Below are 111110 nucleotides of genomic sequence, written 5' to 3' on the forward strand. Positions count from 1 at the left end.
GCGCAGCGGACGCCGTCGGCGCCTCCCATGCGGCGTCGGTGAGCTCGCGGCGGCGGGCGCGCAGCGCGCGGTCGAGCGGGACGGTGACGGCGCGTGCGCCCTTCATCTTGCGGTGCAGGGCGTCGAGCTCGTCGAGCGTCGACACCGCGGCAATCGCGGCTTCGTACGTCTCCGCGTCGGCGGCCGGCGCGGTCGCGGTCGAAGTCGGCGCGTGGTCGATCTCGTCAGGCTCGCGGCGCTGCCCGATGGCGTCGCGGAACGCGCGGCGGAGGGCGGCGCGCGCGGCGTAGGCGCCGGCGAGCTTCATGGGCTTCCGCTGCCACAGCTCGCGCCACGACTCCTCGGCGGGCAGCGACTCGTCCCAGGAGACGTAGACCGTCGTCGGGACGCCGTCGCGGTGCACCGTCGCGCGGATCATCGCGGGCGACGTGGTGCCGAGCCAGTACGGCGCCCACTCGTCGACCGAGAGGCCAGACCAGAACTCCGGCGGGTCGATCTGGACGCGCGCTCCCGTCTCGATCGCAAGGCGCTCGTACTCGGCGAGGGTCTGCGCGACGTCGTCGGTGGTGGGGGTGCTCACTGGTCTTCTCCCTTGGGCTGGACGGGCAGCAGGCGCCGCGTCGCGGTGGTCTTCGTGTAGAGCGCGGCGGCCGCGGCTTCGGTCTCGGCGAGGCGCTTGCGGAGCTCGACGACCTCGGCGTACCCGTCGGGCTCGGCGGTCTTCCACGCGTCCTCGTCGAGGACCTGCTTGGTGGTGACGGAGTATGTGAACCCGCCGACGGTGCTCGTGGGCTTCCAGCCGCGCTCCTCCGCGTCGTCGCGGCGGGAGATGAGCGCGCGCACGCGTCCCTCGAGCGCTTTCGCGGCGGCCACGGCTGCGTCACGGCGGGCGACGGCGGCCAGCCACGGGGTGACGACGTCCTCGAAGTCGTCGGGTAGGTCGTCGTCCTCGTCGGGCGCTCCGGCGTCGCGCCACGCGAGGTAGGCGTCGGCGGCTTCGACGAGCACGGCGATCCGCTTCTCGTCGCGGTCGACCCACCGCATCAGCGGGTCGTTCAGGGTGGGCTCGCCGTCCTCGCCCATCACCTCGCGGACGTACACCCACTTCGTGAATCCGAGGACGTGCATCCCCCACTGCATCTGGTCGTAGTGCTCGGCGGGGATCTTCCCGAGGTCGCTGCCGAAGATGTGCGACTTCGCCTCGACGCCGTAGCTGCTGCCGACGCCGTCCGGTGTCGCCATGTGCCGCGGGTTCGCGGCGGCGGCGAACAGCTCGCCGGCGGCGCGGATCTCCTCGCCGAGGACGTCCTCGACGTACGCGATGAGGAACGGCTCGCGCTCGTGGCCGCGCCGGGTGTGCCGGTTGCCCTTGAACGTCGACCCGTTGAGGTCGTCATCGAGGAGACGCCGCCAGGTGCGCTTCGAGCCGTTCGCGATCGCGTGGATACGCGACGCGGTGACGCCGGTGCCGCGGACCTCGTGCCAGCGATCCTCGTCATCCTGCGAGGACGCTACGACCGTCGCGGTCGTGATCGTCTGCATGGTCATGCCGTCTCCGTTCCCGCGAGACGCCAGGCCATCGCCCTGCGCCCCTTCTCCGTCTTGCCGTGCCCGTCCTGGACGACGGCGCCCTTCTTCGTCAGCTGCGCGCGGGCGGTGCGCATCCGCTCGTCGGTCCACAGCGGGACGCCGTCGAGCTGCCAGGCGCGCTGCACGTGGCGCTTCGCGATCGCCTGGTCCGTCAGCGGCTCGTCGGCGGCCGCGAGGATCGTGAGGACCTCCTGCTCGGAGGCTTCGAGGTGCTCGGCGCTGATCGAGTCCGCCGCGGCGTGCGAGGTCCCCGGGTCGCTGCGGCGAGCGCGGGCGTCGTCACCCGTGATCTGCGACAGGATCGCCGGGCCCGGGTCGAACGTGCGTGCGGGGAGCATCAGATGCTCACCCCCATGAACGCGGCAGCCATCGCGCCGACGAGCACGACGACGGCCACGGCGACCATCTGCGCGGTCTCGCGGGCGTCCTGCGGCGACCGGGTGCGGAGCGATGTGAGGATCTCCTCCGCCCGGGCGGCATCGCTCGCGGGCTTCGGAGGGGAAACGGTAGTCTGCTTCTCGAGGGACATGGCTGTGTCCTTTCCAGCGCCGATCCGTGCCAGCGGGTCGGCGCTTCTACGTGGTGGTGGCGACCGCTACGCGCGGTCGGGAGTCCTGGGAGTCGGCTTCGGGTCGTGGCGGCACGAGTGCACGGCCAGCGCGAGGATGAACACGAGGCCGGCGAAGCCGAACAGCAGCCAGGTCGTGTTGAAGATCCCGGTGACGCAGCACCAGGTGAAGGACCACACGGCGACCAGCAGGCTGATGGCCGCGACGAGGAGAGCCATCAGGCGGCCTCTGCTCGCTGCTTCGCCTCGTACCGCTCGACGGCGGCCTGCTCGAAGCGCACGTACCGCCCGACCTTGATCGACGCGACCTGCTTCCGGCGGGCGAGCTCGAGGACGTGGCGCCTCGGGATGCTCCACCGCGCGGCGACGTCATCGGGCGTGAGCAGGGCAGGCTTCGTCGCGCTCACGCCGCTGCCCTCGCCTGCGACTGCGGCTTGCGCGCGGCGACGAGGAGCGACACCACGTCCGTCCCGAGCGCACTCGCGATCACGTCGAGCTCCTCGAGGGACATGTCCGAGGGGTTCGTCTTATGGAGACGGCGGGCGAGCGTCCGCATCGGGATTCCCGTCGCCGCTGCCAGCCACTCCTGGGTGCGGTTCTGATCTTCGAGCGCCTTGCGGACGACCTTGGCCGCCTTCGCGCTCATGCCATTCGATGCCATATGGCAATGGTGCGTCTCTTCTTGCCAAATGGCAAGCCCACCTGCCAGTATTGGCACATGCCTACCGGAGCCCATGCCCTCCCAAGCCGACTGAGCCAGGAGGTCGGGCGCATCCTCACCGAAGCCATCGCGCGCGGCGCCACCTCACAAGCGCGCGTCGCCGAAGCCGCCGGCATTTCGGCGTCGCAGCTCTCCCGCGCACTCGCGGGCAAGAAGGTCTTCACGCTCGATCAGCTCGACTCGGTGTGCACCTCCGTGGGCCTCGACATTGTCGACGTCATCGCCGCCGCCGACCAGAGCATCCCTGAGCGCGCGCCTCGGCGCCCGATTGCGGTTCTTCGACGCCCGTCGGCGAATGTCGGTGACCGTCCGGATACTGATCTGGAGACGGTCGAGCTCGATATCACGAAGCTCGCCGCTTCACGCGACAACACGCCGATTGATCCCTCGCACGGCGAGGGGTGACCAGGGGGACGAATGGCTCTGACGGAATGGGACCTGATCGACTACGTCGCGACGCCTGAGGGGTTGTCGTCGCGCACGTCGACGGCGTACATGTACGGCGTCGGGAACTTCGAGGACGGCATCTGCGCCGCGGACTATGACCCCTGGGTGCACGCCGAGCAGCTCGACCTGCCCATCATCTTCCGCGACCTCCCCGACGCGGACATGGTCGCCGCATACTCCCACGAGCACCGCGCGATCTTCGTGCGCACCGGCCTCCACGGCGCGACCGAGCGCTGCAGCATCGCGCACGAGATCGTGCACTTCGAGCGGAACGACGTCGGCGAGGTGAAGGCACAGGAAGACCGCGCCGACCGGATCTCTGCTCGCCGCCTCATCCGCCCCTCGCGCGTGCGTCGCGTCGCGTCCATGACCGGCAACGACCCCGCGGCCATCGCGCTCGAGCTGAACGTCACCGAACAGGTGATGCGCACCTGGCTTCGGATGGTCCGCCAGGGCGTCATCAAGGGGTACTGATGCCAGTAGTCGATCGCTGGTACCGACGCGACCCGAAGAGCAACAAGAAGGTGCGCACCGCGCGTTACGGCGTCGGTCTGCGCTGGCAGGTGCAGTGGGTCACCGAGGACGGCCGGCGGCAGTCGAAGTCCTTCCCCACGAAGGACGAGGCCGAGGCGAATTACGCCGCTATCCGCGCGGACATCTACCGCGGGGCCTACGTCGACCCGGAGGCCGGGAAGATCACCCTCCGCGACTTCGCCGAGCAGTGGCTGGCCTCTCGCGATCACGCGCCGCTCACCGCCATCCGCACCCGCCAGCGGCTCGAGATGCACGTGTACCCGCACCTCGGCCACGTCCCGCTGCGCAAGATCCGGCCGACCACCATTCAGGCATGGCTCAAGACCCTCTCCGCGAAGGAGCCCGGCAACCGGAAGGCGAAGGACGGCGAGACGCCACTGACCCTGGGCGGCACGACACGCGAGCGCATCTTCAGCACGCTCTCGGCAGTCCTGCAAGCCGCCGTCGACGACGAGCTCATCACGAAGAACCCCACCAAGGCGGGCAGCATCCAGAAGCCCCGCCGGGACACGAAGCCCGCCGTGCCGTGGGCACGCGACAGGATCGTTGCCGTCGAGCGCGAGATGGCCGAGCGCTGGCGGCCGATCATCGTCCTCGGCACCGGGCTCGGGCTGCGCCGGGGCGAGATGTTCGGCCTCTCTCCCGACGACATCGACTTCCTCCGCGGCGTTGTACACGTGCGGCGCCAGGTGCTCCTGCACAGCGGCAACAAGCTCACCTTCTCGCTGCCGAAGTATGAGAAGACCCGCGACGTGCCGATCTCCCCGCACGTCGCCGCGGTGCTCGCCGCTCACATGAAGAAGTACCCGCCGCGCGAGGTGACGCTGCCGTGGGAGACCCTCGACGGCGCACCCGTGACGGCGAAGCTCCTCCTGACCTCGCGCGAGGGGCGCGCGGCGAACGGGAACCACATCCAGACGCACGTCTGGCGGCCTGCTTGCAGGGCCGCGGGCTTCGAGCCGACGAACCGCGACGGTCCCCATGTGCTCCGGCACACCTACGCGAGCCTCCTGCTCGACGCGGGCGAGTCGATCATCGCCGTCGCCGAGCGCCTCGGGCACTCCGACCCGTCGTTCACTCTGAAGGTCTACGGACACCTGATGCCGGCCACCGAGCCGCGCACGCGCGCGGCCGTCGACGCCTTCCTCCTCGGCGGCGACGAGCTCGACGACGACGCAGCCGTCGGCTGATTACAGCCGAGCTACATCCCACGCCCCCAGCGACCCCGCTCGCGCCCTTGATTCCGCGGGCCAGCGCGGATTACACGAGCTGTACTTCGGCGTCTGATCCGCCGCAGCTGACGACGAAGGCCCCTTCCCCGCGATCGCGGGGAAGGGGCCTTCGTCGTCAGGCGGCTCGCTCGCCCTCGGTGCGTCGGCGGATGCGCGCGGCCCAGAGGGCGTCGTGGCGGATCCCCTCCAGATCCGCGACGGCTCGCGAGAGAAGGACGTAGTACCGCGCGGGGGTGAGCCCGAGCGCGCGGCGGATCGCCTCCTCCTTCGCGCCGTCGTGAACCCAGTGGGTCTTCTCGAAGTCGATCAGCTGAGCGGGAGTCGGTTTCGGCATCGCCGCCATCCTCCCGCGCACCACCGACATCGCCGCCGAGGTCGGGCGTCGAGGGGCCGGACGTCAGTCGTTGTCGTCGACAACCGCATCCTCCGCCGCCTTCTCGGCTGCCGCACCCTCCTGAGGCGATTCGGAGCCGGTCGAGGCCGCGGATTCGTCGCGGGCGTCGGTGTCGTCCTGCTGGTGGCCTGAGTCGTTCCCGTGATGAGTCATGTCCCTATGAAACACCGGCGGGGGCGGCGCGGACCAGGGGTTGCGTCAGATGACATCGGCGGTATCGTTCCCGCCCTCGTCGGCGGGCGGCACGCTCAGTCCGGGTCGCCGTAGAAGAGCCGGTCGAACACGCGGCGTCCGCGCCGGGCGGCCCGCAGCCAGTCCTCCTCGACGTCGTTCGCCGAGTAGGGCGGGTACTCCAGGATCCGGCCGATGCCATCGAGCGCGCGCCTGTCGGTCGGCAGCACGTCGCTCGTGACCCCGGAGGAGAGCGTGTTCGCCGACCGCAGCCGGGCGGCCAGCCGCCACGACGCCTCGAGCTGCGCGGCGTCCGCCTCCGACACGAGACCGGCCGCCGTCGCTGCCGCGAGCCCCCCGAGGGTCGAGGTCGTGCGCAGGGCCGCGAGCTCATGGCCGTGCTCGAGCTGCAGCAGCTGCACGAGCCACTCCACGTCGCTCAGTCCGCCCGGCCCGAGCTTGAGGTGACGCGTGCGGTCGATGCGCTGCGGCATGCGCTCGTTCTCCACCCGCGCCTTGATGCGCTTGATCTCGCGCGTCGACGCGAGGTCGAGATGCTGGGGGTACCGGATCTCGTCGGCCATGGCGAGGAAGTCCCGAATGAGCGATCGCGAGCCGGCGACGCCGCGCGCACGCAGCAGCGCCTGCGCCTCCCACGACACAGACCAGCGCCGGTAGTACTGCGCATACGCGTCGAGCGACCGCACGACCGGCCCGCTGCGCCCCTCGGGCCGCAGATCCGCGTCGAGATCGAGCGGCAGGCGCATGTCCTCGGACACCCGCCGCAGCTCGGCGACGATCCGCTTCGCCAGCTCCGCCGCGCGGCCCGGTTCGACGCCCTCGGGGCGGTAGACGTACAGCACGTCGGCATCCGAGCCGAAGCCGAGCTCCGCGCCGCCGAAGCGCCCCATCCCGATGATCGCGAAGTCGAGCGACGCGTCCTCGGGCCCCAGCACGTCGCGCTGCACTGCCCGCAGCGTCGCCTGGATCGTCACCTCGGTGATGGTGGTGAGCGCGGTGCCGACGTCGTCGATCGTGAGGACGCCCAGCACCGCGCCCATGGCCGTGCGCAGCATCTCACGCCGGCGCAGCGCGCGGACCGCCGTCATGGCCCCTTCCAGGCTCTCGTGGCGGTCCTGGATGGCCCGCGCCTCGGCCCGCAGGATGTCTCCCGATCGCGGCCGCAGGCGTTCCCCCGCATCGAGCCACGCCACCGACTCCGGGATCCACTCCATGAGGTCGCCGATGTACCGCGAGCTCGACAGCATCTTCGTGAGGCCCTCGGCGGCGCCCGAGGAGTCCCGCAGCATCCGCAGGAACCACGGGGTGTCCCCCAGCCGCTCGCTGACCCTGCGGTACGAGAGCAGCCCGCGATCCGGATCCGCGCCATCCGCGAACCAGTGCAGCATCACCGGCATGAGGTGGCGCTGGATGGTCGCCTTCCGGCTGATCCCGGATGTCAGGGCGCGGATGTGGCGAAGGGCGCCGCCGGGATCGCGCAGGCCGATCGCGGCCAGACGCGCGTGCGCCTCGTCGGTGGTGAGGGTGCGCTGGTCCTCCGGCAGGGCCGCCACGGCGGACAGGAGCGGCCGGTAGAACAGCCGCACGTGCACCTCGCGGACCTCGCGCTTGATCTGCTCCCACAGGCGCTGCACGCCCTGGCCCGTGTCGGCGAGACCGCTCGCTCGAGCGAGAGCGCGCAGGCCCTCCTCCGTGCGGGGCATGAGGTGCGTGCGCGAGAGGCCGACGAGCTGCAGGCGGTGCTCGAGCAGGCGCAGCACCCGGTAGTCGCGGGCGAACGTAGCCGCGTCCTCGCGGCCGATGTACCCCTCCACGACGAGCGCGTCGAGCGCGTCGAGCGTGGCCGGCTGACGGATGGCCTCGTCGACGAGCCCGTGGACGAGCTGAATGAGCTGCACGGCGAACTCGACGTCGCGGATGCCGCCGGGACCGAGCTTCAGCTGGTACGGCACATCGTCGGCGGGGATGTGCTCCATGACCCGCTCGCGCATGCTCTGCACGCTGTCGACGAAGCTCTCGCGCCCCGCGCTCGCCCACACCTTCGGCTGGGTCCCCGCGACGTAGGCAGCGCCGAGGTCGGGGTCGCCTACGAGGGGACGCGCCTTCAGGAGGGCCTGGAACTCCCACGTGTGCGCCCAGCGGTCGTAGTACGTCAGGTGCGAGGCGAGGGTGCGGACCAGCGCCCCCTTCGCTCCCTCCGGGCGCAGGTTCGCGTCGACCTCCCACAGCGGCGGCTCGACCTCCATCTCCGAGATGCCGCGCGTGGTCTGAACCGCCAGCCGATGCGCGATGTCGAGCGCGCGCTGCTCGGTGATCTCCGCATCGGGCGCCGCGCCGCCGACGAAGATCACGTCGACGTCGGAGACGTAGTTGAGCTCGCGCGCGCCGGCCTTGCCCATCCCGATGATCGCGAGCTGCGTCTGCTCGACCTCCGACCGCGAGAAGACGCCTGCGCCTCCCCCGGCCACGCGCGTGCGCGCCACGGCGAGCGAGGCCTCGAGCGCGGCGCCCGCCGCGTCCGCGAGCGCGGCCGACACCGCCCGCACCGCCTCGACGGGGTCGTCCGAGAGCAGGTCGTAGGCGGCGACGCGCGCGAGCTGCTCGCGGTAGGCCACACGCAGCGCCACCCAGGCGGATTCCCCCGCCTCGGCCGCGAAGCCGTCCTCCGCGCCGACCGCGCCGAGGATGGCCGCACGCAGCGCCGCGTCGTCGGGCAGGACGCGCCCCGCATCGAGCAGCGCCGGCAGGGAGCCCGGACGCCGCAGGTAGAAGTCTGCGAAGCCGCGGGACGCGCCCAGCAGCCGCCAGATCACCGCGCGCCCGTGCTGGTCGCGGAGGACGGCGGCCGCGTGCTCGGGGTCGCGCCGGGCGATCCGCAGCAGGCCGTCGAGCGCCTCGGTCGGGTCGGCGGCGCGCGGCGCCTCGACGAGGAGCTCGTCGCGCGCGATGCCGACGAGCTCCGCGAGCTCGTCGAGCTCGGCGTCGGCGCGCGACAGCGAGCTGAAGCCGATCCGGGCGAGGCCCGTGAGGGCCGAGGCGCGGCTTCCCGTCGTCATCGCGCGCGTCAGATGACGTCGAGCGTCGACGTCAGCTCGTACTGCGTCACCTGCGCCCGGTACGCGTCGTACTCGCGCCGCTTGTTCGCGAGGACATAGCGGAACACCTGCTCGCCGAGCGTCTCGGCGACGAGCTCGCTGTCCTCCATGAGCTGGATGGCGTCGTACATGCTCGTCGGCAGCGGCCGGTACCCCAGCGCGCGGCGCTCGGCGCTGGAGAGCGCCCACACGTTGTCCTCGGCCTCGGGCGCGAGCTCGTACTCCTCCTGGATGCCCTTGAGCCCCGCGGCGAGCATGAGCGAGTAGGCGAGGTACGGGTTGGCCGCGGAGTCGATGGCGCGGTACTCCACGCGCGCGGAGCCGCCCTTGCCCGGCTTGTAGAGCGGCACGCGGATGAGCGCCGACCTGTTGTTGTGGCCCCACGTCACGTAGCTCGGCGCCTCGTCGCCGCCCCACAGCCGCTTGTAGGAGTTGACGAACTGGTTCGTGACGAGCGAGATCTCGTTCGCGTGGCGCATCAGTCCCGCGATGAACTGCCGGCCCACGCGAGAGAGCTGGTACTCGGCGCCCTCCTCGAAGAACGCGTTCACGTCGCCCTCGAAGAGCGACATGTGCGTGTGCATGCCGCTGCCGGGCTCCTTCGCGAGCGGCTTGGGCATGAAGGTGGCGTGCACGCCCTCCTCGATCGCGACCTCCTTGACGACGGTGCGGAAGGTCATGATGTTGTCCGCCATCGTGAGCGCGTCGGCATAGCGCAGGTCGATCTCGTTCTGCCCGGGCCCCGCCTCGTGGTGGCTGTACTCCACGGAGATGCCGAGGTCCTCGAGCATGCGCACGGCACGACGGCGGAAGTCGTGCGCGGTTCCGCCCGGCACGTTGTCGAAGTAGCCGGCGCGGTCCACGGGCTCGGGCCCCTCGGCGCCGAACTTCCGCGACTTCAGAAGATAGAACTCGATCTCCGGGTGCGTGTAGAACGTGAAGCCGGCGTCGGCCGCCTTCGCCAGCGTCCGCTTCAGGACGTTGCGGGGCTCGGCCGGCGCGGGCTGGCCATCCGGCGTGGTGATGTCGCAGAACATGCGCGCGGTCGGGTCGACCTCGCCGCGCCACGGCAGGATCTGGAAGGTCGACGGGTCGGGGATGGCCAGGAGGTCGGACTCGTAGGATCGCGTGAGCCCCTCGATGGCGGAGCCGTCGAACCCGATCCCCTCGCTGAACGCTCCCTCGACCTCGGCAGGCGCGATCGCCACCGACTTGAGGGTGCCGAGCACGTCGGTGAACCACAGGCGCACGAACTTCACGCCGCGCTCCTCGATCGTGCGGAGCACGAAGTCCCTCTGCTTGTCCATCGGATCCTCTCCGGCGTCCGCTTCCGACGCGCGCTCTCAGACTACTGGTCGGCGCGGCCTGAGCCCGTCTGCGACCACCCGTCCTCGCGCGCCTCCTCCTCGGCCCACGCGCGCGACCGGGCGCGCATCACCTCGGGCGCCCGCGCGGCTTCATCGGCGGTGTCGAAGGGCCCGGCGCGGTCGACCGACGGCGAGACGAGACCGAACTCGACCTCGCCCGTGCGCAGGTTGTACCAGTACTTCTTCTCCGGGTCGTCGCTCATGGCCTCGATCCTAGGCGCGACCGCGACGACGGGCCAGGATCCCGGCGAGGACGAGGGCGACGAGCCCGAGGAGCATCGCCACGTCGACGGCCGGCGCGATCGCGACGCCCGCCGTCGTCCCGTCGCGCAGCTCCACATCCGCGACCATGAGGCCCGCCTCATCGATCGGCAGCGCGTCGAGGGTCTCGCCGTCGGCGGCGATGATCTGACTGGTGCCGGTCGTGGACAGGTTCACGACGCTGCGCCCGGTCTCGATCGCGCGCATGCGGGCGAACGCCAGCTGCTGCAGGTTCTCGTCGGAGCCGCGGAAGTCGGCGTTGTTCGTCTGGAACATGAACACCTCCGCGCCGTCGCCGATCCCCTCGCCGATGAGGCCATCCGAGATCACGTCGAAGCAGATCGCGAGACCGACCCGCGCGGCGCCCACCTCGAACACCGGCGAGTCGTCGCCCGGCGTGTACTCGCGCTGGATGAGCCCGATGAGGTCGGGCGCGAGCGCCTCGAAGAAGGGGCGATCGGGCACGTACTCCCCGAACGGCACCGGGTGCCGCTTCGAGTGCAGCTGCGGCTCCCCCACCCCGGTCCACAGCATCGAGGTGTTGTAGATCGGCACCGCGGGCGAGGTCGGGTCGCCGCCGCGCGCGGAGGCCGCGTTCATGAGGAGCGGCGCCCCGTACGCGTCGACGAGCTCGTCGAGCACGCGCGCGGTGCCGGCGTTGTAGAGCGGGTCGCTGTCGACGCCGCCCTCGGGCCACAGCACGACGTCGACGTCCTGCTCGCGCAGCGGAGCGGACGCGGCGATCTGCGCGTTCAGGACGTCGAACGGAGCGCGCGCGTCCATGTAGGCGGCCGGCCCGTTCCCCTGCACCGCGCCGACCGAGATCGACCCGACGGGCGTGGTGGGGAACTGCGGCACGGCGAGGAGCACCGCCGCCGTCACGATGGGCGCTGCCACGAGCCAGGCCCGGCGCGGGGCGGGCGCGCGGACGGCGAGGCGCGCGGCCTCGACGAGCAGCGCGCACACGAGCACCATGAGGAACGTCAGGCCGCTCACCCCGACCCACGATGTCACGCGGGCCAGCGGGCTCTCCGACTGGGTCATGGCGATGCGCCCCCACGCGAAGCCGCCGTACGGCCAGGAGCCGAGGGTGGTCTCCCGCCAGGTCCAGATCGCGGCCACGACGGCCGGCAGCACGAGGGCGCGGATGGCCGCGGTGTCGCGGACGCCGGGGATCCAGCGGTAGGCGAGCGCGATGAGGATCGCCCCCGCCCCGTGGAGGAGGGACTCCACCGATGCCAGCGCCACCCACGGCGCCCAGGCGAACGGGTCGTCGCCGAGGAAGGTGTCCGCCCACGAGATGTGCGGGAAGTAGAACGCGGCGGCGAACACGACGCCGACGAGGAACGCCGACCACGCGCGCCGGCCGATGAGGCTCACCAGCGAGAGCGCGACGGCCGGGAACGCCAGCGGCCAGATCCCGAGAGACGGGAACGATGCGTCCAGCGCCACCCCGCCCGCGGCTGCCGCGAGAAGAGCGCCCCACAGCGGCAGCAGCGGGCGGACGGGCATGGTCACCAGCCTATTGCCGGCGCCCCTCACACCGAGCTGTACGCGACGATCCCGCGGCGCACCGCCTCGAGCCCCGAACGCGCCGCGCGAGACAGATCGCCCTCGGCGACCACGGAGAGCTGATCGAGCAGATCGATCGTCTGCTTGGCCCAGCGCACGAAGTCGCCAGCGGCCATGTCGGCGACGGCGAGCACGCGGTCGAGCGCGTGCCCTCGGGCCCACATGTGCATCGCCGGCGCGAGCGACGTCGACAGCACGTTGGTGCCCGGGAGCCCGTGCTCGCGCTCGAGGTCGTCGAGCCGGCTCCACAGATCCTCCGTCTCCGCGAGCGCTTCCCGGAAGGGGCCGCGCGGCAGCGCACGGGGATCGACGGACTCATCGCGCCGCGGCTCGTACACGAGCGAGCAGGCGAGAGCGGCGAGCGATGCGGGGTCGAGCCGCGTCCACAGGCCCTGCCGGAGCGATTCGGCGACGAGCAGATCGCGGTCGCCGTAGATGCGGCGCATGCGCGCGCCGGCGGCGGTGATCGCGAGCCCCTCGTCGGTCGGCTCGACGTAGTCCAGCTCGGCGAGGACGTCGAGGATCCGGTCGAACTGCCGGGCGACGCTGCCGGTGCGCCCCTCGATCTGCTTGCGCATCTTGCCGATGTCGCGGCGCAGCCGCCAGTAGCGCTCACCCCACCGCGCGTGCTTCTCGCGGTCGGGGCACTGGTGGCAGGGATGGCGCTGCATGCGCTTGCGGAGGCTCTGCATGCGGTCCAGACGCTGCTGGCGACGGGCACGCGAGGCGCTCACGTCCTTGCTGTCGAGCTTCTCGAGGTCGCTGAGCTCGCGGCGGATGCCGGAGTACTCGGCGAAGTCGCCGCGGTGGCAGGCCATCGCCTTCTCGTAGCCGGCAAGCGAGTCCTCCGCCTCCTTCACCTGGCGCGCGAGGCCGACGACGGCCCGGTCGGCCTGGAACTGCGCGAAGGAGGACTCCAGGATCTCCCGTGCGCGCTCCTTGCCGAACTGGTCGATGAGGTTGACGGCCATGTTGTAGGTGGGGCGGAAGCTGGAGTTGAGCGGGTACGTGCGCCGCGACGCGAGCGACGCGACAGCCTGCGGGTCCAGGGCGTCGGTCCACTGCACGACGGCGTGACCCTCCACATCGATCCCGCGTCGACCCGCGCGTCCGGTCAGCTGGGTGTACTCGCCCGGCGTGATCGGCACGCGCGCCTCGCCATTGAACTTCTCGAGCTTCTCCAGCACCACGGTGCGCGCGGGCATGTTGATACCGAGAGCGAGAGTCTCGGTCGCGAAGACGGCCTTCACGAGCTTGCGCTGGAAGAGCTCCTCGACGACCTCCTTGAAGGCGGGCAGGAGTCCCGCGTGATGAGCGGCGACGCCGCGCTCGAGGTCCTCCTTCCACTCCCAGAAGCCGAGCACCGCGAGGTCCTCCTCGGGCAGGGCCGACACCCGCGCGCTCACGATGCGCCGGATCTCGTCGCGCTCCTCGAGCGAGGTGAGGCGCACGCCGGAGCGGCGCACCTGCTGCACGGCCTGGTCGCAGCCCACCCGGCTGAAGATGAAGAAGATCGCGGGGAGCAGGTTCTGCCGGCCGAGGAGCTCGATGACCTGGGGCCGATCCATCCGCTCGGGGCGACGCACGGGCGTGTGGCTCGGCGGGCGGCGCCCGCGACGGCGGCGGTCGGCGTAGGAGTCGCCGCCGCGGCCCCCGAACGAGGAGCGGAGGCGCAGCAGCTCCTGGTTCACCTGCGCGGCGGCGGCGCCGGCGCGCTCGTCGAACAGCGGCAGCAGGTCGCCGCGCGCGAGCACGTGCTGCTCGAGCGGCACCGGGCGCGTCTCCGACACGATGACCTCGGTGTCCCCGCGGACGGCGTCGAGCCAGTCGCCGAACTCCTCCGCGTTCGACACCGTCGCGCTGAGGGAGACCAGCCGCACGCCGCGCGGGAGATGGATGATGACCTCCTCCCACACCGCGCCGCGGAAGCGGTCGGCGAGATAGTGCACCTCGTCCATGACGACGTAGCGGAGGCCGCGCAGGGCCGACGATCCCGCGTAGATCATGTTGCGGAGCACCTCGGTGGTCATGACGACCACGCGCGCATTGCCGTTGATGTTCGTGTCGCCGGTGAGAAGGCCGACCTGGTCCTCGCCGTAGATGTCCTGCAGCTCGCGGAACTTCTGGTTCGACAGCGCCTTCATGGGCGTCGTGTAGAACGCCTTCTCCCCCGGCGTCTGCATCGCCAGGTGCACGGCGAACTCCCCCACGATGGTCTTGCCCGCACCCGTCGGCGCCGCGACGAGCACGCTGCGCCCGTCCTCGAGCGCGTGGCACCCGGCGACCTGGAACGGGTCGAGCTCGAACCGCTGCTCCTCGGCGAAGGCGGTGGAGAGCGGGTGCCGCCGGCTCTCGCGGGCGGCTGCGTAGCGTTCGGATGGGCTCAGGCCGCTCATATTCCGAACACTACCCGCCGTGCGGACCAGCGGCGCCGATCAGGCGTCGGGATCGACGAACATCTCCGGATGGCGCTTGCGCTTGCGCCGGTCGAACAGCATCGACACAAGGCCCGCCAGGACGTACAGCACGATGAGGATGCCGGCCAGCAGCAGCATGGAGGTGATGTCGGCTGCGGGCGTGGCGATGGCGGCGAACGCGGTCGCCACGACGACGGCGATGCGCCAGCCCTTCATGATCGCCTTCCCCGAGACGATGCCCGCGAGGTTCACCGCGACGAGGAACACGGGGCTCACGAAGGCGACCCCGAGGACCAGCAGCAGCTTGAAGACGAAGTCGTAGTAGTAGTCGTACTTGTAGAACTGCGCACCGGCTTCGGGTACGAACGAGGCCATCAGCTCGATCACGTGCGGCATGATCAGGAGCCCGACGTAGCAGCCCACGAAGAACAGCGGGATGGCCGTGGCCATGAACCAGACGCTGTAGCGCACCTCCTTGCGTGTGAGACCGGGCATGATGAACGCCCAGATCTGCCACAGCCACACCGGCGCTGACATCAGCAGGCCGAGCGCGAACGCGATCCGCATGCGCATGTCGAAGCCGGCGGTGACGGAGTCGAAGTTCAGCTGCGCGAAGTCGTCTCCGCGGGTGCGAGCGACCTGCGCGATGGGCTCCGTCAGCAGCGTGATGACGGGGTCGGTGATGATGAAGGCGACCACCATGCCCACGACCAGCGCCGCCGCCGCGATCATGAGCCGTCGGCGCAGCTCGATGAGGTGCGCGCCGAGGGTCATCTTCCGGTCGCGGTAGGGCTGGTCGTCCGGCACGGCGACCTCCGTGTCGGTCGTCGCCATGCCGGCGCTAGCTCTGCGGGGAGCCGCCGGCGGTGCCGTCGGCGCGAGGGCGCTCCACCGGCTCGCCGTTCAGGGTGTAGCCGGTGTCGGCGGGCTTCGTCGCCTGCTCCTCACCGCTCTCCTCCTTCATCTGCTTCATCTCGCCCTTGAAGACGCGGGCGGACTGGCCGACGCTCTTCGCGAGCGCGGGGAGGCGGGCGGCCCCGAAGAGGAGGAGGATGACGGCGAGCAGGATGAGAAGGTGCCAGCCGTTGAGGTTGCCGAGCATGAGGGGTCTCCATCGGTCGGTCGGTAGTCCGGGGTCGAGGCCGATTCTAGCCCTCGGAGTACAGATCCAGCCCAGCCTGCGCCCAGCCGAAGGCGGCATGTCGAGCGTCGGACGGCGAGACGATCTCGAGCCGTCCGCCGAGGCGCGCCGCGAGGCGCCGCAGGGTCTGGGGGTTCGCCAGGCGGATGCGCGCGGTCGCCACTGCGTTCTCCTCCGTGACCTCTGCATGCCGGAGGTAGTCCCCCAGCAGCGGCGCGACGGCCGCCGGATACCGCACCACGGCCACCCGATCTGCCTCGCCCTCGCCAAGATCGGCCGGCGAGGGCTCCTCCCGGCGGGCGATGGGGATCTCGGTGAGGCGCACGTCGCTCACGCGGTCGAGGTGGAAGGTGCGCACCGCGCGACGCATGTGGCACCAGCCCTGCAGGTACCACTGGCCGTTGGTGATGAGCACGTTCATGGGGTCCACGGTGCGGGTGGTCGGACCGGCATCGGGGGCGCGGTAGGTGAACGACACCGCGACGCGCGCCCCGAGGGCGCGGGAGACGAGGGTGCGCACCTCGTCGACGGGCTCGGGCGCCACGACGAGGTGCGCGGGTGCGGCCGACGCCCCGCGCGCGAGCTTCTCCACGAGGCGGCCGTACACCTCGGAGTCGGCGACACCGGGGATGCCGCGCGCGAGCTGGAGGCCGGCCAGGAGAGCCGCCGCCTCGCGCGCGGTGAGCCGCGGCGCACGGTCGAGCGCGACCTTCTCCTTGATGAGGATGGCGTCGTGCTCGTCCAGGAGGTCCCAGTCGATGTCGAACATCTCGTTGGGCATCTGGTACCAGCCGTCCTCGCCCGGCAGTCCGATGAGAGGCAGCCGGCGCACGAGGCGGCGCATCTGCTCGGGCGTCACGTCGAACTCGGCGGCGGCGTCGGTCACGCTCACCTCGCCGCGCTCGAAGAGGAACGGCACGAGCGTGAGGAGGATCCGCACCTGATCGCCGGCGAGAAGCGGTCGCTGTGCGCTCACGAGGGGTCTCCCTCGTGCACGGCGGCGGCCGCACGCAGCCGCTCGACGACCGCGTCGCGCAGCTCCGACGGCTCGACCACGCGCACCTCCGGGCCGTACGACGCGAGCTCGTCCGCGAAGATGTGGCGATCGACGTACGACACGAGGTACCCCTGACGCGCGGGCGTCGCCCGACGCAGCAGGCGCAGCGCGCCCTCGCTGCCGGGCGTGACCTCCACGAGCGCCCGCTGCCGCGCGGCGAGGGCCTCGAGGCCGGCCAGCGCGCGGTCGCCGGCGCCCTCGCGGTCGGCGGGGTCGAAGGTCTCGCGCTCGGCGACGACTTCCCCCGTCACCCGCGACAGCAGGAAGGTGCGGTCGGCGCTCACGCCGAGGTCGCGTCCGTACACGTGCCAGCGCCCCTCGTACTCCACGAGCGCGAGCGGTGCGAGGGTGCGGCGCTTCGCGCGGTCCTCGCCCGGCTTGAGGTAGTCGAACGTCACGACGCGAGAGGCCTCGATCGCCGCCTGGAGCGGAGCGAATGCGGGGTCCTGCGCGGTCAGGCGCGGAGCGAACCCGAGGATCGGCTCGTCGACGTCGATCCCCAGTGCTCGGATCTTCCGGAGGCCGGAGCGGGCGTCGGCGGAGAGCGAGCCGGTGCTCCAGACGTCGCCGGCGAGACTCAGCACCGCGAGCTCCGACGGCGTGAAGGCGATGTCCTCCGGCAGGAGGTACTCGGACTTCGGGATCCGGTACCGCGCCTCGCGGAGGTCGTTGGGGTCGGTGCTGGAGGGGATCGTCTCCAGGGGCACGCCGAGTGCGCGCAGCTCGTCCTTGTCGCGCTCGAACATCTTGTCGAGCGCGTCGGATCGGGCGCCGGCGCGCTGCCGGTAGCCCGACACGCTGTCGAGGATCTGCTGCTTGGTGAGCCCGATCTCGGTCGCCACGAGGGCGACGACGAGATTCATCAGTCGCTCTTCCGCTGGGATCCGCTCGGCCACCTCCCCATCCTAGGGACGAGGGCGGCGCCGGGGCGCGCCCGCGCTACTGCGCGGGCGCGTCCTGCACGCCGAGGATGTCGACGACGAACACGAGCGTGGCGTCGCCGGGGATCGTGCCCTGGCCCTCCTCGCCGTAGCCGAGCTCCGGCGGGATGACGATCATGACCTGCGAGCCGACGGTCTGGCCCACGAGGCCCTGCGTGAAGCCCTCGATGACGCCGTCGAGCGGGAAGGGCACGGGCGACCCCGTCTCCCAGGACGAGTCGAAGACCGTCTTCTCCTCCCACAGCACGCCCGTGTAGTGCACGAGCGGCGTGTCGGAGTCGGTCAGCTTCTCGCCGTCGCCCTTGATGAGCGTCTGCACGACGAGGTCCTTCGGCGCCGGCGCGTCGGGCACGATGATACCGGGCCGGCCGTCGGGGGCGCGCACCACGCTGGGCAGGCCGAAGCCGTCGTTGTACTGCAGCGAGCCGGTGGCGGCGGCAGGGTAGACCTTCCGCACATCGACGACCGCGATGATCGAGCCCTCCTGGGGGAAGCCGGCCTGCGCGTACGTCTGCCGGGCCTCGACGGAGATGCCGTCCTCGCCGAGCGCGGCGACGACGCGGGAGCCCTCGGTGGCGCACTGCAGGGCGTCCTCGAGTCCGGGGAACTGCGTGGTCCACTGCGACAGCGCGCCGACGCTGGTCTCGTCGCCGCTGTAGGAGGTGCCGATGATCGGCTCCCCCGTCGCGCCGTCGAAGAGCGTCATGTCGAGCACGGCGGCCTGCCCCATGCCGGTGATCGCGGGGCCGTCGCCCGTCTCGACGTCGACGTACTCGGTCTCGTCGACGTGGAACGGGGTCGGCATGTCGACCGCGGGGGCCGCGTCGCTCGAGCCCGAGACCTGCACCAGGGTCGCGAGGTCGGCGTCCGCGCCGGCGGCCCGGTCGCACGAGGCCGAGGCGCCCCCTGCGGGCGCGCATCCCGTGAGGGCGAGCGCGGTCAGGGCGACGACGGAGAGCAGAGCGGGGGTCTTCTGGCGCACGGGCATCAGTCTAAGCATCCGCGCCGTCCTCACCCGACCCCGCCGCGAGGCGCGCGCCCTCGGCCGCGCGCTGGGCGTCGCGGACCCGCTTGCGGAGGTTCTTGTCGGTGATGTCGCGGTCGCCCACGGCGCCCGGCGTCCACACCTCGAGGTCGTCGTCGGTGTAGCTCTTCTTCGACGCGCGGCGCTTCACCTCGGGAGGGACGACGCCGGGCGCGAGGCGGCGCGCGGTGATGAGGAAGCCGGTGTGCGCGACCATGCGGTGATCGGGGCGGACGGCGAGACCGTCGACGTGCCATCCGCGCACCATCGTCTCGCTGGCCTCGGGCTCCGTGAAGCAGCCCAGGCCGCGCAGGAACTCCGCCACCCGAGACAGCTGCGTGGCGGTGGCGACGTAGCAGATCACGACGCCGCCGGGAGCGAGCGCGTCGGCGACGGGCTCGAGCACCTCCCAGGGGGCGAGCATGTCGAGCACGACGCGGTCGACGCTGCCGGGCTCGACGGCTCCGGGGAGCGCGTCGGCGAGGTCGCCTTCCACGACCGACCACTGCGCGGGCCGCTCGCCGAAGAACGTCTCCACGTTGGCGATCGCCACCTCGGCGAACTCCGTGCGGCGCTCGAAGGAGACGAGGCGCCCGGAGCCGCCCACCGCGCGCAGCAGCGACAGTGACAGGGCACCCGAGCCGACGCCGGCCTCGACGACCACCGCCCCCGGGAAGATGTCGGCCTGCGCGACGATCGCGGCGGCGTCTTTCGGGTAGACGATGGCCGCCCCGCGCGGCATCGACATGACGAAGTCGCGCAGCAGCGGGCGGAGGGCGAGGTACTCGTGCCCGCCGGTGTTCGCCACGACCGAGCCGTCGGGCAGCCCGACGAGCTGCTCGTGCCGCAGCACGCCGTGGTGGGTGTGGAGCTCGCCGCGTTCGCGCAGCGTGATGGTGTGCATCTTCCCCTTCGGGCCGGTGAGCTGCACTCGGTCGCCGAAGCGGAAGGGGCCGCGAGGCGCGGTCATGGGGTCCTCCGGAGGATGGGGGTCAGGAGCGGTGGGCGCGGTACAGCGCGGACACGTCGTCGGCGTCGCGCCCTTCGAGGGTCGGCCACAGCGCGTGCGCGCCGACGCCGTCGAGGGAGACGAAGTGCGGGACGCCGAGGGACACGGCCCCCGACGCGACGGCCGAGCGCAGGCCGTTCGCCGAGTCCTCGATCGCCACGGTGTGGGCGATGTCGACGTCGAGCGCGCGAGCGGCGTGCAGGTAGGGGCCGGGGTGGGGCTTCGGGTGGGGCACGTCGTCGCCGCCGAGGACGACGTCGAACGCGTCGAATCCCAGCAGGTCGACGATGGCCGCGGCCATCCGGTGCATCGACATCGTCACGAGGCCGGTGCGGATCCCCGCCTCGCGGAGGCTCCGGAGCAGCTCCGCCGCGCCCGGGCGGAACGGCACGCCGAGCTCGCCCATCTGCCGCAGCACCTCGTCGGTGAGGTGCTGGACGATCGCGTCCGCCTCCAACCGCACCCCCGCGGTCTGCAGGACGCGCGCGGCGTCGTGCAGACCGAGTCCGACGAGCTGCAGCGCGTCCTCGTGGGTCCAGGTGCCGCCGAAGCTCTCGACGAGCGGCGTCTCCGCGGCCATCCAGTACGGCTCGGAATCGATGAGGGTTCCGTCCATGTCCCAGAGCACGGCGAGGGGCTGCGTCAGTGTCACCGGATCAGCCTAGTCGGGAGGCGTCCGGGACTACCCTGGACGGACACCCGCGCTGCGGGAGGAGGGAACCCGGTGCAGACACTCGGACGCAGGATCATCGTCGCGGCCTTCGACGGCTGGAACGACGCCGGAGAGGCCGCCACGGGCGCTGTGCGCCAGCTGCGGGAGGAGGCCGACCTCCGTCGGGCGTTCTCGGTCGACCCGGAGCTGTACTTCGACTACCAGTACACGCGCCCCCAGCGGGAGGCCGACGGCGAGGGCGGGCACACGCTGAGCTGGCCCGAGGCCACGCTGCACCGCCCCGCGCAGGGCGCGGGCGAGGTGTGGTTCTGGACCATCACGGGCAACGAGCCCGCGCGCGCCTGGCGCTCGTTCGCGAGCGAATTCGTCGACCGTGCGCTCGCGGAGGACATCACGGGGCTCGTGACGCTCGGTTCGATGATGTCGGACGTGCCGCACACCCGGCCCATCTCCGTCTTCGCGAGCAGCGAGAACGCCACGGTGCGCGCGCAGCTCGGCCTCGACCGCTCGACGTACGAGGGACCGGTCGGCATCCTCACCGTGCTCGGCGACGCGGCGGAGTCCGCGGGCATCCCCACGCTGTCGCTGTGGGCGAGCGTGCCCCACTACGTCGCCGGAGCGACGCCGTCGCCCAAGGCCACGCTCGCGCTGCTGACGCGGCTCGAGGAGCTGACCGGCGCGATCGTGCCCAAGGGAACCCTCGCCACGGACGCCGCCGCCTGGGAGGCGTCGATCGACGCCGCCGCGGCGGACGACGAGGAGATGAGCGAGTACATCCGCCAGCTCGAGCAGACTCGCGACACGGTCGATTCCCCGGATGCCTCGGGCGACGCCATCGCGCAGGCCTTCGAGCGCTACCTGCACCGCGACGACCCGCGCGACGGCCGCGGCGATCGCGGCGACCGCCGCTGAGTCCGCTCGCCCCTCCGCGAGACCTCGGCCTCCCGCGGAAGGGGGCGAACCGGGGTCAGAACGCGCTGAGCACGCCGGTCGCGAGCAGGGCGAAGAGCACGAGGCCCAGCGCCACGCGGTAGATGACGAACGGCAGGAAGCTGCCGCGCTTCAGGTACCGCATGAGGTAGGCGATGACGACCCAGCCCACGATGAACGCGATGACCGTCGCCACGAGGGTCTCGGCCATCCCGTAGCCCTGCTCCCCCGGCTCGGTGAACGCGTGGAGCAGCTCGTAGAGGCCGCTGCCGAAGACGGCCGGCACCGCGAGCAGGAACGAGAACTCGGCCGCCGACGTGCGGGTGTAGCCGAGCGCGCGAGCGGCGGTGGTCGTCGCGCCCGAGCGCGAGACGCCGGGAACGAGCGCGAGCGCCTGGGCGAAGCCCAGCGTGAGGCCGTGCGGGTAGGTGATGTCGGCCATGTCGCGCTCGCGTCGGCCGTAGCGGTCGGCGATGCCGAGGATGACGCCGAAGACGATGAGCACCGTGGCCACGAGCCACAGGTTCCGGAAGACGTCGCGGATGACGTCCTGGAAGAGGAAGCCGAGCACCCCGATCGGGAGCGTCCCGATGATGACGAGCCAGCCCATCCGCGCATCGGGGTCGTTGCGCGCCACGCGCCCGCTCAGCGAGAGCGCCCACTGCTTGACGATGTGGACGATCTTCTTCCAGAAGTAGACGAGCACGGCGAGCTCGGTGCCGATCTGGGTGATCGCGGTGAAGGTCGCACCGGGGTCGGAGCGGGAGGGCAGGAACTCGCCCACCACGCGGATGTGCGCGCTCGAGGAGATCGGGAGGAACTCGGTGAGGCCCTGCACGAGCCCGAGGATGATGGCTTCGATGAACGACATGGGGTCTTTCTCTCGCGATGCCGCGGCGGAGCGCGCGACCTCCTGACTTTAGGCGACGCGTGGTCGCGGTCTCGTCAGACTTCCGGATGAGCGGGGGCCGAGGCCTAGTACGAGCGGATGAGATCGGTGAGCACGCGGCGGCCGAACTCGAGGGCGTCGACCGGCACGCGCTCGTCGACGCCGTGGAACATGCCGGTGAAGTCGAGCTCGCGCGGCAGGCGCAGCGGGGCGAAACCGTACCCGGTGATCCCGATCGTGGAGAGCGCCTTGTTGTCGGTGCCCGCACCCAGGAGGTACGGCAGCACCGGGACGCCCGGATCGTGCTTCTCGAGCGCGCCGACCATCGCCTCGACGAGAGCGCCCTCGAACGGGACCTCCAGACCGATGTCGCGCAGGAACATCCCGATCTCGATGTCGGGCCCGACGATGCGCTGCACCTCGGCCAGGACGGCGTCCTCCGTGCCGGGCAGGACGCGGATGTCGACGGTGGCGGAGGCCGCGTCGGGGATGACGTTGTGCTTGTATCCGGCGGTGAGGCCGGTGGGGTTGGAGATCGTGCGGAACGTGGACTTCACGAACGCCTCGGCCGGCCCCGTGTGCGCGGCGAGCCGGTCGGGGTCGCCGGAGTCGTCGCCGGTGATCTCGGCGATGCCCTCGAGCAGCTGCCGTGACGTCTCGGTGAGCTCGACGGGCCAGGTCTCGCGGCCGAGGGCCGCCACCGCCTCGGCGAGCCGTGTCACCGCGTTGTCGTGGTGGAATCGGCTGCCGTGGCCGGCCCGGCCGCGGGCGGTGAGCGTCACCCACAGGAGGGCCTTCTCCCCCACCTGCAGGAGGTACGCGCTGCGGTCGCCTACCGGAATCGAGTAGCCGCCGACCTCGCTGATGGCCTCGGTCGCCCCCGCGAACCACTCGGGGCGCTCGCGCACGACGAGCTGCGACCCCTCGACGCCGCCGTTCTCCTCGTCGGCGAAGAACGCCAGCACGAGGTCGCGCTCGGGCTGCTCGCCAGCGCGCAGCAGCTCGGCCACCGCCGTGAGGATCATGGCGTCCATGTTCTTCATGTCGACGGCGCCACGGCCCCACAGCAGGCCGTCGCGGATCTCACCGGCGAACGGATCGACCGACCAGTCCTCGGCGATGGCAGGCACCACGTCGAGGTGCCCGTGCAGGACGAGTGCGGGCTTCGTGCGGTCGCGTCCGGCCACCCGCGCCATGACGTTGGTGCGCCGCGGGATGGGCTCGTAGTACTCCGGCTCGAGTCCCAGGCTCTCGAGGTAGGCGCCCACGTACTCGGCGGCCTCCCGCTCGCCCTTCGCGTCCCCGCCGCCGAAGTTCGTGGTGTCGAACCGGATGAGGTCGGAGGCGATGCGGGCGACTTCGGGGAGCTCGAGCATGCGCTCCACGCTACCCGAGCGGAGAAGCGCCGCTCGTGGTGGGATGGGGGCATCATGACGCTCTCACGACGCCTCCGTCCGCTCTCCGGCCGCGTCGCTCTCGGCGCCGGCGCCCTCCTCGCCATGGCGACCCTGACCATCCCCGCCACAGCGCACGCCGATGTCGACGACTTCTCGTTCGACGAATGGCACGGCAGCTACGCGCTGTCGCTGGATGGCGACGGCCGGGTGACCGCGGAGGTCACCGAGACGCTCGTGGCGCGCTTCCCCGAGTCAGACCAGAACCGGGGCATCGTGCGCGCGCTCCCGCTGCGCTATGAGGGAGCGCCCGCCGCTCCCGAGGGCATCGAGGTCGTCGACGAGCAGGGCGAGCCGGTGCCGTTCGAGGTCGAGGAGGAAGACGGCTTCCGCGCGGTGCTCACCGGCGATGACGCCTACGTGCACGGGGAGCAGACGTACGTCATCAGCTACACGCTGCACGACGTCGTCGCCCCGCTCGACGGGGGCGACGCGGAGGAATTCCAGTGGGACCTCCTCCCCGTCGAGCGGCTGCAGCCGGTGGCGGATTTCTCGGCCGAGATCTCCTTCGCCGACGGCGTGCTCAGCGGGGGGCTGACGGGCGGGGCCACGTGCTACCTGGGTGCGGCCGGGTCCACTGACCGCTGCGACGTGCGGCAGGAGGAGCGCGACGACGCGACGGTGTTCACCGTGCCGTCGGTCGCCGTCGAGCCGAGCGAGGGCGTCACCGTGGCGATCGGGCTCGAGCCGGGAACGGTCGTGCAGCCGCCGGAGCGGATTCCGAACTTCGCGCTCGACGGCGGGCCCCTCATCATGGGCGGCCTCGCGGCGGCAGCGGGCGCGGGCGGCGGCGCCGCGGCGATCACGATGCGTCGACGCCGACGGCGCGCGACCGGCATCGTCATCGCCCAGTACGACGTGCCGGAGGACCTTCCTCCCCTCGTCGCGGCACCCATCCTCGGGAGCGGGAAGCCCGCGCTCGAGGCGGAGATCGTGCACCTCGCCGTGAACGGCGTCCTCCGCCTGGAGGAACCGGTCGATTCGTCGGCGAGCGCGGAGGGCGGCTCGCCCGATCTCCGGCTGCTCGACCCCGACCGCACCGGTGACGAGCTCGACAGCGCGACGGTCTCGGAGCTCTTCCGCCCCGCGACGCCGGGCGCCCTCTTCTCCGCACCGGAGGAGGACGAGGACTTCGCGCAGCGGATGGCCGCACTCGCCGTACGGGGAACGACTGCGGCGGACGAGCGGGGCTATCTGCGGAAGGAGCGCAGCCGCCTCGGGGCGCTTCTCGGCGCGCTCGCGCTGTGCCTGCTGGTGCCGATGATCGTGCTGATCGTCCTCGGCGCGAGCCGGGAGAACATGACGGTCTTGTCCGTCGGCCTCGTCGGCGGCGCACTCGCGCTGGTCGGCGCGCTGATCGGGATGGCGCGGCACCGCGTGCACACCCGTCGCGGAGCCGAGGCGCACGAGTACCTGCTCGGCGTGCGCGAGTTCATCCGGGTCGCCGAGGCCGACCGGCTCCGCATGCTGCAGTCGGCGGAGGGCGCGGAGCGGACCCGCGACGGCGACGTCGACGTCGTCCGCCTGTACGAGAAGCTGCTCCCCTACGCGATGCTCTTCGGCGAGGAGAAGCAGTGGGCGGAGGTGCTCGAGGTGCGCTACCGCGGCGCGGGCATCACGGCCCCGGTCTGGTACCCGGCGCTCGCCCTGCACGCCGCAGGCGGCCTGGGCGACTCCCTCTCCCGCTTCACGACTTCGTTCACGTCGTCCGCCTCGTACACGTCCAGCAGCTCGAGCGGCGCGACCGGCGGCGGTTTCGTGGGCGGTGGAGGCGGCGGCGGCTTCGCGGGCGGGCGCTGAGCGGCGCGTGCGGGGCGGCGGTGGTGCGCGAGGCCTCGGTGGTGCCGAACTCGCGCCATCCGCGGCGTAGCCGGCACTTCCGCACCACCGAACGCATGAGCGTCCGCCTCGTTGGTGCCGAACTCGCGCTATCCGCGGCGTAACCGGCACTTCCGCACCACCGAACGCACGGGCGCCCGCCTCGTTGGTGCCGAACTCGCGCCATCCGCGGCGTGTCCCGCAGGCCCCGGAAACGGCGAAGGCCCCGGTCTCTCGACCGGGGCCTTCCGCTGTGCGCGAGGGGGGACTTGAACCCCCACGCCCTAATACGGGCACTAGCACCTCAAGCTAGCGCGTCTACCTATTCCGCCACCCGCGCATGGGTGTCGGTCCGCTCTCCGAGGCTTTCACCGCGTTTCCCGAACCAAGAGAAGACATTACCACCCCGCGCGGACCCCGACGAACCAGGCCGCCGCCCGGGCGCGTCACGCCGTCGACACGCCGAACAGCAGGCCCAGCAGATATGTCACCGCGGCGGCGCCGAAGCCGATGCCGAGCTGACGCAGCACGCGGCGCAGCGGCGAGCCACCGGACAGCAGCCCGACCGTCGCGCCGGTGAGCATGAGGGCGATCCCGACGAGCACCACGGCGACCACGATGGCGGCGATGCCGCTGATCCCCAGAAGCCACGGCAGCACGGGGATGATCGCGCCCGACGCGAAGAAGAGGAAGCTCGACAGCGCGGCGCGCCACGCCCCGCCGACGACCTCATGGGCCTCGCCGTGGCGGGCGCGGACGGGAAGGCTCCCGCCGTGCGCGTCCTCGATGACGGTGCGCGCGCGTTCGAGCGCCGCCGCCTCGTCCATGCCGCGAGCGCGGTACACGAGCGCGAGCTCATTGGCGTCGATGTCGAGGTCGACCAGCCCCGCGTCGGCGAACCCGCTCGGCTCGGTCGACTCCAGCAGCTCCCGCTGCGAGCGCACGGAGACGAACTCCCCCGCACCCATCGACAGCGCACCGGCGAGGAGCCCCGCGATGCCCGTGAGGAGCACGAGGCGCGAGCTGACACCGGCCGCGCCGATGCCCAGCACGAGCGCGAAGTTGCTCACCAGGCCGTCGTTGGCTCCGAAGACCGCCGCCCGGAAGGTGCCAGAAAGCCGGCGGCGCCCCTTCGCGGCCAGCCCTCGCACCACCTCGTGGTGGATCTTCTCGTCGGCGCGCATCGCCGCGGTGGCGGCCGGCTCCCCGTCGTACGGCGAGCGCGCCTCGGCGTTCTGCGCGAGAGCGAGGACGAACACCGACCCGAAGCGGCCGGCCATCCAGCCGAGGAGGCGCGTGCGGATGCTCGCCGACGGGAGCTTCTCGGGCTCACCACCCAGCAGCTGCACCCAGTGGCTCTCGTGGCGCCCCTCGGCCTCGGCGAGGCTCAGCAGGATCGCGCGCTCCTCCCCCGACCGACGACGCGCGAGCTGCTCGTAGACCGCGGCCTCGGCGCGCTCGTCGACGAGGTACTGCGCCCAGCGACGGCGGTCGATGGGGGTGGGCGTGGTCGGATGGCCGGAGAGCGCGGGCAACGTCGGCTCCTTCAGGGAGAGGCGAGGGGGGATCCCTCCACGCTACCGAGGGGGCCCTCGTCGACCTGCACGGAGACGGCGATTGCCAGCATTTCGGACCGCCGAAGCGTCAGCGGTGCACGCGCTTGCGGAGCGTGTCGATCCGCGTCTGCAGCTGTGCCACGGTCGCCTGCGCGACGGCCGGGCCGCCGCACGTCTTCCGCAGCCAGGCGTGGACGGCGCCATGCGGCTCCCCCGTCTGACGCGCGTAGACGCCCACGAGGCTGTTCAGCAGCTGGCGCTGCTCCTTCAGCGTGCGGTGCAGGGGCGCCGGGAGCGCGGGCTCAGCGCCGGTGTCCTTCTCGCGCGACTCGCGCACCTGCCGGTGCCGCGACTGGCGGGTCTGCCGCTGCATGAGCAGCTCGTGCACGTGCTCCGGCTCGAGCAGGCCGGGGAGGCCGATGAACTCCAGCTCCTCCTCCGTGCCGGGCACCGCGAGCTGTCCGAACTGCTGCCCCTCGAACACGACGCTGTCGAAGTGCGCGACCGAGCCGAGCGACTGGAACGTGAACTCCTCGGTCAGCGCGTCGGACGCCTTCTCACCGCGCTCGGCGGACTCCAGGAGCGAGTCGTCGAGACCGTCCTCGTCCTTCTCGCCGCGGTCCAGCACGTGGTCGCGCTGGCGCTCCATCTCGGTGGCGTGCGCCATGAGCACCGGGATGTTCGGCAGGAACACGCTCGCCGCCTCGCCGCGACGACGAGCGCGCACGAAGCGCCCGATCGCCTGCGCGAAGAACAGCGGCGTCGAGGACGAGGTCGCGTACACGCCCACGGCGAGCCGCGGCACATCGACACCCTCCGACACCATCCGCACCGCGACCATCCAGCGCGAGGTGTTCGCGGCGAACTGCTCGATGCGCTCGGATGCCTCCGCCTCGTCCGAGAGGACGACCGTGGGCCGCTGACCGGTGATGGTCCGCAGGATCTCCGCATAGGCGCGCGCGTTGGTCTGGTCGGTGGCGATGACGAGGCCGCCGGCGTCGGGCACGTGCTGGCGGATCTCGGTGAGGCGCTGGTCGGCCGAGCGCAGGACGGCGGGCATCCACTCGCCATGCGGGTCGAGCGCCGTGCGCCACGCTTGCGAGGTGATGTCCTTGGTGTTGTCCTGCCCGAGGTGCGCCTCGAGCTCGTCGCCGGCTTTCGTGCGCCAGGTCATGTGCCCGGAGTACACGTGGAAGAGCACGGGGCGGACCACGCCGTCGGAGAGAGCCCGCCCGTACCCATAGGCGTAGTCGGTGATCGAGGTGCGCAGGCCCTGCTCGTCGGGGGCGTACTCGACGAACGGGATGGGCGCGTCGTCGCTGCGGAACGGGGTCCCGCTCAGCGACAGGCGGCGGACCGCTGGGTTGTATGCCTCGCGGATGCCGTCGCCCCAGCTCAGCGCGTCGCCGCCGTGATGCACCTCGTCGAGGATGACGAGGGTGCGCGCGCTCTTCGTCAACTCGCGGTGCACCTCGGGCTTCATCGCGACCTGTGCGTACGTCACGACGACGCCGTGGTACTGACGGGATGGCCGCCAGTGGCTGTTGCGGAAATCGGGGTCGAGCCGGATGCTCACGCGCGACGCCGCGTCCGCCCACTGCGTCTTCAGGTGCTCGGTCGGGCAGACGACGATGATGCGGTCGATGTCGCCGCGGTGACGGAGCTCGTTCGCGAGCGTCAGGGCGAACGTGGTCTTGCCGGCGCCCGGGGTCGCGGCGACGAGGAAGTCGCGGCGGTCGGGCTCGGCGAAGTAGATGTCGAGCGCCTCCTGCTGCCAGGCGCGCAGCTTGCCCGCGGTTCCCCACGGGGCTCTCTGGGGATAGGACGGACTCAGCACGAGCACCCACGATAGCCGCCCCCTCCGACGTCGCTCGGAGGGATTTCGGGGCTAGGGTCGGTAGGCGCAGCGGAAGGAAAGGCGAAGCGACATGTCAGACGTCGACGCTCCCGTCATCCCCCCTCTCACCGAGCCGGAGTCGCACCCCTGGCGGCGCTACGTCGCGCTCGGGGACTCCTTCACGGAGGGCATCGGCGACCCCGACCCGGCGGCGCCGGGCGGGCATCGCGGATGGGCCGACCGCGTCGCGGAGGTGCTCTCGCGTCAGGCGGACGACTTCGCCTATGCGAACCTCGCCGTGCGCGGCCGGCTCATCGCGCAGATCGTCGCGGAGCAGGTGGAGCCGGCTCTCGCACTGAAACCCGACCTCGTCAGCTTCTGCGCCGGCGGCAACGACGTCATCCGCCCGGGCACCGACCCCGACGACATCGCCGCCCAGTTCGACGCGGCCGTAGCGCGGCTGAGCGCCGGGGGCGCGACGATCGTGATCTTCACGGGGATCGACGTCGGCTGGACGCCGGTGTTCCGGCGCTTCCGCGGCAAGGTCGCCATCTACAACGAGAACCTCCGCGCGATCGCCGAGCGGTACGACTGCGTCGTCGCCGACCAGTGGGCGTTCCGCGAGATCCAGGACCCGCGCTTCTTCGCCGAGGACCGGCTGCATATGAACCCGCTCGGGCACCACGAGGTCGCCCGCATGGTGCTGCGCGCGCTCAACGTGCCGAGCGACCTGGAGCCGATGCGGCCGGACACGATAGCCGTCCGGACCTGGCGCGAAGCGCGCTCCGACGACCTCGTCTGGGCGCGGACGCACCTCGTGCCATGGGTGCTGCGGCGGCTGCGGCACCAGTCGTCCGGCGACTTCGTGAGCGCCAAGCGCCCCGAGGCCGGGCCGATCGCGGGCTGGGACCTGTAGCGGCGGTCACGCCGCCGGCGGGTGCTGCAGCGCCCACAGCGCCACTGCGGCCGCCGACGCCACGTTGAGGGAGTCCACACCGCCGGCCATCGGGATGGTCACCACCGTCTCGGCCGCGGCGAGCGCCCGGCGGCTCAGACCGTCACCCTCCGACCCCATGGCGAACGCCACGCGCTCGGGCCGGTGCGCCGCGAACGCGTCCAGCGGCACGGCGTCGTCGGCGAGGGCCATCGCGGCGAGGTGGAACCCCGACGCCCGCAGCAGCTCGGCCGCGCCCGCACCCTCCCGCGGCGCCCACTCCGGCAGCCGCGTCCACGGCACCTGGAACACGGTGCCCATGCTGACCCGCACGCTGCGGCGGTACAGCGGGTCCGCGCAGCGCGGGCTGACGAGCACCGCGTCGGCGCCGAGCCCCGCGGCCGCGCGGAAGGCGGCGCCGACGTTGGTGTGGTCGACGATGTCCTCGAGCACGAGCACCGTGCGCGCGTCGCGGAGGATCTCCGCCACCGGCGGCAGCTCCGGTCGCTGCATGGCGGCGAGCATGCCCCGGTGCACGGCGTACCCGGTGACCTCCTCGGTGACCGCGTCGGGGACGACGTACACGGGTGTGTCCAGCGCGCCCACGAGTCGCTCCACGTCGGGCAGCCACTTGCGGGAGGTGAGCACGGAGCGCGGCGCGTGCCCGGCGCCGAGCGCGCGGCCGAGCACCTTGGCCGATTCCGCCATGTAGAGCCCGCGCTCGGGCTCGCTCACCCGCCGCAGCGCGACGTCGGTGAGGTCGCGGTAATCGGCCAGTCGCGGGTCGGCCGCGTCGTCGAGCTCGTGCAGGATCACGCCTCCATCGTCGCATCCGACCGCCGGTGCGCCCGGCACACCTAGACTCGGCTCGAGGAGGCTGCATGGCTGTCACGGAAGGATCCCGCGCCCAGACGGGTCGCGCGATCGAGGTCCTGAGCGGCAAGCGCGTGGCCGTGCTCACCGGCGCCGGCGTCTCCACCGACTCGGGCATCCCCGACTACCGCGGCGAGGGCGCACCGCGGCGCTCGCCGATGACCGCCCAGACGTTCCTCTCCGACGAGGCGGCCCGCCGCCGCTACTGGGTCGGCTCGCACCTCGGCTGGCAGGCGTTCGCGGCCGCCGAGCCCAATGCCGGGCACCGCGCGCTGGCTGCCCTCGAGCAGCGCGGCGTCGCCACCGGCGTCATCACGCAGAACGTCGACGGCCTCCACCTGCGCGCCGGGTCGCGCCGCGTCGTCGAGCTGCACGGCACCATGCGACGGGTCTTCTGCACCCGCTGCGGGCAGGTCTTCGACCGCCGCGACATCGGCGAGCGCGTGGAGCGGGACAACCCGTGGATCACGGTGCCGGAGAACGTGGAGCTCGGCCCCGACGGCGACGTGCTGCCCGCGACCTCCGACGGCTTCGTCGTGCCCGACTGCAGCGTGTGCGGCGGGATGCTGAAGCCCGACGTGGTGTTCTTCGGCGAGTTCATCCCCGCCGAGAAGTTCCGCGAGGCGGCCCAGCTCGTGGCAGCGAGCGACGCCCTGCTCGTGGCGGGATCGTCGCTTGTGGTGAACTCCGGCATCCGGCTCGTCGAGCGCGCGCGGCGTCGCCGCGTCCCCGTTGTGATCGTCAACCGCGGCCGCACGCGCGCCGACGATCGGGCGGCGGTGAAGGTCGACGGCAGCGCCAGCGAGGTCCTCTCCGCCTTCGCCGACGCCCTCCCCGATCTCCCCGCCGCCGCCCGCTGACAGCGCCGCCCCGCATCAGGCCGCGTAGGGTCGGAGGGTGAGCGTCATCACCCTCGTCCGACACGGGCAGACAGACTGGAACATGCTCGGCCGCGTCCAGGGGCGCACCGACATCCCCCTCAACGACACCGGCCGCGAGCAGGCGCGCGAGGCCGCGGCCGCGCTGCGCGACGGCGGCTACGGCGCGGTCGCGGCGAGCCCCCTGGGCCGGGCGCACGAGACCGCGCAGATCATCGCCGACGCCCTCGGCCTTCCCGCGCCGCGGCTCTACGACGGGCTCGTCGAGCGAGACTACGGCACCGCCGAGGGCCTGACATCGGAGGACCTCTGGGCGCGCGGCCGCCAGGCGATGGGACCCGACGCCGAGACCGACGAGGTCGTCGCCACGCGCGCGGTCGCCGCGCTGCGGCAGCTCGCCGCCGATCACGCCCACGTCGACGGCCCGATCGTCGCCGTGGCGCACGGCTCGCTCATCCGCGTGCTCATCGCGCTCGCCTCCGACGGCGAGTTCCCGCGGCCCGGCGAGCGCGTGCCGAACGGGTCGCAGCACGCCTTCCGGCTCGACGACGAGGGTCGTCTGTCGCTGCTGTCGTACTCGGCTGTCCCCGTCGACGTCTGACAGCCCGACGACGCGCGACAGGCCGTCGACGCCTGCCGGACGCCTCGGCGCTGCGCGCACCAGCCCGCACAATCGATCCGGTAACAACTGAGCAGGATGCGCAATTCTCGCCGGCGCTGCGTGTTACCGTCTGTCTCTATGGCCTCCCTCGATCACGTCGACCTCGAGCTCCTCGCGGCGCTCTCCGAGGACCCGCGCGCGACGGTCGTCGCACTCGCCGAGCGACTGCGCCTGTCACGCAACACCGTGCAGGCGCGGATGGCGCGGCTCGAGCGGGCGGGCGTGTTCCACTCCTTCGAGCGCGCGATCTCGACCGAGGGGCTCGGCTTCCCGCTGCAGGCGTTCCTGTCGATCGGCGTGCGCCAGCCCGACCTTCCCGCGATCGTCGACGAGCTGCGGCGCATCCCCGAGGTCGTGCAGGTGCACGGCGTGAGCGGCCAGGTCGACATGCTCGCGCTGGTCGCCTGCCGCGACGCCCGCCACCTCTTCGACGTCGATGCGCGCATCCTGTCGATCGGCGGGGTCGAGCGAACGGAGACGTCGCTCGTCATGAGCGAGGCCATCCCCTACCGCGTGAGCGGCCTCATGGAGCTCGCGCGCCGCGAGCGCTGAGCGTCTCTAGAGGAACGAGCGGATGGCCTCGGCGGCTTCCGCGGGCTTCTCGTAGTGGATGAGGTGGCCGACTCCGGCGAGCTCGGCGAGACGCGCGTCGGGGAACATCCCGCACAGCGCGCGCTCGGCCTCGATGGGCGTGATGTCGTCGCGGTCAGCGGCGACGAGGAGCGTCGGCTGCGCGATGCGCGGCGCGTACGCCCGCACATCGTGCGACACGCTCGTGACGAACGCGTCGTGGAGCGCCTCCCGGTCGGAGAAGCCGGAGAAGAACCGGTCGTGCTGGTCGTGGATCCAGCGCCGCAGTCCGCGCTCGCGGGTCTTCGCCATCGCCATGCTCATGACGCGCACGATCACCGGCGAACGCAGCAGTGCCGTGCCGAGCGCCGCCGGCAGCTTCGCGCCCGCCCAGTAGTAGAAGACGGCGAGCCGCGTGAGCACGCCGCGCGGCCCCTCGAGCGCGGGCGCCCCGATCGGGTTCACCAGGATGAGGCGCGGGGTCGGGAGCCCGCCCGCCACGGCGGCGGCCGCGACGATCGAGCCGAAGGAGTGCCCGAGCACCACGGCGCCCGGTGCGGCCGCCGCGGCGAAGGCCGTCAGCCAGTCCGCGAATGCATCCAGGTCGAGCCGGCGGTCCGCGGGCGGCGGCGTCTCACCGAAGCCCGGCAGGTCGGGCATCACGACGCGCACGTCGGGAAGGTGCGCGACGACGGGCTCCAGGCCGTGGTGGTCGCCGCGGAAGCCGTGCACCGCGAGGATGGTCGTGGCCGCGTCGTCCGAACCGTAGACCCAGTAGGCGGTGCGGGAGCCTGCTGCCTCGATCTCCTCGCGACGGAAGGGGATGCGCGCGAGACGCGCTGCGTAGGGAGAGGGCACCGGCACCGCACGAGTCTACGTTCGCCGGGGTGGCTTCGCGGCGACGTCGGCGGTGCGGCCTAGATTCGAGCTATGGCGTCAGCATGGCCGGATCCGCCGCCCCTGTTCGAGATCGACGACGCGGGCGAGCGCCCCACGTGGTTCACCCCGCCGAGCGCGCGCCTGGAGCGCGTCGGCGTCTTCGACCTGGAGACGACCGGCGTCGACGTCGAGAACGACCGCATCGTCACGGCGTACGTGGGCGTGCTCGGTGCAGACGGGACGGTGCTGCAGGCGCAGCACTGGATGGCCGACCCCGGCATCGCGATCCCCGAGGGCGCGACCGCGGTGCACGGCATCACCACGGCCCGAGCGCGGGCGGAGGGCCGCCCCGCCCGCGAGGTCGTGGCCGAGGTGATCGCCGCGCTGCGCGACATCTTCGCGCAGGGGGCGCCGGTGGTCGCCTACAACGCCCCGTTCGACTTCTCGATGCTCAAGCACGAGGCGCTGCGCTGGGGCATGGAGCCGATCGCCGCTCCCACGCCCGTCCTCGACCCGCTCGTGGTCGACAAGGGGTGCGATCGCTATCGGCGCGGCAAGCGCACGCTGGCCGTGGTGGCTGCGCACTACGACGTCGTGCTCGAGGGCGCGCACGACGCGTCGGCCGACGCTGTGGCCGCTGGGCGCCTCGCGCTCGCGCTCGTGGAGCGCTACGCGGATCTGCTGCCCGTGGACCTCGACGAGCTGCACGCCCAGCAGATCGGCTGGGCACGGGAGCAGGCGGACAGCCTCACCGAGTACTTCATCCGCATCGGGCGCATCGAGCGGGACGGCGCCCTCGACGGGAGCTGGCCCATCCGCTGACCCCGTCCGTCGACGGGCGTCTCAGGCTGCGGAGCGCGCGCTCCACTCGTCCCAGGCGGCCATGAGCTGCTCGATGGCGGCGTGGAACTTGGCCGTCGCGGCCCCCGGCGAGGTGTCGCCGAAGTAGTGCTGCGCCCAGTGAGCGAGCCGCTGCGTGGCCTCGGGGTCCTTCCGCACCCGATCGATGTGCGCGACGATGTCCGGCGCCTGCGATGTCTCCAGCCACTCGCACGCGGAGAGATACCCGCCCTCGTCGACCGCGGCGGCCGGGTCGGCCGGACGGGTGATGAGCAGCGGCTTGCCGACGGCGAGACGGTCGTAGACCATCGCCGAGATGTCGAGCACCGCGACGTCGGCGGCGGCGAGCTGCCAGCCGAGGTCGGGGCCGTCGTCGTGCACGTGGTGCGCGGCGGGGTCCGCGCGGTTCGCCGCCTGGAGCGCCTGCACGATCCGCTGGTGGGCCTCGCCGAAGGCCGCGCTCACCACACCGCTGCGCGGGTGCGGCCGGTAAATGACGCGATGCCGGCCGGTGGCGAGCAGGGCCGCCACGAGCGCCTCCCCGTGCGTGGCCACGGAGCCGTAGTGCGCGGCCGGGCGGTCGCCCTCCCAGGTCGGGGCGTAGAGGACGACGGTGCGGTCGTCGGCGGGATACGGCACCTCGCCGCCGTAGTGGTCCGCCTGCGGCCGCCCGATCTCGATGGTGCGCGTGTCCACGTCGTAGTCCCACAGCACCCGCGAAAGCCGATCGCGCGCGGCCTGCCCGGCGACGAGGGCCCGGTCGTAGGCCTTGTACTGGTTCGACGTCATGTACATCTTGTCGGACTCGCCGTGGTTGATGAAGACGTGCCAGCGCTCCCCGTAGCGGAACATCTGGAAGTTGCGGGTGTTCTGGTTGACGTACAGCACGACGCGGATGTCCTGCTCGCGCAGGAAGCGCTCGATGCTCGTGACGCTGGGCGCGAAGACGACGGGGAGCGCCGCGTCGTCCAGCAGGGCCTGGGCGCCGAGGGCGTTCCGGGCGATGACGATGACCGGCCAGCGCTCGGAGAGCTCCTGCAGCGGGCGGTACCACTGCCGCATCTGGTACATGTTCACCGAGCTGTCGGCGAAGTACACCGCGATGCGGAACCCGCGAGCCGGCAGCGGCGGCCGCTCGGCGAGGGTCCGGCGCACGGTCCGATGCGCATTCCGCGTCGCCACCGCCTTCTTCAGGATCCGGATGGCCTTCTTCGCGTCTCGCGTCACATCCACTTGGTCAAGGCTACCGGGGGCGTTCGCAGAGGCCGCCGTGGGATGATCGTCGAATGCGTAACGATCCCCCGTCGGGCCCTGGCGCGCCCGGCAGGGACGCCCCGCCGGTCGCCGCCGACGCCGGGGTGTCGTTCGTGATGCCGGTGCTGAACGAGGCGGACTACCTCCGTCGGGCCGTGGCGTCCACCCTCGCTCAGGAGGTGCCGGGCCCCGTCGAGCTCGTCCTCGCGCTCGGCCCGTCCACCGACGGCACCACCGAACTCGCCCGCCGGCTCGCCGCCGAGGACGACCGCATCCTCCTCGTCGACAACCCCGCCGCCGACATCCCCGTGGGACTGAACGCGGCCATTCGCGCGAGCTCGCACCCCACGGTCATCCGCGTGGACGCGCACTCCGAGCTCTCCCCCGGGTACGCGGCGCGCGCGCTCGAGACGCTCGCGCGCACGCGGGCGGGCAACGTCGGCGGCGTGATGCGGGCGGATGGCCGCTCGCCGTTCCAGCGCGCGACCGCCTGGGCGTACAACTCCCCCGTCGGGCTCGGCGGCGGCGCCTATCACGGCGGCTCGCGCGAGGGCGAGGCGGAGTCGGCGTACCTCGGCGTGCTGCGGCGCACGGTGCTCGAGGAGGTCGGCCTGTTCGACGAGAGCGTGCGCCGCGGCGAGGACTGGGAGCTGAACCTCCGCATCCGCTCCGCCGGCTACCGCGTCTGGTTCGACCCCGCCCTGTCGGTCACGTACTGGCCGCGTGAGCGATGGACGCGGCTCGCCCAGCAGTTCTTCGCCACCGGCCGCTGGCGCGGCGAGCTGTTCCGCCGCTACGGCCGTCGCAACTCGCTGAAGTACTTCGCCCCGCCCGTGCTCGTGCTGCTCCTGGCCCTCGGCCTCGTCGTCGGCGCGCTGCAGGCTGTCGGCGCGGTCGCCGTGGCGAGCGCCGCCTCAGCGGTGTACGCGCCGCTGGCCGCCTATGTCGCGCTGGTGGCGCTCGTCGCGCTCGGAGCGCGCGGCGGCGAGCGCTTCGGATGGCGCGAGCGGGGATGGCTGCTGGCTGTCCTCCCGACGATGCACGTCTCCTGGGGGACCGGCTTCCTCACCGGCGCCGTGCGCGGCGCGCACGACACGGTGGACACCTCGCGGCTCTCCGGTCGCAACACCCCGCTTCCCTGAGCCGCCTGCTCAGACGACCGGGAGCATCCCCCGGTCGATGAGGCGCGCGACGACCCGCTCGGCGGCCCGGCCGTCCTCCCGCGCGTTGAAGGCGCGCTGCCACGCCGCGTACCGGTCGGCGTAGGCCGCGGGGTCGGCCGCGAGCGCCGCGAGCAGCGCATCCACGTCGGGCACGAGCGGTCCCGGCGCCCGCTCGGCGAGGTCGAAGTAGAACCCGCGCAACTCCCCCCGGTAGTGGGCGAGATCGGGCACGAGGAAGTACATCGGCTTGCCCGTGACGCTGAAGTCGAACATCACCGACGAGTAGTCGGTGATGAGGGCGTCGGCGGCCAGGAGCAGCTCGGACGTGTCGGGGTACGCGGTCACGTCGATCACGCGCGGTCCGGCGACATCCCGGCCCGGGATGAGCGTGCGGGAGTGGCCGCGCACGAGGACGACGGCGTCGGCCTCGGCCGCGAGGCGCGCGGGATCGACGAACTCCACGATCTCGTCGCGGTCGTCGCGCCAGGTGGGCGCGTAGAGCAGCACGCGCTCATCCGCGCCGATATCCAGGCGCTCGCGCACGGCGGCCGGGTCGCCCGTGACGAGGGAGTCGTTGCGCGGGTACCCCTCGATCCACACCGGTCTCCGCAGGAACGCGTACGCACGGCCGAGGATGCGGGCGGCGTAGGGGTTCTGCGCGAGCAGCACGTCCCAGCGCCGCGACTCCTTGACGACGGCGCCCCATCGGCGCGGGGCGAACCCCCGACGGTGCAGCGCGAGGCGCTTGAGGGGCGTGCCGTGCCAGGTCTGCAGCACGCGCTGGCCCGTCCGGCGCGCGAACGGGCGGCGGAGCCAGTCGTTCACGACGAGGAGACGCGACGAACCTCGCGCGCGCCACCACTCCGGGCTGCCGTCGACGACCGCCACGGCGCCGTCGGGCACCGCGACGGAGAGGTCGACGACGCTCCAGTAGCGGGTGACGCCGGGGGCGCGCCGGGCGATCTCACGGTCGATCGCGAGGGGGTTGCAGCTCGCCGCGCGCCCGTAGAAGCTCTCGAAGAACACGGCGTCCTCGAGCGGCGTCGTATGCGAGAGATACCGGCGCTCGAGTGACCCCTGCGCCTCCGCGGAGTCGTAGATCGGGTCGACGGGGGGTCCGACGAGCACGGTGTCTCCGTCGACCTGCGCGCGAAGGACGCCGAGCTGCGTGACGGGCACGGAGACGTCGATGTCGACGCCGTCCACCTCGACGCGATAGCGGCCGGTGGGCAGCGCCCGCTCGGGCCCGCGCCAGCGCGAGGCCAGGAGCGGAAGCCGTGCGGACCATCCGCCCTCGTGCTGCTCGACGCTTCCCGTGACGCGCACGCGCGAGCCGCTGAGGGACGCGGAGGCGGGCAGCGCTCCCGTGCCGTCGACGACGAGCGCCGGACCGTCCTGCTCGAACCGGGCGATCGTCATCGATGTCCTCTCGTTCGCGCTCGCCCGCTGCGAGCGAGGATCGCGTCGTACACACGGCGCGCGTTGCCGCCGTCACGGAAGGCGTGCACCCGCCGGCTCAGCGCCGCGGATCTCGCCGTGCGCGCGGCGCGCTCGCCGTCGTCGGCGGCGAGCGCGCGCAGCTGCGCCAGCAGCTCGGCCCACGTCGTCGCGAAGTCGGAGCCCGCGACCTCGGCGTACGTGCCGTAGAAGCCCCGCCGGTCGCGGTACTCCGCCAGGTCGGGCGCGAGGTACAGCACCGGCAGCGGCACGAGCCCCGCGTCGTAGGCCAGCGAGGAGTAGTCGGTCACCAGGGCGTCGAGGCCGGGCAGCGCCGCGGTGATGTCGCGCAGTCGGCCCGCGCCGAGGTCGCGCACGCGCTCTGTGGGGAACGGCGGCTTGTACGCGCCCGCGCCCAGCCGGTGCGAGCGCACGAGCAGCACGAGGTCGGCCGCCACGAGGGCGTCGACGATCTCGCGCCACTCCTCCGGCGTCGGCACCGCCGGGTCGGGGGCGCCGTCGCGCCAGGTCGGCGCGTAGAGCACGAGCCCCGCCGAGGCCGGCAGAGCGCCGAGGGCCGCGCTGAGCAGCGCCCTCGCCCGCTCGCGGCGCGCCTCGGCGGTGCCAGCGCTCAGCACGTCGACGCGCGGCTCCCCCGTGACGGCGATGCGGTCGTCGGGCAGCCCGAAGGCCGTCTCCAGGCGGCCGCGGACGAGATGGGAGGCGGCGGGCAGCAGGCGGATCCGCCGCTGCGTGCGGCGGTATGCCGCCGCCAGTGCCATGCGCACGGGACGGGTGTCGGGGAGCAGCGGGAAGCGCAGCGTCTCGGCGGAGTCCAGTCCGATGCGCTTCAGCGGGATGCCGTGCCACAGCTGCACGAGGAACCCGCCGGAGACCGCGTACGGGTTCACATCGCCGGTGCCGTAGGCCACGACGAGCACTCCGGCCCGCGCGGTGGCCCAGAAGCCGCGCCAGGAGAGCCGCGGGACCGTCGGGATGCCGAGCGCGGCGGCCTCGGTCGCCTCCGCTTCGGACGTCGACAGCCAGACGGCCCTCCGGCCATCCGCCGCCGCCACGCGCCACAGCGCGAGCGGACCGTCGCCGACGCCCGCGCCGCAGCCGAAGGCCCAGCGGTCGGTGCGCGGGATCACGAGGGTGGCGAGGCGCCCCAGGCCGTACAGCGGCAGTCTCGCGAGCTTGGCCGCGTTGCCCGCACCGAACGAGAAGGACGCCACCCCACGAGCGTACTGGTGGGGCGGCGTCCTTCCGGTCCGCGGGTGCGGGCGGCGCGCCTACTCGAGCGTGCCGAGCGTGACGGTCGCGGTCTGCTCCTCGCCGTCGCGCACGTAGACCACCTCCGCCTCGCTGCCCGCGGCGGCCGCGCGCACCTGCGCGGTGAGGTCGACGGCGTCGCTGATCTTGGCGCCGTTGAACTCGGTGACGATGTCGCCGACCTCGAGGCCCGCCTCCCCGGCGGCCCCGCCGTCGACGATCTCGGCGATGTACGCGCCGGTGATCGTCGCGCCCTGTACGCCGCTCGAGGGCTGGACGCTCGCGCCGAGGAGGCCGTGCGAGGCGGACCCGTTCTCGATGATCTCGTCGGCGACGCGCTTGGCGACGTTGGACGGGATGGCGAAGCCGACGCCGATGGAGCCGGACTCCGCGGAGCTCTGGTCGGCCGTCGCGATGGCGACGTTGATGCCGATGAGCTTGCCCTCGCTGTCGACGAGCGCGCCTCCGGAGTTGCCGGGGTTGATGGCGGCGTCGGTCTGGATGACCGAGATCGCGATCGACTCGGTCGCCTGGGACTGCTGGTCCTCCTGGCCGGGGATGTCGAAGTACCAGGGGCTCGAGTCCTCGCCCTCGCCCTCCGCGCTGTCGCCCTCGGGCGCGGCGGAGGAGGCGATCTCGATGCTGCGGTTGAGTGCGCTGACGATGCCGGTGGTCACCGTGTTCGCCAGGCCCAGGGGCGCCCCCACGGCGACGGTCGTGGCGCCGACGTTCAGCTTCGAGGAGTCGGCGACCTCCATCGGGGTGAGGCCGGAGGCGTCCTCGAGCTTGATGACGGCGAGGTCGTAGGTGGGGTCGGTGCCCACCACCGTGGCGTCGTACAGGCGGCCGTCGCTCGTGGTGACGCGGATGGCGGCGTCGCCCGCTGTGCCCCCCAGCGTCACGACGTGCGTGTTCGTCAGCACGTAGCCGTCCTCGCTGAGGATGACGCCCGAGCCGCTGCCGGAGGAGGAGCCGCCGGCCACCTCGATGGTGACCACGCTCGGCAGCACCTCGGTGGCCACGGCGGTGGCCTCGTTCACCGAGCCGGGGTTGTTGACGGTGATGTTCGAGGAGCCGCCGCTCGCGGCGGCCACCGTGTCGCCGTCGTCCGCGAGCGAGTTCCAGGCCCAGCCGCCGCCGAATCCGGCGCCGCCGCCGACAAGAGCCGCGATGAGGACCGCGGCCGCGACGCGCCCGCCGCTCTTCTGGCGGGGCTTCTCGGGGGCCGGCGCCCATGCCGCGTGCTGCTGCTCGTCGCGCGGCAGCGGCTGGGTGGGCGCGGTCGCTCCATAGGGCGCGCCGTGCGCAGCACCGGGGCCGGGGTAGCCGTGCGGTGCGCCGTAGCCGGTCGGCGGTGCCGGCCGCGGCGGGATGTTCAGGGGGGTGTCGTCGGAACGCTGCTCGTCCATGGGTGCTCCTTCTTCCACGTCCCCATCAGAGTGATCCTGCAGTCTGTGCGCTTCCTATGATGCGCGTATGCCGCGGACGTGACTTCCTCCGACGGTAGCCTGAGCCGATGCGACACGTCTCGGGTGCCTGGAAGCGGACCGCCGCCGGCGCAGGGCTGCTCGGCGCCGATGGATCTCCCGCGCCGACCGTCTTCGCGGAGATGTCGGCCCTCGCGGCCACGACGGGCGCGGTGAACCTCGGGCAGGGCTTCCCCGACGAGGATGGCCCCCCGGAGGTCCTCGAGGCTGCCCGCGCCGCGATCGCTGACGGCTGGAACCAGTACCCGCCCGGGCGCGGGGTCCCCGACCTCCTCGCCGCCATCGCCGAGCATCAGCGCCGCTTCTACGGGCTGGAGCTCGATCCCGACCGGGAGGTGCTGGTGACGGCGGGTGCGACGGAGGCGCTGGCGGCCACGCTGCTCGCCCTCGTCGACGGACCGGACGACGAGGTCGTCGTCTTCGAGCCGCACTACGACTCCTACGCGGCCTGCGTCGCCCTGTCCGGCGCAACGCTGCGCACCGTGCCGCTGCGATGGCCGGACTTCCAGCCCGACCTCGAGGAGCTCACGGCCGCCGTCACCGATCGCACCCGGATCATCCTCGTGAACGATCCGCACAACCCCACCGGCACGGTCTTCGCTCGGGAGACCCTCGCGGAGGTCGTCAGGCTCGCGCAGCGGCACGACGCGGTGATCGTCACCGACGAGGTGTACGAGCACCTCGTGCACGACGGGCCTCATACGCCGATCGCGGCGCTGCCCGGCGCCGCGGAGCGGACCCTCACGATCTCCTCGGCAGGCAAGACATTCCGCACGACGGGCTGGAAGATCGGCTGGGTCTCCGGCCCCGCCGACCTCGTCACCGCCGTCCTCACCGTCAAGCAGTACCTCACCTACGTCAACGGCGCGCCGTTCCAGCCCGCCATCGCGACCGCGCTGCGCCTGCCGGACGCGTTCTTCCACGGCATCGCCGACGACATGCGCCGCAAGAGCGAGCTGCTGGGGCAGGGGCTGCGCCAGGCCGGGTTCGCGGTGTCGACCCCGCAGGGCGGCTACTTCACCGTGGCCGACGCCGCGCCGCTGGGAGTGCGGGACGCCGCCGATTTCTGCCGGTCGCTCCCGGAGCGCGCGGGGGTGGCAGGCATCCCGCTCACGGCGTTCGCCACGGCGGAGCGCCGCGGCGAGTATGCGACGCTCGTGCGCTTCGCCGCCTGCAAGCGGCTGCCGGTGCTCGAGGAGGCCACGCGTCGCCTTGCCGCGCTCGGCGCGTGACGCGGCGCGCGACGCCGGTCAGCGCGGCGCCACCCGGTAGCGTCGCAGTGCGAGCGCGGGGTTGACGCGCCGCACGTTCTCCACGGCAGTGCGGTCGAGGAACGCGACGGCCACATCCGTGGTGGTCCCCACCGCGGCGATCGCGACGCCCTGCGGATCGACGACGAGGGAGTTCCCCACCCCGAGCGGCGGCGTGTGATCGGCGGCCGCGACGTACATGGTGTTCTCGATCGCGCGCGCGCCGACCAGCGTGCGCCAGTGGTGCTCCTTGAGGGGCCCGCGCACCCATTGCGACGGCACGAGCGCGACGTCGACGCCGGCGTCGGCCAGCACGCGCGCCGACTCCGGGAAGCGCAGGTCGTAGCAGGTCATCAGGCCGAAGACGAGGTCGCCCACGGCGAACGTCTGCGGCGGCGCGAGCTCGCCGGGCTCCACCCAGTCCGATTCGCGCTGGCCGAACGCGTCGTAGAGGTGCGCCTTCCGGTATGTCGCGCGCACTCCCCCCGCGTCGATGGCGACGACCGTGTTCCGCACACGCCTGGCGTCCTCCGCGCGCTCGAGAAGGCCGGCGACGATGGTCGCATCGTGCTCGGCCGCGAGCGCGACGAGATGAGCGACGAAGGGACCGTCCCGGGTCTCGGCGTTCTCGCGCACGGAGTCGTCGAACGGGTGGACAAAGCAGCTGGCGTACTCGGGGAAGACGATCACCTGCGCGCCGCGCGCTGCGGCGCGCCGCGTGAGCGCGGCGATCTCCTCCCGGTTCGCCCGCGGATCGGCGCCCGGCGAGAACTGCGCGACGGCGAGGCCCACGGCATGCTGCGACATGCTCGCCAGCCTAGGTCGCCGTGTTCGCGGGCGCACCTTCGCCATCCGCCCGCTCGCCATCTGGCCGCTCGCCGTCTGCTCGGGAGCGCCTGCGCATGAGCACGGGCAGCACGACCCACAGCACCAGCAGCACGGTGGCCAGCACAGCGCCGACGGTCCACGCCGCGCCGTCGCTGACGACGACGTCGAAGATGAAGCCGACCACGCCGACCAGGAGCGCCGAGATCACTGCCAGCGCCGAGACGAGGCAGACGTGTCCGAACCGCACGGTGAGGCCCTTCCTGCCCGCGCGGAACATCACGCGGTGGAGCGCGACAGGCGCGAGGGCCAGCACCGCGCTCACCGCGGCGATCACCACGAGCACCAGGTAGAAGATCCGCTGCCCAGGACCGAGGTCGGCGAACGCGGGCTGGAAGGCCAGCGCGAGGAGGAACCCGGTGATGATCTGGGAGCCGGTCTGCAGCACGCGCAGCTCCTGCAGCACCTCGTTCCAGTTGCGGTCGAAGCGCTCTGCGCGGCTCTCACCGGGGCGGAGTCCGGCCGCGGGGTCGTCGTCGCTCATGCCGCCGCGCTCACGCGAGGAGCTCCGTCAGGGGCGGTTCGACAGGGGCTGTCGCGCACGTCGCACCCTCCTTCCGCGCTCGACCGTGCCGAGCGCGCCCGATCGGGTCTCGAGCGCCGGCCGAGCTTCGAGAATGCCGAGCATAGCGCGCAGCTCGCGCGGACTCCGCTCAGCCTTCGGGATGCCTCCGGCGGCGGCGCAGCTCCTACGGCGCCGTCACCGGGCGGGACGACGGGAGGGCGGCTTCCCGAGGCGCGAGCGACGGCACCGGCTGCGCCTCGCGCGCGCCCCGGTCGCGGTGCGCGTCGCGCAGCAGCCGCAGCGCCTCGGCGCGCCAGCGGGAGATCTCCGACGGCGTGGCGCCGAGCTCCTCGACGAGCTCCGCGATCGGCCGATGCTCGAAGTACAGCGCCCGCACGACGCGGAGGAGGGTGGGCGGCAGCGCCGAGACCGCCTCCCTGGTCACCGCGATCCGCTCGGCTCCGCCCGCGTCGCCCTCCGGGACGGCCAGCGCGGACGAGGCGCAGCACGTCGCCGGGTCGTCGAGGTCGCCGATGGTGCGCAGCGGGCTGCCCAGCCCGGCGGCGACGGCGGCGGCCCCCACGCCCATCGTGGTGGCGATCTCCTCGACGGCCGGGGTGCGCCCGAGAGCGGCGGCGAGGGCATCGCGCACGCCCTCGGCCTCGCGCTGACGACCGGGCGTGCCGATCGCCCCCTGATCCGCGTCGCGCAGCTCGTCGGAGATGGCGGCGAGGATGAGGCGCCGGGCCTGCGGGAGGAAGGGGACGCCAGCGGACGTGTCGAAGGCGTCAGCCGCGTCGACCAGAGATCGCACCGCCGCGGAGGCGAGCCCTTCTCGCCGGGATGCGCCGATGCGGTGCTGTGCGACGAGGTAGCCGACCAGCGGAAGGTGATCCACGATCAGCCGATCGCGCACACAGGACATGTGAGGCCTTTCGCTCTTCTTCTGCCGGAAAGAAGGAGCCGTCGCCGATCGACCCCCGCGTCAACCCCCTTGACACGAGCGGCACTGCCCCCGTAGCTCACCGTAGCGTCATCGCGGCCCGGTTGTCACGGGCGCATCCTGCGGCGCGTCGCGCGACGCGTGCTGCGCCCGTCAGCTGCGGGCTACGAGCGGCCGGGCGCTCCCAGCAGCAGGCGGATGGGCTGCGCCGGGTCTTCGAGGATCGCCTGCAGTGCGCGACCGGTGCCGCGATGGATCACGATGGGCGCGCGCAGGTTGACGTAGACGCCCTCCTCGGCCGGGTTGGCGACGACCAGCAGCCGGACCTCGGAGAGGTCCTCCGCCTCGACCTCGGCCAGTGCGCCCGGCGGTGGCTGGACCTCGAACCCGTACGCGCCCCGGAGCGGCTCGAGGAGGAAGAGTCGGAGGTCGGCGCCGACGGCGCGCAGCGCGTAGAGGCCGTCGGCGCCGACGACGGGCTCGAGACGGAAGGCGGTGTGCGGCTGCAGCCCGGGCGGCGGCGACGTGAACGAGACATCGAGGGCGGATGCGCCGACGGCCGTCGTGGTCATCGCAGGAACTCCAGGAGGTTGGTCTGCAGGCTCTTCGCGGTGACCTGCAGGGCGGACTGGTAGACGAGCTCGGCCGACTGCAGCCTGACGAGCACCTCGAGGCTGTCGACGTCCTCGACATCCGACCGTCGCGCCTCGAGATCCGTGGCGACGGTCAGGTTCTGCGCGGCTGCGCGCTCGATCTGCGCCTGATTGCTTCCCACCGCGGCCTGCGCGGTGACCATGGCGTCCAGGCGTGCGTCGATGTCGTTCAGGCGCGCGCCGATGTCTGCGCCGCCGCGCAGGTCCGCTGCGATGTCCGCGAGGAGGGTGAAGACGCTGTCCGCGCCCTCTCCGAACACCTGCGCGCCGTCGGCGTCCACGCGCACGGTGACGCCGTCGCCGATGCGGCGGGTCACCCCGTCGGCGCCCGTTCCGGTGAACGCGTGCGTCTCCGGGTCGAAGGCGTGACCGGCGTCGCTCGTGCCCGCGAAGACGCTGCGTCCGAGAACGCGGGTGTTCGCCTGCCCGACGAGCTCCTCGCCGATGCTCTCCAGCTCGACGGCGATCGCGTCGCGCGCGGCGTCGCTCAGGGCACCCGAGTTCGCCCCCTGCACGGTGAGGTCGCGCGCGCGGTTGAGCAGGTCGATGCTCGCTGACAGTGCGGTGTCCGCGGTGGTGACCCACGCCATCCCGTCGCCGATGTTGCGCGCGTACTGCGCCACCCTCGCCTGCTCCCCGTGCACGCCGAGGGCGGCCGCGGCCGCGGCCGGATCCTCGCTGGGCGCGCGGAAGGCGCGCTGAGACGTGGCCTGGCTCTGCAGTCGATCCCGCTCGAGGAGATTCGCCTGCAGGTTGCGCAGCGTCTGCTGGCTGAGCGAGCTGCTGGTGATGCGTCCGATCATGATCGCCTCCGGGTCAGCGGCCCACGAGGCCGGTGCGGTTGATGAGGACGTCGAGGGCCTCGTCGACGGCCGTGAGCACGCGCGCGGCTGCCTGGTACGCCGTCTGGTAGGTGAGGAGGTTGATCGTCTCCTCGTCGGCGTCGACCGAGGCGTTCGCCTGTTGCGCCGAGACGGCGGCGACGGCGCCGATGTCCGCGACGTCGGCGCGCTGCACGTCTCCCGCCACGGCGACGCCGAACCCGGTGACGAAGGTCGCCCACGTGCTGCTCGGTCCGGACTCCGCCGCGCCGAGCGAGCCGATCCGGTCGGCGATCGTCGTGTCGAGCGCCCCCGCACCCGGCGCGGCCAGGGCCAGATCGTCGAGGCCGGTCGGCACGACGCGCAGAGCGAGAGCTGCGGGGCGACCGGGCTCGAGCGCGAAGAAGTCGCCGCCCGGCTCCCCCGCCGTGGTCTGACCCGACCGGTGCAGCTCGTTCACGGAGGAGGCCAGCGCCCGCGCGGTGTCGTCGTACGCGGCGGCCACGCGGGCGAGCGCTCCGCCGCTCTCGGCCGGCGCGAGCACGCTGAGGGCGCCGCCGATCTCTCCGCCCGTGAGGGCGACGACCACATCGGCGCGGTCGGCCCACGCCACGGTCACCGCTCCGCCTTCTGCGACGTCGCGGGGGCCGCTCGCGACGAGCTCGCGGCTGCGGTCGCCGGAGACCAGCGCATTGCCGTCGACGCGGACGGTGAGGGTCCCGTCGGCCGCGAGCGTCGCCGTGGCGCCCACGGCGGTCGACAGCTGCTGGGCGAGGAGGTCGCGCTGGTCGATGAGCTCGTTCGCCTCGCGACCCGACTGCAGCGCGGATCGGATCTGGCCGTTGAGGGCGGCGAGTCGGCTCGCCGTCGCGTTCACGTCCGCCACGTCGCCCTCCACCTGCGCACGCAGCTCCGACCACTGCCGCGCGACCGTCTCATATCCCGAGGAGATCTGGTCGACGAGGGTGCGCGCACCGGTGAGGACGACCTCCGCCGCAGCCCCGCCCGGGGTGTTGGCGAGGTCCGACCAGGCGGCCCAGAAGCGGTCGAGGCCCGCGGCGAGGCCGGTCTCCGTGGGCTCGCCCATCGCGGCCTCCGCTCGGCCGGCCGCCGCGGCCCTGGCGCCCCAGAAGCCGGAGGCCGAGAGGGCGTCCCGCACCCGCGCGTCGAGCAGGTCGTCGCCCAGGCGCGCGACGCCGGTGACCGTCGTCCCGCCCCCGACCGCGACGTCGGCGCCCCATCGTGCCGCCTGACCGGCGGCCGGAGTCGCGGCCTGCTCGAGGCGCTGGCGCGTGTAGCCGGGGGTGCGCTCGTTGGCGATGTTCTGACCGGTCACGGTCATGCCCGCACGCGCGGCGGCGAGGCCGCTGGCCGCGCGCTGGAGTCCTTCGAATGTCGACATGCTCACCTCACGCTTCGGTGTCGAGGAAACGCGCGCCGCCGTCTCGGACGACGTCGCCGGACGTGTCGTAGGCTCCCGTGACGATGCCGAGGCCCGCCACCGACTCCTGCGTGACACGCAGGGCCTCGCGCAGCCGCTGCTCGTTGACCTTCTTCATCTCCCCGATCTCCGCCACCAGCGCCGTCATCGCCTGCAGATGCCCGTCGAGGACCTCCCGCCACGCCGGCGTGGGCGCCGCCTCGATGAGCTCGCGCAGGGTCGTCGCTTCGGGCACGCCCCAGGTCTCCGCGACGGAGACGACGAGCGTGTCGCGCGCGAGCGCGCCATCGGACATGGCTCCGGAGACGCGCTCGATCTCATTGGCGGCGTGCCCGACCCAGCGGGTGCGACCGGTGGCCAGGAACATCTGCAGCGTCTCCAGCTTGAAGAGCATGAGCTCGAGGAGCTCCCGCTCCCGCCACAGTTGCAGGCTCAGATCATGCGCGGCCATGGCACGTCACCTCATCTGGTCGCAGGTCTCGTGGCGGAGGCGACCGCCACAAGACCAACTATCGCCACATCGCGCCTCGGTTGTAACCCATGAATCGGCTGTGTCGGCGGTTCGGGAGATGCCGACGCTGCGGATTCACCCGCGACCGGGTGCGATCGCCGGCTGATCGAGCCGGATGACCCCGACGACGTCGGTCGGATACCCCGCGCTTGCGGCTTCGTCGTACGAGAGCACGGGCAGGCTCTCGCTCTGCGCCGCGATCATCCGCCGCACGCCCTGCCGCAGCGACGGAGCGCACACGAGCACGGGCTCCGTTCCGGCCTCGTCGAGCTCGGCGGCCGTCCGCCGCACCGCATCGAGCACGTGCATCGTCGCGTCGGGGGTGAGCACGATCTGCGGCTGCCCCTCCACGACCCGCATGCTCTCGAGCATCTGCTGCTCGAGCAGGGGATCGATCATCACGACGCGGAGGCGGCCCGACTGGGCGAACCGCGCGGCGATCGCCGGTCCGAGCGCCGTGCGCGCGGCCTCGATCAGCCCCGGCGTCTCGGTCGAGATCCTCGCGCGCAGCGCGAGGGCCTCGTAGATGCGGGCGAGATCGTTGATGGGCACCTGCTCGGCGAGCAGACCCGCCAGGACGCGCTGGATCCCCGCGAGGGAGAGCAGAGCGGGGGTCAGCTCGTCGACGGCGGCGGGACTCGTCTGCTTGAGGTGCTCCGTGAGCTGGCGCACGTCCTCGAGAGAGAGCAGGCGATGCGCCTGCGCGTGGACGATGTCGGACAGGTGGGTGATGATCACGCTCGCACGGTCGATGACCGTGGCCCCCGCGAGATCGGCGGCATGCGACATCTGCGCGGGCACCCACTTGCCCTCCAGACCGAAGACGGGATCGACGACCGCCGTTCCCGGCAGCAGCTCGAGGCCCGTCCCGATCGCGAGCACGTGCCCGCGCGGAACCGTCCCGCGCCCCGCTTCCACCCCGGCGATGAGGATGGCGTAGGTCTGGGCGGGCAGCTCGATGTTGTCCCTCGTCCGCACCGGCGGCATGAGGAAGCCGAGCTCGACGGCGATCTTCCGCCGCAGCGCCTTCACCCGCGCGATCAGGTCGCCGGGGCCGCCGGAGGCGAGATCGACGATGTCGGGCGCGAGGGAGATCTCCACCGCGTGCACGCGCATGCGGTCCATCAGCTCCTCGGGTCCCTCGCTCGTGGATTCGGCCGCCTGCCGCGCGCGGGCCTCCTCCTCGACGGCCGCGTCGGCCTTCGCCTGACCGACCCTCACTCGCGAGGCCGCGACCAGGAGCGCGGCGCCGATCGCGAGGAACGCCGGCAGCGGCATCCCCGGGATCAGCCCCATGGCGATCGCGGCGCATCCCGTGATGATCAGGGCCGTGCGGGACTGCAGGAGCTGACGGCCCGCGGCCTGCCCCATCTCCGACTCGGCGTTCTCGCGGGTGACGATCATGCCCGTCGACACCGCCATCAGCAGCGCCGCGATCTGGGTGACGAGGCCGTCGCCGATCGTCAGGAGGCTGTACGTCTCCAGCGCGTCGGCGACGTCCATGCCGTGCTGGAGCATCCCGATGACGATGCCGCCGACGAAGTTGATGACGATGATGACGACGCCGGCGATCGCGTCGCCCTTGACGAACTTCGACGCGCCGTCCATCGCGCCGTAGAAGTCGGCTTCCGCCGCCACCCCGGCGCGGCGCTCGCGCGCCTCGCTGTCGGTGATGAGGCCGGCGTTCAAGTCGGCGTCGATGGCCATCTGCTTGCCGGGCATCGCGTCGAGGGTGAACCGGGCGCCGACCTCCGCGACGCGCTCGGCGCCCTTGGTGACGACGACGAACTGGATGACCGTGAGGATCAGGAAGATCACCGCGCCGATGACGAGCGATCCGCTGACGGTGATCTCTCCGAAGGCCTGGATCACCTGCCCCGCGTGGGCCTCGCTCAGCACGAGACGCGTCGAGGCGACGTTGAGGCCGAGGCGGAAGAGCGTGGCCACCAGCAGCAGGCTCGGGAAGACCGAGAAGTCCAGCGGCTTCCGCACGAACATCGACGTGAGCAGGATGAGCAGCGCGAAGGCGATGTTGAGGACGATGAGCACGTCCAGGAGCCATGTGGGAATCGGCACGATCAGCAGCAGGATGATCCCGACCACGCCCACCGGCACGGTCCCCTTGGACAGCAGCTGGCCCATCAGCGGTCTCGCCTTCTCGAGTCGTGGTCTGTTGCCGGCGCGGTGCCGGCGGGCATGGTGTGCATGCCACGCGCGGATCCGCGCTTCCTGAGCTGGTGCACGAACGCGAGCACCTGCGCGACGGCGGTGTAGAGCTCCTCCGGGATCTCCCGGCCGAGTTCGCACGCCGCGTGCAGCGCGCGCGCCAACGGGATGTCGCGCACCATCGGGACGCCGGCCTCCTCGGCCTTCTCACGGATCTTCTGCGCGACGATCCCGGCGCCCTTGGCGACCACGCGCGGAGCGGAGCGGCCCGGCTCGTACCGGAGCGCCACCGCGACGTGCGTCGGGTTGACGAGCACCACGTCGCTCTCGCCGACCGCTGCGATCATCCGGTTGCGGCTCATCGCGATCTGCCGGGACCGGCGCTGGGAGCGGACGAGCGGGTCGCCTTCGCTCTTCCTGTGCTCGTCCTTGGCTTCCTTCTTCGTCATGCGCGTGTGCTTGCGGTTGCGCCGCAGCACCACCGCGACGTCGACCGCCGCCAGGAGGAGGCCGACGGCGACGGCGACCTGCAGCAGCCCCACGACGCCGCCGCCGGCCTGCGCGAGGAGCCAGTCGATGCTGTGCCTGCCGCTGGCCATCAGCAGCGGGACGAGCCCCGAGACCACGATCCACAGGGCGCCGCCGATCGCCGCGGTCTTCAGCAGCGCCTTCGCGCCCTCCCACAGCGCCTGCCCGCCGAAGACCCGTTTCACGCCCGCGACGAGGTCGAGATGCTCGGTGCGGAACGTCACCCCGCGCAGGTGCACCCCGCCCTGCGCGATCGCCGTCGCCGCGGTCGCGACGAGCACCACCAGCAGCATCGGCAGGAGGACGCCGCCCAGCGCGGTCAGGGCAGAGGTCAGCGTGTCGACGGCGAGTGCATCCGACGGGCGCGCACTCGCCCGCGTCACGTCGAGCATCAGCTCGGTGACGACCTGCGACCCGAGGGCGATCGTGCTCGGCATCATGACGGCGGCCGCCGCGATGCAGATCCACGCGGTGAAGTCCTGGCTCCGGCCGATCCGCCCCTTCCGACGCGCCTCCTTGAGGCGGCGGTCGGTCGCCTTCTCGGTGCGCTCGCCGCTGTCGCTCATCGCGTCACGCCCACGAGTTGCGCAGCGGCGTCGCCGGCGAGGGCCGCGACCACGGATGGCAGGGCCGCGTACACGAAGCCGACCAGCACCAGGGTCAGACCGATCTTGACCGGGAAGCCCATGGCGAATGCGTTGAGCGCCGGCGCCACCCGGGTGACGAGGCCGAGCCCCGCGTCGGCGAGGAAGAGCACGATCAGCAGCGGCCCCGCGATCTGCACGGCACTGAGCATCATCTGCCCGACCGCGTCGACCAGCGCCGCCGCCGGCTGCCCGAGATCGATCATCCCGGTGACCGGCACCGCGTCGAACGAGCGGAACAGGCCGGCCAGCACGAGCTGATAGCCGTCGGAGGCGAACAGCAGGAGGATCGCGGTCATCTGGAACAGCCGGGTGAACTGCGCGCCGTTCACGGCCATCCCGGGATCGAACGCCTGCGCCAGCTGGAAGCCGCCGAACGTGTCGATGAGGTGCCCCGCCCCCTGGATCGCGCTGAAGACCGCGGTCACCAGGAACCCCAGCAGCGCCCCGGTGATCGCCTGGCCGGCCAGTGCCAGCATGAAGCCGCCCGTGCTCATCGGCTCGTAGCCTGCGGTCACCACCGGCGACACCGCCAGCGCGAGCCCCGCGCCGAGCATCGCCTTGATCCGCAGCGGGATCGAGCCGTGGCTGAACGGCGGCGCGATGACCAGGAAGGCCGTGATCCTCACGCACGCGAGCGCGGTCGCCTCGATCCACGAGAAGTCGAGCGGGATGTGCATCAGCCGCCGCCCAGCAGCGCGGGGATCCGGGCGAACAGCTCGTGCGTGAACGCGATCAGCTCGCTGATCATCCAGTGCCCGCACACGAGCAGCGCGATCCCCACCGCGATCAGCTTCGGCACGAAGGAGATGGTCATCTCCTGGATCTGCGTGATCGACTGCAGCAGCGAGATCGCGAAGCCGACGACGAGGGCCGTGATCAGCAGCGGAGCGCAGAGCTTCGCGCCGACGATGAGCGCCGCCTGGCCGATGTCGATCACCGACTCCGGGTTCATCCGCCACCCCCGTAGGACTGCACGAGGCTGGTGATGACGAGACCCCAGCCGTCCACGAGGAGGAACAGCAGGATCTTGAACGGCAGCGAGATCATGACCGGCGGCAGCATCATCATGCCCATCGACATCAGGGCGCTGGCGACGACGAGATCGATCACGAGGAAGGGCACGAAGACGATGAACCCGATGAGGAACGCCGCGCGCAGCTCGCTGAGCATGAAGGCGGGCACCAGGGTCTGCAGCGGGACGCTCGCGGCGTCCGCCGGGTTGTCCATCTGCGCGGCACGGTGCATCAGCGCGATGTCCTCCTCGCGCGTGTAGCTCAGCAGCCACTCCCGCAGCGGGTCCTGCGCGAGCTCGAGCGCGCGACCGAAGTCGATCTCGCCGGCCGTGTACGGGGCCACCGCGACCGCGTTGATGTCGGTCAGCACGGGCCACATGATGAACAGCGTCAGGAACAGGCTGAGTCCCGCGAGGACCTGATTCGGCGGGATCGACGGCAGCGAGAGCGCGTTGCGGGTGAGCGCGAGCACCACGAAGATCTTCGTGAAGCTCGACATCATCAGAAGCAGGGCCGGTGCGACACTGAGCACGGTGATGCCGAGAAGCGTGATGACGCTGTCGGACGGGGTTCCGTTGATGCCGTTGATGGTCACGCCCTCGCCGCCGCTCGGCGGCGGTGTCGTCACGGGCGGGGTGGGCGGGATCACCGCCGCCTGGGCGCCGGCCGACCCGAGCAGAACCGCAGCGCCGGCGAGCGCCAGCGCGACCGCGACGATGCCCCATCCGCGCGGCGAGAGGCGCAGGACCGCGGGCGCGGAGGCGATGGCGGAAGCGGGCACGGCGGCACTCCGGACGTGGGTGGCGTGGCCGATCCGTAGCCAAGTCGTCGAGCGATCCGTGCTCCGAGACGACTATCGGGACGCTCGGGGCCCGCCGTAACCTGCGGTCGGCGTGCTGTCGTGCGTCAGGCGGCCCGCCGGAGCCGGGGTCGGAGCGCGGGCGCGGCCGGCGTGTCCTGCGGGAGCTCGACCGGCTCGGGCGTCTCGGGCGTATCGGGCGTATCGGGCGTAGCTTCCTCCGGCTCGAGCGCCTCCTGCGGGAGGGCCTCCTGCGGGAGGGCCTCCTGCGTGTCGACGACGCTGACCCCGTGCTCGGTGACGCCGAGCACGTAACGGATTCCGCCGAACTCGGCCACGACGAGCTGCGCTTTCCCGCCGAGCCCCGAGCGGGCGACCACGGTGATCCGCTCCTGCGGGGCGCGCGGGGCGCTTCGGGCCGGGAGCAGGGACTGCAGCCGGGCGAGCTTCTTCGGCACGAGCCCCGCCAGCGGCGAGCCGCCCGTCTCCTGCCCGTCCTGCAGCCGACGGCTCAGCCACCACAGCAGCCCGAGCACGGCGGCCAGCGAGACGATCACGCGCAGCGCGACGAGGAGGTCGGCCATCAGACGTCCTCGGCGGTCTCGAGGATCCGCTCCACGCGCACGGCGAAGTCGCCGTCGGCGACGACCACGACGCCGTGGCCGATGAGCCGCCCGTTCAGCTTGATGTCGGCCGGGGAGCCCGCTGCGCGGTCCAGCTCCACGACTCGGCCGGGCTCCAGGGAGAGCACGTCGCGCACCGGCATCCGCGTGCGGCCGATCTCCACCACCAGCTCCATCTCCACCCCCGCGATGCGGCTGAGGCTCCCGGGAGCCGCGCGCCCGGCGCTCGGCCGCTCGTCGTCCACGCGCACCGCCGCGCGCGCGACCACTCGGCCCTCGGCGCTCACCAGGTCGAACACCTGGGTGCCTCGCGCGGTGAAGACGTCGGCGGCGCCGACGAACGCCGGCTCACCGAGGGTGCCCGCGCCGAGCACGGCGACCGCGGCTTCGAACACCGGGTGCAGCCGGTCCGCGAGCGGCTGCGTGGCCGAGCCGTCCTCGAGGAGGTCGGGGTTCTCGACCTGGATGGCGATGCTCGCGCCCGGCGTGCCGGTGAAGGCGACCGCTACCGCGTCCCCTGCCGCCCCGGGATCGGTGGACGGGGTCGGGATGACGGGGAACCCGAAGGGCAGCTTGGCGGCGATCGCGGCGGCGATCGCCGTCTCGTGGAAGGTGCTCATCGATTCTTCTCCTCGTGGATGGTGGTGATCGTGCATGCGAGGCGCGAGCCGCGGGTGCCGGGCACGGCGCGGGCGATCGGCATCGAGCCGGCCACGAGCTCGAAGGGCGTGGTCTCCGGATGCGGCAGGCGCAGCAGGTCGCCCGGAGCCAGGTCGAGCACCTCCCCCGCGCCGATGGTGATCGGCGCGAGTCGGAGGGCGACCTCCATCGGCGTGCTTCTCACCTGCGCGAGAGCGAGCCCGGCGGGATGGGCGGTGGCGGCGTTCGCGCCCGTCTGCGCGAGTCCGTCGATGACCGCGGATGCCGGGAGCATGACCGTCGCCGTCGTCTGGATGTCGCCGAGGCGCATCGCGTACCGGGCGACGACCACCGCGGCGCTGGCGGAGATGACCTGGAGGTACTGGGGGTTGTAATGCACGCCGCCGAGCACCGGCTCCCCCGGCAGGAGGGGCCCGAGGCTCGCGCCGAGATTCTCGAAGGTCTCCGCCATGAGGTGGCGAACGAGCGCCATCTCGATCGGGGTGAAGGTGCGCGCCTCGGGAAGCGTCGTGCTCCTGCCGCCCATCATCTGCACGACCCACAGCAGCGCGCTGTCGAGGCCGAACTGCACGATGCAGGTCTCGTCGCGTTCCGCGAACGACGCTGCCACCATCGCGGTCGTGGCGGGCAGGCCGTCCGCGTACTCGTCGTAGGCGACGAGCTCGACGCCCTCCAGGCTGAGGTGCGCGCGCATGCGGGTCTTCGCGGTCAGCTGCGCGGACCACAGCCGCGCGAACGCCTCGAACGCCGCCTCGAGCTGACGGGTGTGCTCCCGCCCGAGCTGCGCCGGCCGGCCGAAGTCGTATGGCTCGTAGCGCAGCTCGCGGTCGTCCACGGGAAGGGCTGGGGTCATCGTGGTCTCCTCGGATGTAGCGGGCACGCGGCGTCAGCGCCCCCGCGTCGCTTCGGCGATGGCCGGGATCAGCGCCCGCACCTCGTCCTTCTCATCGGACTCGACGACGATGTCGACGCGCCGGTTGCGGGCGAGCTCCTCGGCGCCGTCCCCCTCCGCGATCGGCCGGGTGTCCGAGAATCCCGTCGCCTTCACCCGCGGCCCGCCGATCCCCTCGTGCTCGACGAGGAATCGTGCGACCTGCGTGGCGCGTCCGCCGGAGAGCTCCCAATTGGTGGGGAAGGGCGCGGCGGGGCTTCGGTGGTCGGCGTGACCCTCCACGCTCACCTGGTTGTCGACATCGGCGAGCACGCCGCCGATCGCGTGGAGCACGGCGCCGGCTTTCGCCGACAGGTCGGTGCTGTTGTCCGCGAAGAACGTCTCCGCCCCGACCAGCCCGACCTTCAGCCCGCGGTCGTCGATGACGAACTCCACCGTGTCCTCCAGCCCCTCGGAGGCCAGGGACGCGCGCATCCGCTCGCGGAGCTCCTCCAGCGATTCGTACTCGGCAGCGGCCATCGCCGCGAGGTCCTCCGGGTCCTCGTCGATGACGGCGTCGGGCGGGACCACGATGCCCTCCACGGTGTCGGCGCCGCCCTCGGTCACCTCCTGACCGAAGCCGGCGCTCAGGCTGTTCGCGAGCTGCTCGTACTTGCCCTTGTCGACGCTCGACATGGCGAACAGCACGATGAACAGGCACATCAGCACGGTCACCATGTCCGCGTAGGAGACCGCCCAGCGCTCGTCGGGCTCGTCGTGCCCGGTCTCGGCCTGCCTCCGCCTGCCGTCTCGCCGGGCTGCGCTCACGTGGCGCCCTCCGCCCGCTTCTCGGCCTTGCCCGCGCCGCCCTTCGGCTTCACGGTCACCATCGCCTCGAGGCGCTCCCTCAGCAGGTGCGGCGCGCTGCCGGACTGGATGGCCAGCATGCCCTCGGTCACGAGCGTCATGCGCTCGATCTCCACAGCGCCCACCCGGCTCAGGCGACCGGCGATCGGGTTCCAGATGAAGTTCGCCGAGAGCAGGCCCCAGAGCGTGGCCACGAACGCCGAGGCGATCATCGGGCCGAGGTGGTCGGGCTCGTCGAGGTTCTCGAGCACGTGGGTGAGCGACACCACGGTGCCCACGATGCCGATGGTGGGGGCATAGCCGCCGAGGGAGGAGAAGAACCGCGACGCGACGTGGTTGCGGGTCGCCGTCGCCGCGGACTCGTCCTCCATGACCAGGCGGAGATCCTCCGCGTCCGTGCCGTCCGCGAGCGACTGCAGCGCCTGCCGCGTGAATGCGTCCGGGGCGCCCTCGAGCTCCTGCTCCAGCGCCAGCAGCCCCTCGCCGCGCGCCTTCTCGGCGTACCCGACCAGCACCGGGATGACCGCAGCGGCCGGCGCCTTCGCTCCTCGCACCATCCGCCCGAGCGATGTCACCGCGAGAATGGTGTCGCGCATCGTGTGGCTCGCGATGCCCACGCCGATCGTCGATCCGAGCACGAGGATCATGGGCGCGGGCAGCAGGAGCGCGCTGAGGTGCGCGCCCTCCATCGTGATCATCGCGAACAGCGCGCCGAACGCGGCCAGCACGCCGATGATGAATGCGGGATCCATCTCAGCCCCCCGCGGTCGCGACCGACGCCGCGGCGAGCACGCGGGCTCGGTAGGCCACGATCAGGTCGACGAGCTCGTCGAGGCTCTCCTGCACGACGAAGACGTGGCCGTCGACCATGTGCAGGGTGGTGTCCGGCGACGCGTGCGCGCGTTCGATGAGGTCGGGGTTCACGGCGAACCGGGTGCGGTCGAGTCGCGTGACGACGATCATCGGACGACCTCCGGGCTCTGCGCGGGACGGGAAGGGGCGGCTCGGACTATCGCGACACCGCACCGAACGGGTAACCAGGAGGGCCTCCCGCGCGGGAGGCCCTCCTGGGAATCAGGGTCAGCGCTTGAGCTGGGTGAGCTCCTGCAGGACCTCGTCGCTCGTGGTGATGATGCGGGCGTTGGCCTGGAAGCCGCGCTGGGCCACGATGAGGTTGGTGAACTCCTGCGACAGGTCCACGTTGCTCATCTCCAGCGCGCCGGAGACGAGGCCGCCGAAGCCGGCCTGGCCGGCCTCGCCCATCTGCACCGCGCCCGAGTTCACCGTCGCGCGGAACGCGGTGCCGCCGACCTTCTCGAGTCCCTCGGGGTTGGTGAAGCTCGCCATGGCGATCTTCCCGAGCGTCTCGGTCTTGCCGTTGCTGAACGTTCCGACGATGGAGCCGTCGTCAGTGATCGAGTACGACTCCAGCGCACCCGCGGCGGCCCCATCCTGCGCGGTGATCGCCACGGTCGACATCTCGGCGTAGCCCGTCACGCCCGTCAGGTCGACGCTCACGCCGCCGGCGGGGAGCACGAGCCCGCCGACCTGCTCGCCGTCGTCGAAGCGCAGGCTGCCGGTGGCCCCGCTGGCGGGGTCCGACACGTCCCAGCCGGCCGCGGTCCTGGTGAAGGTGAGGCTCAGGGTCGACGGGGTGCCCGCGGCGTCGTACACCGTGATGTCGCGGACGAGCTCCTCGCCGACGGCCGCCGTGGAGGGCAGGTTGCCCGCGACCGTGGCGGAGCTGGTGGCGCGGGCAGGCGCGACGGCGTCCTTCGACAGCACGATGTCGCCGGGCGCCGCTCCCGTGCCGACGACGCCGTTCTCAGCGGCCCAGCCCTGCACGATCGATCCGTCGGCGGTGACCATCTTGCCCGTCGCGTCGAACGAGAAGCCCCCGGAGCGGGTGTAGAGCGTCTCACCGCCCGAGCGGACCGCGAAGAAGCCGTCGCCCGCGATCATCAGGTCGGTCGGGCGCCCCGTCGACTGCGCGGAGCCCTGAGCGAAGTTCGTCTGAACGCCGGCGACCTGCACGCCCAGGCCCACCTGCGCGGGGTTCTTCCCGCCGACCTGGTCGTCGGGGATGCCCGGGTTGCCGATGAGCTGCGACAGCGAGTCCTCGAACTGCACCGAGGAGCCCTTGAAGCCGGCGGTGTTGACGTTCGCGATGTTGTTGCCGGTGACGTCGAGCATCGTCTGGTGCGAGCGGAGGCCGGAGATGCCGGAGTAGAGCGAGCGGAGCATGGGGTTCTCTCTTCCTGGGGTCAGTTGGTCGCGGTTGTCGTGGGGGCGGGCACCGCAGGCGCCGGCGCCGCCGGGGCGGCGAGCCCGAGGATGGCGTCGAGCGACACCGTCTGATCGCCGACGGTCACCTGCGGGACGGGGCCGTCGAAGGAGACCTTCGTGACCACGCCGGTGGCGGTCTCGCCGTCGGCGCCGAGGTAGCTGGCCTGCTGGCCGATCAGGGCGGCCGCGGCCTGGCGCATGCTGAGCGCGAACGCCTCGCTGCTGTTCTCGGTGAGAGCCGTCAGCTGCTCCATGCTCGCGAGCTCCGTGGTCTGCGAGATCATCGCATTGGTGTCCATCGGGCTGGAGGGGTCCTGGTTGGTCAGCTGGGCGACGAGGAGCTGGAGGAAGACCTCGCTGTCCAGGGTCTGCTTGGGGGCGGCCGCGCGGGTCGCTCCCGTGTCGTAGGTCGAGCTCGTTGCGCTCACGGCGTCGATGGGCATGAGTGAGGCTCCTCTCAGGCGAAGGTGTCGAGGCCGGCGCCGCCGGCCAGGGCGAGGGGTGTCGGGATGGCGCGAGCCGCCATCCGCTCGGACGCGTGCGGATGACGCGGGTCGGGTCCGGGCTCGCGCCGCGGCGACTGCTGTTCGCCGGGCCCTCCCCCGGTGCCGGACTGCGCACCGCGGTCCGCGGCGTCGTGACCGGCTGCCGCTCCGAGGCTGAGGGTCGCGTGCGGCATCACCGCGGCGAGGTCGCGCCGCAGGTCGGACACGATCGACCGCAGCGCGTCCCTTCCGGCATCGGTGCCGCCGAGCAGCTCCACCTGGACCTCTCCGCGCGACGTGATGTGCGCGCGGACGGTCACCGGGCCGAGATCGTCGGGATGGACGGTCATGGTGAGCCGGTGATCCCCGGCCGGACGCTGCGCGATGCTCACCACGACCGGCGACACCTGCGCTGCGATCGCGCGCGGGGATGCGATGTCGGACGGCGCCGCGGCGACAGCAGAAGCCGGCGCGGTGGGGGCCGGCGCGGTGGGGGCCGGCGCGGTGGTGGCCGGCGCGGTGCGGGCCGGCGGGCCAGCCGGGCGCGCGGCGTCCGACACGTCGCGGATCGCGGTCGGCCCGTCGGGCAGGGCCGGTCGCACGCGGGCGAGGTGATCGGTCTCCGGTGGCGGGAGCGCCGCCGCCGAGGCGGTCGGCGAGGCGGCGGACGCGACATCGGGCTGCGCGCCGGCGTCTCCGGGGGTGCCCGAGGCGCGAGGCGCGGAGGAGCCGACGGCGGTCGGCGCCGCAACGGCTCCCGTCGCCTGTCGAGCGCTCACGGCATCCTTCCCCGGCTTCGTGGTCGCGGGGCCGGTGGGCTCTGCAGCGCTCGGCGCGATCGAGGAGGACACCCACGCGGGGGGCGCGGATGCCGGCGTGTTGGGAGTCGGCGCCGAAGAGTCGAGGGCCGAAGGCGCCGAGGTCCCTGCAGGCGAGGCTGGCGCCGCGTTCAGGACCGGGGCCGGCTGCGCGGAGGCTGGCGACGCCGACGCGGTTCCACGCGCATCACGAACCGGCACTGCCGCGTCCACCGAGGCGTTCGAGGCGGCGGCTGGGACGCCCGGCAGCACCGGGGCCGGGGCGGCGGGTGCGGTCGTCCCGGACGCGGTGAACGCCGACCCGCGGCTCGCAGCGCCGTTGCCAGGATCGGCGGGCGTCGATGGGGTGGATCCGGGAGCGATCGAGGGTGCTGCGCCCGCGATCGCGGCAGCAGCCGGCAGGGCCGGAGCGGTCCCGTCTGGCAGCGCGACGGTCGACCCGATCGCCGTCTGCTGCCCTTCGCGGGCCGTCGTCTCGGCGGCGGCTTCCTCGTCGTCTTCGATCCATCCGCGGCCATCGACGGTCGAGCCGGTGGACTCGGTGCCGAAGGCGCGGGCGAGCGCTGCATCGAATCCCACCCCGCCGTCTTCCGTCCCTCGCCGGTGGTCGCTCGTCGCAGGTGCGGCGGGGGGCGGGAGGATCATCCTGACCGAGGTCATGCGAGCAGCCCCGCGAGGCCCTGCAGCGACGACCCGGATGCGGCTGCGCCCGACGTCTGCACGGCGAACATCGCCTGCAGCGCGGCGATGAGCTGGGCGTCGCCGGTCGCGGAAGCCGTCGCTTTCACCGGCTGCGCGACGGCCGCCTGCGCGACGATGGGCGGCGCGGTCACCGCGACCTCGGAGTCGGCGGGCACGACGCGGCGGATCGTGGCGATCTCGGCGGGCCCGTAGAAGTTGTCGACGATCTGCACGTCCTTGCCGGGTCGCGGCGCGTGCAGCACCTTGCCGTCGCCGATGTAGATGACGACGTGCCCCTCGCCGTGCGGGATGATGAGGTCGCCAGGCTGCACCTGATCGAGGGAGGGCACCTCGACCCCGACGTCGGCCTGGTCCTGCACGACGCGCGGCACGTCGACGCCGAGGTCGGCGAACACGCGCTGCACGAGTCCCGAGCAGTCCATGCCGGTCTCGTCCTCGCCGCCGAACACGTACGGCACGCCGAGGTACTTCTTCGCCTGCTCGACGACCGCCGATCCGGTCACTTTCCCGTCGCCCGTGAGGAACGGCGCCTTCACCGACGGCGGGAGCTCTCCGATCGGCGCCGTCGCCTGGGGCTGGGTCGCCGCATCAAGCGCCGTCGCGAACTGCGCGGCGCCCGTGGTGGCGGGCTGCGCGGCCGCGACCGGCGACGCCTGCGCCGCGCGCGCTGCTGGATCGAGGGAGGTGATGCGGCTCTCGATCTCGCCGACGCGGGCGACGACCGCCTCGACCCCGCTCATGCTGCGGAGCCTTCGTCGCGCGCGGCCTGCACGACGCCGATCTCGTCGAGCGCGGTCTGCTCGGCGTGCAGCTCGGCCTGCGCTGCCGCCGCGCGGTGCGCGGACTCCAGACGCTCGAGCCCCTTCAGCTCGCGGCGCGCGGTCACGTGCGCGGCCTTCGCCCGCTCCGCCTCCGCGCGACGCAGTTCGCTCAGTGTGTGCAGGTCGCTCAGTGCACTCCGGCCCGCGGCGCGAGCGGCGGCGAGCGCCAGGAGAGTGACGTCATCCGCCACCGCGCCGCCGGCCGCGGCGAGACTCGAGCGAGCGCGCTCCTCGGACGCCTCCGCCTGCGATGCGTCGGCGGTCGCGCGCGAGAGCTGCTCGGCGGCGATGCGCTCCTGCGCGCCGCGCACGCGCAGCAGGCCGGCGAGGGGGAAGGTCATCGGGTCACTCCTTCGAACTCGGTGGTGAGAGCAGCGAGCCGCGCCCATGCATCCGGGGCGGGGGTCAGGTCGTCCATGCGCTGCCGCAGGAACCCCTCGATGGCCGCCTCATGGGTGATCGCGGCGTCCACGAGGGGGTTGGCGCCCGGCTTGTAGGCGCCGATGTCGATGAGGTCGTTCGCCGACCGCCGCGCCGCCAGCAGGCTGCGCAGCGCCACGGCGTTCTGCCGCTGCTCGGGTGAGGTGATCTTCGAGACCACCCGGCTCACGGAGCCGAGCACGTCGATCGCGGGGAAGCGCCCGCGGACGGCCAGTTCGCGGTCCAGCACGACGTGCCCGTCGAGGATGCCGCGCGCGGCGTCGGCGATGGGCTCGTTGTGGTCGTCTCCGTCGACGAGCACGGTGTAGAGGCCGGTGACGGAGCCGCGCGGCCCCGTTCCCGCCCGCTCGAGAAGGCGGGCGAGCACCGAGAACGTCGACGGCGGGTAGCCGCGCGTCGCCGGCGGCTCCCCTGCCGACAGGCCGATCTCGCGCTGCGCCATCGCCACGCGCGTGAGCGAGTCCATCATGAGGATGGCGTCGGCCCCCTCGTCGCGGAACTGCTCGGCGATGCGCGTGGCCGCGAACGCCGAGCGCAGCCGGGCCATCGCCGGCTGGTCGCCGGTGGCGACGACGACGACCGAGCGGGCGAGCCCCTCCGGACCGAGGTCGTCCTCGAGGAACTCCCGCACCTCGCGCCCGCGCTCTCCGACCAGCGCGATGACGTTGACGTCGGCCGTGGTGCCGCGGGCGACCATCGACATCAGCGACGACTTGCCGACGCCGGAGCCGGCGAACAGGCCCAGCCGCTGGCCGACCCCCACCGGCGTCATCGTGTCGAGCGCGCGGATGCCGAGCCCGAGCTGGCGCTCGATGCGCTGCCGCCCCATCGCACTCGGCGGCTCGTGGTGCAGCGGCACCTGGGAGACGGCGCGCGCATCCAGCGGGCCCTTCCCGTCGATGGGGCGACCCAGGCCATCCAGCACGCGACCGAGCAGCCCGCGGCCGGTCGGCACGAGCGGCGCCGACCCCGCGTGGCGCACGCGCGCACGCGCCCGGACCCCGTCGAGCGGATCGAGCGGCATGCATCGGGCGCGCCCGCCGTCGACCGCGACGACCTCGGCATCGACGACGCGGCTCCCCTGCGCGTCGATGCGCACGCGGTCGCCGACCGCCGCGTCGATGCCGAGCACCTCGACCCCGAGACCGACCACGGCCGTCACGACCCCCGAGCGCACGGGCCGGGCGGCGTGCAGCGCGCGGCCCCACGTCGCGGTGCCCGCGCTCATCCGGCCGCCCCGATCGCCGCGTCGTCCTCGCCGTGCAGCGCGGCCTCTGCCCGGGCCAGCGCCGCGACGATCCGCGCGTCGACCGCACCGTCTTCGACCTCGACGACGACCCCGCCGAGGTCGACCCCGGGGGACGCGACCAGTGAGACGTTGTCGGGAAGATGCGCCGCGAGGTCGCCCGACGCGAGCGTTGCGTGATCCCGCTCGCTGAGGAGCAGACGCGCACCGCTGGATGCGTGGGCGAGGCCGCGCCGCAGGGCGTGCGCGGCGGAGCGTGCGGGGTCGGAGAGCTCCGTGCCGAGGATCACGCGCGCGAGCTCGACGGCGAGTTCCTCCGTGCGGGTGACGGAGAGCGCCGCCACCTCGGCGGTGCGCTCGACGAGCGCGTCGTGCGCGCGGTACAGCGCCTCGAGAGCGGTCTCGGCCATCCGGTCGGCTTCGTCCTGGTGCCGCTGCGCGCGCTCGCGATCGGCCACGAGCTCGCGGCGGGCCTCCTCGAGAGCGGTTCGCCGGCCATCCGCGTACCCGTCGGCGTAGCCGCGTGAGCGCGCCCGGTCGGCCTCGCCGCGCGCGTCGACGGATCCGACGCCCACGCGGGGCGGCACGAGGGGGACGAAGTCCGCCTCGAGCGCCGAGGCACCGGCCCGGTCACTCAACGATCTCGTCCTCGTCGTCGCGCGAGAGGGTGATCTCCTCGGCGGCCTCGAGCTCGCGGATGATGCGGACCACCTCTGCCCGTGCCTCGTCGACCTGCCGCATGCGGACAGGGCCGAGGACCCGCGCCTCCTCCGCGAGGCTCTCGCGGTTGCGCTCGGTCATGTTGCGGCTGATGACCTCGCTGACCTGCTCGTTGGCGCCCTTCAGCGCGAGGGCGAGCACGCGCAGGTCGATTCCGCGCAGCACGCGCTGCGCGTCGCGATCCTCGAGGCGGGCGATGTCGGCGAACGTCACCATGCGGCTGCGGATGTCCTCGGCGAGCGCCTGGTCACGCCCCTCCAGGCTCGCCAGCAGTGCCTTCTCCAGGGCGGTGTCGGAGCGGTTGATGATCTCGACGAGCGGCTGCACGCCGCCGAGCGCCTCGTGGACGTCGCGCGTGGCGAACACGCCCAGCCGCGAGCGGAGCGAATCCGCGACCACCGAGATGGCCTCCTGGGTGGCGGTGCCCATGGTCGCGATGGCCTGAGCGACGTCGGTGCGCAGCGGGTCCTGCAGTGCGGCCAGCACGGCGGCGGCGCGCTCGGCGCGCAGATTGGCGAGGACGACGGCGACAGTCGTGGGGAGCTCCCCTTCGAGGATGGTCGCGAGCTGGGCCGGGTCGGCCGCGTTGAGGAAGTCGAAGGAGATGCCGCCCTGCGACATCGCGCGTCCGACGATCCCCACGGCCTTCTCCCGGCCGAAGGCGGTCTCGAGCAGTCCCGTCGCGAGCTCCTGTCCCCCGCGCGATGGGACGGCGCCGCCGGCCGCGATGCGGCGGTACTCCCCCAGCGCCTCGGCCGTGGCGGCGACATCCACGCCGCCGAGCCGGGTGAGCTCCGCCGCGAGGATCTCCGCCCTCGCCTCGCCGAGGTGACGCAGCACCGCAGCGCTCGCGGCGCGGTCCATGTTGAGCAGCACGATCGCGGCCTTGCGCAGGCCCGTCAGCGGCGTCACCGGCTCTGCGCTCGACGCGGTGATCGCGCGCGCGTCGAGCGCGGCCTGCTGGGCGTCGGCGATGCCGCTCATGCCGACGCCTCGTCCATCATGCTGCTCAGGGCCGCCGCGGCGGCCTCGGGGTCGGTCCTCGCGATCTGGTCGACCTCGCGGCGCCGGCGCTCCACGAGCATCTGGACGGGCTCGGGCTCGGGCTCGTCCACGATGTCGATCACCTCGGTGGGCGCGAGGGCCGCAGGCGCCGCGCGCGGTGCGGGCTCCGGCACCGAGGTCAGCAGCACCACGTCGTCGTCGGGTGGCAGGAGCGCCGACATGGCCGGCTGCGCGACCAGCTCGTCGACGCGGCGCCTGCGACGACCGCGGATGGCCATCATGACCGCCAGGACGATCGCGGCGAGGACGATCGCGCCGCCGATGATCGTGGTGCGCAGAAGCTCCTCCTGCCGGCGCGCCTCCTCGGCGGCCTCCGCCTCGGCGAGCGCCGCCGCAGCGGCTTCCGCTCCCGCCTGGCTGAACGCGACGAACTCGACCGTGACGCTGTCGCCGCGCTCGGTGTCGATGCCGGCGGCCGTGGCCACGAGCGCCTGGACCTGCTCGGCGGTGACGCCATCCACGGCGTCGCGGTTCAGGGCGATGCTCACCGTCTGCCGAGTGACCTCGCCCGACGGCGTGACGGTCTTCTCTGTGGCCTTGTTCACGGCGTTGTTGCGGGTGGTCTCCTCGAGCTCGTAGGAGCCGGTGCCGTCCTGGGCGGGAGCGGCGATGTTGTCGGGGCCGAGCACGCCGGCTTCGCCGCCGGCGCCGCCGGAGTAGGTCTCCGTCTTCGTCTGCTCGGATGGCGCGAGCTCGCCCTCCGGGGCCGTGTATGTCTCCTCCAAGCGCTCCGAGGTGGAGTTCGCGACGTCGGCGGCCACCGAGACGCTCGCGTTGCCCGGCCCGACGATCGTCTCGAGCATCTGACCCACGGTGGCGGCCACCTTGCTCTCGTACTCCGTGGCCTGCTTGTCCGCGCCGCCGGTGAGACCGGAGCCGACCGCCGACAGCACATGGCCATCCTGATCGGTGACCGCGACGTCCTCGGGGCTCATGCCGGTGACGGCGGCGCTCGTGAGATGCACGATCGCCTCGACCTGGTCGTCGTCGAGCGTGACGCCGCTCTGCGTGCGTACGAACACCGACGCCGTGGGGTCCTGCCGATCGGCGACGAACACCGATTCCTCCGGGATGGCCAGCTGCACGCTGGCGGAGGTGACTCCCGTCATCGCGCCGATGGTGCTGGCCAGCTCCCCCTCGATCGCACGCTTGTACGTCACGGACTGCTGGAACTCGCTGGCGGTCACGCCCATGTCGTCGAGCAACGTGTACCCGTCGCTCGAGTCGCCCGGAAGGCCGGCGGAGGCCGCGGCGAGGCGCTGCGGGTACACCTCGTCGTCGGGCACGAGGATCGTCGCGCCGCCCTCGGTCAGCTCGTAGTCGACGCCGGCGGACTTCAGCTGCTCGACGACGGCGGACGCGTCGGCGGCGCTGAGGCCGGTGAACAGCGGGCTCATCTGCGGCCTGGACAGCCAGGTGCCCAACGCGATCGCGCCCATGGCGAGCAGTGCGACCCCGATGAGCGCGATGGTGCGCTGCGCGACGGTGAAGCCGCCGACGACCTCCTTGGCGCGATCGAGCACGCTCGTGATCATCTTCGGCATGTCAGGCCTGCATCCTCATGATGTCGTTGAACGCCGCGACGCTCCGGTCGCGCACGGCCACGACGAGGTCGAGCGTGACGGAGGCGCGGGAGGCCGCGATCGTGGCTCGGTGGATGTCGTCGAGGTCTCCGGTGACGGCCTGGACGGCGAGCTCGTTCGACGTGGACTGCAGCTGCTGCAGGTTGTCGACGGCGCCGGCGAGGGAGGTGGCGAACGACGCCGCCGACGCCGGGTTGTCGGCGGTGGCGGCGACGGCGCTCGGGATCTCGAAGCTCAGGGCGGACAGCGGGCTCACGCCGGCGGCTGTCACCGGGTCGATGCCGGCAGGCATCAGCTGCGCCCGATCTGGAGGGCGGCCTCATACGCGGTCTTCGCGCGGTCGACGACCGCGGCGTTCGCCTCGTAGCCGCGCTGCGCGAGGATGAGCATGCTCATCTGGTCGCCGAGGTCGACATTCGGGTACTGCACGTAGCCGTCCTCGTTCGCGTAGGGGTGCTCCGGTTCGTACACCAGGCGCCCCTCGGCCTCCGACTCGACGACGCCCGCGACGTACGCGCCGGGATCCTCGGTGCCCTCCGTGACCATGACCAGACGCTCGCGGAACGCCTCCTCGCCGACCGGAGTGGCCGTGTTGACGTTGGCGATGTTGTCGCTGATGGCGTCGAGCCACTTCCGGTGCACGTTCAGTCCGGTGCCGGCGATGCCGATGGCGTCGAAGGTCATGCGGAGGCCTGCCCGATCGCCTTGGTGATGGATGTCGCCTGGCCGCCGATCGCCTGGCTCGCGAACTGATAGCGCAGCGTCGTGTCGATGTTCGACAGCGTCTCGGTGTCGAGGTTCACGTTGTTCTCGTTGAGCCGGGTGGGCTCGAGCGAGGGCTCCACGCTCGCGGACACGGAGCCGTTCCCGGCGGCGACCGCGGCACGCAGCTCGTCCTCGAACCGGACGCGCTTGGCCTGATAGCCGGGGGTGTTGATGTTGGCGACGTTGTCGGCGATGGCGCGCTGGCGCAGCGACAGGCCATCCAGGGCGCTGACGAGCGCTTGGGCGGTGACGGATTCGAGCACGGCGGCACTCCGGAAGAAGCGGGTGGCGTGGCCGGTCCGTGGCCAGGTCGTCGAGCGATCCGTGCTCTGGGGTGGACTATCGCGACAGGTGCGGCGAGGCGTAACCGCCGATGTCAGCCTTCGACGTCGAGATACGCCGGCATGCTCGTGTGAACGGACGGCACACGGCGGAGAGCGGCGATCTCGCGCACTGCGGCGGCCTGTGCTGCGGCGAGGTCCGCGATCGTCCGCTGCTGGGCTGCGAGCACCTCCTGCGCCCGCTCCACGAGCTCGGCCGGAAGGGGGCCGGGCGGCGGCTCGAACGTCTCCGTCGCCATCTGCGCCTCGGCCGCGTCAGCCGCTCGCTCGAACTGGTCGAGAAGCGCATGCCAGGCTCCGAGGTTCTCCGTCACGACGTCGCTCGAAGCAGGGCCGAGGATGGCTGGCTGATCGCGGCAGCCTGGTGCCAGGCATCCCGGAGCGGGGCGACGATCGCGCGGGATTCAGCTGTCGCGGCACTGTCGCGGCCGATGTTCGCGGCGACGAGGCGCGCGTGCAGGTAGATGTAGATCCCGCGCAGCTCCTCGGAGCCGGACCAGGCGTCGGTCAGCGATGCGTTCAACTCGGTGACGATGCTCTGGGCGTGGGTGAGATGGCCGCCGGCAGAGGCCCAGTCGGAGTGCTCCTGCGCTGCAGCCGCGCGGTCGATGTCCACGAGGAGGCGGTCGTACAGCATCGTCAGCAGGCGCTCCGGCGCGGCGGAGGCGACTTGCTGCTCGAGATACTGCTGCTTGGCGCGGGTGAGGGAGGAGATGGCCACGATCAGGGCTCCAATGCGGTCTGCGGGGTCGGTCAGGAGTCGGTCGAGGCGTTGAAGGCGTCGATCTGCTGGGTGAGCCAGGACATCTGGGAGTTCATCAGGGCCATCTGCGTCTCCAGCGCCGCGTAGGTGCGCTCGAGGGTCTCGCGGCGCTTGTCCAGCCGCAGATCCCAACGCTCGACCTGCGTCTCGAGCGTCCGCACCTCGCTCTCCTGCCCCGTGATGCGCTTGGTGAGGAGGCCGTCGTACTTGTCGGAGTACTGCGTGGTGACCTCCTCCACGCGGGCGGCCACGGCCGAGAACAGCGCCTGGGTTCCCTCGGGGTCCTCCTCCATCGCCGCGCCGAACTTCTCCGCGTCGAAGGTGAGCTTTCCGTACCGGTCGACGGAGATGCCCACGGTGGAGGGCGAGATCCCGTCGACGGGGTACTGGATGGCGTTGGCCAGCCCCGTTCGAAGAGCGCGCACAGTGCTGTCGCCGGTGAAGACTCCGAGGGTCGTGGTGCCGCCGGCGTCGGCGACGGTGGCCTTGGAGCCGTTGTCGATGCGGGTGAGGAGGTCGGCCACCTGCTTGACGAACGTCTCCGCTGTCTTGGTTTGCGCGACCGGGTCGGCGGTGACGGCGACTGTGACGGGCTCCGCGCCCGCACGGGTGACGGTGATGTCGACACCCGCGGCGACCGCGGTGAAGGCGTTCGATGCGCTCGTGATCGTCTGCTCCGCGGCGGTGCCGGCGTAGAGGCGGATCATCGCATCGGACCCCTCGGTGATGATCGCGGCGCCGGTCTCTGATGCGACGTCTGCCGAGGTGCCCGCGTCGACATCGGCGGCTGTGCCGCGGTGGAGCGAGAAGGCGCTGGCCTCGCCGGTGTCCTCGCTGGTGAGCTGAATGCGAGAGAGCGGGTTCCCGTCCGCGTCCACGCCGCCGTTGACGATCGTCGCGGTCACGCCCGCGCCGGCCAGGTTGATCTGCTTGACGAGGTCCTCGGCACTGGTCGCGGTGACCTCGTTCTGCTCACCGTCGGAGCCCACGAGGGTGAAGGTCCCCGCGAAGGAGCTGTCGGATGCCGCCGCGGTCACCACGGCGTGCCGCTGCGCAACCGCATCGACGACGATGCTCGTGGAGAACGCTCGGGCGCCGTCAGAGGTGACGACCGTGACCGCATCCGAGGAGGACGAGGTGGTGAAGGACCGCAGTGCTTCGGTGCCCGACGCGGTCTTCGCCTTCGCTGCGAGATCCTGCAGGGAGGTGTTGAGGGTCTGCAGGTTGCTGATCACCAGGTTCCGGTCGGTGATCTTCGACTCGATCAGCGTCTTCGGGATCGCGGCGACGTCCATCAGCGACGAGATGATCGCCGCCGTGTCGAGGCCAGAGGCGAGGCCGGGAAGCGTCACAGCCATGTTCCGGGGTGCCTTTCGTTGTCCTGGTGGAGGGGGTCGTGCTACAGGAAGGCGCCCGGACGGGGTGCGAGACCCCGCCCGGGCGCCGACATGCGCCTGAAGCGCGACGGCTCAGCGGAGCAGCTGCAGGACGCCCTGGCCCGACTGGTTGGCCTGCGCGAGCATGGCCTGACCCGCCTGGGCGAGGATGTTCGAGGCGGTGTACTTGACCATCTCGGCGGCCATGTCGGTGTCGGCGATCCGGCTCTTAGCGGCGGAGAGGTTCTCGGCCGACACGTTGAGCGAGTTGATCGTCGACTCGAGGCGGTTCTGGACGGCACCGTAGCTGGCTCGCGCGGTGGAGACGTTCTTGATCTCGGCGTCGATAGCCGTGATCGCTGCCGTCGCGGTCGCCGGGTCCGTCACGTCCAGCGCGCCGATCGTCGCGCCCAGGTCCGAGAAATCGGTCAGGGCGACCGAGATCTGGTCATTCGCCGTGCCGCCGGCACCCACCTGGAAGGTGATGTTGCCATCACCACCTGCGCCCGCCGAACCGTCGAGCAGGTTGATGCCGTTGAAGTTGGTCTGAGCGGCGACGCGAGTGAGCTCCTCACCCAGCGCGTCGATCTCCAGCTTGATCGCCGCGCGCGAGTCCGCGTTGTTGGTGTCGTTGCCACCCTGGACCGCGAGGTCCCGCACTCGCTGCAGGATCGAGTGCACCTCGGTCAGAGCGCCTTCCGCGGTCTGGATGAGCGAGATGCCGTCCTGCGCGTTCCGGGAGGCGAGGTTGTTGCCGTTGACCTGCGAACGCAGGCCCTCGGAGATGGCCAGGCCCGCCGCGTCGTCGGCGGCACGGTTGATGCGCTGACCGCTCGAGAGCTTCTCGAGCGACTTGGCGTTCTCCTCCGTGTTCACGGACAGATTGCGGTACGCGTTGAGTGCGCCGATGTTGGTTGCGATCTGAAGACCCATGTGATTCCTCCGTGGTTATGGGTGTGGTCGCGGGCCCATCCGTGGGCCTGCTCCCCCACCATTCGCGACGGAATCGGCCGCGCGTAACCGCTCACGGCGAGAATTCTTCAGACCCGGGCGCCGGCCCGCGATCCCGCCGTTCCGAAGAGCCTGTCGAAGAACGCGGCCCGCGTCTTCGTCGAGCGGTCCGGCTCCACGCCGCTCTCCCACACGTCCATCGCCTCGCGCATCAGCGTGAGCGCGGTCGCGCGCAGCTTCGAGACGTACGCGTGGCTGACCTCGAGCTCGGCGGCGATGTCCTTGACCATCCGGTCGTCGACGTAGACCCCGCGGATGATGCGCCCCATCGGCTCCGGCAGCGCGGCGACCACCCGCTCCAGCATCGCCCGATTCTCCGACTGCTCGACCGCGTGCTCGGGCAGGATCACGCTGTCGGTGAGGTCGGCGGCCTGCCGGCCGTCCTCGGCCGCGAAGTGGCTCTCGAAGCTCGTGCTGGTGCGCACCATCTCGTCGAGGCGCAGCATCTCCTCGACCGCCGCTGGGTCCAAGCCCGTCTCCCGCGACAGCTCGACGACCGTCGCCTCGCGACCGGTGCGTGCGCGGATGAGCTCTCCGGCCATCCGCAGCCGTTCGATCTTCTCGCGCCCGCGCACTCCGGCCGGATCGGCCGAGCGCAGCTCGTCGGCGATCGCCCAGTTGATGTGGTTGCGCGCGAAGGCGCCGAAGGGGACGCCCCGCTCCGGCTCGTACAGCTGCGCCGCTCGCGTGAGGCCGAGCCCCGCCGCCGAGATCAGGTCGTCGAGATCCAGATGGTTCGCCGAACGCGCCTTCTCGGCAGCGAGGAAGATCGCCAGGGGCATGTTCTCCCGAGCAAGCGCGTCGGGAGACGTCTTCGCCTGCGGACCCCCGTCCCATTCAGGCGAAAAACTGTAATGACCAGGCACTTCTTCTCCGTGTCATATTCAATTTCGTGCGCGACGAAAGCTACCACAGCGAGAGGGCTCTTTCGGAAACCGAGGCGCCCCGCGGCGGAAGTAGGCTGATCGGATGCTGGTGTTGACGAGACGGATCGGCGAGCGCGTGCTCATCGGAGACGACATCGAGGTGACCGTCCTCGACGTCAAGGGCGACAGCGTGCGCATCGGCGTGCAGGCCCCGCGCACGACGCGCATCCAGCGCGCGGAGATCGTCGCCGCCGTCGAGCAGGAGAACGTCGCAGCCGCGGGCTCCGCGGAGGACGCCACGGCCGCCATCCTGCGCGCCCTCGCCGGCAGCGCGCCCGACCCCGCGGGCTGACGCCACGCCCGGGATGCGTCGCAGGGACCCCTCGATTCGCCCCTCCGCCGTAGCCGTGTTAGGCTATTCATGTGCCGCGGGGTGGAGCAGTTCGGTAGCTCGCTGGGCTCATAACCCAGAGGTCGTAGGTTCAAATCCTGCCCCCGCAACAAAGAGAAGGCCCGGATCCGCAAGGATCCGGGCCTTCTGCCTTTCCCCCTGCGCCCTGCGCGGCACCTCGACATGACGCACAGAGGCCCCGCAGGATCGCTCCTGCGGGGCCTCTGTGCGTGACCGCCTACTCGGCGGGGGCGGCCTGCTCCGACTCGTCGAGGAAGGTCAGCAGCCGCTCGACGGCGTCCGTGAGGTCCTCGTCGGCCTGCGCGTACGCAACCATGTCGTCGGCTGCGAGCGCGTCCTGCTTCGCCTGGATGGCCTCCTGCGCGTCGGAGAGCGCCTGCTCGTAGGTGTCCGTCGACGGCGGAGCCGGCTGGCTCGGCTGCTCGGGGTCCGCGGGCTCCATCGGCTGGTCGGTCTCCGGGTCGACCGGGGTCACATCCTCATCGCCCGTGTCCGCGCCCGAGTCTCCGCCGAAGAGCACATCGAGCGACTCCGCGAGGGTGTCCTCGAATGCGAGCTGGTCGCCGAAGGCGACGAGCACCTTGCGCAGCAGCGGGTACGACGTGCCGCCCGTGGACTGCACGTACACCGGCTGCACGTAGAGCAGGCCGCCGCCGACGGGAAGCGTCAGCAGGTTGCCGAGGCTCACGTCGGACGCGCCGATGGTGAGGATGTTCATCTCGTTCGCGATCGCGGAGTCCGAGTTGAACGAGTTCTGCACCTGGCCGGGACCGGGCACCGTCGTGTCGGCCGAGATCTCCAGCATCGTGAGCTTGCCGTAGTCCTCGCGCACGGAGCCCGCCTCGCTGCCGGCGTCGGAGTTCACGCCGAGGTAGCCCATCAGCACGTTTCGAGTGCCGCCGTCCGGGATGAACGTCGTGAACATCGAGAACGTCGGGTCCTCCTGACCCGGCATCCGCATCGAGAGGTAGTACGGCGGCTGCAGCTGCTGGTCGCTCGTCGGGTCGTTCGGCGTGGTCCACGCGTTGTCGCGCTGGTAGAACGCCCGCGCGTTGTCGACGTGGTACGTGCCGAGCATGGCGCGCTGCACCTTGAAGAGATCCGTCGGGTACCGGACGTGGCTCATGAGCTCGCCCGACATCTCGTCGATCGGCTTGATCGTGTTGGGGTAGATCTTCTGCCACGTCTGCAGCACCGGATCCTCCTCGTCCCACGCGTACAGCGTCACGCTGCCGTCGTACGCGTCGACCGTGGCCTTCACCGAGTTGCGGATGTAGTTGATCTCGTCGATCAGCAGGTTCGGCGTCGGGTTGGTCGAGTCGCTGATCGCCTGCGAGAGGCTGACCTGCGAGGAGTAGGGGTAGGTCGCGCTGCTCGTGTAGCCGTCGACGATCCAGACGATGCGGCCGTCCACCACGCTCGGGTACGGGTCGTTGTCGAGCGTCAGGTACGGAGCGGCCTTCTGCACGCGCGTGAGGGGGTCGCGGTCGTAGAGGATCTGCGACTCCTCGTTGACGTAGTCGGAGAAGAGGATCTGCTCGGACTGGAACTTCAGCGCGTACAGCACGCGGTTGAAGAAGGAGCCGACACTCGGCCCGCCGTCGCCGGAGAAGGTCGTGTTGGTCTGCGTCTCGCCCTCCTCGCCGGCCGGATAGTCCAGCTCGACGGGGTCGGCGCCCTCGGGCGCCCCCACGATCGAATAAGCCGGATTGTTCTCGCCGAAGTAGACGCGGGGCTCGTACTCGAGGTCGGACAGCACGCCGGTGGACGGGATGTTGCTCTCGATGAAGACGGGCTCGCCCTCGTTGGTGCGCTCGTTGCCCCGCGCGGCGACCATGCCGTAGCCGTGCGTGTAGACGAGCGTGGTGTTGTTCCAGGTGCGCGCGTCGGCGTCGAGCTCCTCCATATCGAGCTCGCGGACCGCGACGACCGCGTCCTGCGTCTCACCGTCCACCTCGTAGCGGTCGACGTCGAGGGTGTCCTGGAAGCCGTAGTACGCGCGGAACTGCTGCAGCTGCTGCACGGTCGGGCCGATGATGGCCGGGTCCATCAGGCGGATAGACGCGGTCGTGTCCGCGTCATCGCGCAACTGGCCAGCGGCCGCGTCGGTCTCCGCGGCGAACGGCACGGTCTCGATGTCGTCGAGCCCGTACGCGGCGCGTGTGGCGTCGACGTTCCGCTGGTAGTAGTCCATCTCCAGGGCCTGCTCGTTCGGCTTCACCTGGAAGGTGGTCACCGCCCACGGGTAACCCACGCCGACGACGAGCGACGTGACGATGAGGAGCGCGGTCGCGATGAGGGGGTAGCGCCAGCGGCCGATGACGGCGGTGACGAAGAACAGGATGGCCACCAGTGCCGCGACGATCGAGAGGATGGTCTGGCCGGGGATGACCGCGTTCTCACCCGCGTAGCCGGGGCCGGTGATGCGGTCACCCTGGTCGACCATCGTGTAGTAGCGGTCCAGCCAGAGGCTCGCCGCCTGCACGAGCAGGTAGAGGCCCGCCGTGACCGCGAGCTGGATGCGCGCGGGCTTGGAGATGCGCAGCTCGCCCTGGCCGATCCGCACCGACCCGTAGAGGTACGCCACGAGGGCGGTCACGAGCAGGCAGATGAGCACGACGGCCGACAGGAAGCCGATCACCGCCGCGTAGAACGGCATGGCGAACATGTAGAAGCCGGTGTCGAGGCCGAACAGCGGGTCGGCGTCGCCCGTCGGGGTGCCGTTCGCCCACAGCCACGCCGTCTCCCACTGCGAGGAGGAGGCGAAGCCGGCGAAGAACCCGAAGAAGACGGGGATGCCCCACATCGCCAGGCGACGCAGCGGCTCGACGACCTCCTGGTAGCGGTCCAGCTGGGAGCTGAGGCGGGCGTACACGGGGCGCAGTCGGTAGGCGAGGAAGATCGCGAGCCAGACCGGTCCGGCCATCCCGACGAAGCCGACGACGAACATCACCACGCGTGCGGTCCACTGCGTGAGCAGGACCGAGTCGAATCCCAGCTGGTCGTACCAGAGGAAGTCGGTGTAGAGCGAGGCGAAGACGAAGAAGGCGACGACCAGCGCGGCGATGACCGCCAGCGAGATCGTCACGATTCGTCGGAAGGGGGACGGGGTCGTGGCCGGAGTCGGCGCCGAGGTCGAGGTCACCCCTCCATCCTAGGCGCGCCCATCCGGCCCATCACCCGGACATAAGGAACGCTCAGCTGGAGCAGGTGGCGAGGTCGCCGGTCTCCCCCGCCGCGATCGCGTCGACCGACGCCAGCGCGTCGTCGAGGGTCTCGATCGCGAACACCTCCAGGCCGTCGGGCACGTGGCCCACGACCTCGTCGCAGTTCGACGCCGGGGCGAGGAAGAACTCCGCGCCCGCGTCTCGCGCGCCGTGGAGCTTCTGGCGGATGCCGCCGATCGGGCCGACCGTGCCGGCCGCGTCGATGGTGCCGGTGCCGGCGATCTCCTCGCCGCCGGTCATCTCCCCCGGGGTGAGCGTGTCGATGATCCCCAGCGCGAACATCGTGCCGGCGCTCGGGCCGCCCACGTCGTCGAGGCGGATGGAGACGTCGATCGGGAAGTCGAAGGCGGTGGTGAGGTACACGCCGATGAGCCAGGAGCGCTCGCCCTCGATCGTCGCCTCCTCGGGCGTGATCTCGAGGTCGCGGCGCTCCCCGTCGCGCTCGACGGTCAGGGTGAGCGGGTCGCCCTCGCCCGCAGCCACGATGGCCTTCAGCTCGTCGACGTTCGCGACCTCCTGGCCGTCCGCGGCGAGCACGACGTCGCCCTCCTCGACCACGCCGACCGCCGGTGAGTCGTCGCCGGTCGGCCCGACGACCTCGAGCCGCGCGCCCACGTCGTAGCCGAGCTCGGTGAGCGCGGCCGCCGTCGCCTCCGCCTGCGAGTCCACCATCATCGCGGTGTTCTGCTCCTCGCGCTGCTCGCTCGTCTGGCCGGCGGGGAACACCGAATCGATGGGGACGACCGCGCGCGACCCGTCGAGCCACGCCAGGGCGAGCTCGAACCACGACGGCGTCCGCTCGCGATTGCCCACGACCTGCACGGTCGTGAGATCGAGGGAGCCGGAGGTCTCGTAGGTCTCGGCGCCCTTCACCGAGATGAGGGGCGTCACCTCGCCGTCGGCATCTTCGACGCCGCCGATCGTGTCGTAGACCGGGCCCGGCTGCTCGATGACGTAGCCCGTGGGGAGGAAGGTCAGGACGACGAGCGCGATGAGCGCGACGACGAGCGCCCAGATGCCCGCGACTGTGCGCCGGGGGGCGACCGCGCGGCGGGCGCGAGCGGACGGCGGGCTGTCGATCGAGGTCACGGGTGTTCCTTCCGCCGTCGTTCGCGGGTGGCGTAAGCACATCCGCCGCGCTGCGGGAGGAGCACGGACCGGCGCGATTAGCCTAGATCGCACGGACCGAGACCGGCTGAAAGGCGGCTGACGTGACAGACGACGACAGGACTCCCGACGAGGAGTTCCAGGAGCTCCTGCGCCGACTGATGAGCGGCGGCGCGATCGACCCGGAGCAGCTCTCGCGGATGGCCGGGATGCAGATGGACCCCGCGATGCTGTCGCAGATGATGCAGCAGTTCCAGGGGATGTTCGCCGGCGCGCAGGACGGGTCGATCTCCTGGGACGCGACCAGGCGCCAGGCGCTGCACCTCGCCAACCAGGACGGCCTCGGCGTCACCGACGGCCAGCGCGTGGACCTCGACCAGGCGTTCACCCTGGCGGGTCTGTGGCTCAGCGAGGCGACCACCCTCTCGCCCACAGCGGAGCTGCCGCGCGCGATCACCCGCGGCCAGTGGGTCGAGCAGACGCTGCCGGTATGGCAGGAGGTCGCCGAGCCCGTCGCCACGAGCATCGCCGACGCGCTCACCGAGGCTCTCCGCTCGCAGGTGCCCGAGGAGATGCAGGACGTCGTGCAGAGCGCCGGCCGCCTCATGCGCGGCGTCGGCGGATCGCTGTTCGCCACGCAGCTCGGGCAGGTCGTGGGCAAGCTGTCGCTCGAGGTCGTCAGCGGCGCGGACGTCGGCATCCCCGTGATGCCCGCGGGGACGGCCGTGCTCCTCCCCCAGAACTTCGCCGAGCTCGGCGCGGGGCTCGAGATCCCCGATGACCAGCTGGCCCTCTACATCGCCGCGCGCGAGCTGGCATCGGCGCGCCTGTTCCGTCACGCGAAGTGGCTGCGTCTGCACGTGCTGTCGCAGATCGGCGACTACGCGCGCGGCATCCGCGTCGATACCGACGCCCTCGAGGAGATGGCCTCCCGCCTGGACCCGTCGAACCCCGAGGAGCTGCGTCAGGCGCTCGAGAGCGGCGCGCTCCTGCCGCAGCAGACCGAGGCGCAGCAGCGCGCCCTCGCGCGCCTGGAGAACCTCCTCGCGCTGGTGGAGGGCTGGATCGACGTCGTCACGGCCGACGCCACCTCGCGCGTGCCGCAGCTCGACCGCATCGCCGAGGCCATCCGCCGACGCCGCGCGGAGGGCGGGCCGGCGGAGGACGCGCTGGGCGCGCTCGTCGGTCTGCGCCTGCGGCCGCGCCGCATGCGCGAGGCGGCCGCGATGTGGCGCGCTGTGGGCGAGGCCGTCGGCATCTCCGCACGCGACAGCCTGTGGGACTACCCCGACCTCATGCCGACATCGGAGGACATCGACGATCCGGTGGCCCTCATCGCCCGGCTCGAGGCCCAGGCGCGCGGCGAGGCGCCCGCTGCCGACGACCTCGACGACGCGCTCGCGCAGCTGCTTCGCGAAGAGGCCGACAAGGGCGAGGATGGCCCGGCGGGCGGACCCACCGAGGGCGACGACGACCGCGACGCGCGACCGGAGGGCGACCAGCCGGTCTGACGCCCCGTCCACAGGCGGCGCGGCGCCGGGCCACCGCCCCGCCTCCTGTGGACAGCCGCCGCGGCGGGTGGAGCGCGGGAGCACAATCGCGCTATGGCGCATCTCTCGCTCGACCCGGCATGCCTCCCCCTGTGGCGCGACGTCGCGACGCTCCAGCTCGGGCTCGAGGGCGCCATCCGCATCGAGCGGCCGACGCTCTGGCAGGAGCGGCTGCTCGCGCGTCTCGTCGACGGCTTCGACGAGGAGGAGGCGGGGCTCGCAGTCGGGCTCGGCGTGGACGAGCGCGAGCTGCGCGCGTTCCTCCGCCGCATCGCCCCCGCGCTGCGCCGAGAGACCGCTCCCGCGGCGCTGCACATCGTCACCGCCGACGGCGTGGAGCCGACGACCGTCACCGCGCTCTGCGACGCACTCTCCGCGTGCGGGTGGGCGCCGGAGTGGGTGACGGTCGCCGCGGCGGGGCCGCGCATCCCCGTGGCGCTCGTCGCGCTTCACGCGGTCGCCCCGAGCGCATGGGTGCCGCTCCTGCGGGAGGACGTGGTGCACGCGCCGCTGGTCTTCTCCGTGGAGAGCGCGGAGGTGGGACCCGTCGTCCGCCCCGGTCGCTCTCCGTGCCTCGGATGCCTCGCGGCTCACGAGCGCGAGCGCGACCCCGCGTGGCCGGTGCTGACCCTGCAGCTGCTCGCTCGCCGGGCGCCGCAGACGCCGACGCCGCTGGTGGTCTCGGCCGCGACGCTGCTGTCGGAGCTGCTGCGCGTGTCGCCCGCGGACGACACCGTCCGCTCCGCGCGGCTCACCGCCGACGGCCGCCGACGGTGGCGGAGCCATCGGCACCACGCAGAGTGCCTGTGCCGATCTCCGCGAGGAAGCGAGACGGCTCTCGCTGCATCCGCCCCGACGCCGACCCGCGCGGCCACGACAGCGACAGCGATCGCGCGGCGCGCGTGATGCCCACGTACGCGAGCCGCCGCTCCTCGTCCACGCCCTCCAGCGTCGTGGCGTACGAGATCGGCAGCATCCCCTCGGCGAGTCCGAGGAGGTGCACGTGCGGCCATTCCAGCCCCTTCGCCGCGTGCAGCGTCGAGAGAGTGACCGTCCGCAGCGGCGGCTCGTGCTGGTCCTTCGCCCTGGCGAGGAGGTTCTCGGTGAACGCGCGGAGGGTCGTCCCCATCGGGGCCTCCTCGGCCAGGCGCAGGATGGCCGCGCGCGCCTCCCACGCGTCCCGCAGAGCGCCGCCGGCGGCGGGGGGTTCGTCCTCGTGGCCGAGGCTGCGCAGCACATCGCGGACGATGTCTGCGAACCCCTGCTCGGAGGGCGCGACCGAGGCTCCCCGGAGCGCCATCAGCGCCTGCCGCACCTCCGGCATGTCGAAGAACCGGCGCCCGCCGAGCACGGTGGTGGCGATGCCGCGGCGCGCGAGCGCGTCCTGGATCTCGGCGGACTGCCCGTGGGAGCGGTAGAGCACCGCGATGTCGGACGGGCTCGCGGTCTCCAGCTGCCGTTCGATCGCCGCGGCCACGCCGTCGGCTTCGAAGTGCTCGTCGGGGTACGCCGTCACCACCGGCGTCTCCCCCGCGACCGGTCCGACCGCCTGCAGCCGCAGCGCGCCGGGTCGACCGCGCATGAGCGCGTTGGCGACATCGACGATGGCGGGTGTCGATCGGTAGTTGCGCTCGAGGCGCACGACGGTGGCGTCGGGATGGCGCCGCTCGAACTCGAGGAGGAACCGCGCCTCGGCGCCGGTGAAGGAGTAGATCGTCTGGCTCGCGTCGCCGACGACGCAGATGTCGCGCCGGTCGCCCAGCCACAGCTCGAGGAGCCGGTTCTGCAGCGGCGAGACGTCCTGGTACTCGTCCACGGTGAAGTGCCGGTACTGCTCGCGCACCGCACGCGTGACCTGCGGCTCGGCCTCGAGCATGCCGGCGCATGCCAGCAGGACGTCCTCGAAGTCGAGCTGGCGCCGCGCGTCCTTCAGCGACTCGTACGCGCGCATGAGGTCGAGAAGCGCCGTGGGCGGGATCCCGCCCACCGATCGCTGGAGCGTCGCGTACTGCTCGATGGAGCGCATGGTGACCTTGCGCCACTCGATCTGCGCGGCGATGTCGCGCAGCGTCGCCTTGTCGGGGCGCAGGCGCAGCTCGTCGGCGGCGTGCGCGAGCAGGCGCACCTTGTTGTCGACGATGGTGGGGGCGACGTCGCCGGTGACGGTGGGCCAGAAGTAGTTGAGCTGCGCGAGGGCGGCGGCGTGGAAGGTCTTCGCCTGCACCCCCTGGACGCCGAGCGCACGCAGACGGCCACGCAGCTCGCCGGCCGCCTTCGCGGTGAAGGTGAGCGCCATGACCCGCTGCGGGCTGTAGGCGCCGGTGTCCACGCCGTGGGCGATCCGATGCGTGATGACCCGCGTCTTCCCCGCGCCGGCGCCCGCGAGCACGGCCACCGGTCCTCGCAGGATCGACGCTGCCCTGCGCTGCTGCTCGTCGAGGCTGTCGAGCGGGCTCACGCGCCCTCGTACCAGGCGCGGATGAGTCCGTGCGCGATGGAGACGGCACCGGGCAGCGCGATCGGCCCACGACCGGCGAACGCCTCGCCGATCTCCCCGCGGGTGAACCAGCGCACGTCCAGGATCTCGGTGCCATCGGCGCGGGCCTCGTCGTCGTCCACCGCCGAGGCGAGGAACCCGAGCATGAGCGAGCGCGGGTAGGGCCAGGGCTGGGAGCCGAGGTAGCGGATGCGATCGACGCGGACGCCCGCCTCCTCCTGCAGCTCCCGGTGCACGGTTGTCTCGAGCGACTCCCCCGCCTCGACGAATCCCGCAAAGCAGGAGTACATCCGGCCCTTCCAGGCCGCGTTCGCGCCGAGCAGCAGGCGCTCGCCATCCGCGCTGGTGATCGCGACGATGACGGCCGGGTCCGTGCGCGGGAAGTGCTCGCGTCCGCAGCCCGGGCAGTGCCTCGACCAGCCCGCCTGCGCGAGGGCGGTCAGCGTGCCGCACGCGGGGCAGAACGGCGCCTCGACGAGCCAGCGTCCGAGGGCGACGCCCACGACGAGCGCGTCGAGCTGGGCGCGCGCCAGCAGCGCGCCCACCTCGCGGATGCTCCGCCACGACGCCTCCGCGCCGAGCGGCTCGGCGTCGGCGGGGACCGCGGCCAGCAGCACGGCCGCGCCGTCGTCGTCGCGTCCGAGGAACGCCCAGTGCGGGTGGCCGCCGACATCGGCGACGTCGGCGAGCGCGAGCACGGGGGCGCCGTCCGGGGAGTCGAGCACGGGGGCGGCATCGCCGCGGACGACGAGGACACGCGTGGCCGGATCGGCTGCGACGGAGTCGAGGAGGCCCGACGCGTCGCGCTCCTCCGCGCTCCTGTCGATCCTCGCAGGGGCGGGATGCAGGGCCATCGGGTACCTCTCTCGCGGGCGTGGCGCGGTGGGACGAGCGTCGCCGCGACCTAACCTGGTTCTCATGCCACGCTCACTCCTCACTCTAGCCGCGGCCGCGACGGCCGCCGTGCCCGGTGCGGAGGTCACGGGCGTCCGAGCCCTCACGGCCGGCGGGGGCGGGCACTTCGACGCCGCCGTCGCCACGCTGTCGGATGGGCGGGAGCTCGTCGTCCGCGCGCCGGTCGACGAGGCCGCCGAGCGGGAGATCGCCGCCGAGATCGTCGCGCTGCGCGCGCTCACGTCCGGCGTGCGGGAGCTTCTCGGCTTCGACGCGCCCGAGTACCACGGGGCGGTGCCGTTCGACGGGACGACCGCGGTGGTGACCGGGTTCGTCCGCGGCTACCAGGTGGAGGCCACGCAGATCCCCGGTGGACGCGGCATCGCCCCCTCGATCGGCCAGGCGATGGCGGTGCTGCACGCGCTGCCGGGATCGGTGGTCCGGTCTGCCGGTCTGCCGGTTCGCACGCCCGAGCAGTCGCGAGCTGACATCGAGCGCGTGCTCGACGCGGCGGGCGCCAGCGGCCGGGTGCCCGTGCGCCTCATGGTGCGCTGGCGCGAGGCCGTCGAGGACGACCGGCTCTGGTCGTTCGAGTCGTCGGTCTGTCTCGGCGGCACGCAGGCGACCTCGTTCGTGCTGTCCGACGACGTCGCCGGCGTCCCGCGCGTGGCGGGCGTGCTCGACTGGCACGGGCTCTCGATCGACGACCCCGCCGTCGATCTGCGCTGGGTGGCTTCGGCGCCGGACGCAGCCGACGACATCCACGAGGCGTACGCCGCCGCCGCGCATCGCGCACCCGACGCAGCGCTGCGCGTCCGCGCGCGCCTGCACGCGGAGCTGGAGTTCGCCCGCTGGCTCGTGCACGGTTTGGAAGCCCACCGGCCCGATGTGGTCGACGACGCCGCCGGCATGCTGGAGTCGCTCTCGGAGGGCGTGCGCGAGGATCGCCTGCTCGCGGGTCTCGGTGCGGCGACCTCGGATGTCGACGACGCGCTCGCGGCGATCGGCCGCGTGCCGCAGACCGCACCGACTCCCGTCGACACCTCCATGCACACCGACGCGTACGACCCGGCGCAGCTCACGCTGGACGGGGAGACGGCGTGGAACACCGCTCCAGCGGAGCCGGCGGCGACGACGGACACCGTGCCCGTGGTCGACCTGCCGTCCGCCCAGCCGGCCGATCGCCCCGCCGACGCCACCGTGCCGTTCGACATGGAGGCCTTCATCGCCGAGGAGCGCGCACAGCGGGCCGACTGATCTGTCGCCGGCCGACCGGTCAGCGATCGGCCGGTCAGCTCCGCTGGGCGGCCTGCCAGCGCCGCGCCACCTCCTGCGCGGTGAGCACCCGCTCGTCCCGCAGCACGAGGTCGTCGGCGACATAGTAGAGCGTGACGTCGATGTCCTCGAGCGGCACCCCGTGCCGCCGGTGATACGCGAGGCGGTACAGCGCAAGCTGCAGCATCCGCGCCTCGCGCTCGGCCGACGTGCGCGGCGCGCGGCCCGTCTTCCAGTCCACGATCTCGATCCGGCCGCCGCGATCCTCGCGAAGGTACACGGCGTCGAGCTTGCAGATGACGATGTGCTCGGGCGCGCCGTCGACGCTCGGCAGCGGGAAGTCGATCTCCGTCTCCACGGCAAGCGGGCGCAGGTGCGCCCACTCGCTCTGCAGGAACGTCTCCCGCAGGCGCTCGAGCGCCGCCTCGTCGGCCGCCGACACCTCGGTGTCGCGGGCCTCGTCCCAGATCTCCTCGTCGGTCTCCCAGAGCGCGTCGTCGATGGCGGCGCTCGAGCCGGTCGTCCCCGAGCGCGCCTCCACCCACTGGTGGAACAGCGTGCCGATGCGCGTCTGCTGGTACGGCCGCTCCGGCATCGGGCGCGCGATCTGCGAGATCGTGCCGGCGTAGTCCGCGACGTAGTCCTTGAAGCGCGACGCCGGCACGCGGGTCGGGGCCGCGAAGCGGCGCCCGCGCTCGCGCTCGGCCCGCTCGGCGAGCAGCCGCGCGAGTTGGGCCGATGGCGCCGCGGCGGGCGCCGAGGCGACCCGCTCGACCGCAGCCGAGACTCGGCGGCGCCGGTCGCCCAGCGGGTCCATCGGCCAGGACTTCGTCATCGCGGTCCCCTCGTAGGGGTTCTCCTCGGGATCGGTCTCGCCCACGGGTGCGAGGTCGAGCTCCTCGATGATCTCGACAAGGTACTCGCTCGGCGTCCGCGGCGTCTTCTGTCCGGCCCAGTGCGACCCCGTGAGGAGCAGGTCACCGCGGGCGCGCGTGATCGCCACGTAGGCCAGGCGCCGCTCCTCCTCGCGCTGGTAGTCGCCGTTGCGCTTCTTGAACTCGGTGATCGCCGACGCCAGCGCCTTCTCCGCCGCGCGGTGCCGCTTGCCCTGGTCCTCGCCCGCGGCGTCGATGGCCGATGCGGGGTCCCACTCCAGGCGGGGCAGCGCATCGCGGTCCCCGCGCAGGGTGAACGGCAGCACGCCGAACCCCAGCCACCCGGAGGCGTCGGTGACGCGGCTCGGCAGCTCGTCCTTCACCAACCGGACGACGGCGACCGCATCCCACTCCAGCCCCTTCGAGCCGTGGATGGTGAGCAGCTGCACGACGCCGGGCTCCGGCGGCTCCGGGCGCGGAACGAGCTCGTCGGTGCGCTCCGCCTTCTCGAGCCAGGCCAGCAGGCTGCCGATCGTGCCGCGCTCGTCTGCGGACAGGAACGCGCGCACCTCGTCGCCGAATGCGCGCAGCTGGGTCGCGGCCACGCGCGCCGGCCCGCGGGTCTCGTTGGCGGCGAGCTCGATGTCGAGTCGCAGCTCGCTCTCGATGAGGCGGATGAGCTCGGGGATCGGCTGCCCCGCCGCGCGCCGCAGCCGCTCGAGCATCTCCCCCGCCGCGCGCAGTCGCACACGGCCCTCCGGGCTGATGCCGGCGAGGAGTCGGTAGTCGTCCCGCGCGGTGCGGATGAACTCGACCGCGTCGACGATGGAGACCGCCTCGTCGGCGCCGCGGGAGACGCGCAGCCGATCACGCACCTCGTCGGGCAGCGGGTTCAGAGCTCCGTCGCGCTGGGCGAGCACGGTCGCGAGATCGTGCAGCGCCCCCATGTCGGCCACGCCGACCGCGAACCGCGGTCCGACGAGAAGGCGGATGAGCGCGGACCCGGAGGTCGGATCGTGGACGACCCGCAGCGCGGAGACGACGTCGGTCACCTCGGGCGTGGACAGCAGGCCACCGAGACCGAGGATGCGGTGAGGGATGCCGCGGCGTCCGAGCGCGGCGGCGAACGTCTGCATGTGGCGCTTCGAGCGGAAGAGGATGGCGCCGGTGTGCGCGCGCGCACTCGCCCGCGCCTCATGCTCGGCGCGGACCTGCGCGAACCAGTCGGCGACCTCGTCGGCCTCGTCATCGACGGTTGCGGCGAAGCGCACACCGACGCGCCCCTCGCCCGCTCCCGGTCGCGCGGCCAGCTCGGGAACCGCGAATCCCCCCGCGCGCTGCAGCGGGGCGAGGACGCGGTTCGCGGCTCCGAGGATGCGCTGGTCGTTCCGCCAGCTCGTCATCAGGCTGTAGGAGGCCGCGGAGCGGTCACGGGCGAAGGCGCGCGCGAACGCGTAGAGGTTGTCGGCGCTGGCCCCGCGCCATCCGTAGATCGACTGGTGCGGATCCCCCACCGCCATCACGGCGCTGTCTCGGAAGAGCTCGGCGAGGAAGCGCGTCTGGATGACCGAGGTGTCCTGGTACTCGTCGAGGAGCACCACCCGGTACTGCTCGCGGAGCTCGGCCCGCACATCGGGCGCGCCCTCGACGATGTCGTACGCGCCGCCGACCTGGTCGGCGAAGTCCAGCACGCCGCGGCGCGCCTTCTCGGCCATATACGCGCGCACGAGCTGGACGAGCACGGGCATCGCCTCGAGGTGGCGCCAGGCCTTCTCGATGTCGCGGTCCTTCGTCTCGTCGACGTACGGCGCGACCGCCGCCGCCTCGACGGCGCACACGCGCGCGAGCTCGTCGAGGTCCACCCGGTGATCCAGCACGTCGCCTGCCAGGCGCTGCACCGCGTCGACGAGGGTGCTGAGCGCCTTGTCGATGTCCTCGAGCCCGGTCAGCTCGGCCCGCATGACGACCGCGCGGGCGATGAGCCACGAGGCCGACTGCGTGAGCATCGCCGCGTCGGGGTCGCGGCCGATCCGGGCGGAGTGCTCGCGGACGATGGAGTCGGCGAACGCGTTGTAGGTGGCCACCCGCGGCCGGATCATGAGGTCGTCGGCGGTGCGCGGCGCCGACGGGTCCCATCCGGTGCCGTGCCGCTCGGCCAGCTCGTCGAGGACCTGCCGTCGCACGGTGTCGCGCTGACGGGGCGTCGTCGCGGCGGCGATGCGGTCGAGACCGCCGCCGGCGACGATCCCGGGCAGGTGCGGGAGGAGCCCGCGCCGACCGAACTCGTCGATGAGCGACAGCCGGGCGGAGATCCGCTCAGCGAGCTCTCCCGCCGCCTTGCGCGTGAAGGTCAGGCCCAGTACCTCGTCCCTGCGCACGTGCCCGTTGGCCACCAGCCAGACCACGCGGGCGGCCATGGTCTCGGTCTTGCCGCTGCCCGCCCCCGCGACCACGAGCGCCGGCGTCGACGGCGCTTCGATGACGCGCTGCTGCGCCTCGGTCGGCATCGGCTGGCCGAGCGCGGTGGCGATGTCGGTGGCGCGGATGCCGTGCCCGCCCGGCCAGCCGGACGCGAGATCCTCCGCGTCGGGGCTCATCGTCTGGATGGTCACGCGCTCACCGCCTCGATGGTGTGGATCCGACAGGGGTGGACGCGCTGCTGCACGTCCGCGCAGTGCGTCTCCACCTGGGCCGTGAAGCTGGCCGCGGACATCCCCCGCGCCGCGTCGGCGACCCGCCGGAGGAACGCCGCGCGGGTCTCCGGGCCCAGGGCGTGCTGGTGCGCGACGCGATAGGGGCTCCTGGCGAGTGTCTGCGACACGATGACGAGCCGCGCGCCGCCGAGCGCGCCGCGGTCGGCGCCGTCGACGAGGCCCTCCTGGACGGCGACCTGGTACGCCGCGAGCTGCGCGTGCTCGACCACCGCGCCATCCGACGGCTTCTCGCTCTTGCCGCTCTTGAGATCGACCACGACGACCCGCCGCTCGGGCCCGTCGCCGTCCATCGCGAGCCAGCCGCGCGCGCGGGCGTCCGCGTGCTCCCCCGCGCCGGTCGGATACGTCTCGACGCGGTCGATGACGCCGCTGACCACGGCGCGGTGCGGCCGGCCGATGTCGTCCCCCGTGTGCACGGCTGGCTCGTCGGCGGGGGTCGTGTCGACCGCGAAGCGGAACGGCGCCTCCGCGGCGATCGTCTCGCCGCCGTCCGCCCGCACCGCACGCAGGTAGGCGTGCAGGCGGTCGACGTACAGGTCCGCTCGGCGCCGCTCCTTCGCCGCGATCCACGGCGTCTCGAAGTCGAGCTCGGGCCAGCGCTCGGCCATCACGGCGCGGAGGACCGCGAGGTCTCCGTCGGGCGCCTGCTCCATCGCGGCGTGGAGGATCGTGCCGATCCCGGCCGACGGCGGCGCGACGGTGTCGCCGCCGAGCGCGGAGATGACCCAGCCCAGGCCGCACTCCTCGAACGCCTCGACCCGCGACGGCGAGACGCGCGCCGGCGCCGTCTCCAGATCGCGCAGCGGCGCGTCGGTCGACGGCGGCAGCACGCCGTACCACTCGAGCGGGTCCGCACCGGGGACTCCGCTCTCCGCGAGCACACGCAGCTGCGCGGCGGCGGCCTCCCGCGCCGCGTCGTCCTCGCCCGGCTCCGTCAGCGTGCGGCGGTGCCGCGCGACGAGCCCGCGCAGGGTGAGCGGATGGTCGGCGCGGTCGCGGTCGTCCTCCGGCGGCGGGGGGAGGAAGGAGAACAGGGCGCTCGGACCGGTGTCGTCGTCGTCGACCGCGGTCACGAGCACACGGCGGCGGGCGCGGGAGATCGCGCGGACGAACAGGCGCAGCTCGTCGTGGAGCGCGGTCCGCCGGCGATCCAGCACGCCGAGCGGCTCGGGGCGCGGGGCGCCCGCCCGCAGCGCCGCCACCGCGTCGCTCAGGCGCCAGGTGTCGAGGAGCCCGCCGCGCAGGCGCACGTTGGGCCAGACGCCGTCCTGCACGCCCGCGACGACGACAGCGTCGAACTCGGCGCCGAGGGCGTTCGCGGGCGTGAGGAGCGTCACGGCGTCGTCGCGGTCGGGCGCCGACAGCGTGTCCTCCGGCACGTCGCTGTCGAGGATCTCCCGGATGAACGGCAGCGGGCCCTCCTGCGGGTTCCGCTCCACCGCACGCTTGGCGGCGTCGAAGAGGGCGACGAGTCCGTCGAGCGCCCTGGCGGCCTCGGCGGCGAGCGGGCCCTGCCCGACCGCGAGGTCGCGCCACGCGCGCTCGAGCCGGCGGCCATCGCCGGTGCGCGCCTGGTCCCACACGGTCCACAGCAGCTCGTGAATGGTCGCGCCGCGCTCCGCCTCCGCGTGCACCGCCTCCAGCGTGCGGGCGAAGCGCGCGGCCGTCCTGGCCTCCGGCGTGTCCTGCATGTCGAGGAAGAGGGGCTCGGCGAGCACCTCACGCAGGAGGGCGCGGGCGGGTCGGCTGCCGCCGTCGGCGAGCTCGCGATGACGCAGCCGCGCGCGGAGGCGCCGCAGCCCGACGCCGTCGAGGCCCCCGAACGGCGATCGGAGCGCCTCGAGGAGCTTGTCGTCGTCGCGCTCGGCGACGGTCTGCATGCCGAGCCGGACGGTCTCCACGATGTCTCGCACGACGGCCTCGGCGCCGAGGGGCCGTTGCACGCCCGCCGCGCGGGTCGGCACCTCGCGCGCGGCGAGCTCGGCCTCGAGCGCGGTGATCTGCCGCGTGTCGTGCGCGATCACGGCCATGCTCCCCCACGGAGTGCCGCCGATGAGGTGCCACTCGCGCAGCTCCCATGCGATGCGGTCGACCTCCTCATAGGGCGAGGTCGCGATGCAGGTCTCGAGCACCGCGTCCGACGGCACGTCCAGTCCGGGAGGGCGCCGGTGGGCGACGACGCCCGCCGCGCCGATCGCCTGCGTCACGCTGCGGGTCACCCGCGTGAGCGCGGGAACGGCGCGGTGCGGTTGATCCAGGACGTGCAGCGGGCCGAGAGCGGCGGACAGCCGCGCGAACAGCTCCGGCGTGGCGCCGCGGAACGCCCCGGACGCGATGTCGGGGTCGCCGAAGGCGAGGACCGCCGTTCCCTGAGCACGCAGCGCCTCGACGACAGCCACCCCGCCGCGCGTGAGCTCCTGCGCGTCGTCGACGAGCACGACGCGCAGGCGCTCCAGGCCCGGCACCCGCGCTCCGTCGCGCAGCGCGTCCGCCGCCTCCGCGTACAGCTCGGAGACCTCTCGGTGCGGAGCGCGCATGCGGTCGAGCACGGCGCGGTAGTCGCCGAGGAAGTCCGCCACCGCCGCCCAGGAGTCGGAGCCGAGCGCGCGCAGGTCGTCGCCCGTAGCGCCGAGCTCGGTCATCTCCGCGACGAACGCGCGCAGCTCGGAGCGGAAGCCCCTCGTCGCGCGAACGGCAGCGCCGAGGTGCGTGGGCCAGCGCGAGGCGCCGACGCGCTCGTCCTCCTCGTCCCCGGCGAGGATGTCGGCCACGATCCGGTCCTGATCGGCGCCGGTCAGGAGCCGCGGCGGCTCGGCATCGCGGCGGACGGCCTCGGCCCGCACGACCTGGAAGGCGAACGAGCCGACCGAGCGCGCGAGCGGGCCGGGGCTCGCCACCGGCACCCGCAGTCCCAGCTCGTCGCGCAGTCGCGTCGCGGACGCGCGCGTGGGAGTGAGCACCACGAGCTCATCGGGAGCCATGCCGGATTCGACGAGCGCGGCGACCCGGCCGACGAGCACCGCCGTCTTCCCCGTGCCCGGCGCGCCGACCACCGTGCCGGAGGCGCTCGGCGGCAGCGTCAGGACGGCGCGCTGGCTGTCATCCCATGTGGTGCTCGGCATGCCCTCCACGCTATCGAGGGGTGCCGACATCGCCCTGTGCGCGCCGTGTTCGCCCTGGGCGTGCAGGCCGCCGGCGGCCGGTCGGGGTGCCGTAGGCTTTCGATGCACGAGAACCCCGACGAAAGGCAGTCACCGTGGAGATCCGCATCGGCATCACGAACTCCGGCCGCGAGCTGTCCTTCGAGACGTCGCAGAGCGCCGACGAGGTCAAGGCCGCCGTCGCAGCCGCCCTGGACGAGGGCGCGAGCCACCTGTCGTTCACCGACATCAAGGGCAACTCCTACTTTGTGCCCTCCGCGAACCTCGCGTTCGTCGAGATCGGCACCAGCGAGGCGCGGCGCGTCGGCTTCGTCGGCTGAGCCCCGCTCGGTCTCGCCTCCGCTCAGGCGGCGAGGCCGAGGGCGTCCATCCGCCGCGCGTGCGCGGCCATCAGCGCGGTGAAGACGGGCTCGACCACCTTCTCGACGTCCTCGTCCCCACGGGCCTCGGCGTCGGCCATCCCCATCTGCAGCGCGCTGCGTGCGACGAGCAGCGTGTCGCCCACGAGGCGTCGCGCCCACATCGACAGCAGCGCACGCCACTCCTCGTCGCTCTCGATGGTCTGCAGCAGCAGGTCGGCGATCTGCTGCCGGTCGTGGTCGGTGCGCAGCACCTTCGCCACCCGGCGTCCGCGCTCACCGTAGCTGGAGGCCAGCGCGAGGTAGAAGTCGTCGAGCAGGCCGGCGGTGATGTGGACGGTGAGCATCGTCTCCCGCGGCCGCGCGCCGAGCGTCTCGCGCCGGAACGCGTCGAGCGACTGCTGGAACGGCGCCATGAGCGCCGTGGGGTCGTCGCCGCCCTCGCGGATCACGGCGAGGATGCCGCGGTGCTTGCGGAGCGCCGCGCCCGCGGCGAGCGAGAGCGCCTCCTTCTCCGCGAGGTCGGGGGTGGCGCGGATGAGCCGGGTGAGCGTCTCGAAGTATCCGAGCTGCAGGTAGGCGGCCTGGCCGAGGAACGTGCGCACATCGGGCGCGAGCTCCTGGAAGTCCACCCGCACCGCGTCGGACAGCTCGCCTCGCGGTCGCAGGCGCAGCATCCGCACCGGGGGCCGACGCTTCCAGAACTGCCAGTTCGCCACGTGCGAAAGCCTACGTCCTGCGCGCGGCCGGCACCGAGCCATCCGCCCCTCCGACGGTTCCGGCGGCTCCTCGGCTAAAGTGGGAGCGGCCCCGGCGACGGATCGGGGCACCGCGCCTGTGGCTGAGAGGGCGTGGAAGCATCCAGCGGCGCGGCCCGTCCGGCATTCGTCGACCGGCCCGCCGAGACAGGCACACAACTCCATGACGTCATTCGCCGAACTCGGCATCGACCAGGACATCGTCGACACGCTGGCCGCCAAGGGCATCGTCGACTCCTTCCCCATCCAGGAGCAGACGATCCCGCTGTCGCTGCCCGGCCAGGACGTGATCGGCCAGGCCAAGACCGGCACCGGCAAGACCTTCGGCTTCGGCATCCCCGTCGTCCAGCGCCTCGGGCTGAACCCCGAGCCGGGCGTGAAGGCCCTCATCGTCGTCCCCACCCGCGAGCTCGCGGTGCAGGTCTACGAGGACATGGACCTGCTCACCTCCGGCCGCTCGACGAGCGTCGTCGCGATCTACGGCGGAAAGGCCTACGAGGGTCAGATCGACCAGCTGAAGGCCGGCGCGCAGATCGTCGTCGGCACGCCCGGGCGCCTCATCGACCTCGCCGGCCAGCGGCTCCTCGACCTCTCGCACGCGACCGAGGTCGTGCTCGACGAGGCCGACAAGATGCTCGACCTCGGGTTCCTCCCCGACATCGAGAAGATCTTCCAGCGCGTGCCCGAGAAGCGGCACACGCAGCTGTTCAGCGCGACCATGCCCGGCCCGATCATCGCGCTCGCCCGCCGGTTCATGGTCAACCCCATCCACATCCGCGCGACCGACCCCGACGAGGGCCTCACGCAGGCGAACATCCGCCACATCGTCTACCGCGCGCACGCGCTGGACAAGGTGGAGATCGTCGCGCGCATCCTGCAGGCGGAGGGCCGCGGCAAGACCGTGATCTTCACGCGCACCAAGCGCGCAGCGCAGAAGCTCGTCGACGAGCTGAACGACCGGGGCTTCAGCGCCGCCGCCGTGCACGGCGACATGGGCCAGGAGCAGCGCGAGCGCTCGATGGCGTCGTTCAAGGCCGGCAAGAAGGACGTGCTCATCGCGACGGATGTCGCCGCCCGCGGCATCGACGTCGACGACGTCACGCACGTCATCAACCACACCATCCCCGAGGACGAGAAGGCGTACCTGCACCGCGTCGGCCGCACCGGGCGCGCGGGCCGCACCGGCATCGCCGTGACGTTCGTGGACTGGGACGACCTGCACAAGTGGGCCCTCATCAACCGGGCGCTCGACTTCGGCCAGCCCGAGCCGACCGAGACGTACTCGTCGAGCCCGCACCTCTACGCCGACCTCGCCATTCCCGCCGGCACGAAGGGGCGCCTGACGAAGGCGCCGACCACCGCAGCCGTGCGCACGACGGAGGGCGAGGGCGAGAGGCGCCCGCGCCGTCGTCGTCCCGCCGAGGACGGCGCGGCCCCGGCGACCGCCGCCGAGGGAGCCGGCACGCACGACGGCGAGGGCCGCGAGCATCACGACGGCAAGCCCGCGCCCGCGCGGCGCCGCCGTCGCCGTCGTCCCTCCGGCCAGACACCGCAGGGGGCGTGACGCCCCGGGCTCGGGGGAACCGGCTCCGGGCGCTTCGCGCGTCAGGGAGCTGAGCTCCTCAGGGCCGAGCCGGACGAGAACCGACGCCGGCCGCGATGATCCGCTCGACCATCGCGGCCGGCGTCGTGTTCTCCCCGGGGAGGTTCGGCTTGCCCAGGCCGTGGTAGTCGCTCGACCCCGTCGCGATGAGGTCGCGCTCGGCCACGAGCTTCTGCAGGACCCGGCGTCCGCTCGGGGTGTTCTCGCGGTGGTCGATCTCGAACCCGGCGAGCCCCGCGTCGACGAGGTCGTGCAGCGTCGGCAGGGGGATCATGCCCGAGCGGCTCGAGGTCGCCGGGTGCGCCATCACCGGCACGCCGCCGGCCTGCCGCACGAGCGCGATCGCCGCGAAGACGTCGGGCGCCTCGTGCGGGACGTAGTACCCCTCGCGCGGGTGAAGGATGCCGGCGAACGCCTCGCCGCGGTCGGCGACGATGCCCGCCGCGACCAGCGCGTCGGCGATGTGGGGCCGGCCGACGGTCGCACCCGTGCGGGTCTGCGCCACCACGTCGTCCCAGCCGAGGTCGTAGTCGCGGGAGATGTTCGCCACGATCCGCTCAGCCCGGCCCATCCGATCGCCGCGCACGTCGTCCATCTGCGCGCGCAGGTTCGCCTCGTCCGGATCGAACAGATAGGCCAGCAGATGCACGCTCCGCCCGCCGAGGCGGGTGGAGAGCTCCGCCCCGGGCAGGAAGGTCATCCCCAGCGACACCGCGGCGTCCGCGGCCTCGGCCCAGCCGGCGGTGGTGTCGTGATCTGTGAGCGCGACCGTCCGCACGCCGTGCGCATGTGCGGAGCGCGCGACGTCCGCCGGCGGCTCCGTGCCATCCGATCGGTTGGAATGGAGATGCAGGTCGGCCGGCTCCTCCACTCTCGGTGCGCCCGCCTCGTCCATGTCCTTCATCGTACGGTGTGCGCGCAGGCGTCTCCCGGCAGGCACGGCGGCTGCTTGCGACGGTTTCCCAGCGGGCCTGCCTAGGGTCGGGACCGTGCTGCGCTTGCTCGGGATCCTCGTGACCGTGCTGTTCGCGATCGCCACCGCCATCGTCACATGGCCGGGCTTCTTCCGCCTCGAGCAGACCTTCCCCGTCGCCCAGCTTGCGGCCCTGCGCGGCGCCGTGGTGGTGGTTCTGGCGGTCGTCACGATCTTCTTCCTTCTGCTCGCCTTCATCCGCCCGATGCGCGGATTCGCGCTCTCGATGGCTCTCGTGTCGGCGATCGGGGCGATCAGCGGAGGCGTGGTCCTCGGCGTGCGCGGCTACGGCACCGACTCGCTGCCGGAGGCCACCGACACGAGCGTGCGCGTCATGTCGTGGAACACCGAGGGCAACGCGATGGGGGCCGACGAGATCGCGCAGACCGCCGTCGCCATGGGCGTCGACGTCGTCGCGCTCCCCGAGACCGCCGAGTACGTCGGCGAGGAGGTGGCCGTCGCGATGCGCGACCTCGGCAGCCCGATGTGGGTGCATCACGTGGCGCTCCGCCCCGAGGTGCAGGACGGCCCTCAGGCCTGGGAGACCACCGTGCTCATCTCCCCCGACCTCGGCGACTACTCCGTCATCGAGGCCTCGAGCGACCTCACCAGCAACACCGAGGTCGTGCCGAGCGTCGTGGCGATGCCGGTCGACGGCGAGGGGCCGATCGTCGTGGCCGTGCACGCGGTGTCGCCGCAGCCGGAGTACATGGACGCCTGGGCTGAGGACCTCCGGTGGGTGGCGGACCAGTGCGCGGGCGGGAACGTGATCCTCGCCGGAGACTTCAACGCGACCGTCGATCACATGGCATCGCTCGGTGTCGACGGCGGCGACCTCGGCGCCTGCACGGATGCGGCCGCTGAGACCGGCAACGGCGCGGTCGGCACCTGGCCGACCGGCGTGCCCGCGCTCCTCGCCGCGCCGATCGACCACGTCATGCACTCCGCGGCATGGACCGCGACCGGATCGCTCGTGCTCACCAACCTCGACGACGCCGGCAGCGATCACCGCCCGCTCGTCGTGCAGCTCGAGCCCGCCGACTGAGCCGACCGTGTCTCACTCCCTGCGGCTATCAGCCCCGCAAACCCGCGCGCAGTGAGACATGGCAGACATGCGTGTCTCACTCCCTGCGGCTATCAGCGCCGCGAACCCGCGCGCAGTGAGACATGGGAGACCGCGCGCCAGCCGATGAGGAACGCCGCGAGCACGACGGCGGTCACGATGACGAACGGGATGGCCGCGCCTTCGCCCGACGCGACGCGCAGCAGCAGTCCTCCCGCGGCTGTCACCACCCAGACGACGACCCCGGTCCGCAGCGGCGCGAGCGGCCGGCGCCAGGCACGTGCGATGGCCCAGGCTGCGGCGAGCGCGACGAGGAACGGCCACGCGACGCGGCCGAGACCCGCCGCGCCCACGCCGCCCTCATGACTCGCGAGTCCGAGCGCCGCGAACGCGACGACGAGCACGACGTCGGCGAGCGCGCTGAGGGCGACGGTGCGGGAGCGAGCGGGGGCGGCCATCCCTCCAGCCTAGGCCGCACGGGCGGCGCTGCCCGCTCGGTGAGAGACTGAGGGCATGACCACCGGCGAGACGAGCACCCAGGCAGCGACCGAGCAGAAGGCCGCCGACTCCAACACGAACCGTCGCCAGCCCTACCCGCAGGGCTTCCTCGACGTCATCTCCAGCGGATGGGCCGAGCGCGCCGAGCCGCTGCCCGCCGCACGCGAGCAGGCCGCGCACGCCGCCCGCCGACGCGCCGCCGTCTCCGCGGCGTTCCCGGGGCAGCGCCTCGTCATCCCGGCGGGCTCCTTCAAGCAGCGCAGCAACGACACCGACTACCCGTTCCGCGCGCACTCGGCCTTCGCGCACCTCACCGGCTGGGCCGTCGACGCCGTGCCGGACTCGGTGCTCGTCTTCGACCCGCGCGATGACAGCGCCGACGGCCACGATGTCACGCTCTTCCTCCGCGACCGCGCGACGCGAGAGACGCCCGAGTTCTACCGCGACGCGTCGATCGGCGAGTTCTGGGTGGGGCCGCGCCCCTCGCTCGCGCAGGTGGCCGCCGACCTCGACGTGCCGACCGCTCGCCTCGAGGAGTTCACGGCGGGCGAGGACGACCGCGTGCTCGACGAGGACGCCGAGCTCACCCGCTTCGTCTCGGAGCTCCGCCTCGTGAAGGACGCGTACGAGGTCGAGCAGATGAAGCTCGCCGTCGCCGTCACCGCGGCGGGGTTCGATGACATCGTCCGCGAGCTCCCCCGCGCCGTCGCGCACCCGCGCGGCGAGCGCGTCGTCGAGGGCGTGTTCCACCAGCGCGCCCGCAGCGACGGCAACTGGGAGGGCTACGACACCATCGCGGCCTCCGGCGCGCACGCGTGCTACCTGCACTGGACCCGCAACGACGGCGCGGTCCTCCCCGGCGACCTCATCCTCATCGACGCCGGCGCGGAGGTCGACAGCCTCTACACCGCTGATGTCACCCGCACGCTCCCCGTGAGCGGCACCTTCACCGACATCCAGCGCCGCATCTACGAGACCGTCCGCGAGGCTGCGGACGCCGCGTTCGCCGCCGCGCGCCCCGGCGTGAAGTTCCGCGCTGTGCACGAGGCCGCGATGGGCGTCATCGCCGCGCGCACCGCCGAGTGGGGCCTCCTCCCCGTCACCGCCGAGGAGGCGCTCGACGCCGACCGCGGCGGACAGCAGCGCCGTTACATGGTGCACGGCACGAGCCACCACCTCGGCATCGATGTGCACGACTGCGCGCAGGCCCGCCGGGAGATGTACTACGACGCCCCACTGGAGCCGGGCATGGTCTTCACGATCGAGCCGGGACTCTACTTCCAGATCGACGACCTCACGGTGCCGGAGGAGTACCGCGGCATCGGCGTGCGCATCGAGGACGACATCCTCATGACAGAGGGCGGCCCGGTGAACCTCTCCGCCGACATCCCGCGCACGGCCGACGAGGTCGAGGCGTGGATCGCGCGGCTGCGGAGCTGAGCGCCCTCAGAGCGCGCGGATGAACGCGACGACGGGATCGGCGAGCGCCGCGCCGATCTCGTCGGCCGGGCGCTTGCTCCCCTTCACCTCGAAGCCGTGCACGGCGCCCGGCACCCACGTCACGGTCGCGTCCTGACATGAGGCGACGGCCTCGTCGAACTGCTCGCGCGGCTGGATGAACGGGTCGTTCTCGCCCGAGACGAACAGCTGCGGATGGCCGATCGCCGGCAGGTGGTCCGCCCGCGGCTTCTCGGGTCTCCCGGGCGGATGCAACGGGTACGCGAGGTAGACGAGCCCCGCGACGTCGAAGCCGCCCTCCGCGGCGGCGACCGAGGCCATCCGCCCGCCGTACGACTTCCCCGCCGCCCACAGCGGCCCGGGAAGGCCCGCCGCGAAGTCGACGACCGCGCGCCATGCGGTCACCGCGTGCGCGGCGGGACCGGGGAGCTTCCGCCCGGCTGCGAGGTATGGGAAGTCGAAGCGCACGGTCGCGACGCCGGCTTCGCGGATGGCCGCGGCGAAGCCCACGAGGAACGGATGGTCCTTGCCCGCGCCCGCGCCGTGAGCGATCGCGAGGGTCGCCCATGCGCCCTCCGGCACGCCGACCGCGGCCGGGAGGTCGACCGACCCCGACGGCAGCTCGACCGGGATGGTCGCGGAGGTCTCCGCGGTCACGCCCGCTCGTCGCGGTGCTCGCCGATCGCCCGCTCGTCGTCGGGCCGCTCGCCCCCGCGGCGCTCGTCGTCGCGGTGCTCGCCACGCTGCCCGTCGCGCTGCTCGTCGGGCTGCGGCACGGCGACCGCGGCAGGGCGGTCGCCCTCGTGCTGCTCGGCGACGCCGCCCTCGGCCGCCTGCTCGATCGGAGCCGCGACCGGAGTGCCGGTGCGGGGGTCGACGCGCACTCCGTAGCGCGGCGGCTCGTTCAGCGACTCGGTGTCCACGCGCACGGGCCGCTCCGGAGCGGTGCCGAGCGTCTGCCGCGCGCGGCCGGCGCTCGAGCGCTGGACGGCGATCTCGTAGTGGTCGGCGGTGACCTGCATGACGCTCGCGAAGTCGCGGCGCCGGCGGACCATCATGTAGCTGACGAGGCGGAAGACCATCCCCATCGCCACGCCCAGGAGGATCATGCCGACGAAGGCGCCCATCGGCAGCGCGGGGGTCCAGATGACGACCATCGCGCCGAGGAGGAGCCCGAGCAGGACCCCGTTGAGGGCGCCCGACCAGGCGGCCTGCGCCCAGCCCAGCCGCCCCGTGATCTTCTCCACCGATCGCAGCGCGGTGCCGACGATCGCGATGTCGCGAGCGGGGACATCCGCCTCGATGAGCTTCGACACCGCCTTCAGCGCGCCGTCGTAGTCGCGGAAGCTCGCGACCGTCTCCCCGACCTCCGGGGCCTTGCCCAGTCCGCTCCACATGCTCATGGCGGCATTGTCCCACGGGCATGCGGCGGCCCTCTCTTCCCCGCCTATGCCCCGCCTGTGAGTCACGCGCCCCGATGAGGTCGGGGCGCGCGCATTACGCTGGACGGGTGAGTACGCAGAGGGTGTTCGTGGCGCGCCTGGCCGGGTGCCCCGTCTTCGACCCCACCGGCGACCGGCTCGGTCGGGTCCGCGACGTCGTCGTCGTGTACCGAAGTACGGGCGCTCCCAGCGTCATCGGCCTCGTCTGCGAGATCCCGGGCCGTCGTCACGTGTTCGTCGCGATCGGCCGCATCACCTCCATCGCGCAGGGGCAGGTCATCACGACCGGCCTCATCAACGTGCGCCGCTTCCAGCCGCGCGCGGAGGAGGTGCGGGTGATGGCCGAGCTCATCGGCCGTCGCGTGCACTTCAAGGACGGCAGCGGGTCGGCGACGATCGAGGACGTCGCCATCGAGCCGAACCGGATCGGCGAGTGGTCGGTCGGGCAGCTCTTCCTGCGCAAGCCGAAGACCAGCGCGTCGCCGTTCGCGAAGGGGCCGACGACGTTCGCGCCGTGGAGCCAGGTGCGCGAGCACCACACGCCCGGTGAGGCGCAGTCCGCCGAGCACCTCGCCGCCAGCTACGCCGAGCTGCGCGCGGCCGACCTCGCTAACACCCTGCTCGATCTGCCGGAGGAGCGGATGATCGAGGTGGCCGAGGAGCTCTCCGACGACCGCCTCGCCGACGCCCTCGAGGAGATGCCCGAGGAGGACCAGGTGCACATCCTCGAGAAGCTCGGCGACGCCCGTGCGGCGAACGTGCTCGACGCCATGGACCCCGACGACGCCGCCGACCTCCTCGCCGAGCTCGCCCCGCAGCGCAGCGAGGAGCTCCTCGACCTCATGGAGCCCGAGGAGGCGGAGGACGTGCGCATGCTGCTGCGCTACGGCGCCGACACCGCGGGCGGTCTCATGACGACCGAGCCGATCATCCTGCCGGCGGACGCGACCATCGCCGAGGCGCTCGCGCTCATCCGGCGCCACGAGCTGCACCCCGCCCTCGCCGCGAGCGTGTACGTCACGCTGCCGCCGTACGAGACCCCCACCGGCCGGTTCCTCGGCGCGGTGCACTTCCAGCGCATGCTCCGCTACCCTCCCCACGAGCGGATCGGCGCCATCCTCGACGACACCATCGAGGCCGTGCCGGTAACGGGCTCGGCGTCGGAGGTCGCGCGTCGGCTCGCGAGCTACGACCTCGTCGCGCTCCCCGTCACCGACGCCGCGCACCGGCTCGTCGGCGCGGTGACCGTCGACGACGTGCTCGACTACCTCCTGCCGGAGGACTGGCGCTCGCAGGACCCCGATGAGGAGATCCCGCGGAGTCCCGCGACCGGCTCGATCCCGACGGTGCGCCGGTGATGGCGCGGGCATCCGAGATGCGGGGCCGCCGCCCCCGCATCGACACCGCCTACGATGGCCGCGACCGCGACCGCTTTGGGCGCGCCACGGAGTGGATCGCGCGCGCGATGGGCACGCCGTGGTTCCTCATCGGGCTCACCCTGTTCTGCGCCGCGTGGATGGCCTGGAACTCCCTCATGCCGGAGGGCTGGCGCTTCGACTCCGCGGCCCTCGGCTTCACCGCGCTCACGCTCGTCCTGTCGCTGCAGGCGTCGTACGCGGCGCCCCTCATCCTGCTCGCACAGAACCGCCAGGACGACCGCGACCGCGTCGGCATGGAGCAGGATCGGCAGCGCGCCGAGCGGAACCTCGCCGACACCGAGTACCTCGCCCGCGAGATCGTGGCGCTGCGGATGGCCCTCACGGAGGTCGAGGAGCGGATGGTCTCGCGCGATGTGCTGCGCGACGAGCTGCGCTCGCTGCTCGAGCGGCTCGACGAGCGGGATGGCCGCACGGACGCCGAGGACGAGGCTCGCGATGAGCGCTGAGCAGGTCGTCGACGCCGTCCGCGCGGCCGTCGGCCGCGTGTCGGACCCGGAGCTGCGCCGGCCCCTGTCGGAGTTGGACATGGTGCGCGAGGTGCGCGCAGACGGCGACGCCGTGCGCGTGGAGATCGCCCTCACGATCGTCGGCTGCCCCGCGGCCGATCGGATTGAGCAGGACGTGCGCGCGGCGGCCGAGCGCGCAGCGGGATCGACCCCGGTCGCGCTGGAGATCGGCGTCATGACGCCCACGCAGCGGAAGGCCCTCACCGAGCGCCTCCGCGGGAGCCGCGCCATGCCGTTCGGACCGGACTCGCTCACGCGCGTCATCGCCGTCACCAGCGGCAAGGGCGGCGTCGGCAAGTCGACCGTGACGGCCAACCTCGCCGTCGCGCTCGCGCAGCACGGGCTGAAGGTGGGCCTCATCGACGCCGATGTGCACGGCTTCTCCATCCCCGCGCTCCTGGGGCTCTCCGTCGACGGCGTCGCTCCCTCGCCCACTCAGGTCGGCGACCTCATCCTCCCGCCCGTCGCGCACGGCGTGAAGGCGATCTCGATCGGGATGTTCCTGCAGCGCCCCGACGAGGCGGTGGCGTGGCGTGGGCCGATGCTGCATCGCACCGTCCAGCAGTTCCTCACCGACGTGTTCTTCGGCGACATCGACGTGCTCCTCATCGACATGCCGCCCGGCACGGGCGACATCGCCATCTCGGTCGGTCAGCTCCTCCCGCACGCCGACGTGCTCGTCGTGACGACGCCGCAGGCCGCCGCGTCCGACGTCGCCGTGCGCAGCGGCCTGGTGGCGCGGCAGACCGGGCAGAAGGTCATCGGCGTCATCGAGAACATGGCCGCGCTCACCCTTCCCGACGGCAGTTCGCTCGCGCTGTTCGGAGAGGGCGGCGGACAGGCCGTCGCGGCAGCGCTCTCCTCGGCGGAGGCGGAGGTGCCGCTGCTGGCATCCATCCCCCTCAGCCCCGCGCTGCGCCAGGGGGGCGATGCGGGCGACCCGGTCGTCGTGTCGCACCCGGACGATGCGGCCGCCCACGCGATCGCCGGCGTCGCGGCGCAGCTCGCCGCGGAGCCCCGGCGCCTGGCCGGTCGCCGCCTGCCGGTCTCGCTCGCCTGAGGCGCGCGAGGGAGCGTCGTTGCGGCCGTCAGACCGGGTCAGGTGGCTTCGGCGTCGAACGGCGGGGGCGCGTCGGCCGTGAACGTGCGCCGTGCGAGCGGGGTGGTCCGCCGCACCGCGGTCTTCGTCGGCGCGGGGGCAGGCGGCGCATCGTCGAGGAGGGCCTCGCGGATGATGCGACGCGGGTCGTACTGACGCGGATCGAGCTTGCGCCAATCCACGTCGTCGAGGTCTTCGCCCATCTCGTCCTTGACGCGCGTGCGCGCACCCTGCACCCACTCGCGCGTGCGCCGGGTGAACTGCGCGAGGGCCTCCGCGTACCGGGGCAGCCGCTCGGGACCGATGATCAGGGCGGCGATCACGCCGATCACCATCACCTTCTCGATGGTCAGCCCGAAGAACATGATCACAGCGTACCGGGCAGACGTGGGATAGCCCTGGCGTGGCACGTAGGCTGGAGGGATCGTCAGGAGGAACCCATGAGCGAACTGGACGCCGTCGCGCGCTTCGCCCGCGAGACCGTCGTGGAACCCGACCACATCGCTCGCGCGCGTCAGCACGCGCTCGAGCTCGGCGCCGCGCCCATCAGCGCCGCCGTGGGCGCGCAGTGCGCGGTCGTCGCCGCCGCCACCGGCGCCCGTGCGATCATCGAGATCGGCACCGGCGCGGGAGTCTCCGGCCTGTGGATGCTGCACGGCGCCCCGCGCGCGGTGCTGACCACCATCGACAACGAGCCGGAGCACCTCTCCGCCGCGCGCGAGGCCTTCCAGCACGCGCGCGTGCCCATGGCGCGCGCGCGTCTCATCACCGGGCGCGCATCCGACGTGCTCCCCCGCATGAACGATGCGGCATACGACATCGTCCTCATCGACGCCGATGCGGCGAATGTCATCGACTACGTCGAGCACGGCCTGCGCCTGGCCCGGCCGGGCGGCACGGTCCTCGTGCCCCGTGTCCTCAACGGCGGGCGCGTGGCGGACCCCGTGCAGCGCGACCCGATCACGCGCAGCTACCGCACCCTGCTGCAGGAGACGCAGGCGTCGCCCGCGGTCATCGCCGCGCTCTCCACGGTCGAGGAAGGGCTCCTGCAGCTGTACGTGTCCTCCCGGGCATGAGAAGAGCGGATGGCCGATGTCGTCTCGCGACTCCGGCCATCCGCTCTGGATCGTGCTGGGCTAGGCGTTCACGACGTCGCCCAGGACGCCGTACAGCTCCCGAGCCTCCTCGTCATTGACGGAGACGACCAGGCGCCCGCCCCCCTCGAGCGGGACGCGCACGATGATGAGGCGCCCCTCCTTCACGGCCTCCATGGGTCCGTCTCCGGTTCTCGGCTTCATCGCTGCCATCGCGGCATCCTTTCCGTTGTGGTCAGGTGTCCAGTTTATCGGTCGCGGGCGCGCTCTCACGACAATCGCGTCCGTCCGGCTCGGCGCGGCACGTCACGGGATGAGCCAGAACGTGTTCCCGAGGCCGTACATGCCGTGGATCCACGCGCACTGACCGACGAGGCACAGCGCGAGCACGACCGCTCGGAGCGCGCGGGAGCGCGGCCACGCGAGCAGCGCGCAGGCGAGGGGCGCGAGCGGCAGGAGCAGGCGGAAGACGCTGGACTGCGGGAAGAACACGGCCAGGAGATAGACGACATACGCCGCGCCCCACAGCGACAGCACCGCGCCGGCTCGACGCGCTCCCCACAGGATGGCCGCGGTCGCGACGACGACGAGCGCCGCCAACAGTGCATACCCGGCCCCGACGGGGATGCCCCAGATCTCCGCCCACACGGCGGCGGCCTGCGGCCATCCGGTGAAGGGCGTGAAGCCGCCGTCGTCGCCGGTCCACCCGCGGCGCCACGCGAGCTCGGTCTCGAGGTAGGCGTCGGGCTCGCCGGTGACCACGCCCGCGATGCGCGGCCACGCGAAGCCCGCAGCCGTCGCGAGCGCGCCCAGCGCGAGGATGTGGCCGACCTCCGCGCGCGCTGGACCGCCCATCCTCCGGCGCACGGCGGGGACGAGTCGCCACAGCCCGTAGAGGCCGATGAGGAGCGCGAGCGCGAGCACGCCCGGACGCGTGAAGCCCATCACCGGGATGAGCAGGTACAGCCAGCCCCATCGGCGGCGCTCGACGCAGAGGAGGGCCGCGATGAGGAGAGCCAGGAAGAGCGACTCCGCGTACCCCACCTGGAACAGGGCGGCCAGCGGCCCCGCCGCGAGGAGCACGACGCCCCACGTGGCGCGGTCCTCGTCGAGGCGCGCGCGCAGCAGCGCATGCAGGGCGAGGCACGCGCCGTACCCGGCGGCGAGCGACACCAGCACGGCGCCCACCCACCAGGCGGCGAACACGGCGCCGACCAGCGCGGCGAGCCAGGCGTAGAGCGGCAGGAACGCCCACGCGTTCTCCGCCACGTCTCCCGTGTCCGTCAGCGGCAGGTCCGTCGGGTATCCGCTCGCCGCGACGGACCAGTACCACTGGGCGTCCCAGCCGAGGATGTAGTCGACGAGACCGGGATCCGGACCGTAGCGCGAATCCGGCGGCGACGCCTGCGCGACGAGGAGCATGATGCCCGTCGTCACCAGCCGCGCGACGAGGTAGATCGCGGCGACGCGGACGGGCGCGGGCCATGCCCGCACGTCCCGCAGGCGCGATCGGGTCAGCCGGCCGTCAGCCACGCGCGCAGGCTCCGCTCCACGCTCTCGATCTGCGCGACCGCGACGCGCTCCTCGTCGTGGTGCGCGAGGCTCGGGTCGCCGGGACCGTAGTTCACCGCGGGCACCCCCAGCGCGGAGAAGCGCGCGACGTCGGTCCAGCCGTACTTCGGGCGGGGCTCGGCGCCGACGGCACGGACGAACTCCTGCGCGATGGGCGCATCGAGACCCGGACGCGCGCCCTCGGCCAGGTCGGTGACCTCCACCTCGAATCCCTCGAGCACCTCCCGCACGTGGGCCACCGCCTCCTCGCCGGAGCGGCTGGGGGCGAATCGGAAGTTCACCTCGACCTCGCAGGCGTCGGGGATGACGTTGCCCGCCACGCCGCCGGAGATCCTCACGGCGTTCAGGCCCTCCCGGTAGGCGAGGCCGTCGACGACGATCTCCTGCGGCTCGTACGCCGCGAGCCGCGCGAGCACGGGAGCGGCCGCGTGGATGGCGTTCTCGCCCATCCACGCCCTGGCCGAGTGCGCGCGCCGTCCGTGCGTGCGCACGACGACGCGGAGGGTGCCGTTGCAGCCGCCCTCCACCTGCCCGTTCGACGGCTCGCCGAGGATCGCGAAGTCGCCGGCGAACAGGTCGGGTCGGCTCGCGGTCAGACGCGTGAGCCCGCTGCGCGAGGCATCGACCTCCTCGTGGTCGTACCAGATCCACGTCACGTCGACGACGGGGTCGGCGAGTTCGGCGGCGAGCTTCAGCTGCACCGCGGTCCCGGCCTTCATGTCGACGGTGCCGCGCCCCCAGATGAACGCCTCGCCGTCGATCTCGACGTCGCGGGTGGGGAGGTTCGCGTTCACCGGTACGGTGTCGATGTGCCCGGCGATGACCACGCGCTGCGCACGCCCGAGGTCGGTCCGGGCCACGATGGTGTCGCCGTCGCGATGCACCTCGAGGTGCGGCAGCGGGCGGATGGCCGCCTCGATCGCGTCGGCGAGCGCGCGCTCGTCGTCGGAGACGCTCGGGATGTCGCAGATCGCCCGGGTGATGTCGGCGGCGGAGGAGGACAGATCGAGCGTCGGCATGGCGTCGAGTCTAGTCAGGGGCCATCCTGGCCGCCGCCGCCCGCCCGATAGCCTGGAGGCATGAGCGATGAACGAAGGGTCTGGGGCATCGGCCTCGCGACGGTCGCCGGCGACGGCACCGTCCTCGACACGTGGTACCGCGATCTCGGCACGGGCGCGGCGGGCGAGACCGCCGGCGCCCTCGAGCGCCTCGCGGGTCTCGCAGGCGGGGATGAGCGCCGCGCGGTCTCGACCGAGCCGGTGAGCATCGAGATCGACCTCGATGCGGCGCCCGCGTCGACTGCCGACGCGTACCTGCGGCTGCACGCCCTGTCGCACCGCCTCGTGCGCCCCAACGAGCTGAATCTCGACGGCATCTTCGCGCACCTTCCGAACGTCGCCTGGACGAACGCGGGCCCCATGCGACCGGAGGACCTCACGCGTCTGCGTCCCGCGCTCCAGCGCGCCGGCATCCAGGTGCAGTCCCTGGACAAGTTCCCGCGGCTGACGGACTACGTGCTGCCCCCGGGCGTGCGCATCGCCGACGCCTCGCGCGTGCGCCTGGGCGCGCACCTCTCCCCCGGCACCACCGTGATGCACGAGGGCTTCGTGAACTTCAACGCCGGCACCCTCGGCGCCTCGATGGTCGAGGGCCGCATCTCGCAGGGCGTCGTCGTCGGCGACGGCAGCGACATCGGCGGCGGCGCCTCGGTCATGGGCACGCTCTCCGGCGGCGGCACGCACCGGGTGTCGATCGGCGCGCGCACCCTGCTCGGCGCGAACGCCGGCATCGGCATCTCACTCGGCGACGACTGCGTGGTGGAGGCGGGTCTGTACGTCACCGCCGGTACGAAGGTCGCGCTCGTCGACGAGGCGCCCACTGCGGATGGCCGCCCGCGCTTCGTGAAGGCCGCGACGCTGCACGGCTCCCACGGGCTGCTGTTCCTGCGCAACTCGACCACCGGGGCCGTGGAGGTGCGCCGTCGTCGTGGCGCCGGCGCGACCCTCAACGAGGCGCTGCACGCCTGATCGCACGGCGGGTGCAGCAGAGCCGGTCCCGGGAGATCCTGGGACCGGCTCTGCTGCTTCAGGGGCGTGTCACGCCGACGGGTACTGCCGCTCCGTCGCTCCGGTGAACAGCTGCTGCGGGCGCCCGATCTTCGTCTTCGGGTCGAGCGCGAGCTCGCGCCAGTGCGCGAGCCAGCCCGGCAGGCGCCCCATCGCGAACAGCACGGTGAACATGCGCGTGGGGAAGCCCATCGCCTTGTAGATGACACCCGTGTAGAAGTCGACGTTCGGGTACAGGCGACGCTCGCGGAAGTAGTCGTCCTGGAGGGCGATCTCCTCGAGCTCCTTCGCGAGGTCGAGGAGCGGGTCGGTGACGCCGAGCGCGGTGAGCACCTCGTCGGCCGATTCCTTCACGAGCTTCGCGCGCGGGTCGTAGTTCTTGTAGACGCGGTGTCCGAAGCCCATGAGCTTCACGCCGTCTTCCTTGTTCTTCACGCGCTCGACGAAGCGCTGCACGCCCTGACCCGAGTCGCGGATCTGCGCCAGCATCTTGAGCACGGCCTCGTTGGCGCCGCCGTGCAGCGGGCCGGAGAGCGCGTGGATGCCCGCGGAGACCGACGCGAACTGGTCCGCGCCCGTGGAGCCGACCAGGCGCACGGTCGATGTGGACGCGTTCTGCTCGTGGTCCTCGTGGAGGATGAGCAGGCGCTCGAGTGCCCGCGACATCACCGGGTTCACCTCGTACGGCTCGCTCATGACGCCGAAGTTCAGGCGGAGGAAGTTGTCGACGAAGCTCAGCGAGTTGTCCGGGTACAGGAACGCCTGCCCGATCGACTTCTTGTGCGCGTACGCCGCGATGACGGGCAGCTTCGCGAGCAGGCGGACGATGTTGAGCTCGACGTGCTCGGGGTTGGCCGGGTCGGACTGGTGCTCGTAGTAGGTCGAGAGCGCCGAGACCGCCGACGACAGCACCGCCATCGGGTGCGCGCGGTCGGGCAGCGCGGAGAAGAAGCGCTTGAGGTCCTCGTGCAGCAGCGTGTGACGGCGGATGCGCTCGTCGAAGTCCGCGAGCTCGGCCGCGCTCGGCAGCTCGCCGTAGATGAGCAGCCACGCGACCTCGAGGAAGTTCGAGTTCTTCGCGAGCTGGTCGATGGGATAGCCCCGGTAGCGCAGGATGCCCTGGTCGCCGTCGATGTACGTCACGGCGGACTGCGTCGAGGCCGTGTTCACGAACCCGTAGTCGAGGGTCGTGTGGCCGGTCTGACGCATGAGCGTCGAGATGTCGATGCTGGGAAGTCCCGAGCTGCCCTGCAGGACCGGGAACTCAGCCGTCCTGTCGCCGATCGTGAGGGTGGCCTTATCGGCCGGGATTCCCGCGTCGCTCACAGCGCCTCCTGGCGGATCGTCTTCGCGACTTGTCTGTCGCCTGGATCTCGTTCGGCCACCGATCGGCAGCCCGGCACATGCTCGGTCGAGTGCGCGAACGCTGTGCCACTACAGCCTAACGGTCGTGTCACCCACCTGCGAAAACGCCCAAAGGATGGCTCGCCCCGTGAAGGAAACCTACGACGAGACGAGCCGGCGGGCGGCTTCCGCGATCCGCTCGTCGGTCGCGGTGAGCGAGAAGCGCACGTGCTGCGGGAAGTGCGGCCCGTAGAAGACCCCCGGCCCCGCGAGGATCCCGAGCTCGGCGAGCCGCCCCATGGACTCCCACGCGTCTCGCCCCTCGGTCGCCCACAGGTACAGCCCCGCCTCGCTGCGGTCGATCCGGAACCCCGCCGCCTCGATGGCCGGGCGGAGCATCTCGCGGCGCGCCCGGTACCGCTCCTTCTGCTCCGTCACATGCGCGTCGTCGCGGAGGGCGACCGCCATCGCGTGCTGAACCGGCGCGGGCGGCATGAGGCCCAGGTGCTTGCGCGCGGTGAGGAGGTCGCCGACGATGCGCGCGCAGCCGGCGACGAACGCCGCACGGTAGCCGGCGAGGTTCGACTGCTTGCTCAGCGAGTACACGCTGAGGAGGTTCGCGCGGCTGCCGCCCGTCGCCCGCGGGTCGAGCACCGAGGGGACGCGCGCATCCGCCCACCGGCCATCCCACCCCAGCTCGGCGTAGCACTCGTCGCTCGCGAGGACCGCATCGAGCTCGCGTGCGCGGTTCACGGCGACTGCGAGCTCCTCGACGCTCCACGTGCGCCCGTCGGGGTTGCCCGGGGTGTTGATCCAGATGAGCTTCGCGCCCTCGGGCCACTCCGCGGGGTCGTCCAGCGCCATCGGGGTCGCACCCGCGACCCGCGCGCCGACCTCGTACGTCGGGTAGGCCGCGCGGGGGTGGACGACGATGTCGCCCGGCCCGAGGCCCAGCAGGGTCGGGAGCAGCGCCACCAGCTCCTTCGAGCCGATCGTCGGCAGCACGTTCCGCGGAGCGAGGTCGTCCACGCCTCGACGCCGCGCGTACCACTCGACGATCGCCTCGCGGAGGGCCGGCGTGCCGACCGTCTGCGGGTACGCGTGCGCGTCGGTCGCCTCGGTCAGCGCCCTGCGGACGACCTCCGGCGTGGGGTCGACGGGAGAGCCGATGGAGAGATCGACGAGACCGCCGGGATGGGCGGCCGCACGTTCGCGATACGGGACGACGGCGTCCCAGGGGTAGTCGGCGAGGTCCCGCACGCCCATCGGCTACTCGCCCTGCGGGGGGAGCGACGCCACGACCGGGTGGTCCTTCGCGATCACGCCGACCTTGGATGCGCCGCCGGGCGATCCGATGTCGTCGAAGAACTCGACGTTCGCCTTGTAGTAGTCCTGCCACTCGTCCGGCAGGTCGTCCTCGTAGTAGATCGCCTCGACCGGGCACACCGGCTCGCAGGCGCCGCAGTCCACGCACTCATCCGGGTGGATGTACAGCGACCGCTCGCCCTCGTAGATGCAGTCCACCGGGCACTCATCGATGCAGGCGCGGTCCTTGACGTCCACGCAGGGCAGGGCGATCACGTAAGTCACCCCTCGATCCTACGCGTGCCGGACGTGCGCCGCCCGGTAGGCGATCCTAAGCGGCGCGGGTGCGCTCGGAGAGGGCCCGGAGCTTCGCCATGTCGGGCCAGGCGACGGCGACGAGCACGATGCCCGCGAGCAGGAAGGTCCACACGTATCCGTAGGGGAACTCCCCCGGCGCTGGCATCGGCACCACGACCGATCCCCCCGGGCCGCGGCCGGAGTAGATCATCAGGGCCGCGAGCATGCCGAGCCCGGCCGCGAGGGCCGACCAGCGGTCGTCGGTGAGCAGCCGCAGCGCGGCGAGGAGACCGGCGCAGGCGATCGCGGCCAGGGCCATCCCGACCGGGAGCACGCCCCACGCGTACGCGTGGCCGATCGTGCCGGCGACCCCGAACACGGCGCCGGCCAGCAGCGCGACGATCCAGGTGATGACGTGCGCGAGGCGGTCCGTTCCCATGGTTCCAGGTTAGGCGCTCAGGCCGCCCACCCCAGTGCGCGCAGCAGCGCGGCCGCGACCGCCGCGCCCACCACGACGACGAGGAACGGCGCGCGCATCCCCAGCAGCGCGAGCGCGACGGCGATCGCCGGCAGACGTGCGTCGAGCCGGATGGCCTGTCCCGCTCCCAGGGTCTGGGTCGCCACGAGCGCGCCGAGGAGGGCGACCGTCAGGAGGTCGACGATGCGCGCGGGTCGCGCGGCGTCGAACCAGCGCGGCGGAATGGCGTAGCCGACGAGCTTCAGCGCCGCGCACGCGACGGCCGCGAGGAGGACGGGCGTCCACATCGTCATGCGCCTTCTCCTCGTCGGCGTCCGAGCGCGTTGGTCCAGCCCACGACGACCGCGACGAGAGCCGCGGCGAGAACCGGAAGCCCCGCGGGCAGCGCGGGGGTCGTCGTGGTCGCCACCACGGCCGCTGCGACGCCGACGGCGACGGCCTGCCGGTCGCGCAGCCGCGGCCACAGCAGCCCGAGCATCGCCGCCGCGGCGGCCGCGTCGAGGCCGTAGGCGCGGACGTCGCCGAGCACGTCGCCCACGAGCGCGCCGACGAGCGTCATGAGGTTCCACGCGAGGTAGATGCCGACCCCCGTGACCCAGAAGCCCGTACGGCGCCCCTCGGGCGTTCGGTGCGCGAGCGCCACGGCCGTGGACTCGTCGATCGTGAACGTCGCAGCCAGCAGCCGGCGGCCCCAGCCGCCGCCGACGAGCGGGTTCATGCGCACGGCGTAGACGGCGTTCCGCACACCGAGGAGGGCAGCCGAGGCGATGGCCGACGGCGCCGCAGCGAGGCCGCCGGAGGCGATGACCCCGACGAACGCGAACTGCGATCCGCCCGTGAACATCAGCAGGCTCAGCACGCAGGTCTGCCACACGTCGAGGCCGGCCGCGACGCTCAGCGCGCCGAAGGAGATGCCGTACAGTCCCGTGGCCGCCGACACGGCCATCCCCTGCCGCCATGCGCTCTGGACGTCGGGCGTGCGGGTCATCCCTCGAGCCTACGCAGAAGCGCCCCCGGTCCATGGACCGGGGGCGCTTGCCGAGGATCACTCCGCGAGGATCAACCCTGGCGCTTGAGGCGCGAGGCGGCGCGACCGCGCTCGGTCGCGTCGAGGACGACCTTGCGGATGCGCACCTTCTCGGGCGTGACCTCCACGCACTCGTCCTCGCGCGCGAACTCGAGGGACTCCTCGAGGGAGAGCAGACGCGGCGGCGTCATCGACTCGAACGTGTCGGCCGTGGCCGACCGCATGTTCGTGAGCTTCTTCTCCTTGGTGATGTTCACGTCCATGTCCTCGCTGCGCGAGTTCTCGCCGATGACCATGCCCTCGTAGACCTCCTCGGTCGGCTGCACGAAGAACGACATGCGCTCCTGCAGGGCGATCATGGCGAAGGGCGTGACGACGCCGGAGCGGTCGGCGACGATCGAGCCGTTCTGGCGCGTGACGATCTGGCCCGCCCACGGCTCGTAGCCGTGGGAGATGGCGTTGGCGATGCCGGTGCCGCGCGTGGTGGTGAGGAACTCGGTGCGGAAGCCGATGAGACCGCGCGACGGCACGATGAACTCCATGCGCACCCAGCCGGTGCCGTGGTTCGTCATGTTCTCCATGCGGCCCTTGCGGGCGGCGAGCAGCTGCGTGATCGCGCCGAGGTACTCCTCCGGGGAGTCGATCGTGAGGTGCTCGAAGGGCTCGTACGTCTTGCCGTCGATCTTCTTCGTGACCACCTGCGGCTTGCCGACGGTCAGCTCGAAGCCCTCGCGGCGCATGTTCTCGACGAGGATGGCCAGGGCCAGCTCACCGCGGCCCTGCACCTCCCATGCGTCGGGCTTTCCGATGTCGACGACCTTGAGCGAGACGTTGCCGATGAGCTCGCGGTCGAGGCGGTCCTTCACCATGCGAGCGGTGAGCTTGTGGCCCTTCACCTTGCCGACGAGCGGCGACGTGTTCGTGCCGATGGTCATCGAGATGGCGGGGTCGTCGACCTTGATCTGCGGCAGCGGACGGACGTCATCGGGGTCGGCGATGGTCTCGCCGATCATGATGTCGTCGAAGCCGGCGATGACGGCGATGTCGCCGGGGCCCGCCGACTCGGCCGGATACCGCTCGAGCGCCTTCGTGAGCAGCAGCTCGGTGATGCGGGCGTTCTGCGTGGTGCCGTCCTGACGCACCCAGGCGACGGTCTGCCCCTTCTTCAGGGTGCCGTTGAAGACGCGCAGCAGCGCGAGACGACCGAGGAACGCGGAGGAGTCGAGGTTCGTCACCCAGGCCTGCAGCGGCGCCTCGTCGTCGTACTCCGGAGCGGGCACGTGCTCGAGGATGGCCTCGAACAGCGGCTCGAGGTCGTCGTTGTCGGGGAGCGCCCCGTCGGCGGGGCGGTTGCGCGAGGCGGCGCCGGCGCGGCCGGAGGCGTACACGACCGGCACGTCGAGCAGCGCGTCGACGTCGAGGTCGGGGACGTCGTCCTGCAGGTCGCTTGCGAGGCCGAGGAGCAGGTCGTGAGCCTCCTCCTCGACGGCGGCGATGCGCGCGTCGGGGCGGTCGGTCTTGTTCACGAGCAGGATGACGGGGAGCTTGGCCTCGAGGGCCTTGCGCAGCACGAAGCGG

The 111110-nt window shown here is 72.4% G+C and carries 112 protein-coding genes and 2 tRNA genes (2 of these 114 only partly in view); 25 read left to right on the forward strand and 89 right to left on the reverse strand.

All coding sequences use genetic code 11. The annotated features are described in order from the left end of the window. The 7 genes from QWJ90_RS01455 to QWJ90_RS01485 all read right to left on the reverse strand — a co-directional run. Positions 1 to 580, reverse strand: partial view of a hypothetical protein gene (locus QWJ90_RS01455; protein ID WP_290105812.1) — the 5' portion only. Its footprint begins 176 nt before the window's first position; the window shows 580 of its 756 coding nt (coding positions 1–580); it begins with the start codon at positions 578 to 580; the stop codon falls past the left edge of the window. After that, positions 577 to 1548 carry a YqaJ viral recombinase family protein gene (locus tag QWJ90_RS01460; RefSeq protein ID WP_290105813.1) on the reverse strand — a complete coding sequence of 324 codons (972 nt, stop codon included), beginning with the start codon at positions 1546 to 1548 and terminating at the stop codon, positions 577 to 579. Before QWJ90_RS01460 ends, QWJ90_RS01455 begins: the two co-directional genes overlap by 4 nt. Then, a complete protein-coding gene (locus QWJ90_RS01465; protein WP_290105814.1) occupies positions 1545 to 1928 on the reverse strand; it encodes a hypothetical protein in 384 nt (127 codons plus the stop codon). The genes QWJ90_RS01460 and QWJ90_RS01465 overlap by 4 nt, the downstream gene beginning before the upstream one ends. Further along, on the reverse strand, positions 1928 to 2119 hold the full coding sequence (locus QWJ90_RS01470) for a hypothetical protein (RefSeq protein ID WP_290105815.1): 192 nt from the start codon (positions 2117 to 2119) through the stop codon (positions 1928 to 1930). The genes QWJ90_RS01465 and QWJ90_RS01470 overlap by 1 nt, the downstream gene beginning before the upstream one ends. 66 nt (positions 2120 to 2185) lie before the next feature. After that, positions 2186 to 2377, reverse strand: coding sequence for a hypothetical protein (locus QWJ90_RS01475; RefSeq protein ID WP_290105816.1), 192 nt, complete (start codon positions 2375 to 2377; stop codon positions 2186 to 2188). After that, a complete protein-coding gene (locus QWJ90_RS01480) occupies positions 2377 to 2565 on the reverse strand; it encodes a helix-turn-helix domain-containing protein (RefSeq protein WP_290105817.1) in 189 nt (62 codons plus the stop codon). Before QWJ90_RS01480 ends, QWJ90_RS01475 begins: the two co-directional genes overlap by 1 nt. Then, positions 2562 to 2819: a helix-turn-helix domain-containing protein gene (locus QWJ90_RS01485; RefSeq protein WP_290105818.1), complete on the reverse strand. Its 258-nt coding sequence runs from the start codon at positions 2817 to 2819 to the stop codon at positions 2562 to 2564. The genes QWJ90_RS01480 and QWJ90_RS01485 overlap by 4 nt, the downstream gene beginning before the upstream one ends. A gap of 6 nt (positions 2820 to 2825) precedes the next feature. Here QWJ90_RS01485 and QWJ90_RS01490 point away from each other — a divergent pair, with 6 nt between their 5' ends. Genes QWJ90_RS01490 through QWJ90_RS01500 form a run of 3 tightly spaced genes read left to right on the forward strand, consistent with a single transcriptional unit; the run spans position 2826 to position 5050 of the window. Next, the gene (locus QWJ90_RS01490; RefSeq protein WP_290105819.1) at positions 2826 to 3284 is read left to right on the forward strand and encodes a helix-turn-helix domain-containing protein; all 459 of its coding nucleotides are present in this window, start codon (positions 2826 to 2828) and stop codon (positions 3282 to 3284) included. Between the two features lie 12 nt (positions 3285 to 3296). Next, the gene (locus QWJ90_RS01495) at positions 3297 to 3800 is read left to right on the forward strand and encodes an ImmA/IrrE family metallo-endopeptidase (RefSeq protein WP_290105820.1); all 504 of its coding nucleotides are present in this window, start codon (positions 3297 to 3299) and stop codon (positions 3798 to 3800) included. Continuing rightward, positions 3800 to 5050 (forward strand): tyrosine-type recombinase/integrase, encoded by a 1251-nt coding sequence (locus QWJ90_RS01500; RefSeq protein ID WP_290105821.1) that lies wholly within the window; start codon positions 3800 to 3802, stop codon positions 5048 to 5050. Before QWJ90_RS01495 ends, QWJ90_RS01500 begins: the two co-directional genes overlap by 1 nt. A 157-nt stretch (positions 5051 to 5207) precedes the next feature. Here the strand turns inward: QWJ90_RS01500 and QWJ90_RS01505 are convergent, their stop codons facing one another. The 14 genes from QWJ90_RS01505 to QWJ90_RS01570 all read right to left on the reverse strand — a co-directional run bounded on the left by QWJ90_RS01505 (position 5208) and on the right by QWJ90_RS01570 (position 20178). Beyond that, positions 5208 to 5426 carry a DUF3263 domain-containing protein gene (locus tag QWJ90_RS01505; protein ID WP_290105822.1) on the reverse strand — a complete coding sequence of 73 codons (219 nt, stop codon included), beginning with the start codon at positions 5424 to 5426 and terminating at the stop codon, positions 5208 to 5210. 63 nt (positions 5427 to 5489) lie between these two features. After that, entirely contained in the window at positions 5490 to 5639 is a 150-nt protein-coding gene (locus QWJ90_RS01510; protein ID WP_290105823.1) for a hypothetical protein, read from the reverse strand. 95 nt (positions 5640 to 5734) lie between these two features. Further along, positions 5735 to 8734: a bifunctional [glutamine synthetase] adenylyltransferase/[glutamine synthetase]-adenylyl-L-tyrosine phosphorylase gene (locus tag QWJ90_RS01515; protein WP_290105824.1), complete on the reverse strand. Its 3000-nt coding sequence runs from the start codon at positions 8732 to 8734 to the stop codon at positions 5735 to 5737. A gap of 8 nt (positions 8735 to 8742) precedes the next feature. Next, positions 8743 to 10080, reverse strand: coding sequence for a glutamine synthetase family protein (locus QWJ90_RS01520; protein WP_290105825.1), 1338 nt, complete (start codon positions 10078 to 10080; stop codon positions 8743 to 8745). Positions 10081 to 10121: 41 nt separating this feature from the next. Beyond that, positions 10122 to 10343 (reverse strand): SPOR domain-containing protein, encoded by a 222-nt coding sequence (locus QWJ90_RS01525; RefSeq protein ID WP_290105826.1) that lies wholly within the window; start codon positions 10341 to 10343, stop codon positions 10122 to 10124. Between the two features lie 10 nt (positions 10344 to 10353). Beyond that, a complete protein-coding gene (gene lnt, locus QWJ90_RS01530; RefSeq protein WP_290105827.1) occupies positions 10354 to 11913 on the reverse strand; it encodes an apolipoprotein N-acyltransferase in 1560 nt (519 codons plus the stop codon). A gap of 26 nt (positions 11914 to 11939) precedes the next feature. After that, complete coding sequence (locus QWJ90_RS01535) at positions 11940 to 14369, reverse strand: DEAD/DEAH box helicase (protein ID WP_290105828.1); 2430 nt, start codon at positions 14367 to 14369, stop codon at positions 11940 to 11942. A 39-nt stretch (positions 14370 to 14408) separates the two neighbouring features. After that, positions 14409 to 15224: a twin-arginine translocase subunit TatC gene (gene tatC / locus QWJ90_RS01540; protein ID WP_290105829.1), complete on the reverse strand. Its 816-nt coding sequence runs from the start codon at positions 15222 to 15224 to the stop codon at positions 14409 to 14411. Between the two features lie 7 nt (positions 15225 to 15231). Further along, a complete protein-coding gene (gene tatA / locus QWJ90_RS01545) occupies positions 15232 to 15492 on the reverse strand; it encodes a twin-arginine translocase TatA/TatE family subunit (protein ID WP_290105830.1) in 261 nt (86 codons plus the stop codon). 46 nt (positions 15493 to 15538) lie between these two features. Continuing rightward, positions 15539 to 16507, reverse strand: coding sequence for a helix-turn-helix transcriptional regulator (locus QWJ90_RS01550; RefSeq protein WP_290105831.1), 969 nt, complete (start codon positions 16505 to 16507; stop codon positions 15539 to 15541). Then, positions 16504 to 17484: a helix-turn-helix transcriptional regulator gene (locus tag QWJ90_RS01555; protein ID WP_290105832.1), complete on the reverse strand. Its 981-nt coding sequence runs from the start codon at positions 17482 to 17484 to the stop codon at positions 16504 to 16506. Before QWJ90_RS01555 ends, QWJ90_RS01550 begins: the two co-directional genes overlap by 4 nt. A gap of 43 nt (positions 17485 to 17527) precedes the next feature. Then, positions 17528 to 18511, reverse strand: coding sequence for an FKBP-type peptidyl-prolyl cis-trans isomerase (locus QWJ90_RS01560; protein ID WP_290105834.1), 984 nt, complete (start codon positions 18509 to 18511; stop codon positions 17528 to 17530). Positions 18512 to 18521: 10 nt separating this feature from the next. Further along, on the reverse strand, positions 18522 to 19523 hold the full coding sequence (locus QWJ90_RS01565) for a tRNA (adenine-N1)-methyltransferase (RefSeq protein WP_290105835.1): 1002 nt from the start codon (positions 19521 to 19523) through the stop codon (positions 18522 to 18524). A 22-nt stretch (positions 19524 to 19545) separates the two neighbouring features. Then, the gene (locus tag QWJ90_RS01570) at positions 19546 to 20178 is read right to left on the reverse strand and encodes an HAD family hydrolase (RefSeq protein ID WP_436836682.1); all 633 of its coding nucleotides are present in this window, start codon (positions 20176 to 20178) and stop codon (positions 19546 to 19548) included. A 108-nt stretch (positions 20179 to 20286) separates the two neighbouring features. Between QWJ90_RS01570 and QWJ90_RS01575 the strand changes: the two genes are divergently transcribed. Next, complete coding sequence (locus tag QWJ90_RS01575; protein ID WP_290105837.1) at positions 20287 to 21147, forward strand: PAC2 family protein; 861 nt, start codon at positions 20287 to 20289, stop codon at positions 21145 to 21147. Between the two features lie 55 nt (positions 21148 to 21202). Here QWJ90_RS01575 and QWJ90_RS01580 read toward each other — a convergent pair whose 3' ends face one another. Both QWJ90_RS01580 and QWJ90_RS01585 read right to left on the reverse strand, forming a co-directional pair. Continuing rightward, positions 21203 to 22036 carry an undecaprenyl-diphosphate phosphatase gene (locus QWJ90_RS01580; protein ID WP_290105838.1) on the reverse strand — a complete coding sequence of 278 codons (834 nt, stop codon included), beginning with the start codon at positions 22034 to 22036 and terminating at the stop codon, positions 21203 to 21205. A gap of 104 nt (positions 22037 to 22140) precedes the next feature. Continuing rightward, positions 22141 to 23430, reverse strand: a complete 1290-nt coding sequence (locus QWJ90_RS01585; protein ID WP_290105839.1) for a M20/M25/M40 family metallo-hydrolase — start codon at positions 23428 to 23430, stop codon at positions 22141 to 22143. A 54-nt stretch (positions 23431 to 23484) separates the two neighbouring features. Between QWJ90_RS01585 and QWJ90_RS01590 the strand changes: the two genes are divergently transcribed. Continuing rightward, positions 23485 to 25308 carry a DUF2207 domain-containing protein gene (locus QWJ90_RS01590; protein ID WP_290105840.1) on the forward strand — a complete coding sequence of 608 codons (1824 nt, stop codon included), beginning with the start codon at positions 23485 to 23487 and terminating at the stop codon, positions 25306 to 25308. Positions 25309 to 25580: 272 nt separating this feature from the next. Here the strand turns inward: QWJ90_RS01590 and QWJ90_RS01595 are convergent. From QWJ90_RS01595 to QWJ90_RS01605, 3 genes are all read right to left on the reverse strand, one after another. Continuing rightward, positions 25581 to 25666 (reverse strand) — tRNA-Leu (locus QWJ90_RS01595). A gap of 106 nt (positions 25667 to 25772) precedes the next feature. Next, on the reverse strand, positions 25773 to 26861 hold the full coding sequence (locus QWJ90_RS01600) for a VIT1/CCC1 transporter family protein (protein ID WP_290105841.1): 1089 nt from the start codon (positions 26859 to 26861) through the stop codon (positions 25773 to 25775). A gap of 109 nt (positions 26862 to 26970) precedes the next feature. Then, positions 26971 to 28719 carry a DEAD/DEAH box helicase gene (locus QWJ90_RS01605; protein ID WP_290105842.1) on the reverse strand — a complete coding sequence of 583 codons (1749 nt, stop codon included), beginning with the start codon at positions 28717 to 28719 and terminating at the stop codon, positions 26971 to 26973. 91 nt (positions 28720 to 28810) lie between these two features. Between QWJ90_RS01605 and QWJ90_RS01610 the strand changes: the two genes are divergently transcribed. Next, positions 28811 to 29635, forward strand: a complete 825-nt coding sequence (locus tag QWJ90_RS01610) for an SGNH/GDSL hydrolase family protein (RefSeq protein ID WP_290105843.1) — start codon at positions 28811 to 28813, stop codon at positions 29633 to 29635. 6 nt (positions 29636 to 29641) lie between these two features. On the opposite strand, the gene QWJ90_RS01615 is transcribed toward QWJ90_RS01610, so the two are convergent. Further along, positions 29642 to 30469 (reverse strand): TrmH family RNA methyltransferase, encoded by an 828-nt coding sequence (locus tag QWJ90_RS01615; RefSeq protein WP_290105844.1) that lies wholly within the window; start codon positions 30467 to 30469, stop codon positions 29642 to 29644. A 65-nt stretch (positions 30470 to 30534) separates the two neighbouring features. Here QWJ90_RS01615 and QWJ90_RS01620 point away from each other — a divergent pair, with 65 nt between their 5' ends. The 3 genes from QWJ90_RS01620 (at position 30535) to QWJ90_RS01630 (ending at position 32617) form a co-directional block, all read left to right on the forward strand. Next, positions 30535 to 31386: a Sir2 family NAD-dependent protein deacetylase gene (locus QWJ90_RS01620; protein ID WP_290105845.1), complete on the forward strand. Its 852-nt coding sequence runs from the start codon at positions 30535 to 30537 to the stop codon at positions 31384 to 31386. Positions 31387 to 31423: 37 nt separating this feature from the next. Further along, positions 31424 to 32005, forward strand: coding sequence for a histidine phosphatase family protein (locus tag QWJ90_RS01625; RefSeq protein WP_290105846.1), 582 nt, complete (start codon positions 31424 to 31426; stop codon positions 32003 to 32005). A gap of 138 nt (positions 32006 to 32143) precedes the next feature. Beyond that, a complete protein-coding gene (locus QWJ90_RS01630) occupies positions 32144 to 32617 on the forward strand; it encodes an Lrp/AsnC family transcriptional regulator (RefSeq protein WP_290105847.1) in 474 nt (157 codons plus the stop codon). A 6-nt stretch (positions 32618 to 32623) separates the two neighbouring features. Here the strand turns inward: QWJ90_RS01630 and QWJ90_RS01635 are convergent, their stop codons facing one another. Continuing rightward, complete coding sequence (locus tag QWJ90_RS01635) at positions 32624 to 33499, reverse strand: alpha/beta fold hydrolase (RefSeq protein ID WP_290105848.1); 876 nt, start codon at positions 33497 to 33499, stop codon at positions 32624 to 32626. 66 nt (positions 33500 to 33565) lie between these two features. On the opposite strand from QWJ90_RS01635, the gene QWJ90_RS01640 reads away from it, so the two are divergent. Further along, entirely contained in the window at positions 33566 to 34336 is a 771-nt protein-coding gene (locus tag QWJ90_RS01640) for an exonuclease domain-containing protein (RefSeq protein WP_290105849.1), read from the forward strand. A gap of 21 nt (positions 34337 to 34357) precedes the next feature. Here QWJ90_RS01640 and QWJ90_RS01645 read toward each other — a convergent pair whose 3' ends face one another. Next, positions 34358 to 35587, reverse strand: a complete 1230-nt coding sequence (locus QWJ90_RS01645; RefSeq protein WP_290105850.1) for a CDP-glycerol glycerophosphotransferase family protein — start codon at positions 35585 to 35587, stop codon at positions 34358 to 34360. Positions 35588 to 35640: 53 nt separating this feature from the next. On the opposite strand from QWJ90_RS01645, the gene QWJ90_RS01650 reads away from it, so the two are divergent. After that, positions 35641 to 36750, forward strand: coding sequence for a glycosyltransferase family 2 protein (locus QWJ90_RS01650; protein WP_436836671.1), 1110 nt, complete (start codon positions 35641 to 35643; stop codon positions 36748 to 36750). 9 nt (positions 36751 to 36759) lie between these two features. On the opposite strand, the gene QWJ90_RS01655 is transcribed toward QWJ90_RS01650, so the two are convergent. The 3 genes from QWJ90_RS01655 to QWJ90_RS01665 are packed head-to-tail and all read right to left on the reverse strand — an operon-like array spanning position 36760 to position 40889. Next, a complete protein-coding gene (locus tag QWJ90_RS01655) occupies positions 36760 to 38190 on the reverse strand; it encodes a CDP-glycerol glycerophosphotransferase family protein (RefSeq protein WP_290105851.1) in 1431 nt (476 codons plus the stop codon). Further along, on the reverse strand, positions 38187 to 39443 hold the full coding sequence (locus QWJ90_RS01660; RefSeq protein WP_290105852.1) for a CDP-glycerol glycerophosphotransferase family protein: 1257 nt from the start codon (positions 39441 to 39443) through the stop codon (positions 38187 to 38189). The genes QWJ90_RS01655 and QWJ90_RS01660 overlap by 4 nt, the downstream gene beginning before the upstream one ends. A 57-nt stretch (positions 39444 to 39500) precedes the next feature. Beyond that, positions 39501 to 40889: a trypsin-like peptidase domain-containing protein gene (locus tag QWJ90_RS01665; protein ID WP_290105853.1), complete on the reverse strand. Its 1389-nt coding sequence runs from the start codon at positions 40887 to 40889 to the stop codon at positions 39501 to 39503. A 107-nt stretch (positions 40890 to 40996) separates the two neighbouring features. Between QWJ90_RS01665 and QWJ90_RS01670 the strand changes: the two genes are divergently transcribed. Further along, the gene (locus QWJ90_RS01670; RefSeq protein WP_290105854.1) at positions 40997 to 42199 is read left to right on the forward strand and encodes an aminotransferase class I/II-fold pyridoxal phosphate-dependent enzyme; all 1203 of its coding nucleotides are present in this window, start codon (positions 40997 to 40999) and stop codon (positions 42197 to 42199) included. 18 nt (positions 42200 to 42217) lie between these two features. On the opposite strand, the gene QWJ90_RS01675 is transcribed toward QWJ90_RS01670, so the two are convergent. The 35 genes from QWJ90_RS01675 to QWJ90_RS01845 all read right to left on the reverse strand — a co-directional run bounded on the left by QWJ90_RS01675 (position 42218) and on the right by QWJ90_RS01845 (position 71439). Then, entirely contained in the window at positions 42218 to 43024 is an 807-nt protein-coding gene (locus QWJ90_RS01675) for a carbon-nitrogen hydrolase family protein (protein WP_290105855.1), read from the reverse strand. Positions 43025 to 43034: 10 nt separating this feature from the next. Continuing rightward, positions 43035 to 43586, reverse strand: coding sequence for a DUF6328 family protein (locus tag QWJ90_RS01680; protein ID WP_290105856.1), 552 nt, complete (start codon positions 43584 to 43586; stop codon positions 43035 to 43037). 205 nt (positions 43587 to 43791) lie between these two features. Further along, positions 43792 to 44532 carry a sigma-70 family RNA polymerase sigma factor gene (locus QWJ90_RS01685; RefSeq protein ID WP_290105857.1) on the reverse strand — a complete coding sequence of 247 codons (741 nt, stop codon included), beginning with the start codon at positions 44530 to 44532 and terminating at the stop codon, positions 43792 to 43794. Positions 44533 to 44714: 182 nt separating this feature from the next. Next, positions 44715 to 45122, reverse strand: coding sequence for a flagellar assembly protein FliW (locus QWJ90_RS01690; RefSeq protein WP_290105858.1), 408 nt, complete (start codon positions 45120 to 45122; stop codon positions 44715 to 44717). Continuing rightward, the gene (gene flgL / locus QWJ90_RS01695) at positions 45119 to 46006 is read right to left on the reverse strand and encodes a flagellar hook-associated protein FlgL (protein WP_290105859.1); all 888 of its coding nucleotides are present in this window, start codon (positions 46004 to 46006) and stop codon (positions 45119 to 45121) included. Before flgL ends, QWJ90_RS01690 begins: the two co-directional genes overlap by 4 nt. Before the next feature lie 13 nt (positions 46007 to 46019). Further along, a complete protein-coding gene (gene flgK / locus QWJ90_RS01700; RefSeq protein WP_290105860.1) occupies positions 46020 to 47426 on the reverse strand; it encodes a flagellar hook-associated protein FlgK in 1407 nt (468 codons plus the stop codon). Positions 47427 to 47433: 7 nt separating this feature from the next. Continuing rightward, the gene (gene flgN, locus QWJ90_RS01705) at positions 47434 to 47916 is read right to left on the reverse strand and encodes a flagellar export chaperone FlgN (RefSeq protein WP_290105861.1); all 483 of its coding nucleotides are present in this window, start codon (positions 47914 to 47916) and stop codon (positions 47434 to 47436) included. Positions 47917 to 48051: 135 nt separating this feature from the next. Beyond that, a complete protein-coding gene (locus QWJ90_RS01710) occupies positions 48052 to 50118 on the reverse strand; it encodes a flagellar biosynthesis protein FlhA (RefSeq protein WP_290105862.1) in 2067 nt (688 codons plus the stop codon). Beyond that, positions 50118 to 51236 carry an EscU/YscU/HrcU family type III secretion system export apparatus switch protein gene (locus QWJ90_RS01715; protein WP_290105863.1) on the reverse strand — a complete coding sequence of 373 codons (1119 nt, stop codon included), beginning with the start codon at positions 51234 to 51236 and terminating at the stop codon, positions 50118 to 50120. The genes QWJ90_RS01710 and QWJ90_RS01715 overlap by 1 nt, the downstream gene beginning before the upstream one ends. Next, positions 51233 to 51994 carry a flagellar biosynthetic protein FliR gene (locus QWJ90_RS01720; protein WP_290105864.1) on the reverse strand — a complete coding sequence of 254 codons (762 nt, stop codon included), beginning with the start codon at positions 51992 to 51994 and terminating at the stop codon, positions 51233 to 51235. Before QWJ90_RS01720 ends, QWJ90_RS01715 begins: the two co-directional genes overlap by 4 nt. After that, a complete protein-coding gene (fliQ, locus tag QWJ90_RS01725) occupies positions 51994 to 52269 on the reverse strand; it encodes a flagellar biosynthesis protein FliQ (RefSeq protein ID WP_156240958.1) in 276 nt (91 codons plus the stop codon). The genes QWJ90_RS01720 and fliQ overlap by 1 nt, the downstream gene beginning before the upstream one ends. Beyond that, positions 52266 to 53096, reverse strand: coding sequence for a flagellar type III secretion system pore protein FliP (gene fliP, locus QWJ90_RS01730; RefSeq protein WP_436836683.1), 831 nt, complete (start codon positions 53094 to 53096; stop codon positions 52266 to 52268). The genes fliQ and fliP overlap by 4 nt, the downstream gene beginning before the upstream one ends. A gap of 140 nt (positions 53097 to 53236) precedes the next feature. Beyond that, positions 53237 to 53713 (reverse strand): flagellar biosynthetic protein FliO, encoded by a 477-nt coding sequence (locus QWJ90_RS01735; RefSeq protein ID WP_290105866.1) that lies wholly within the window; start codon positions 53711 to 53713, stop codon positions 53237 to 53239. Further along, positions 53713 to 54372, reverse strand: coding sequence for a FliM/FliN family flagellar motor switch protein (locus QWJ90_RS01740; protein ID WP_290105867.1), 660 nt, complete (start codon positions 54370 to 54372; stop codon positions 53713 to 53715). Before QWJ90_RS01740 ends, QWJ90_RS01735 begins: the two co-directional genes overlap by 1 nt. Then, positions 54369 to 55265: a flagellar motor switch protein FliM gene (locus QWJ90_RS01745; protein ID WP_290105868.1), complete on the reverse strand. Its 897-nt coding sequence runs from the start codon at positions 55263 to 55265 to the stop codon at positions 54369 to 54371. Before QWJ90_RS01745 ends, QWJ90_RS01740 begins: the two co-directional genes overlap by 4 nt. Before the next feature lie 33 nt (positions 55266 to 55298). Then, positions 55299 to 56111 (reverse strand): OmpA/MotB family protein, encoded by an 813-nt coding sequence (locus QWJ90_RS01750; RefSeq protein ID WP_290105869.1) that lies wholly within the window; start codon positions 56109 to 56111, stop codon positions 55299 to 55301. Next, the gene (locus QWJ90_RS01755; RefSeq protein WP_290105870.1) at positions 56108 to 56902 is read right to left on the reverse strand and encodes a motility protein A; all 795 of its coding nucleotides are present in this window, start codon (positions 56900 to 56902) and stop codon (positions 56108 to 56110) included. Before QWJ90_RS01755 ends, QWJ90_RS01750 begins: the two co-directional genes overlap by 4 nt. A 1-nt stretch (position 56903) precedes the next feature. Beyond that, positions 56904 to 57113, reverse strand: coding sequence for a flagellar FlbD family protein (locus QWJ90_RS01760; RefSeq protein ID WP_290105871.1), 210 nt, complete (start codon positions 57111 to 57113; stop codon positions 56904 to 56906). A 117-nt stretch (positions 57114 to 57230) separates the two neighbouring features. After that, on the reverse strand, positions 57231 to 58394 hold the full coding sequence (flgF, locus tag QWJ90_RS01765; RefSeq protein ID WP_290105872.1) for a flagellar basal-body rod protein FlgF: 1164 nt from the start codon (positions 58392 to 58394) through the stop codon (positions 57231 to 57233). A 20-nt stretch (positions 58395 to 58414) separates the two neighbouring features. Beyond that, positions 58415 to 58879 carry a flagellar hook assembly protein FlgD gene (locus QWJ90_RS01770; protein ID WP_290105873.1) on the reverse strand — a complete coding sequence of 155 codons (465 nt, stop codon included), beginning with the start codon at positions 58877 to 58879 and terminating at the stop codon, positions 58415 to 58417. Between the two features lie 14 nt (positions 58880 to 58893). Further along, positions 58894 to 60318: a flagellar hook-length control protein FliK gene (locus QWJ90_RS01775; RefSeq protein ID WP_290105874.1), complete on the reverse strand. Its 1425-nt coding sequence runs from the start codon at positions 60316 to 60318 to the stop codon at positions 58894 to 58896. Between the two features lie 77 nt (positions 60319 to 60395). After that, the gene (locus tag QWJ90_RS01780) at positions 60396 to 61181 is read right to left on the reverse strand and encodes a C40 family peptidase (RefSeq protein WP_290105875.1); all 786 of its coding nucleotides are present in this window, start codon (positions 61179 to 61181) and stop codon (positions 60396 to 60398) included. Continuing rightward, positions 61178 to 61603, reverse strand: a complete 426-nt coding sequence (locus tag QWJ90_RS01785) for a hypothetical protein (RefSeq protein WP_290105876.1) — start codon at positions 61601 to 61603, stop codon at positions 61178 to 61180. The genes QWJ90_RS01780 and QWJ90_RS01785 overlap by 4 nt, the downstream gene beginning before the upstream one ends. After that, on the reverse strand, positions 61600 to 62931 hold the full coding sequence (locus QWJ90_RS01790) for a FliI/YscN family ATPase (protein ID WP_290105877.1): 1332 nt from the start codon (positions 62929 to 62931) through the stop codon (positions 61600 to 61602). The genes QWJ90_RS01785 and QWJ90_RS01790 overlap by 4 nt, the downstream gene beginning before the upstream one ends. Then, positions 62928 to 63587: a FliH/SctL family protein gene (locus QWJ90_RS01795; RefSeq protein WP_290105878.1), complete on the reverse strand. Its 660-nt coding sequence runs from the start codon at positions 63585 to 63587 to the stop codon at positions 62928 to 62930. Before QWJ90_RS01795 ends, QWJ90_RS01790 begins: the two co-directional genes overlap by 4 nt. After that, positions 63580 to 64653, reverse strand: coding sequence for a flagellar motor switch protein FliG (gene fliG / locus QWJ90_RS01800; RefSeq protein WP_354670407.1), 1074 nt, complete (start codon positions 64651 to 64653; stop codon positions 63580 to 63582). Before fliG ends, QWJ90_RS01795 begins: the two co-directional genes overlap by 8 nt. After that, complete coding sequence (fliF, locus tag QWJ90_RS01805; RefSeq protein ID WP_290105879.1) at positions 64650 to 66278, reverse strand: flagellar basal-body MS-ring/collar protein FliF; 1629 nt, start codon at positions 66276 to 66278, stop codon at positions 64650 to 64652. The genes fliG and fliF overlap by 4 nt, the downstream gene beginning before the upstream one ends. Position 66279: 1 nt before the next feature. Further along, positions 66280 to 66609, reverse strand: a complete 330-nt coding sequence (fliE, locus tag QWJ90_RS01810; RefSeq protein WP_290105880.1) for a flagellar hook-basal body complex protein FliE — start codon at positions 66607 to 66609, stop codon at positions 66280 to 66282. Further along, positions 66609 to 67001: a flagellar basal body rod protein FlgC gene (locus tag QWJ90_RS01815; RefSeq protein WP_290105881.1), complete on the reverse strand. Its 393-nt coding sequence runs from the start codon at positions 66999 to 67001 to the stop codon at positions 66609 to 66611. Before QWJ90_RS01815 ends, fliE begins: the two co-directional genes overlap by 1 nt. Then, positions 66998 to 67345, reverse strand: coding sequence for a flagellar basal body rod protein FlgB (locus QWJ90_RS01820; protein WP_290105882.1), 348 nt, complete (start codon positions 67343 to 67345; stop codon positions 66998 to 67000). The genes QWJ90_RS01815 and QWJ90_RS01820 overlap by 4 nt, the downstream gene beginning before the upstream one ends. A gap of 113 nt (positions 67346 to 67458) precedes the next feature. Beyond that, a complete protein-coding gene (locus QWJ90_RS01825; protein WP_290105883.1) occupies positions 67459 to 67737 on the reverse strand; it encodes a hypothetical protein in 279 nt (92 codons plus the stop codon). Then, positions 67734 to 68144 (reverse strand): flagellar export chaperone FliS, encoded by a 411-nt coding sequence (gene fliS, locus QWJ90_RS01830; RefSeq protein ID WP_290105884.1) that lies wholly within the window; start codon positions 68142 to 68144, stop codon positions 67734 to 67736. Before fliS ends, QWJ90_RS01825 begins: the two co-directional genes overlap by 4 nt. A gap of 32 nt (positions 68145 to 68176) precedes the next feature. Next, positions 68177 to 69544, reverse strand: coding sequence for a flagellar filament capping protein FliD (fliD, locus tag QWJ90_RS01835; protein ID WP_290105885.1), 1368 nt, complete (start codon positions 69542 to 69544; stop codon positions 68177 to 68179). 111 nt (positions 69545 to 69655) lie between these two features. After that, positions 69656 to 70495, reverse strand: coding sequence for a flagellin (locus tag QWJ90_RS01840; protein ID WP_290105886.1), 840 nt, complete (start codon positions 70493 to 70495; stop codon positions 69656 to 69658). Between the two features lie 107 nt (positions 70496 to 70602). Next, positions 70603 to 71439, reverse strand: coding sequence for a sigma-70 family RNA polymerase sigma factor (locus QWJ90_RS01845; protein ID WP_290105887.1), 837 nt, complete (start codon positions 71437 to 71439; stop codon positions 70603 to 70605). 103 nt (positions 71440 to 71542) lie between these two features. Between QWJ90_RS01845 and csrA the strand changes: the two genes are divergently transcribed. Together csrA and QWJ90_RS01855 are read left to right on the forward strand one after the other, a co-directional pair. Next, on the forward strand, positions 71543 to 71791 hold the full coding sequence (gene csrA, locus QWJ90_RS01850) for a carbon storage regulator CsrA (RefSeq protein WP_290105888.1): 249 nt from the start codon (positions 71543 to 71545) through the stop codon (positions 71789 to 71791). Between the two features lie 75 nt (positions 71792 to 71866). After that, positions 71867 to 71940: transfer RNA gene (locus tag QWJ90_RS01855), tRNA-Met, on the forward strand. A 128-nt stretch (positions 71941 to 72068) separates the two neighbouring features. Here the strand turns inward: QWJ90_RS01855 and QWJ90_RS01860 are convergent. Both QWJ90_RS01860 and QWJ90_RS01865 read right to left on the reverse strand, forming a co-directional pair. After that, complete coding sequence (locus tag QWJ90_RS01860) at positions 72069 to 74996, reverse strand: UPF0182 family membrane protein (protein ID WP_290105889.1); 2928 nt, start codon at positions 74994 to 74996, stop codon at positions 72069 to 72071. A gap of 52 nt (positions 74997 to 75048) precedes the next feature. Continuing rightward, a complete protein-coding gene (locus QWJ90_RS01865) occupies positions 75049 to 76158 on the reverse strand; it encodes a YlbL family protein (RefSeq protein ID WP_290106340.1) in 1110 nt (369 codons plus the stop codon). Positions 76159 to 76289: 131 nt separating this feature from the next. On the opposite strand from QWJ90_RS01865, the gene QWJ90_RS01870 reads away from it, so the two are divergent. After that, the gene (locus QWJ90_RS01870) at positions 76290 to 77696 is read left to right on the forward strand and encodes a zinc-dependent metalloprotease (RefSeq protein ID WP_436836672.1); all 1407 of its coding nucleotides are present in this window, start codon (positions 76290 to 76292) and stop codon (positions 77694 to 77696) included. Positions 77697 to 78486: 790 nt separating this feature from the next. On the opposite strand, the gene QWJ90_RS01875 is transcribed toward QWJ90_RS01870, so the two are convergent. Continuing rightward, positions 78487 to 80193, reverse strand: coding sequence for an ATP-dependent helicase (locus QWJ90_RS01875; RefSeq protein WP_290105890.1), 1707 nt, complete (start codon positions 80191 to 80193; stop codon positions 78487 to 78489). Continuing rightward, positions 80190 to 81086 (reverse strand): NAD(+) diphosphatase, encoded by an 897-nt coding sequence (nudC, locus tag QWJ90_RS01880; RefSeq protein ID WP_290105891.1) that lies wholly within the window; start codon positions 81084 to 81086, stop codon positions 80190 to 80192. Before nudC ends, QWJ90_RS01875 begins: the two co-directional genes overlap by 4 nt. Positions 81087 to 81150: 64 nt before the next feature. On the opposite strand from nudC, the gene QWJ90_RS01885 reads away from it, so the two are divergent. Continuing rightward, on the forward strand, positions 81151 to 82383 hold the full coding sequence (locus QWJ90_RS01885) for a phosphotransferase (protein ID WP_290105892.1): 1233 nt from the start codon (positions 81151 to 81153) through the stop codon (positions 82381 to 82383). 34 nt (positions 82384 to 82417) lie between these two features. On the opposite strand, the gene QWJ90_RS01890 is transcribed toward QWJ90_RS01885, so the two are convergent. Beyond that, positions 82418 to 85783, reverse strand: a complete 3366-nt coding sequence (locus tag QWJ90_RS01890; protein WP_290106344.1) for an ATP-dependent DNA helicase — start codon at positions 85781 to 85783, stop codon at positions 82418 to 82420. A gap of 101 nt (positions 85784 to 85884) precedes the next feature. After that, entirely contained in the window at positions 85885 to 89112 is a 3228-nt protein-coding gene (locus QWJ90_RS01895; RefSeq protein ID WP_290105893.1) for an ATP-dependent helicase, read from the reverse strand. Positions 89113 to 89246: 134 nt separating this feature from the next. Here QWJ90_RS01895 and QWJ90_RS01900 point away from each other — a divergent pair, with 134 nt between their 5' ends. Further along, positions 89247 to 89471, forward strand: a complete 225-nt coding sequence (locus QWJ90_RS01900) for a DUF3107 domain-containing protein (RefSeq protein WP_290105894.1) — start codon at positions 89247 to 89249, stop codon at positions 89469 to 89471. A gap of 23 nt (positions 89472 to 89494) precedes the next feature. Here the strand turns inward: QWJ90_RS01900 and QWJ90_RS01905 are convergent, their stop codons facing one another. Continuing rightward, the gene (locus tag QWJ90_RS01905) at positions 89495 to 90229 is read right to left on the reverse strand and encodes a ferritin-like fold-containing protein (protein ID WP_290105896.1); all 735 of its coding nucleotides are present in this window, start codon (positions 90227 to 90229) and stop codon (positions 89495 to 89497) included. Positions 90230 to 90431: 202 nt separating this feature from the next. Between QWJ90_RS01905 and QWJ90_RS01910 the strand changes: the two genes are divergently transcribed. After that, positions 90432 to 91832 (forward strand): DEAD/DEAH box helicase, encoded by a 1401-nt coding sequence (locus tag QWJ90_RS01910; RefSeq protein ID WP_290105897.1) that lies wholly within the window; start codon positions 90432 to 90434, stop codon positions 91830 to 91832. A gap of 58 nt (positions 91833 to 91890) precedes the next feature. Here the strand turns inward: QWJ90_RS01910 and QWJ90_RS01915 are convergent, their stop codons facing one another. Further along, on the reverse strand, positions 91891 to 92766 hold the full coding sequence (locus QWJ90_RS01915; protein ID WP_290105898.1) for a PHP domain-containing protein: 876 nt from the start codon (positions 92764 to 92766) through the stop codon (positions 91891 to 91893). Between the two features lie 94 nt (positions 92767 to 92860). Here QWJ90_RS01915 and QWJ90_RS01920 point away from each other — a divergent pair, with 94 nt between their 5' ends. Next, the gene (locus QWJ90_RS01920; protein WP_290105899.1) at positions 92861 to 93889 is read left to right on the forward strand and encodes an endonuclease/exonuclease/phosphatase family protein; all 1029 of its coding nucleotides are present in this window, start codon (positions 92861 to 92863) and stop codon (positions 93887 to 93889) included. Positions 93890 to 93981: 92 nt separating this feature from the next. Here the strand turns inward: QWJ90_RS01920 and QWJ90_RS01925 are convergent, their stop codons facing one another. After that, complete coding sequence (locus QWJ90_RS01925; RefSeq protein ID WP_290105900.1) at positions 93982 to 94365, reverse strand: DUF3054 domain-containing protein; 384 nt, start codon at positions 94363 to 94365, stop codon at positions 93982 to 93984. A gap of 55 nt (positions 94366 to 94420) precedes the next feature. Here QWJ90_RS01925 and QWJ90_RS01930 point away from each other — a divergent pair, with 55 nt between their 5' ends. After that, on the forward strand, positions 94421 to 95845 hold the full coding sequence (locus QWJ90_RS01930) for an aminopeptidase P family protein (RefSeq protein WP_290105901.1): 1425 nt from the start codon (positions 94421 to 94423) through the stop codon (positions 95843 to 95845). A 6-nt stretch (positions 95846 to 95851) separates the two neighbouring features. On the opposite strand, the gene QWJ90_RS01935 is transcribed toward QWJ90_RS01930, so the two are convergent. Beyond that, positions 95852 to 96520 (reverse strand): alpha/beta hydrolase family protein, encoded by a 669-nt coding sequence (locus tag QWJ90_RS01935; protein WP_290105902.1) that lies wholly within the window; start codon positions 96518 to 96520, stop codon positions 95852 to 95854. After that, positions 96517 to 97266 carry a general stress protein gene (locus QWJ90_RS01940; RefSeq protein ID WP_290105903.1) on the reverse strand — a complete coding sequence of 250 codons (750 nt, stop codon included), beginning with the start codon at positions 97264 to 97266 and terminating at the stop codon, positions 96517 to 96519. Before QWJ90_RS01940 ends, QWJ90_RS01935 begins: the two co-directional genes overlap by 4 nt. Positions 97267 to 97373: 107 nt before the next feature. Between QWJ90_RS01940 and QWJ90_RS01945 the strand changes: the two genes are divergently transcribed. The 3 genes from QWJ90_RS01945 to QWJ90_RS01955 are packed head-to-tail and all read left to right on the forward strand — an operon-like array spanning position 97374 to position 100310. Beyond that, the gene (locus tag QWJ90_RS01945) at positions 97374 to 98663 is read left to right on the forward strand and encodes a magnesium transporter MgtE N-terminal domain-containing protein (protein ID WP_290105904.1); all 1290 of its coding nucleotides are present in this window, start codon (positions 97374 to 97376) and stop codon (positions 98661 to 98663) included. After that, entirely contained in the window at positions 98663 to 99190 is a 528-nt protein-coding gene (locus QWJ90_RS01950) for a DUF1003 domain-containing protein (RefSeq protein WP_436836673.1), read from the forward strand. The genes QWJ90_RS01945 and QWJ90_RS01950 overlap by 1 nt, the downstream gene beginning before the upstream one ends. Next, a complete protein-coding gene (locus tag QWJ90_RS01955; protein WP_290105906.1) occupies positions 99180 to 100310 on the forward strand; it encodes an Mrp/NBP35 family ATP-binding protein in 1131 nt (376 codons plus the stop codon). The genes QWJ90_RS01950 and QWJ90_RS01955 overlap by 11 nt, the downstream gene beginning before the upstream one ends. A gap of 38 nt (positions 100311 to 100348) precedes the next feature. Here the strand turns inward: QWJ90_RS01955 and QWJ90_RS01960 are convergent, their stop codons facing one another. Continuing rightward, positions 100349 to 100714 carry a Sec-independent protein translocase TatB gene (locus tag QWJ90_RS01960; protein ID WP_290105907.1) on the reverse strand — a complete coding sequence of 122 codons (366 nt, stop codon included), beginning with the start codon at positions 100712 to 100714 and terminating at the stop codon, positions 100349 to 100351. A gap of 75 nt (positions 100715 to 100789) precedes the next feature. Between QWJ90_RS01960 and QWJ90_RS01965 the strand changes: the two genes are divergently transcribed. After that, the gene (locus tag QWJ90_RS01965; RefSeq protein ID WP_156240920.1) at positions 100790 to 101425 is read left to right on the forward strand and encodes an O-methyltransferase; all 636 of its coding nucleotides are present in this window, start codon (positions 100790 to 100792) and stop codon (positions 101423 to 101425) included. 60 nt (positions 101426 to 101485) lie between these two features. Here the strand turns inward: QWJ90_RS01965 and QWJ90_RS01970 are convergent, their stop codons facing one another. The 3 genes from QWJ90_RS01970 to dapE form a co-directional block, all read right to left on the reverse strand. Continuing rightward, positions 101486 to 101656 (reverse strand): DUF3117 domain-containing protein, encoded by a 171-nt coding sequence (locus QWJ90_RS01970; RefSeq protein ID WP_156240919.1) that lies wholly within the window; start codon positions 101654 to 101656, stop codon positions 101486 to 101488. Between the two features lie 93 nt (positions 101657 to 101749). Continuing rightward, positions 101750 to 102976 (reverse strand): hypothetical protein, encoded by a 1227-nt coding sequence (locus QWJ90_RS01975; RefSeq protein WP_290105909.1) that lies wholly within the window; start codon positions 102974 to 102976, stop codon positions 101750 to 101752. Continuing rightward, entirely contained in the window at positions 102958 to 104034 is a 1077-nt protein-coding gene (gene dapE / locus QWJ90_RS01980; protein WP_290105911.1) for a succinyl-diaminopimelate desuccinylase, read from the reverse strand. Before dapE ends, QWJ90_RS01975 begins: the two co-directional genes overlap by 19 nt. A gap of 60 nt (positions 104035 to 104094) precedes the next feature. Here dapE and dapD point away from each other — a divergent pair, with 60 nt between their 5' ends. Continuing rightward, a complete protein-coding gene (gene dapD, locus QWJ90_RS01985; protein WP_290105913.1) occupies positions 104095 to 105042 on the forward strand; it encodes a 2,3,4,5-tetrahydropyridine-2,6-dicarboxylate N-succinyltransferase in 948 nt (315 codons plus the stop codon). A 69-nt stretch (positions 105043 to 105111) separates the two neighbouring features. Here dapD and QWJ90_RS01990 read toward each other — a convergent pair whose 3' ends face one another. From QWJ90_RS01990 to typA, 7 genes are all read right to left on the reverse strand, one after another. Beyond that, positions 105112 to 106407 carry a citrate synthase gene (locus QWJ90_RS01990; RefSeq protein WP_290105915.1) on the reverse strand — a complete coding sequence of 432 codons (1296 nt, stop codon included), beginning with the start codon at positions 106405 to 106407 and terminating at the stop codon, positions 105112 to 105114. Between the two features lie 177 nt (positions 106408 to 106584). Continuing rightward, positions 106585 to 107691: a succinyldiaminopimelate transaminase gene (gene dapC / locus QWJ90_RS01995; RefSeq protein ID WP_290105916.1), complete on the reverse strand. Its 1107-nt coding sequence runs from the start codon at positions 107689 to 107691 to the stop codon at positions 106585 to 106587. Positions 107692 to 107694: 3 nt separating this feature from the next. Beyond that, on the reverse strand, positions 107695 to 108015 hold the full coding sequence (gene fdxA / locus QWJ90_RS02000; protein WP_156242123.1) for a ferredoxin: 321 nt from the start codon (positions 108013 to 108015) through the stop codon (positions 107695 to 107697). Between the two features lie 46 nt (positions 108016 to 108061). Then, a complete protein-coding gene (locus tag QWJ90_RS02005) occupies positions 108062 to 108466 on the reverse strand; it encodes a histidinol dehydrogenase (protein ID WP_290105918.1) in 405 nt (134 codons plus the stop codon). Positions 108467 to 108483: 17 nt separating this feature from the next. Further along, the gene (locus QWJ90_RS02010; protein ID WP_290105921.1) at positions 108484 to 108798 is read right to left on the reverse strand and encodes an AzlD domain-containing protein; all 315 of its coding nucleotides are present in this window, start codon (positions 108796 to 108798) and stop codon (positions 108484 to 108486) included. Continuing rightward, the gene (locus QWJ90_RS02015) at positions 108795 to 109493 is read right to left on the reverse strand and encodes an AzlC family ABC transporter permease (protein ID WP_290105922.1); all 699 of its coding nucleotides are present in this window, start codon (positions 109491 to 109493) and stop codon (positions 108795 to 108797) included. Before QWJ90_RS02015 ends, QWJ90_RS02010 begins: the two co-directional genes overlap by 4 nt. A 71-nt stretch (positions 109494 to 109564) precedes the next feature. Continuing rightward, on the reverse strand, positions 109565 to 111110 hold the 3' portion of the coding sequence (gene typA, locus QWJ90_RS02020) for a translational GTPase TypA (RefSeq protein WP_290105923.1). Its footprint extends 356 nt past the window's final position; only the last 1546 of its 1902 coding nucleotides appear in the window; the start codon falls outside the window, past its right edge — the gene reads right to left on this strand; its stop codon occupies positions 109565 to 109567.

Origin of the sequence: Microbacterium oryzae, from assembly GCF_030406385.1 — a bacterium.
GTDB classification, from domain to species: domain Bacteria; phylum Actinomycetota; class Actinomycetes; order Actinomycetales; family Microbacteriaceae; genus Microbacterium; species Microbacterium oryzae_A.

Coding starts and splice junctions, on each gene's coding strand:
- QWJ90_RS01460 (WP_290105813.1), bottom strand. CDS start 1,548: ATGACCATGCAGACGATCACGACCGCGACGGTCGTAGCGTCCTCGCAG.
- QWJ90_RS01465 (WP_290105814.1), bottom strand. CDS start 1,928: ATGCTCCCCGCACGCACGTTCGACCCGGGCCCGGCGATCCTGTCGCAG.
- QWJ90_RS01470 (WP_290105815.1), bottom strand. CDS start 2,119: ATGTCCCTCGAGAAGCAGACTACCGTTTCCCCTCCGAAGCCCGCGAGC.
- QWJ90_RS01475 (WP_290105816.1), bottom strand. CDS start 2,377: ATGGCTCTCCTCGTCGCGGCCATCAGCCTGCTGGTCGCCGTGTGGTCC.
- QWJ90_RS01485 (WP_290105818.1), bottom strand. CDS start 2,819: ATGGCATCGAATGGCATGAGCGCGAAGGCGGCCAAGGTCGTCCGCAAG.
- QWJ90_RS01490 (WP_290105819.1), top strand. CDS start 2,826: ATGGTGCGTCTCTTCTTGCCAAATGGCAAGCCCACCTGCCAGTATTGG.
- QWJ90_RS01495 (WP_290105820.1), top strand. CDS start 3,297: ATGGCTCTGACGGAATGGGACCTGATCGACTACGTCGCGACGCCTGAG.
- QWJ90_RS01500 (WP_290105821.1), top strand. CDS start 3,800: ATGCCAGTAGTCGATCGCTGGTACCGACGCGACCCGAAGAGCAACAAG.
- QWJ90_RS01505 (WP_290105822.1), bottom strand. CDS start 5,426: ATGCCGAAACCGACTCCCGCTCAGCTGATCGACTTCGAGAAGACCCAC.
- QWJ90_RS01510 (WP_290105823.1), bottom strand. CDS start 5,639: ATGACTCATCACGGGAACGACTCAGGCCACCAGCAGGACGACACCGAC.
- QWJ90_RS01515 (WP_290105824.1), bottom strand. CDS start 8,734: ATGACGACGGGAAGCCGCGCCTCGGCCCTCACGGGCCTCGCCCGGATC.
- QWJ90_RS01520 (WP_290105825.1), bottom strand. CDS start 10,080: ATGGACAAGCAGAGGGACTTCGTGCTCCGCACGATCGAGGAGCGCGGC.
- QWJ90_RS01525 (WP_290105826.1), bottom strand. CDS start 10,343: ATGAGCGACGACCCGGAGAAGAAGTACTGGTACAACCTGCGCACGGGC.
- lnt (WP_290105827.1), bottom strand. CDS start 11,913: ATGCCCGTCCGCCCGCTGCTGCCGCTGTGGGGCGCTCTTCTCGCGGCA.
- QWJ90_RS01535 (WP_290105828.1), bottom strand. CDS start 14,369: ATGAGCGGCCTGAGCCCATCCGAACGCTACGCAGCCGCCCGCGAGAGC.
- tatC (WP_290105829.1), bottom strand. CDS start 15,224: ATGGCGACGACCGACACGGAGGTCGCCGTGCCGGACGACCAGCCCTAC.
- tatA (WP_290105830.1), bottom strand. CDS start 15,492: ATGCTCGGCAACCTCAACGGCTGGCACCTTCTCATCCTGCTCGCCGTC.
- QWJ90_RS01565 (WP_290105835.1), bottom strand. CDS start 19,523: ATGACCGCGCCTCGCGGCCCCTTCCGCTTCGGCGACCGAGTGCAGCTC.
- QWJ90_RS01570 (WP_436836682.1), bottom strand. CDS start 20,178: ATGGACGGAACCCTCATCGATTCCGAGCCGTACTGGATGGCCGCGGAG.
- QWJ90_RS01580 (WP_290105838.1), bottom strand. CDS start 22,036: ATGTCGTTCATCGAAGCCATCATCCTCGGGCTCGTGCAGGGCCTCACC.
- QWJ90_RS01585 (WP_290105839.1), bottom strand. CDS start 23,430: ATGCTCGAGCTCCCCGAAGTCGCCCGCATCGCCTCCGACCTCATCCGG.
- QWJ90_RS01590 (WP_290105840.1), top strand. CDS start 23,485: ATGACGCTCTCACGACGCCTCCGTCCGCTCTCCGGCCGCGTCGCTCTC.
- QWJ90_RS01610 (WP_290105843.1), top strand. CDS start 28,811: ATGTCAGACGTCGACGCTCCCGTCATCCCCCCTCTCACCGAGCCGGAG.
- QWJ90_RS01620 (WP_290105845.1), top strand. CDS start 30,535: ATGGCTGTCACGGAAGGATCCCGCGCCCAGACGGGTCGCGCGATCGAG.
- QWJ90_RS01630 (WP_290105847.1), top strand. CDS start 32,144: ATGGCCTCCCTCGATCACGTCGACCTCGAGCTCCTCGCGGCGCTCTCC.
- QWJ90_RS01640 (WP_290105849.1), top strand. CDS start 33,566: ATGGCGTCAGCATGGCCGGATCCGCCGCCCCTGTTCGAGATCGACGAC.
- QWJ90_RS01650 (WP_436836671.1), top strand. CDS start 35,641: ATGCGTAACGATCCCCCGTCGGGCCCTGGCGCGCCCGGCAGGGACGCC.
- QWJ90_RS01655 (WP_290105851.1), bottom strand. CDS start 38,190: ATGACGATCGCCCGGTTCGAGCAGGACGGTCCGGCGCTCGTCGTCGAC.
- QWJ90_RS01665 (WP_290105853.1), bottom strand. CDS start 40,889: ATGGACGAGCAGCGTTCCGACGACACCCCCCTGAACATCCCGCCGCGG.
- QWJ90_RS01670 (WP_290105854.1), top strand. CDS start 40,997: ATGCGACACGTCTCGGGTGCCTGGAAGCGGACCGCCGCCGGCGCAGGG.
- QWJ90_RS01675 (WP_290105855.1), bottom strand. CDS start 43,024: ATGTCGCAGCATGCCGTGGGCCTCGCCGTCGCGCAGTTCTCGCCGGGC.
- QWJ90_RS01680 (WP_290105856.1), bottom strand. CDS start 43,586: ATGAGCGACGACGACCCCGCGGCCGGACTCCGCCCCGGTGAGAGCCGC.
- QWJ90_RS01685 (WP_290105857.1), bottom strand. CDS start 44,532: ATGTCCTGTGTGCGCGATCGGCTGATCGTGGATCACCTTCCGCTGGTC.
- QWJ90_RS01690 (WP_290105858.1), bottom strand. CDS start 45,122: ATGACCACGACGGCCGTCGGCGCATCCGCCCTCGATGTCTCGTTCACG.
- flgL (WP_290105859.1), bottom strand. CDS start 46,006: ATGATCGGACGCATCACCAGCAGCTCGCTCAGCCAGCAGACGCTGCGC.
- flgK (WP_290105860.1), bottom strand. CDS start 47,426: ATGTCGACATTCGAAGGACTCCAGCGCGCGGCCAGCGGCCTCGCCGCC.
- flgN (WP_290105861.1), bottom strand. CDS start 47,916: ATGGCCGCGCATGATCTGAGCCTGCAACTGTGGCGGGAGCGGGAGCTC.
- QWJ90_RS01710 (WP_290105862.1), bottom strand. CDS start 50,118: ATGGGCCAGCTGCTGTCCAAGGGGACCGTGCCGGTGGGCGTGGTCGGG.
- QWJ90_RS01715 (WP_290105863.1), bottom strand. CDS start 51,236: ATGAGCGACAGCGGCGAGCGCACCGAGAAGGCGACCGACCGCCGCCTC.
- QWJ90_RS01720 (WP_290105864.1), bottom strand. CDS start 51,994: ATGCACATCCCGCTCGACTTCTCGTGGATCGAGGCGACCGCGCTCGCG.
- fliQ (WP_156240958.1), bottom strand. CDS start 52,269: ATGAACCCGGAGTCGGTGATCGACATCGGCCAGGCGGCGCTCATCGTC.
- QWJ90_RS01735 (WP_290105866.1), bottom strand. CDS start 53,713: ATGGCCGACCTCCTCGTCGCGCTGCGCGTGATCGTCTCGCTGGCCGCC.
- QWJ90_RS01740 (WP_290105867.1), bottom strand. CDS start 54,372: ATGAGCACCTTCCACGAGACGGCGATCGCCGCCGCGATCGCCGCCAAG.
- QWJ90_RS01745 (WP_290105868.1), bottom strand. CDS start 55,265: ATGACCCCAGCCCTTCCCGTGGACGACCGCGAGCTGCGCTACGAGCCA.
- QWJ90_RS01755 (WP_290105870.1), bottom strand. CDS start 56,902: ATGGATCCCGCATTCATCATCGGCGTGCTGGCCGCGTTCGGCGCGCTG.
- QWJ90_RS01760 (WP_290105871.1), bottom strand. CDS start 57,113: ATGATCGTCGTCACGCGACTCGACCGCACCCGGTTCGCCGTGAACCCC.
- flgF (WP_290105872.1), bottom strand. CDS start 58,394: ATGCTCCGCTCGCTCTACTCCGGCATCTCCGGCCTCCGCTCGCACCAG.
- QWJ90_RS01770 (WP_290105873.1), bottom strand. CDS start 58,879: ATGCCCATCGACGCCGTGAGCGCAACGAGCTCGACCTACGACACGGGA.
- QWJ90_RS01780 (WP_290105875.1), bottom strand. CDS start 61,181: ATGAGCGGGGTCGAGGCGGTCGTCGCCCGCGTCGGCGAGATCGAGAGC.
- QWJ90_RS01785 (WP_290105876.1), bottom strand. CDS start 61,603: ATGACCTTCCCCCTCGCCGGCCTGCTGCGCGTGCGCGGCGCGCAGGAG.
- QWJ90_RS01790 (WP_290105877.1), bottom strand. CDS start 62,931: ATGAGCGCGGGCACCGCGACGTGGGGCCGCGCGCTGCACGCCGCCCGG.
- fliG (WP_354670407.1), bottom strand. CDS start 64,653: ATGAGCGGCATCGCCGACGCCCAGCAGGCCGCGCTCGACGCGCGCGCG.
- fliF (WP_290105879.1), bottom strand. CDS start 66,278: ATGCCGAAGATGATCACGAGCGTGCTCGATCGCGCCAAGGAGGTCGTC.
- fliE (WP_290105880.1), bottom strand. CDS start 66,609: ATGCCTGCCGGCATCGACCCGGTGACAGCCGCCGGCGTGAGCCCGCTG.
- QWJ90_RS01815 (WP_290105881.1), bottom strand. CDS start 67,001: ATGACCTTCGACGCCATCGGCATCGCCGGCACCGGACTGAACGTGCAC.
- fliD (WP_290105885.1), bottom strand. CDS start 69,544: ATGGCTGTGACGCTTCCCGGCCTCGCCTCTGGCCTCGACACGGCGGCG.
- QWJ90_RS01840 (WP_290105886.1), bottom strand. CDS start 70,495: ATGGGTCTTCAGATCGCAACCAACATCGGCGCACTCAACGCGTACCGC.
- csrA (WP_290105888.1), top strand. CDS start 71,543: ATGCTGGTGTTGACGAGACGGATCGGCGAGCGCGTGCTCATCGGAGAC.
- nudC (WP_290105891.1), bottom strand. CDS start 81,086: ATGGCCCTGCATCCCGCCCCTGCGAGGATCGACAGGAGCGCGGAGGAG.
- QWJ90_RS01885 (WP_290105892.1), top strand. CDS start 81,151: ATGCCACGCTCACTCCTCACTCTAGCCGCGGCCGCGACGGCCGCCGTG.
- QWJ90_RS01890 (WP_290106344.1), bottom strand. CDS start 85,783: ATGCCGACCGAGGCGCAGCAGCGCGTCATCGAAGCGCCGTCGACGCCG.
- QWJ90_RS01895 (WP_290105893.1), bottom strand. CDS start 89,112: ATGCCGAGCACCACATGGGATGACAGCCAGCGCGCCGTCCTGACGCTG.
- QWJ90_RS01910 (WP_290105897.1), top strand. CDS start 90,432: ATGACGTCATTCGCCGAACTCGGCATCGACCAGGACATCGTCGACACG.
- QWJ90_RS01915 (WP_290105898.1), bottom strand. CDS start 92,766: ATGGACGAGGCGGGCGCACCGAGAGTGGAGGAGCCGGCCGACCTGCAT.
- QWJ90_RS01925 (WP_290105900.1), bottom strand. CDS start 94,365: ATGGCCGCCCCCGCTCGCTCCCGCACCGTCGCCCTCAGCGCGCTCGCC.
- QWJ90_RS01930 (WP_290105901.1), top strand. CDS start 94,421: ATGACCACCGGCGAGACGAGCACCCAGGCAGCGACCGAGCAGAAGGCC.
- QWJ90_RS01940 (WP_290105903.1), bottom strand. CDS start 97,266: ATGAGCATGTGGAGCGGACTGGGCAAGGCCCCGGAGGTCGGGGAGACG.
- QWJ90_RS01950 (WP_436836673.1), top strand. CDS start 98,663: ATGGCGCGGGCATCCGAGATGCGGGGCCGCCGCCCCCGCATCGACACC.
- QWJ90_RS01955 (WP_290105906.1), top strand. CDS start 99,180: ATGAGCGCTGAGCAGGTCGTCGACGCCGTCCGCGCGGCCGTCGGCCGC.
- QWJ90_RS01960 (WP_290105907.1), bottom strand. CDS start 100,714: ATGTTCTTCGGGCTGACCATCGAGAAGGTGATGGTGATCGGCGTGATC.
- QWJ90_RS01965 (WP_156240920.1), top strand. CDS start 100,790: ATGAGCGAACTGGACGCCGTCGCGCGCTTCGCCCGCGAGACCGTCGTG.
- QWJ90_RS01970 (WP_156240919.1), bottom strand. CDS start 101,656: ATGGCAGCGATGAAGCCGAGAACCGGAGACGGACCCATGGAGGCCGTG.
- dapE (WP_290105911.1), bottom strand. CDS start 104,034: ATGCCGACGCTCGATCTGTCCTCCTCCGCCGCCGACATCACCCGGGCG.
- dapD (WP_290105913.1), top strand. CDS start 104,095: ATGAGCGATGAACGAAGGGTCTGGGGCATCGGCCTCGCGACGGTCGCC.
- dapC (WP_290105916.1), bottom strand. CDS start 107,691: ATGGGCGTGCGGGACCTCGCCGACTACCCCTGGGACGCCGTCGTCCCG.
- QWJ90_RS02005 (WP_290105918.1), bottom strand. CDS start 108,466: ATGGGAACGGACCGCCTCGCGCACGTCATCACCTGGATCGTCGCGCTG.
- QWJ90_RS02010 (WP_290105921.1), bottom strand. CDS start 108,798: ATGACGATGTGGACGCCCGTCCTCCTCGCGGCCGTCGCGTGCGCGGCG.
- QWJ90_RS02015 (WP_290105922.1), bottom strand. CDS start 109,493: ATGACCCGCACGCCCGACGTCCAGAGCGCATGGCGGCAGGGGATGGCC.